We start from the raw sequence: 115,343 nt of genomic DNA, 5'->3' as shown, positions 1-115,343 counted from the left end.
GCTGCCGGTCTGCCCGCGCCCTTCATCTACAGCGGGCTGTCCACCCAGGCCGCCGGCGCCGCCGCTCGTCTCGCCATCCGCGCACGTCGTTACGCCGGGCTGGCCGCTGTAGACCGCCACGAGGCACGCGCTCGAGACGTCCTCCAGCGCGTCCGCGCCATCCTGCACGACCTCCGGCGTCTCGCCGCTCGCGCCGTTCACCCCGTTCCCTGCGATCACGTCGACCTGCTCGAGCTGCGCGTCGATGTCCGCGACCGCCACGCCGATCGACGATCCGCCCGGAGCCGTCGCGTTGGCCGCGCTGATCGTGAAGCTCCGCACCCGCGTCCCGCCCGCGTCCTCCGTCAGCGTGAGCGTCACCTTGTTCCCGGGCCCGCCGATGGCGCTCCGCGCCGCCGGGCTCCACGTCCAGCCTGCGCCGCAGTCGAAGCCGCCGATCACCTCGACGGCCGCCCTGACCGTGACGCTCTCCTCGAATACTCCGCTCGAGCACGCCAGCACCCGCTTGCCGTTCGCGTTCGCGAGCGCCTCCGAGAGCGACGCGTACGGCCTGGCCTTCGTCCCATCTCCTCCGGACGCCGCGACCGCGCTCGCGAACACCGCGCACCGGTCCACCACCGTGCTCGCATCCTGGGTCGGGTCCGGCTCGCACGTGGGGCCAGGGCCTTCGCCGCCGCCCGTCGTTTCGGGGGGGCAGTACCTCGAGTCTTCCTTGCAATCCTCGGCGTAGGACAGCGGCCAGCACCCGGCGAGGTGCAGCGCCGCGACGGCCGACGCGGCGGGAAACAGCCACAGCGAGAACGGGACGCCGATCCGCCGCCGCGCGGCGCGCTGCGCGGGCGCGCCGGCCTGGTCCTGCGCTCCACCGGACGGCGCAGGGGATGCGTTGCTCACCGCGTTGCTGCTCGTTCGTTCCGTCGCTCTCATCGTCCCAAGCCTTTCCTGTGACGCTTCGCTCTGCCTGCAGATCCTCGCAGAAGACGCACCCGCGCCCTGGCCGCGCCGACCCGGGAGCATACCCAGTCGGCGGATCGCCTGCTCAACGGCGATCCGTCGGCCGAGCGCTCCAGGGGGACGCCGCACGCGGTGATCCTGTCGTCTCGCGGCCCAGGCGCTCGCGCTCCGGCGCGCGCTTCAGGGGGTGACGAGCGCCACGTCTCCCTTCGTGGTCTGTCCGCCGACGCGCCACCAGTTCGCGATGAGCAGCCGCCCGTCCACCTCCACGATGCGCGAGAAGGCGCCCGCGAGCCCCTCCTGCTCGATCTCCTGGATGAGCCAGCTGTGGCCGTCGCCGCTCTTCGTCCCGATCGCGAGCCGCAGGGTCCCGCTCGTCGCGTCCTGGTAGCTGATGCGCACCTCCCCGGCCGCCGTCACGAACACGTTCGCGTCGTCGCCGATGAGGTGCTGCCCGTCCTCGAAGGGGACGCCCTCGATCCCGAGCCCGTCGTCCGCCACCTCGGAGGGCTCGACCTCCGTGCCTCCCTTCACCCGAGCGTACCGCAGCCCCTCCGAGCGGCCGTCCGCGTAGGCGAGGTGCCAGTCGCCGGCGCGATCGATGAACAGCGACGTCCCCATGCCCACGTCGCCCGTGTCCGTCCCGTCCGGCGCCGCGCCGTCCACGATGCGGGTCTCCCACGCGCCCATCGACCTCGACGCGATCACCACGTCGCCGTGGATGCGATCGTAGAACGCCAGGCCGAACCCGGCGGCATTGTCGGGCGCCATCGCGATGTAGTCGCCGATCGCCTCGGGGTACGTCTCGATCCGGTTGCCGTCGGAGGTCGCTGCGCACGCCGGCGAGCCGCCGTCGTCGATGCACGCCTGCCCGGAGGCGCACCCCGGCTCGCAGTCGCCGGCCGCGAGCGGCGTCGCGCAGCGCCCCGTGCTCCGGATGCACTTCGCCCCGGCGCCGCAGAGGAAGGCGCGGCACGGCGTCGCCTCGTCCTTCGCCACGTCCTCGAACCGCCACGCGCCCTCCCCGGGCGTGGCGCTCTCGCCGGTCGCGATCCGGACGCTCGACGTGACCGCACCGCCCTCGCCCGGCTCCATCGCGAGGTAGGCGATGACGGGCGACCCCTTCACGAAGAGCAGCTTCGCGTAACGGCCGATGTCGCTGCTCGGCGCCTGCTGCACGAAGCTCACCGCCCACGTGTCGCCCCGCCGCTGCGCGAACTTGAGCGCGCGGTTCGTGCGGTCGTAGTAGGCCACCGCCGGCTCGCCGTCCGGCCCCACCGCGATCGACGTCCAGAGGCCGACGTCGTCGCCGGGGTCGGTCTGGCCCCCGCGGAACCCGCTCACGTCGAACCGGGCCGGGTCGACCGGGGGCTCCGCGGGCACGCCGTCGATCGCCTCCCACGCGACCGCCTCGCCGTCCCACGTGCCGACCACGAGGTCGCCCCACGCGAACGCGTTCCGCCAGTCGGCCTCCGCGTAGCCGGCGACCCAGACCGTGCGCTTGTCGGCGGCGACCGCGACCGAGGTGTACGCGCCGATGAGCCCGTGCTCCAGCGTCATGCAGTCGGGCGCGACGCACCCCGGCTCCACCTCCTCCGGCTCTTCGCTGCACGAACATCCGGCGTGCGAGCCGAGGAGCGCCATGACGGCGACCCCGGCCAGCGCGCCCTTCACGCCCCGCGCACCGCGCTGCGCGGGGCGCCGAGGCGACGGGCCCCGGTCGCCGCGCCGCGCGAGCCGCAAGGCCGCCGCCGCGACGGCGAGGCCGAGCCAGCGGACGCCCGACGGCGTCTCGCCGGCGCCGCCAGCCATGACGCAGCCGCAGCCCGCCGACGGGTCGACGGGGACCCGGCCGCGGAGGATCGCCTGCCGCGCCGTGCCGAGGTTCCCCTCCTCGTCCACGGCCTCGACCTCGATGTCGACGGCGTCACCGACGTCCACCGACGTCGTCTCCGCCGCCGTCGACCACGGGGACCACGCGCCGTCGTCGAGCCGCACGCGCACCTTCGCGCGCGCGGCGTCCGAGACCCGATCGCGCACCTCGAGCGGCGCCCGGCCGTCCACCGCGGCGCCGATGGCGATGACCGGCGGATCGACGTCGACCACCATCTCGACGGTCGCCGGCGTGGGATCCAGCGACAGGGGAGCGCCCGCGATCCGCGATCGCACCGAGATCACGTGACGCCCCGGGAGCCGCAGCCACTCGTCGCGCAGCTCGACGATGCGCTCGCGCGTGAACGGGCGCCACACGCCGCTGTCGATGCGGTACGAGTACTCGACGGCCCGCGTGCCGTCGTCGAGCGGCGAGTTCATGACGAGCCGCGCCGTCGGCCCGTTGTCGCGGGTCATCGTGGGCAGGCGGAGCCCCTCGGCGCGCACCTCCTTGCGGCTCAGCTCGGCCTGGGTGTCGCTGCTCGGCGAGCGCTGCTGCGCCGTCGTTCCGAACGCCGCGAAGATGCCGAGGTAGTTGTCCTGCCCCTTCGTGAGCTTCCGCAGGCCGGGGGAGCCCGCGCCCTCGGCCGACTCCGGGATCACCAGCGAGAGCCCGAGCGCGGAGAGCGGCCCGTCGAGATCGATCGCCGGGATGCCGCCGCCGATCAGCTGCCCGAGCTGACCGCTGAGGAGGCCGCCCAGCGCCTCCGCGATGTTGTCGGGGTTCTCCCGGAGCAGTCCGTTGTTCGTCACCTCGCCGTTCTCGACCCTGAGCGCCTCGATCACCGGCGTGAGCCCCTCGGGGGTGACCGAGAGGTTCATGGGCACATCCACGTCGAACGTCGCCGTCATGAACCGGATGAACCTGTCGAGCGACCAGACGTAGAAATCGAAGCTCGCCCGGTCCAGCTGGACGCGGATGAGCGGGTCGTCGCTTCCGTTCGTGCCATTGCCAAACGTGAGCCGAGGCGGCGCCTGCGGGCGGATGACGACCGCGACTTGCTGCGACTCTCGCTGCAGCGCGAGATCTTTTGCGGAGGGGGCCAGCAGCCCCAGCGTGCCAGAGTTGAGAAGAGGCACGGTCTCCGTGGAGATCCCGAGACAGAGCAGGCCGCTGTTGTAGAGACCGTTCATGGCATAATTCGCGAAGCGCTCGGAGATCGCGAGACCGACGTGGGGGCCGGGAAGGTCTGCTGGCCAGTCGGAGACGGTGTTGGCGACGAGCTCATCGGGAATCGGGATGCCCGCCGGGAGCGCCATGTTCGACAGCGGCACACATTTCGATGTCGGCACCGGCTCGGCGCCGCCGTAGAGGCCAAGGGTGAGCCCGTTGCCGACCGGGTTGAGGTCGCCCCACGCGAGATCGGAGCCGTCGTCCCGCTCGCTCGTGCCGCCGCCGGCGAGCAGGAGGTCGAACCCGCCCTGCGTGCCCGGGGAGATGCTCGCGAGCAGCCGGCCGAGATCGATGTGGCCCTCGACGCCGAGCAGGATCGAGGCGCACTCGTCGTTCGCGTGCGTGCCGTAGCGGCAGACGCCGCCGATGTCGTTCGTGCCGTCGGGGCAGGCCGGGTCCTGCGTCGGATCCGCCTTCAGACAGAGCTGCTGGTCGAGCTGGGCCTTCAGCGTGTCAGCGAGCGAGCCGGTCAGGAGGGGGAGGACGATTGGGCTCAAGAAATCGAGGATGTCGCCGGCGACGGAGTCGCCGCAGTCGAGCTGCAGCCTCGACTCGAGCTGATCCTCGTCGATGCCGAGCCGGACGATCTTGACGCGGGAGTAGCCCTGCCGCGAGTGCTGCGGATTCACGTCGATCTCGACCGAGAGCTCGACGTCGAGGTTGATGTTCGTGAAGGTCTGGTCGTCGGGCGGGCACGCGTCGTTGCCGTTGAGGGTGGCGATGACCGTGCTGTCCGTGACGAGGAAGTCGATCAGGATCGGGAGGTTCTGCAGGCGCACCGGCAGAGACCCCCGGATTCGCAGGTTGTGCGGGGTCCGCGGTTCGAGATGAAGCGCCGCGCTCCCCACGTCGATCTCCGCGGTGCACCTCGGCGGGCTCGCGTTCGGGTCGGCTCCACCAGGACAGACCGTGTAGTCGACCAGCGCGGACCCGGAGGACCGGGGGATCGGGAAGGTGATGATTCCACCGTCCCCACCCCCGAGGAGCGCGCGCCCGAGGACACCCAGGTTCTGCTCGAGGAACTCGACGCCCGACTGCGTGAGCCGCGCCGCGCCGGCGTTCTCGATGCGGTCCGCGGGCTTGAAGCCGGCGGGGAGGGGGGTCATTCCACAGCCGGCGCACCCGCCTCCCGAAGCGGCACATCCGGCGATGACGAGGAGAACAAGGATGGCGGAGAAATGCTTGATGACGCGGGGCATAAGGAACCCTCCGGGGGAGCACGACCCGCAGCGCCGCGCCCGCTGGGCGCGGGCTTCAGGACGCCACGACAGATCGTACGCTCCCCGGAGAGCCGCCCGCAAGCGCTACTGGGGACAGAGACCGGTAATCTTGACGGCGCTCGCGGCATACTCGCCGCCGAGCGCATAGGCGTCGGCGCACTCGTCCGTCGCGGCCGAGTTCGTCGCGCTGCACCAGTCGCCCTTCAGCACGATCTCCCCGTTCTCGTCGCGCTTGCACGTATTGGGCGTCTCACCGGTGCCGTACTCTCCAATATCGCCCGAGAGCACGACACAGAGGCTCTGCTCGATCCCGGGGATGATCACCCGGTCGACCTCCTCCAGCGTGATGAACGCGGTGAGCTTGCCGCCGTTGATGAACGCAGGGGGATCGCCGTCCGGGCCGGGGAGGCAGGCCTCGATCGGGCTGAGCCCCTCGCGGTTGTACCGTCCGATGCAGTTGTTGTCCGCCGACACCTTCGCGTCGGTGAGCTGCACCTGGTGCATGGGCAGGACGATCGGCTCGGTGGCCGCGTCTCCCGCGCCCGTGTCCAGGAAGATCGGGACGTTCAGGATGTCGGACGCGCCGCTCCACGCGCCGTCGGTCAGGGGAGCGTCGAGCTCCTTCGGCGCGATCTCGAACTCGCCTGCAGACATGTTGGCGAAGCAGTAGCCCGCGAGCGGGTCGCTGGTGGGCATCGCGCCGCCGGTGCGCAGCTTGCCGGTCGCCGTGTCGAACTCGAGCAACCAGGAAAAGGTCCCGGTGCCATTCAAGTTGCACACGGGCAGATTCATCGTCAGGCCCTCGGCGACGAGGCGGGCGATATAGCCGACCGCGAGTACGTCGGGCTTCGTGATCGTCAGCTGCGCCATCCGCAGACCGAACTTCGTCGCGCCCTGATTGTCGTGGACGGCAATGCACTCGGAAGCGACAGCCGTGCAGACCGGGTTCGTCGGCGAGCAGTCGCCTGGAGCCCCGCCGCCGGTCCCTCCCGCTGAGCTCGAGCTCGAGCTCGTCTCGCCGGCGTCGTCGCCCCCGCACCCCGCTCCCGCCGCCGCGCCCATCAGCGCGGACACACCTAATACGCAAAAACCCTTCAGAAACCGCATCTCTTGCCTCCTCTGGTGTCGCAAGGTGCGGAGTATAAGCGGCGGCAATGCGATGACCACGCGGTCGAGGTGACGCCGCGCCGCGTCGCTAACGCCACATTCACGTCACACGCCGATGAGCCCGGCGCGCTTCGTTCGCGTCGCCGCGCGGCGTGACGCCTAGCGGCGCTCGTAGCGGTCGCCGAGCCGGGCGCCGACGGGGAGCGCGCGCAGCAGGCGAATCATGGTCCACACCGTGCCGGCCAGCTTGCGCAGCTTCGAGGTGCCGACGCGCTCGTTGTACTCGATGGGCAGCTCCACCACGCGATAGCCGCACTTCGCAGGGAACAGCAGCGTGTCGATGGGCAACGCGTCGCCCTCACCGTCGAAATCGAACGCGCGAATCACCGAGCAGCGGTAGGCGCGCATTCCGCTGTGGACGTCAGATGTCGGGATGCCATGCATCGCGTGTGTCATGGCGGCAAAGGCGCGGTTGGCGATGTAGTTCGGGACCGGCATGGCCGCCGGCCTCGTGCGGGTGCGCGCGCAGTTCACCACGTCGGCGCCCTCCTCCTCGATGAGGCGCCTGAGCACGGGGATGTTCTCGGCCGGATAGGTGAAGTCGCAATCGAGGTAGATGAGCAGATCGCTCCGGGCGGCGGCGCTGTACATGAGGAGCTCCATGGCCGGCCCGTGGCCGCGGGGCGGCACCTGCCGGAGCACGCGCGCCCCGAGGCCGGCCGCGATCTCGGGGGTCCTGTCCCGCGTGGAGCTGTCGACGCAGAGGATCTCCGCGTCGGGCGCCGCCTTCCTGATCTCGCCGATCATGGCGCCGACGCTCTCCTCTTCATCCATGGTCAGCATGCCGACGGTGAGCCGCATCCGGCGCGGGCGCGGCGGCTTCCTGGCGACGATCACGTGCTGGAACGCGAGGAGGCCGGGCGCGCGGTCGGCGACCACGTCCTCCAGCGGGCGGACGAGCGCGTGATACGCCTTGTAGGGGAGCGAGCTGGCGAGATCGCCGGGGTCGTCGCCTGCGCCGAGGCCGCGGAGGATGAGCCCCTTGGCGGCCCGGACGAGCATCGGGTTCTGCTCCACGCGGAGCACCTCGAGCCCGGCGCGCTCGATGAGCCGGACCGCCGACGCGCGGGTGAAGAAGCGGAGGTGCGTGTCGTCCAGGATGCCGCTCGGCTCGTAGTCGAACCGGCCGGCGAGCAGGCCGAGGCGCACCGGCCAGGCCGCGACGTTGGGGAGCGAGATGATGACGTGGCCGTCCTCCTCGAGGTGGGGCAGGAAGCGGCAGAGCACGGCGAGCGGGTCGGTCGTGTGCTCGAGGACGTCGGCGAACAGGAGCAGGTCGAAGCGCCGGTCGCCGAGCGCCTCGCGCACGGCGGCGTCGCTCGTGATGTCGGCGGCGAGGACCTCGTCGAGCGCCGCGCCGGCGCGCGCGAGCGAGCCGGGCGCGATATCGATCCCTGTCACGCGCGCGCCCGTGCGCTTGACGGCGGCGCCGTTGAGCCCGATCCCGCAGCCGACGTCGAGCACCGTCCGCGGCCGGCCGGCGACGGCGACGAGGGCCCGGTTCACCTCTTCGACCGCGTACTTGCGCCCGGCGAAGGCCTCCGGCGCGGCGCGGGGCGGCGAGCGTCGACCCGGGGCGTCCCCGTTACCGAGAGGGCGCGGCCCGCGGTCTTCGCGGCCCTCCCCGTCTTCCCCGTCTCCTCGCGCGTGGCCGGGCTCGGCGTTCACGCGCGGCTACTTAGCACGCTTCTCCCAGGCGGCGTTGAATTCGCGGATCGTCTCCTCGGTCTTCGGGTTGTGGAGCATCTTCCGCAAGATGGCGGGAGGCACGGTCACGATGTGCGCGCCGGCGTCGAGCGCCTCGTTCACGTCCATGAGGTGGCGGATCGAGCCGACGATGATCTCGGCGCCCAGCCGCTCGCGCTCGAGCCTCGCGCGCGTGCGCTCGATGACCGGGGTCGCGGCGTAGCCCATGTCGCGGATGCGCCCGCTGAAGATCGAGACGTACGCGCCGCCGGCGAGCGCCGCGAGGTACGCCTGGTTGAAGCTCATCACGCACGTGACGTTGGTGCGCACGCCGCGCTTCGCGAGGGCGTGCGTCACCTTGAGGCCGACGTCGCTGAACGGCACCTTGACGCAGATCCGCTCGGGCGCCCACGCGTGATAGCCGCGGGCCTCGTCGAGCATCGCCGCCTCGTCCTCGCTCGTCAGCTCGACCGACACGGGCCCCGCCGACGCCGCGAGCACCTCGCGGATGCGCCGCTCGAGATCGACGCAGCCCGCGTCGCGCGCGAGGATGAGCGGGTTCGTGGTCACGCCGGCGAGCACGCCCCAGGAGAAAAGCTCCTTGATCTCGGCCGGGTTCGAGCTGTCGAGGAAGAACATGGAGCGCTCCAGCGGGCTCGCTCGAGCCCCGGCGCGGTCTAGGCCAGTTCGATGCAATAGAGAAGGGGGATAGCGAAGGGGGATAGCGAAGGGGGATAGCGAAGGGGAGAAGGGGAGAAGGGGAGAAGAGAGAAGTGGAGAACGAGACACCGTCCACGCTGCGCGGCTCGCCGCGCCGCCCTGCAGTGACGTTCGCGGTGCGGCCGGTGTGAACGACGTTGCAAAGACGGAGAGTCCGCGCTTCAGTTCTGGTTGTCGGAGATGTCCCTCCGACGGAACGTTTCTCCACGGCCATGCGTCGATGAGCAGCGGACGATCGTCGAGGGATCCGGTGGCGCACAGCCCGCTGTTCGCGGCTTGCTCGCCGGCGGGGCTCTACGTCGCCGCGCCCGACGGCCGCCTCGTCGACTGCAACGAGGTGCTCGCCCGGCTGCTCGGCTATGGCTCGCGGGAGGAGGCGCTCGCGGCGGGCGATCTCCACCTCGGCGGGGGCGCGGCCGGCGCGACGCCGCCGCCGGCCGGCGCGGTCGAGGGCTTCCTCACCCGCCGCGATGGATCGGCGGTCCGGGTGATGAGGACCGAGACCATCGCGGAAGCGAGCGGCGAGCGGCTCGTGGTCGGGGCCATCGTCGATCTCTCCTCCGCGCGCTGCACCGACGATCGCCGGCGCGAGCTCTCGGAAGGGCTCGGCCAGGCGCAGAAGATGGAAGCGGTGGGGCGGCTCGCGGGCGGGATCGCCCACGACTACAACAACCTGCTCGCGATCATCCTGAACTACACGAGCCTGGTGATAGAGGAGCTCGACGAGCAGAGCCCGGTACAGAAGGATCTCGCCGAGATCAAGCGCGCCGCGCAGCGGGCCGCGTCGCTGACGCGGCAGCTGCTCACGGTGAGCCGGCGGGGGCTCGCGCAGCCGGTCGTGCTGGATCTGCGGGACGTCGTGCGCGGCATGGACGGCGCGCTCCGCGCCGCCGTCGGCGACAGCATCGATCTCGCGATCGCGCTCGGTCCGTCGGCCTGCCGGGTGCTGGCGGACGCGGGGCAGCTCGAGCAGGTGGTGATGAACCTCGCGCTGAACGCGCGCGACGCGATGCAAGGCGGCGGCCGGCTGTCGATCGAGGCGCGCGCGGTCCGCGTCGGCGCTGCGGGGAGCCTGCGCGACGCGCACCCGGCGGTCCCGCCCGGCCGGTACGCGCGCCTCGTCGTGAGCGACACCGGCAGCGGGATGTGCGACGACGTGCGGACGCGCGCCTTCGAGCCGTTCTTCACGACGAAGCCGAGGGGGAAGGGGACCGGCCTCGGGCTCGCCACCGTGTACGGGATCGTCAAGCAGTGGCACGGCCACATCGAGCTCGCCTCCCGGCCCGGGCAGGGCACGCGCGTCGAGATCTACCTGCCGCTCTCCGCGCGCGGGGCGTCCTCGCGGCGCGCGCGCGCGGTACACGCGCGCCGCGCCGCGCCGCGCCCGGGCGAGGGCGGGACGGTGCTCGTCACCGACGACGAGGACGCGGTGGTCACGCTCGCGAGCCGGATCCTGGGGCAGAACGGCTACACGACGCTGACGGCGCGCGGGCCGCGCGAGGCGCTGCGCGTCTGCGAGGCGCAGCGCGGGCGCGTCGACCTCCTGCTCACCGACGTGCTGATGCCCGAGATGTCCGGCGGCGAGCTCGCCGCTCGCCTCGTGAAGCTCAGGCCGGACATGAAGGTGCTCTTCATGTCCGGCTACACGGGCGACGCCCTCGACGGCCCGTTTGCCGTCCGGCCAGGCGCCGCGGTGCTGGGGAAGCCCTTCACGGCCGAGTCGCTCCTCCGCGCCGTCCGCAGGGCGATCGAGGGGGCCGCGTAGGCGGGACGTGTCGGCCTCGCCTACGGCGCCTCACCTCGCTTGATGCCGTACGTGCGGATCTTCTTGTGGAGGTTCGTGCGCTCGACGCCGAGCAGAACGGCCGCGCGCGAGATGTTCCAGTCGAGGCTGGCCAGCACCTCGACGATGTAGCGGCGCTCGGCCCGATCGCGGAACTCGCGGAGCGTGAGGCGAGGGCGCTCCGGCTCGTGGCGGGCCGCGCCCGCGGGCGGCTCGGCCGCGACGGGGGCGGGGGGCGCCGTCGCGCCGTCACCGGCGGCCCCCTGCGCGTCGTCCTCGAACGGGTTCTCGTGCGGATCCTCCGGGAGATCGGCGATCGTGACGACATCGCCCGAGAGGATCGCGGCGCGCTCGATCACGTTCTTGAGCTCGCGGACGTTGCCCGGCCAGCTCCGGCGCTCGAGCGCGGCGTAGACCACCGGATCGATGGCCTTCTGCTTGAGGCCGTTCTCGTTGCAGAACGCCGCCATGAACGCGTCGGCGAGCGCGCGCAGGTCCTCCATGCGGTCGCGCAGCGCCGGGCTCTTGATGGGGAACACGGCGAGGCGGAAGAAGAGGTCCTCGCGGAAGCGCAGCGCGGCGACCTCGCGAGAGAGGTCCTTGTTCGTCGCGGCGAGCACGCGGACGTCGACGTACCGGCTGTGCTCGCTGCCGACGCGGCAGATCTCGCCCGACTGCAGCGCGCGCAGCACCTTGGCCTGGGCGGCGAGGTCCATGTCGCCGATCTCGTCGAGGAACAGCGTGCCGCCGTGGGCCTGCTCGAAGAAGCCCCGCTTCGGTCCGCTCGCCCCGGTGAACGCGCCGCGCTCGTGGCCGAAGAGCTCGCTCTCGATGAGCTCGCGCGGGATCGCGGCGCAGTTGACCCGGACGAAGGGGCCCCGCGCCCGCGGCGACAGCCGGTGGATGGCGCGGCTGACGAGCTCCTTGCCCGTGCCGCTCTCGCCCGTGATGAGCACGCTCGCCTTCGTGGGCGCGACGCGGTCGATCTCCTTGAACAGCCGCTGCATCGCCGCGCTCTGGCCGATCATCTCGTAGCGCGCCTGCACCTGCGCCTTGAGATCCTCGACCTCTCGAGCGAGCCGTGAGTTCTGCAGCGCGTTCTTCACGCCCACGAGGACGCGCTCGCGGTTCAGCGGCTTCTCGAAGAAGTCGCTGGCGCCGAGCTTGATCGCCTTCACCGCGTCGTTGACGGTCGCGTGGCCGCTGATCACGATCACCGGGAGCTCGCGGGTGGCGTCGTCCTGGCGCACGCGCTGGAGGAGGTCGAGGCCGTTCATGCCGGGCAGGAGCAGGTCGACAAGGGCGAGGTCGACGGGGCTGTCGCCGTGCGCGAGCAGCTCCAGCGCCGCCTCGGCGCTCGGGGCCTCCGCGACCTGGTAGCCCTCGCCCTGCAGCACCAGCGCGAGGGTGCGGCGGATGTTGCGCTCGTCGTCCACCACGAGCACGGTGGGCGCGGCGGCGCCTCCGGGCGGGGCGGTGGCCGCTGGGGCGGGCGGCGGAGAGGAAGCGGGCATGGGTCGACCATACCCCAGCTCAGCCGTGCGCCACGATGCGGGGAGCGAAGGAGCACAGGCCCGGCCCCACGGCGGAAGCCCTGGCGCGCCGGCGCCGGATTGGGTACGAGGCCTGCTCGATGAGACCCTCCGCCGCTGTCCTCGCCCTCGCCGGGTGCCTCGCTGCCCTCGGCGCGCTCGTGGGCTGCGATTTCGAGCTCAACGACGGCCGCACCGCGACCCTCACGTACACCGAGGACGCGCGCGCCGCGTACAACGAGGCGATGGCCGCCTTCCAGGCCAAGGACTGGGAGGACGCTCGCGCCCTCTTCGGCGAGGTGAAGCGGCTCTTCCCTTACAGCCGCTACGCCCGGCTCGCCGATCTCAGGATCGCGGACCTCGATTTCGAGCAGGGAAAGTACCCGGAGGCGATCTCGGAGTACCGCGCGTTCATCCAGGAGCACCGGACGGACCGGAATGTCGAGTACGCGAAGTACCGGATGGCGAAGGCGCTCTACCTGGACATCGACGACACGGTGTTCCTGCCGCCGGCCGAGGAGCGCGATCAGGCGACCACGCTCGAGGCCTACAAGGAGATCCGGACGTTCCTCCGGCAGTACCCGCGCAGCCGGTACCGCGAGGACGCGGCTTACATGCTCGAGGTCGTGACGGGGCGGCTCGTGCGCCACGAGCTCTACGTCGCGCGCTACTACCTCAAGGAAGACGCGTTCGACGCGGCCCTCGCCCGGATCGACTACGCGCTGCGGACCTTCCCGGGCTCCGGGCTCGATCCGGAGGCGCTCGTCCTCAAGGGCGAGACGCTCCTCAAGATGAAGAAGCCCGACGAGGCGCGCGCCGTGTTCGAGTCGGTCATCCGGGACTGGGGCGGCCCGTTCGCCGTGACCGCGCGCCGGTTCCTCGACGAGATGGGCGGGCCGCGCGGCACGCCTGCCAAGAAGGCGGCGTCGGGCCGCGCCCCCGCGGGGCCGCAGCTGTGACGCAGGCCGTCGGACGGCCGTCCTCCGGCGCTCGCTACGTGCTGGAGCAGGCCGACGCCGGAGATGCGCCAGGGGAGTTCGTGTACCGGGGCCTCGTGCGGCTCCCGGACGCGGACGTCCCGGTCGAGGTGCGGGTCGCCGAGGCGACCGGCGCGGCCACGGCGAAGGTGGACGCCGCGGCCGTCCCGCACGGCGGACCGCATCCCGAGGAGCTCTCCAGGACGGCGGCGGCCCTCGTCCGGAGCGCGACCAAGTCAGCGGACGCCCATGCGCGGCGGCCGCCGCGGAAGATCGTTCGCTGGCGCGGCTAGGCGAAGGCGGCGGGGCACGCGCTGCGGTCCGGGCGCCTGGCGCCTCGGGCGATTGGCGCGCCTAGGGCCGTCGTCTCCCGGCCGGGAGCCATGCTAAAAGCGTCCCACCATGTCCGAGAAAGTACCGATGACGCCCGAGGGACAAGCGCGGCTCCGCGAAGAGATGCGACGGCTGAAAGAGATCGACCTGCCGCAGGTCGTCAAGGACATCGGGACGGCCCGGGAGCACGGCGATCTCTCCGAGAACGCCGAGTACCACGCCGCCAAGGAGCGCCAGGGCATGATCGTCGCCCGCATCAGCTACCTCGAGCAGACGCTCTCGCGCGCCGAGGTGATCGATCCGTCGAAGCTGAGCGGCAGCAAGGTTCAGTTCGGCGCCAAGGTCAAGCTCGCGAACGTGGACACGGACGAGGAGCAGAGCTTCCAGATCGTCGGGCCCGAGGAGGCCGATCTCAAGGTCGGGCGCATCTCCATCGCCTCGCCGCTCGCGCGCGCGCTGCTCGGCCATGAGGTCGGCGAGGAGGTCCGCGTGAACATGCCCGCCGGGCCGCGCACGTACGAGATCCTCGAAGTCTCCTACGCATGACCGAGCGCAACGGGGCCGCTCCGATGCGCCCGCGGGGCCATGGGGGCGCCAGCCGGCCTCCTGGGGGGCCCGCGCCCTCCGGGCGGCCCCTCCTGGGAAGCCGGCCTGACACGACGGCCGCCGGGGAGGGGATCGCCGGCGTCATGCCGGGGCCGGCCGGCCACCGGGCCCCGGCGGCGCCGCGCCCGCAGGCCGGGCCGGCGCGCCCGTCCACGCCGGCGCCCGCGCCGAGCCGCGCCACGTTCCCGAGCGGGAACTCCGACGCGCCTCCGAGGAAGCTGGAGACGGAGATCGGGTGGCGCATGGCGGACGCCTACCTCGCGATCGCGGCGCTCGCGCTCGCCGAGCTCCTGGTCGTCGGCGTGTGGCGGTGGCGAGAGCTCCTCGGGCCCTACGAGCTCGGCCGCGCCCTGCGCGACCTCCTGCCGCTCGCGCTCTCGGCCGCGGCGCCGTGCGCCGCCGTCCTCGGCGCGGTGCTCGAGATCGTCATGCGCGCCGAGCGCAAGGCGTTCCGCGCCGCGGCAGCGCTGATCGCGGGCGCGTTCGGCGGCGCGGTGGCCTTCGGGGTCTCGACGGGGCGCATGCTCGAGGGTGGCCGGCGCGCGCCCTTCATCGCGGCGCTCGCGCTCGTCGCGGCCGCCGCGACGTTCGCTGCGGCGCCGCGCGCCGCGCGCGCCCTGAAGCGAGCGCGCGCCGCGGCCTCCGGCAGGTGGCTCCTCCTCGCGGCGATCTGCGCGATCGTCCTGCTCGAGGTCGCGAACGTGCGCGTCTTGCCGCGCCTCTACGCCGCCTTCCACCTGGGGCTCGCGGCGCTCACCCTCGCGGCGGCGACCTTCGCGACGCCGGCGCTGCCTGCGCGCGCGGCTCGCCTGGAGGACCTGCACGGGCGGCGCTCGCCCAGGCTGGTGCGCGCGGCGCTCGCGCTCGTCCTCTTCGCGTTCGGCGCGGCGCTCGCGCCCGGCGCCGCGGACAGGCTCGCGCTGGCGGACAACATCCGGCTGATCTACGCGACGCACAGCCCGCTGCTCGGCCACGTGGTCGAGCTCGCCGCCGTGCTGTCGCCGCCCGAGCCGCTCGACGCCGCGCCGCTCGACGAGCGCGCGAGCGGGCACGCCATCGATCTGCGGGGGCGCGACATCGTGCTGATCAGCGTCGACGCCCTGCGCGCCGACCACGTGGGGGCGTACGGCTACGACAGGAAGATCACCCCGAACCTCGATCGCCTCGCGGCCGAGGGCGTGCGCTTCGACGCGGCGTACACGCCGACGCCGCACACGTCGTACGCGGTGTCGTCGCTCATGACGGGCAAGTACATCCGCCCGCTCGTGCTGCAAGGGCTCGGGGACGACTCCGAGACCTTCGCGCAACACCTCCGCCGCTACGGCTACAAGACGGCGGGCTTCTATCCGCCGGCGGTGTTCTTCATCGACGGCGAGCGCTTCGGCGCGCTGCGCGATCGGGCGCTCGACTTCGAGTACCGGAAGGTCGAGTTCGCGAGCGCAGAGCTCCGGCTGGAGCAGGTGCGGAGCTACCTCGCCGGGCTCGGGCCGGAGCAGCGCGCGTTCATGTGGGTGCACCTCTTCGAGCCGCACGAGCCGTACGAGGCGCACCCGGAGCACCCGCTCGGCGACCGCGACATCGACCGCTACGACGCGGAGATCGCCGTGGCGGACGCGGGGGTGGGCGCGATCGTGGACGAGGTCCGCAAGGGGCGCCCGGACGCCGTCGTGATCGTCACGGCCGATCACGGCGAGGAGTTCGGCGAGCACGGCGGTCGCTACCACGGCACGACCGTGTACGAGGAGCAGGCGCGCGTGCCGCTCCTCGTGAGCGCGCCCGGCCTGCTCTCGCCGCGCGTGGTCCGGGCGCCGGTGCAGCTCGTCGATCTCCTGCCGACGGTGCTCGCGGGGCTCGGCATCCCGAGGCCGGCGCGCGTGCGCGGCGCCGACCTCGGGCCGCTGCTCGCCTCCGGCGACGAGGCGGCGGAGCAGGGCAAGGCGGCGCCGGGCGGGCCGCCCTCGCTCCCGGGCTTCGCGTTCGCCGAGACGGACACGCAGACGCTGCTCGCCAAGGGCACGCTGCGGCTCGTCTGCGCGCGCAAGATCGGCGCGTGCGCGCTCTACGACGTGGCGACCGATCCGCGCCAGCAGGAAGACATCTCCGCGCTGCGCCCGGCGGAGCTCGCCGCGATGCGGTCGGAGCTGCGCGCGATCGAGGCGTCGCACGGGCGTTACGAGGTCCGCGGCCTCCGGCAGGAGGGCAAGGGCTGGCCCGACGCGCTCCGCCGCGGCATCGCGGGCGACGCCGACGCGGTCGTCGAGGTCGCGGCGCTGCTCGACGACGCGGACGTGGCCATCCGGCGCAAGGCGGGCGAGGTGCTGTTCGATCTGCGCCGCTCCGAGGCGGCGCCCTCGCTGCGCCTCGCGCTCGTGCGCGACGAGGACGACGAGGTGCGGCGCTGGGCGGCGCTCTCGCTCACGCGGCTCGGCGAGGGCGCGCCGCTCACCCGCGATCTCGTCGTCGATCGCGATCGCAAGTGGCGGCGCCTCGCGGCGCTCGCGCTGGCGGAGTCGGGCGATCGCCGCGGCGACGACGTGCTCGTGGCGTGGCTGCGGCAGGTGGTCCGCGGCCCCGAGCAGGACGGCGGCGCCGACGCGGGCGAGGTGACCTCGTTCGAGCGGGCGCGCGAGATCGTGGACGCGCTCGCCAAGATCCGGGTGAAGGCGGCGCTGCCGCCGCTCATCGCGGCGCTCGGCGACGTGCGGCTCCGCCCGTACGCCGCGGCCGCGCTCGCGGCGATCGGCGAGGACGCCGCGCGGCCGGCGCTCGCGGAGCGGCTGAGCCAGGAGCCGTACCAGACCGCGCGGGTCGCGATCGCGGAGGCCCTCGTGAAGCTCGGCGCCGGCCCCGAGCTCCGGGCGCCGCTCCTGCGCATGCTCGGCACGCCCGATCCGCTGCCGGGGGGGCTCGGGCTCGCGCTCCGGGCCGACATCCTCGACCTCCTCGGCGGGCCGCGCGAGCGCGATCTCGGCCGCCTGCGCCGCTTCGCGAAGAGCGGGGTGGGCCTCGGCGTCGTGATCCCGAAGGCCGGCAACGGCAAGGGCGTGCGCGTCCTCTGCCGCGCGCGGACCGACGACGGCCGCCCCGGCGAGGTGCGGTTCGGCAGGCCCACGCGTGGCTGGCGCCCGCCGAAGCGGGACGGCGCGTCGCTCGTCCCGGCCAGCGCGCCGGAGCTCGATCCGGAGCGCGCGGTCACGCTCGCGATCCCGCCGGGGAGCGAGCCGACCGAGGCGTTCGCGACGCTGCCGCCCGCGGCGGGCGCGCAGGCCGGCAATTACGGCGATTTCGTGGTGTACGCGACCCAGAACGTCGAGGTGTCCGCGTGCGCGGTCGTCCCGCTGAGCGACGAGATCCCGCCCCCGCAGCCTGCGCCCTGGTCGCCCGGGGAGGCCGGGGCGCCGCCGCGCTCGGACGACGAAGCGCCCGCCGCTCACCGGCCAGATTGACGCCGCAGGCCGCGAGACTAGAGTCCGCCGCGTGTCGGACAAGGACCGAGAGCAGGCCGAAGAGAAATCCGCGCGGAGCGACGGCGATGTCGCCACGCGGAGCGATGGCGACGAGGACGGGGCCGCGGAGGCGGCCCCGGCGAGGCCGCCGCGCGGCGCTCCGGTGAAGGACGCCGGCGGCGGCGACGGCGACGACGAGGCCGCGCAGCGCGTGGCCGACGCGCTCGGCGTCGGCGAGGCGGAGGAGGCTCCCGCGCCGGAGGCGGCGGGCGAAGAGGCGGCCGAGGCGGCGCCGAACCGCGCGGCCCGCCGCCGCGACGAGGCCACGGCGCGCCGTCGCAAGAAGAAGGCGATCGGCGAGGAGCTGCCCAAGGACAAGAACGCCCGCGCGAAGGAGCTGCTCGCTCGCCGCAGGGAGCAGGCCGAGGGGCGCCGCCCGGTCCAGCTGCTGCCGGGCGAGATGGTCGAGGACGCGCTCAGCCGGATGAGCAGCGGCGCTGGCCGGTGGATCAAGGCGAACTTCCACATCCTCCAGTGGGGCGTGCTGGCGGCGCTCGTCGCGACCGGCGGCGTGCTGTTCTACCTGTCGCGGGTCGAGAAGAAGGACGCCGTCTCTTCGTCGGCGCTCGTCTCGGCCGTCGCCGCGGATCGGGGCAGGGTGCTCGCCGAGGACACGCGCACCGAGGAGGAGAAGGAGCTCGACGTCACGAGGACCTTCAAGACCGCGGACGAGCGGTCGGCCACCGCGCTCGCCGAGTACAACAAGGTCATCGACGAGCACGCCGGCACCGGGGCGGCGACGCTGGCGAAGCTCGGGCAGGCCGGGGTGCTGCTCGACAAGAAGGACTACGCGCACGCGCTGGACGCGTACAGCGTCGTGGTCTCGTCGCCGCTGGCCGGGGCCGATCCCGACGTGAAGGGGCGCGCCATCGAGGGCATCGCCTTCGCCCGCGAGGGCAAGGGGGATCTCGACGGCGCGCTCGCGTCGTTCAAGGAGCTCGAGGCGATCGACATGAAGGGCTACAAGGAGCTCGCGCTGTACCACCAGGCGCGGCTCCACCTGGCCAAGGGCGACACCGACAAGGCGAAGGAGCTGCTCAAGAGCGCGCACGAGAAGCTCCAGGCGCCGTCGACGGAGGGCCGCCCGTTCCAGTTCCTCGAGGCGGTCGTCGAGGAGATGCTGCGCAAGATCGATCCGGCCGCCGTGCCGCCGCGCGCCGCGTTCGGAGGTCCGAAGGGCCAGTCGATGACGCCGGAGGAGATCGAGCAGCTGCTCCGCCGGGCGCGTGAGAACGCGGAGAAGAAGGCGGGCGATGCGCCGCACTAGCCGCGCAGCGGGCGTCGCGCTCGTCTGGCTGGGGCTCGCGCCGCTGAGCGGCTGCGGCAACCTGGGCGTCGCTGCGGCGCCCGATGCGCCGCTCTGGCTGCACCACCCGGGCGGCGCACTCGGCATCACCATGCGTCGCGAGCTCACCGCCGAGACGCGCAAGGTCGGCGAGGCCTACGAGCGCGGCCGCCCCGAGATCGACGTGGCGCACCGGCGCGTCTTCGTCGGATCGAGCGATCACGGGCTGTATGCGCTGCGCGCGGACACGAGCGACGTCCTCTGGCGCTTCGAGACGCTCGGCCCGGTGCAGTGCGAGCCGCTCTACGACGCCGCGTCGGACACGGTCTATTTCGGCTCGGACGATGGCGCCCTCTACAAGGTGCGCGCGTCCGACGGCGCGCTGCTCTACCGCTTCATGACCAACGCGAGGGTCGCGCGGCGGCCGGTGTTGCGCGACGGCGTGCTCTACGTGACGAACTCGAACGACACGCTGATCGCGCTCGACGCGGCGACGGGGGCGATGCGCTGGCACCAGCACAGGACGCCGGCGGGCGGGATGGAGATCTCCGGGCACGCGGGGCCGGCGCTCGGCCGGGACAAGGTCTACACCGCGTTCTCGGACGGGGTCGTGATGGCCTACGACCTCAAGGACGGGTCCGAGCAGTGGGCGCTCGTCGACCTGGCTGCCGAGGCCGAGCAGAGCGCTGGCGGCCAGACGCCGAAGTACCTCGACACGGACACCACGCCGGTCCTCGGGAAGATCGCCTCGGGCGATGTGGTCTTCGTGGCAGGTTACGCGGGCGGGGTCTTCGCGCTCGACGCAGAGAACGGGACCCGGGCCTGGATGAACGAGACGGCGGTCGGCGTGACCGAGCTTCTCCTGTGGGAGCAGTCTGCGCACCAGCCCCGGAGCGGAGGCGGTCCGATCGTGCCCGCGCGGAAGGTGCTGCTTGCGTCCTCCGGCATGACCGGCCTGTGGGCGCTCGATCCGGAGGATGGCCGCACGATCTGGCGCCGGGACCTGCCTGACGGCGGCATCTCGGCCCCCGTGCCGTTCTCGGGGGCGCTGCTGGTGACGACCACGCGCTACGGGATCTTCCTGTTCTCTCCGCTGGACGGGGCCGTGATCGACGGCATCGAGACCGGCGGTGGCATCGCGATGACGCCGGCGGCGTACGGCCGGCGTGCGTTCGTCCTGACGAACGGCGGCTCGCTGCTGAGCCTCGACGTCGAGACGCCCCCGGTTCCGAAGGGCTGAACACACGTACAGACTGAGGCGCGGCGGCTCGATGCTGGCGGGCCGAAGGGCGCGCGGGGCGTTGCGGACGACGCCTTGAGGCGTGTTGCGGGGCTCCGGAGTGGTGCCTCCGGCCAGGTCTCGTGGCGGGCAGAGCCAGGGGTGGCGGCGACCGCGGGCGAGGCCGACCGACCCAGGTTACGTCAACGGCAGCGACCGGTGGGGCGAACCCAGGTTGCCGCGGGCGAGGCCGACCGACCCAGGTTGCGTCAACGGCAGCGACCCGGTGGGGCGAACCCAGGTTGCCGCGAGAGAGGCCGGCCGACCCAGGTTGCGGCGACGGCGGCGACCGCCGCGGGCCCGATCGGCCCTCAGGTGCATGAATTTGCTCGTGAAATCGAGCCGATCTCCCCTGCCCGCAGCACCGGCCTTGGATCGCATAAGAAACATTATGTCAACTCGCGCCCCCGGTCGGTTTTCCGGGCCCCACGGCTGGCGCGAGCGCAGCCAGGCGAACCCCGGCCGAGCCGTCGCGCGCTTCTGCAACCGCGCCCCTTCGCCCGGGCGCCCGCCGGCCCACGACGGCCCCGAGCGAACCGTCCGCCCGGCCGGGTTCAGCTCTCGCTGCGCTCGTCGCCCTCGTCCGGCGCTTCAGGGCGTTGCGGCGGAATGGCCGCCCACAGGATGACCTCGCCGGCTCGGGCCGGCGGGCTCCCGGAGGCCTCCTGCTCGCTCCACCACGCGCGGACCTTCGCGGGCGCGCCCTCGCCGAGCGGCTCGAAGCCCTTCTTCTCGTAGAAAGCCTGGGCCCAGCTCGCCTTCTCCCTGGAGCGTACGACGATCTGATCCATGCCGAGCTCGCGCGCTCGATCCTGGAGGTCCGCGAGCAGCCGCGTCCCGATGCCGCATCGCTGGTGGTCCGGGTGCACCGAGAGCTCCTCCAGGACTGCGACCCCAGGCGCCTCGTCACGCCACGCCAGGTAGCCGGCTACCTCGTCGTCCGCTTCTGCCACGCGCACGTCGTGCCGCCGCGTCAGCGCGGCGAGATCGGCGAGCGTCCGCGCCTCGATCTCCGAGACCCCGACCCCAGCGCCAGCCTCGCGGTGCGTCGCCGTACAGGCCTGCTCCAGCGCTACGAGCGCCGGCAGCTGGGCCTCCTGCAGTCCTGTCACGCGGATCCGCTTCGGGGCTGTCCGTTCGTCATGCATCCCCCGAGGCTACCGTCGATGCGCGGGATGCCCCACTTCTTGCCGAACGTGTCCCCGCGGCGCCGCGGCAGCTCAGCTACGCAGCTGGAGCAGCCGCGCGATCGTCTCGCCGTCCCCGGGGCTCAGCGGGACGAGGATCCCGAGCGCCGCGCCCCGTGGCGGAGCGTTCCTTCCGTCCATCGGGACGAGCCGGAGCTCCCCGGCGCTCGAGATGCCGATCACCGCGATCCGCAGCGCCGGCAGCGGCTCGATCTGCGACGCGGGAAGCCGCGGCGGAGGCGCCTGCCATTCCCCTTCGTACGGCGGATCGTTCCACGACGAGTCCTCCGACGAGCCCCCACGATCGTCCGTGAGGGCTCCCTGCGACCAGGACGCCGCCTCCTCCGCGCCCTGGCCCTGCATCGCGTCCGAGGGCTCCCCCGCCAAGATCGGATCTCCCTGGTGATCCGCAGAGGCGATGCCAGCGTCGGCTTCATCCGGCTCGGCCTCGGTCCAGTCGGCGCGGTCGTCGGACGCGTCGCCCGCCTCCGGTGCGGCAGCGGGCGGCTTGCCGTCGCCCGCCAGCTGCTCCAGGGCGAGCATCGGCGTCTCCTCGTCCAGATCCTCGATCCGGAGCTCCATCAGCACCCGCTGCTCCTGCGGGGTCAGGGGGCGGCGCGCGGTGCCCTCATCGTCCGTGCTCGGCCAGAGCCCCGGGCGCCGCTCTGTCGCCTCCTGCGAAGAGCCCGCGCCGAGCGGGACCGCCGGCCGCCGCGCCAACGCCGCGGCCATGGCCGTCGGCGTCGGCACCGTCGCGCGCTGATCGGCCGGAGGATCTGCGTCGGCCAGCTGCTGCTCCCCGCTGGCACTCTCGCGCGCGGCGTCCGACGCGCCCTGCCCCGGCTCCTGGCCAGCGAGCGCACCCGCCGCCGGGAGCTTGACCGCTGGGACCTCCTCGGTCACCGCGGTGGTCGACGACACCCTCCCGTGGGGCGACGCCGCGAAGCCGGTGATCGCACGCGCGTTCGCCGGGACAGCGCGGCCAGGCGATCCGGCCGTCGAGGCGGCCGCGCCCGGCGGGGCGCCGGTCTTCGTCGCCGCGGCAGGGCGCGCCGGGAGCCCTGGCGCGTGGCTTGGCGTGCGCGCCGCCGGCGACAGCTGGGTCGGGGTCACCTCGCGCAGCGCCGCTGCGCTCACCGGCCCAGGGGCGCGCCCCGGCACCACCGACGCCGGCCGGCCCAGCCCCGTCGCGGGCCTGGGCACGGCGCCGTCGCGGAACGTCGCCGCCGCGGACGTGATCGGCCCTGTCGGCGCATCGCCGGCAGGCGCGCGGACCGAAGGCGCCCGCATCGCGGCGGGCGGCGCGCTCGTGCCCGCGCCGCCGCGCTCGGCTCGTCCTGCCTCCACGCCCGGCGGATGCGACGGTCGCGCCAATGCCCCCGGCGCGCTAGGCCTGGGCGGCGCCGCGCTCGCTGTCGCGGGAGGCGCGCCGGACGCCTGGGGAGGCGCGCTCGCGGCCGCATTCGGCGGCGCGCTCGCGGTCGTGGGCTGCGAGGCCGTGGCCGTATCCGCCTCGAGCGCCGCGATCTTCTGCGCCACCTCCGCGGCGGCCTTGAAGAGCTCGAGGGCGCGCAGGTCGGCGTTGGCATCCGAGGCCTGCTCCGCGGCGCGGCGCAGCCATTTCAGGGCCTCGTCGCGCTCCCCGCGCCCCCACAGCGCGGTCGCGGTCGACAGCGCCCAGTGCACGTCTTCGTTGTCTTCGTCGTGAGGCGGCGGGATCGGGCGCAAATTGGCTTCCATGAGGCCTCGTCGAGCAGGTCGCTCACCGTGTATCACGACTCCAGCGCCCGCGTCTTCAACGCGAGCTGGCGCACTTTTCGCACCTTTACGCGCACTTTTACACGCGTCTTTACACGCAACGAATCATTCCCTTTCGCCGCACGCGGTTCCCGTCGGTTCCCATCGGTTCGCATCCGTTCCGATCTCCTCGCGCGCCGCATCGATCGCCCCGGCCGCGCTCGCCGCGCCCTCTCTTCGGGCTGCGCTCGCCTACCCTCCGCAGCGATGCGTCCCTCCGAAGCGCCTTCGCCCCCGAGCTTGAGGTCCGTATACGCTTCGTGGCACCCTGGCTTTGCGGGACCTCCTTCGTGACGTGCAGGCGCGATGGCGCTGCGTCGCTCCGGCAGACGTCGAGGCTACGGGCCTCCACGAACGTAACGGTGGCACTCGAGCCCTACCCCTCCAAACTCCGCCTCCCCATCTAGTAGGACCACCGCGTGCAGATCCTGTCGGACCTCAAGCCTGGAGACACGCTGGGCCGCTACGAGCTCCTCATGCCGGTCGCCCGTGGAGGGATGGCGGCCGTCTGGGCGGCGCGCCTCGTGGGATCCCGCGGCTTCCAGAAGATCGTCGCCATCAAGACGATGCTGCCGGAGTTCGGCGACGACCCGGCCTTCGAGGCGATGTTCCTCGACGAGGCGCGCCTCGCGTCCCGCATCCGGCACCCCCACGCGGTCGAGATCGTCGAGCTCGGCGACGAGAACGGCGTGCTCTACATCGTCATGGAGTGGGTCGACGGCGACACGATCGCCTCGCTGAACAAGCAGGTGAAATCGACCGGCGGCGTCCCCCTGCCGATCCTCCTGCGCATCGCCTCGAGCATCTGCGCCGGCCTGCACGCCGCGCACGAGCTGCGCGACGACGAGGGCAGGCTCGTCGACCTCGTGCACCGCGACATCTCCCCGCAGAACGTGATGGTGTCGTTCGACGGCATCGTGAAGATCGTCGACTTCGGCGTCGCCAAGGCCACGGGCCGCCTGCACGAGACGCACGTCGCCGGCCAGCTCAAGGGCAAGATCCCGTACCTCTCGCCGGAGCAGCTCACGTCGGGCAAGGTCGATCGGCGCGCCGACATCTTCTCGCTCGGGGTCCTCCTCTACACGACCCTCAGCGGCTACCACCCGTTCCGCGGCAAGACGGACGCGAAGACGATGGAGAACATCATTCGCTTCGCCCCCGTCCCCATCCGCGAGCTCGTGCCGGACGTCCCCTTCGATCTCGCGCTGGCGATCGAGCGCGCGCTGGCCAAGGATCCGGCGGACCGCTGGAGCGATTGCGCGTCGTTCCAGCGAACGCTCGACCAGATCGCGATCTCTCTCGGCGCCTCGGTCACGGACGGCGACGTCGGTCGCTTCGTCCGCGAGACGCTCGGGGACGCCGTGACCGAGCGCCGGAAGAAGCTCGCGACGGCGATCCAGCTCGCGGACAGCCGCTTGTCGTCGCGGGGGGAGCTCCGCTCCACGTCCGGGCGGCGAGGCGAGCCGCGCAGCAGCAAGCGGCCGCCCGCCGGGAACACGCCGCTGCCGGCCACGTTCGCCGGCATCCTCCCCGTCTCTCTCGACGAGCCGCCGCCCAAGTCCTCCTTCCCGCCGCCCTCCAGCCGCAAGCTGCCGGTCAAGTCCGCGCCTCCGGCCCTGATGACGCCGGCGCCCCGCCGACGGCGGCGGTGGCCCCGCCGCATCTTCCTCGCCTTGGTCGTGGTCCTGCTGCTCGTCTCGGGGGCGGCGCTCGCCGCCCGCGCGGGCCTCCTGCCCGTGCCCGGCGAGGTCCATGACGCCCTTCGCGACGTGCGCGCGCTCCTTCGCGGCGCGCGCGAGCTGCTCCGCGGCGTCCTCGAGCGGCTGAGCGCGCTTCTTGCGGACTAGCGCGGACTAGGTCCGCGCGGCCGTCACTTGATGCCGGCGGACGGCTCCGGCAGGCAGACGCCGAGCGCGCAGAGCAGCAGGTTGACGTCGCCTGCGGCGCAGTACACCTGCCGCGCGCAGTAGTCGTCGTAACCGCAGAGCTGATGGCAGGACGCCTCGTTCCCGAGCGCCCCGGTGAACGTCATGCAGGACCAGCCGCTCGACAGCCAGAGCCCCTCGGGCCGCTTCGTGTCGAAGAGGCACGCGTCGGCGCGGGTCTCCGGGTCGAACACCTCCGCGGTGCAGGCGTCGCCTCCGGACAGCTTGCCCCGCGCGGCGGACATCGTGTTGAGCAGGTAGGTCACGTCGCACGCCTGATCCGAGGCCGAGTCCCGCGCGATCCGGGCGCGCAGCTCGTCCTTCCTCGCCGCGTAGGAGCGGACCGCGCGGATCGCGCCCGTGACCTGGTTGTTCCCGCCATCGGGCTTCGTCCCTTCGGCGAGCGCCGCCAGCACCTTCTCGACCAGCTGCTCCGTCTCCGGATCGGCGCCCGCGGAGCCGTCCTTCGCGTAGCCGAGCCGGATGGTCGAGGGCGGCGTGCGCGACGTGCACGGCTTCGCGTGCGCCCAGAGCTCCTCGCTCACGATGGGCGGCCGCTTCGTGAGCGGCTGCTTGCAGACGCCCACCGATCCGGGAGGCAGCGAGCCGGAGGCCCGCGGCGTCGGCTGCCCGGGACCTTCGTTGACGTACTCGGTCGACGCGCAACCCGCGGCGCCCGCGGTGACGGACAGCGCGAGCAGCCAGCCCACCGAGAGAGCTGCGACGCAGCGATGCGGAGCGTTTCCCACGGCCGCACGGTAGCAGAGCCGGAGCGCGAGCAGAAATTCTCGCACGGAGGCGCGCCTCGGCCGGCGGCCGCCTCTCGATGCACCCCGCCGCCCCGCCGCCCCTGCCCCGCCGAGCGCCTCCGCGGGAGCCGCCCGCGCGCCGGGAGGAGGGCTCCTCCCGGCGCGCGGCCTCCCCACGGCGGCCTCCACCGCCGGGCAGCTCGGGGCCTCACAGGCCGAGGCTCGACTGCTCGATCAGGTCGTCGACCACGGCGTGGAAGCTCTTCGTCCGGGCGTAGACCGCGAGCTGGCGATCCGCGCTCGTCCCTTCGTGGAGGATCCTCCGGACCCGCTCGAGCTCGCCCTGCGATCCGAAGATCTCCGCCGACTCCTGCACGAACTCGAGGAGCTCGTCGACGAGGTGGCGGACGGGGACCTGCTCCTGCTTCCCGAAGTCGATGAGCTGGCCGTCGAGGCCGTAGCGCACGGCGCGCCACTTGTTCTCCTCGATGAGCTCCTGCCGGTACTCGCGGAACCCGAGGTTGCGCCGGTAGAGGAGGTAGAGCTTGCCCATGACGGCCTGGACGAGCGCGGCCAGCGCCACGGTGTCGTCGAGGCGCGTGGTCATGTCGCAGATCCTCACCTCGACCGTGTCGAAGAACGGGTGCGGGCGGACGTCCCACCAGATCTTCTTCGCGTTGTCGATGCAGCCCGTCTTCACGAGCAGATCGACGAAGCGCTGGAAGTGGCCGTACGACTCGAAGAGCCCCGGGATCCCGGTGCGCGGGAAGCGCTTGAAGATCTCGCTGCGCGTGCTCTTCAGCCCCGAGGGGCGGCCGAGCCAGAACGGCGAGCTCGTGGAGAGCGCGAGGATGTGCGGCAGGAAGTAGCGGACCTGGTTCGCGAGGGCCATCGCCACCTCGCGGTCCTTGACGCCGACGTGGACGTGCAGCCCGAAGATGAGGTTGGCGCGGGCGACGTCCTGCAGGTCCTCCACGATGCACCGGTAGCGCTCGCCGTCGGTGATGTCCTGCTTCTTCCAGTCGCTGAACGGGTGCGTCCCGGCCGCGACGATCCGCATCCCCCCTCGCCGCGCGAGCGCGTTCAGGCTGCCGCGCAGCTCGGCGAGCTCTCCCCTCGCCTGCCGGATGTCCCGGCAGACGCCGGTGCCCGTCTCCACGACCGACTGGTGCATCTCCGGGCGGGCCCGGCCGCGCAGCAGCTCGTGGCCCTGCCCCCCCTCGAGCAGCTGGCTCACGTACGACCGCAGCTCGCGCGTCTCCGCGTCGACGATCTGGAACTCCTCCTCGATGCCCAGCGTGAACTGGCCGTCGAGGAGCCCCTCGACGGCGGTCACGACGAGGCCCCGAGCCGAACCTTGCCCACGGAGGGCCGGACGAGCCTCGACCACGCGTAGCCGTCCCTCGTCCGCCGGTCGCCTCTCGAGCACTCCACGGCGAACGCGACCATCCAGTCGACGGCGATGTTGAAGTACCGCTCCCGCAGGTGCTCGATGTGCATGTCCGGCGCCGGGTTCGTGAAATCGATCGCGTACGGGACGCCGTCGCGGATCGCGAACTCGATCGAGTTCATGTCGTAGCCGAGCGCCTTGTTGATCTTGATCGCGTCCTCGATGACGCGGTCGTGCAGCGCCTTCGGGAGCCACCGCTCGTTCTCGTGCTGCACGTAGCAGCCGCGGAGCCCCGTGGGGCCGATCGCCCTGGGGTCGTACTGGATCGGGAGGATGCGATCCTTCCCGACGCAGATGCAGCGGACGTAGTCGTCGAAGTCGATGAACTCCTGCAGGGTCATGACGTTCTGCCCCGAGGCGTTGTAGGCGGCGAGCAGCTCCTCCTGGCTCCGCACCACCGACACGTCCTTCCACCCGCCGCCGTCCGCGGGCTTGAGGATGGCCGGGAAGCGCACGTAGTCGACGATCGCCTCCCAGTTGAGCGGATACTCGAGGTTGCGGAGGCTGCGCTCCTTGACGATCGCCGGGATGTAGTCGCGCTGGGGCAGCATGACGGTGCGCGGCGTCGCGATGCCGATCTGCGACGCCAGCGAGTAGCCGAAGAACTTGTCGTCCGCGCTCCACCAGAACGGGTCGTTGATCACGAACGCCCCGCCGAGCGCGGCGGCCTTCAAGTAGAAGCGGTAGTGCTTCACCTCCTGGCTGATCCGGTCGATGAGCACCCGGTACGGGCTCTCGAACCGCTCGGGCGTCCCGCCGAGCTTCGCGATCTCCGCCCGGACGCCCGGCACCTTGTTGCACCTCTCGAGGAAGGCCTGAGGGAACGACTGTTCCCAGCCGACGAGGATGCCGATCTTCTCCGCCATACGTTGCTTGCTCCTCCACTACGCGTACACGCGGCTGGCGCCGCTGACGCACAGCGTAGCGCGGACACATGGGAAATTTACGCTGTAAGTGTGTCGATGAGTCAGGTTGTCACACGGTCCAACAGCTCTGTTCGCACGGCCGCCCGGCGCGTTCGTGACAGCGCTTGCAATCGCAGCAAACGAGCGACGCGAGGCGCGGACGCGGATCGCGAGGGTGGCGGCGGGACCGGTGCGGGCGCGTGTGGCGGCACGCGGCGAAAGCCACGGAGATCGAAGGGCAGGCGCGGGCTCGATCAGCCAGGGACGGAGGCCGCGAGAAATAAATCTTGACGGACTCCGTTCGGCGAGTACAGTCGCGCACCTCTCCGACGGGGCGGGTAGCTCAGCGGCAGAGCGTCGGCCTTACAAGCCGATGGTCGCAGGTTCGACCCCTGTCCCGCCCACTTCCTGGGTCTAGGGGCCTGGGTGATCTGTAGTGATGTCAGTCTGGGGTGGTAGTTAAGTTGGTTATAACGCCGGCCTGTCACGCCGGAGGCCGCGGGTTCGAGTCCCGTCCACCCCGCCAGCTTTCTTCCCTGTCATCTGAGTCGATGCTCGCCTGAGCCTCCCTCGGTTGGCTTGCATCGCTCGGTGCAGGCCAGGCGAGGAGGTCTGGCTCATGGCGAGCTTGCTCATGGGAAGGAAAGCCGAGCTGGCTCGGCGCTCGCCGAGCGGTCGTATCCCTGACGTCTGGGGTGGTAGTTAAGTTGGTTATAACGCCGGCCTGTCACGCCGGAGGCCGCGGGTTCGAGTCCCGTCCACCCCGCCAACGCTTCTTGAATCTCCGCCGCGCCGCCGTTCGCCGTCGCACTTCTGACAGGCCGGGCGCTTCGGGCGTGGCGCGCGCGGCGCGCACGGCATTGCGCCTCAGTCGTCGCGCTGCGAGAGCGTGAGCAGCGCCTTGACCTTCGCGTACGAGATGTAGGGGTTGTCCTCGGCGCCCCCGAGATCGTCGGCGTCCTCGCCCGCGCCCTGGGCCCGCACCGGGATCCAGAGATAATCCGGGTGGAGCTCCTTGCCGTTGACCCCGTTCACGATCGAGGGGTTCTTGATCCACTCGCCGCCCAGGATGGTGAGGTTCTCGTCGAGCTCGAGCACGTAGTGCAGCTCCGACACGGAGAGCGGCACGGTGCGCTGCTCGGGCGGCGTGAGCAGCGTCTCGCCGGTGACCGAATCGGAGATCATCCAGAAGCGCGCGGCGACGCGGACGAAGCGCGTCGCGCCCGGGTTGAACCTGTAATTGTAGCAGTCGGCGCCCGCATACGCGCCGCCGCACAGGAGCCGCGCGGCCTGCCGGACGTCCACCTGCTCGATGACATCGATCGAGAACTGCTTGACGGGGAAGCTCCACACCTCGACGTCCCAGGTGTGGTCGACGACGAACATGAGCTTCTGTCGCTGGGTCGAGTCGCCGTGGAGCGGCTTTGCTCCGACCCCGAGCAGCCCGGTCATGGCCACGTGCATCGTGGCCGGGTTCAGGTCGCGGCAGGCGGGGTCGATGGGCCTGCCGTAGACGTCGCGCATCGTCCGATCCGCCCGCGTCTCGCAGCGACGTCCCGAGAAGGTCACCGAGTCGCTGAAGTAGAGCTCGCTCATCAGCGCCTCGATGTCCGCCATGCGGAACAGGACGCAGCCGGTCTCCGCCGCGGCGCACTCGGTCACCTTCGCGCCGGAGAGCTTCACCCGGACGTCGCGGCGCGGCCCGGCCCCCTCGGCGGCGACGTAGGCCGACCACCCGTTGCAGTGCCCCCACCAGTACTCCGGGTAGACACCCTGGTAGAGCCCGTGATGCTGTAGCTCCCAGCGCGTGGCCGGGCCGGCCACGACCACCGTCGGCTGGATATACGGAGGATTGCGCAGGTAGGGAGGCCTCCTGAGGTCGTCCATGCTCCACGAGGCGATGGCCCCGAGCGTCTCCATCTGCCCCGAGTGGAACAGGACGTCGTATTTCTCGACGGGAGAGATGTTGTCCGGGTCGGAGATCCGGTCGGAGTAGTTCTTGTTGGTCGAGTTCCAGCGATCGGCGATGCCGTTCTGCCGCTGCGGCCACCAGTTCGAGGCGAACGCGGTCGACTGCGCCTCGCCTTCCCGGAGCGTCGAGTTGAGCTGGAGCAGGGAGCCCCGGAGCTCGGGGTGCAGGTGCGAGGGCAGGTTGGCGCCGTCGAGCGCCTCGCGGCCGCCGGCTCGCGGGATGAGGAGCTGGTGCGCGCCGCCGAGGATCTGGCCGGTCTCGGGTGAGAAGCCGAGCACATACGGCAGCTCTCCGCCTTCCATGAAGCGGAAGGCCGAGACATTCAGGCTGCTCGCCGCGACGGCGACGCTCTCTCCCGGCGCCGGGTCGAGCTCCGCGCAGCCCTGGACCAGAAGCACCGAGCTCACGACGCTCGCCCTCATCCACGTCTTCATCGCCGGACCCCCCGGAGACCGACGACCGCCGATCTCTCGCGCGTGCTCTGCAGAGGGCGCGCCACCGAGCCCGGCGGTAAAGAGCGCAGCCATTGCACGGAGCGGCGGCCGGACGATTCACCGTGCGCCGATGCGCCAGAGCACGACCTTCACGGTGTCGATGAGGATGGAGATATCGAACCAGAGCGAGAAGCTCTTCATATAATAGAGATCATACTGGAGCTTCTCCAGCGCGTCCTCGGCGGACGCGCCGTAACGGCAGCGCACCTGTGCGTGCCCCGTCACTCCCGGCTTCACGAAGAGCCGCTGCCGGAAGAAGGGGATTTGCTTCTCCAGGGCGTCGATGAACTCGGGGCGCTCGGGCCGCGGCCCCACCATGCTCATCTCGCCGACGAGCACATTCCAGAGCTGCGGCAGCTCGTCGAGCCGCGTCTTCCGGATGAAGCGCCCGACGCGGGTCACGCGCGGATCGTTCTCCGTCGCCCACGCCGCCCCGTCCTTCTCGGCGTCGGTCCTCATCGAGCGGAACTTGTGGATCCTGAACGGCTTCCCGAGAGCGCCTGTCCGGATCTGCGAATAGAGCGCCGGCCCCCTGGAGTCGAGCTTCACCAGGGCGGCCGTGAGCGCCATCAGCGGCAGCGCGAGGACGAGCCCGACGGTCGCGCACGCGACGTCGAAGATCCGCTTCGCGATCAGCGTCCGCCGCCGCACGCTGAACCCGTGAGAGAAGATGATCTGGCTCGGCCTCAGCTCGCGCACGCAGATCTTGCCGGTCACCCGCTCGTAGAAATCCATGCCCTCCTCGATCTCGACGCCGCGGAGCTTCAGATCGAGCAACTCTTCCAGCGGGAAGGCGGCGCGGCGATCGGAAGTCGCCACGATCACCGCCGCGACGCCGCGCTGCTCGACGAGGCGGCGGAGGTCACGGTACCTCCCCGCGATCTCGGCCTCGTCGATCGGCTCCTCGTCTCTGACGAGCCGGCCGGCGAGGCGCAGCCCGAGGACCTGTCCATCCTTCCGGATGAGGGCCGCGCACGAGCGGGCGAGCTCGCCTGAGCCCAGCACGACCGCGCGCTTGGAGAAGCTCTCGCTCCTCATCACCCGATCACACGCCGCGCGCCACGCGGGGAGCACGAGCGCCGCCGCCCCGAGCGACGTCAGGAGCACCCGGTCGCTGATCTGCGCGTCCGGCACGAGCCAGAACGCGAGCCACAGCACAGCCGCCGCCAGGCCGAGCGCCCGGAACGTCGTCAGGACCAGCGCCCGTGCCCTGGGAGGCTCGGGCCCGTACAGGCCGTGATAGTAGAGCGACGTCAGCGCCACCAACGAGATGCTCGCTGTCCGTCCGAAGCGCTCCCCATCGAGCGTATGCTCCCAGCCCACGATCACGCCCGGCGCGCAGCACACCAGGAGCGAGAGCAGGCTGGCCTCGACAAACCACACCATGGCCCGGCGCGGCGACCGGAACAGCTCCAGCATCTTCCCTCCACTCGTCGGCCCCGGGCGGTCGCACATCACGGCGCGTCGCCTCTGACGGGGCACCTACGGTTGTAGTTGAACCTACACTAGAGCAGACCGGGGCAGACTGCCAGATGCCTCCGACGAATCTCATTTCATGACGGCGGACTGAGCCGCCGTGCGCGAGGTCGGGCGCGGCGAAATTGGCGCTTTCGCGGCCGGGTCGCGCCGATGACGTGCGGGCTGTCGTGGGGAGTCGCGGCGCGAGAACGCCGTCGACGGATTGCCTACGTCGAGTCCTTAGCGTCCCGTGGACCGAGGCTGAGCCGCCGCGCGCCACGCGCCGCGCGCCACGCGCCGCGCGCCACGCGCCACGCGCCACGCCAGGCGTGCGCCGCCCGGTGCACGGTCGTCTCGCGGCTCTCCGGCGGCTGAGCCGTCGCGCGGGTGGGCGCGCCGCTCCCTGCGGGGGGAGCGATTGGCGTGTCGAGGGGGCTTATCGCGCGTCGCGCGTCGCGCGCGGGCCGGCTTGCGCGGCGCGCGCGGGTGGGGCCTCGCCGGAGGTGTCGCCGCCGTCGTCGGGCTCGCGGCCTGGCTCGGGCGCCTGCCAGCGGCCGGAGGGCATCCCCTGGATCATCGCGCCGCGGCGCTCGTCGTCCCATGCGCCGTCGGGATCGCGGCGGAGCGTCCGGTGTCGATCCGTCGATAGCGTCCCCGAGATGCCGGCGCTGACGATGCTCCTCAGCGAGCCGCCGGCCTCGCCTGCGTTCGGGGCTGGATCGAGCGCGGCGCGCGTGTACTCCAGATCGACGCCGCCGCTCAGCGCGAGCCCGCGCCAGAGGGGATAGGAGATCTCCGCGCCCGCGAGCGCGGTGGTGGTGGACAGCGACCCTTCCCTGGAGGGCGCCGCCGCGCCGGGGGTGAGGTGGAGCGGGGGATTGGCGGCGACGGGGGCGCTGCCGGTCGAGAAGCGGGCGACCCCGGTCACGATGAGGTCGCGGGTCGCGCCGCCCCGGGCGGGCCGAAAGCTCGCTTCGAGGGACGCCTCGTGCTCGTGTCCGAATCCGATCCTCGGCCCGAGCGACGTGTAGGCATAGGCATAACCCGCCGTCAGCCGATAGCGCTCCTCCACGTAGGTGAGCCCGATCCGCGCCGCCGGCGAGAGCACCGCGTCGCGCGACGACAGCACGGGCGGCGGGCTCGCGACGGTCACGCCGCCGGCGACGCGCGTCGAGAGGTTCCGCGTGAGCTCGTGAGACTCGGAGAGGAGCGCGGCGCCGGCGTGGACGCGGGCCGCGCCGCGCGTGAGATCGGTGTCGAGCAGCGCGTGATGGTACTGGGTGACCTCGTACCGGAGCTCGGGTGTCAGCGTGTCCAGCGCGCCGAGGTCGAACGAGGTGCTCACCTCGGCGCGCCCCGTGTGCGCGTCGATCCCGACCGCGGCAGGGTCGTCGGCCGAGAGCGCGCCCGCCTGCTCGTAGCCGACGCCGACGCGCACCGAGGAGCGCCGCGACGCCGTGATGGAGAGGGCCGGCGCGGCGGAGAGGGTGTATTGCAGGCGATCGCCGGACAGGAACGGATCGCGCGCGGCGAGCGCGTCGTCGGCGCGCACGCCGAGGCGGGTCGCGAGGTAGCCGGCCGCGGCCATGGAGAGATCCGCGAGCGGCGAGAGCGCCCAGCCCGCTCCCCCGCCGAGCCGCGCCGAGGCGCTGTCGGAGGGCGTGAGTCGAGCCGGGTCGAGCGAGACCTGAAATACCCGCTCGTAGCTTCCATCGACGCTCAGTCCATAACGAGACACCTCGCCCCGGAGAGACCCCTCGAGCGAGCCCACGACGCCAGCCATCAGCGCTCCCGAGCCCACGTCCCCGACGTTCGACGCCACGCTCTGCTCCAGCGCCGCCCGCGCCGTCACGTCGGAGTCCCACATCGGCAAGACGAACGAGAACACGCGCCCCCTCGCTGTCGAGCGGCAAGCCCCGCGGCACGGAGCGACCCGAATCGGCCGCCCTCCCCTCCCCGGCAGCACGCCCGGCGCCCGGAGCGTCCCACGTTCGATGATGTTTGCAACATTACAAATCTGGCCTCGGCGTGCGCGTGCTACGGCGTGCCGCGCGAGGGGCTGCGCAGCGCCGCCGGGGACGCTCCGGAGAGCGGGCCAGGCCGTGCAAGGCGTGCGCTCGCGGTGTGGACGTGCGCCGACAGGGCAGGACGTACCCCGGAGTCCATCGCTGCCCCGCTGAGGGCGGACCCATAGAATGTAACAAATATTACATCATGAAGTCGGGTGTGAACGTGGGCATGAAGGAGGCGGGCTGGCCGAGGCCGCTGCGCGTCCTCTGGGTGACGCGCATCTTTCCGAACCGGGTTGAGCCGCTGTCGTGCGCGTTCCAGCGGCAGCAGCTCGCGGCGCTGTCGCGCCTGTGCGCGGTGGAGGTGCTCGCGGCGATCCCGTACCACCCGGGCGTATCGCTCCTGGGCGATCGCACACGCCCGGGCCGGCTGGTGGCGGTGCCCGCGCGCGACGAGATCGACGGCGTCCCCGTGGTCCACGCGCGCGCGCCGTACCTCCCCGGGGCGGGCCGGGTGCTGGCGCCCGTGAACGCGCCGCTCTACCTGGCGGGGCTCCTGCCGTACGTCCCGCGACTGCGGGGGCGGTTCGACGTCGTGCTGGGGGCGTGGCTCTACCCCGACGCCTGCGCCGCGGCGCTGCTCGCCCGGATGCTCGGCCTCCCTTATGCGGTGAAGGCCCACGGCACGGACGTGAACGTCGTGGCGCGCTGGCGATCGGTGCGGCCGCTCGTCGGCAGCGCGCTCCGGTCCGCCGCATGCGCCATCGGCGTGAGCCGGCCGATGGTCGAGGCGCTCGTGGCCCTCGGCGCGCCGAAGGAGCGCGCGGTCCTGGTCCGCAACGGGGTCGACCGCGCGCTCTTCCGCCCTGCCGACCGGCGCGCTGCCCGGCGCGAGCTCGGGCTCCCGGCGCGCGGGCGCATCGTCACCTTCGTCGGGCACGTCAGCCGGGAGAAAGGGATCCACGAGCTGCTGCGCGCGTTCGAGGCGCTCGGCAGGGACGGCCACGACGGAAGCGAGCCTGTCCATCTCGTGATCGTCGGCGACGGTCCGGAGCGGGCTGCGGTCGAGCAGGCCGCCGCGCGGCGCGATCGCGAGCCCGCAGATCTGGGCGAGGGGCGCGGGCGGATCATCGCGGTCGGGGCAAGGCCGCTCTCCGCGGTTGCCCGCCACCTCGCCGCGACGGATCTTCTGGCGCTTCCGAGCTGGGCGGAAGGAACGCCGAACGTGGTGCTCGAGGCGCTCGCGGCTGCGCGGCCTGTGGTGGCCACGCGCGTCGGGGGCATCCCGGATGTGGTGACGCCGGGGCGCACCGGGCTTCTCGTCCCGTCGCGCGATGCCGGGGCGCTCGGCCGGGCGCTCCGCGAGGCGCTCGCGCGAACCTGGGACGAGGACGCGTTCGCCGAGGCGGCGCCCCCGTCGTGGGAGGAGAGCGCCGAGGCGCTGCAGCGGCTGCTCGCGCGGGCGGCGTTCGGGGACGACGGGCGGGCCGCCGCCTAGTTTCATGTCAGAAATCCCGCCGGGGATTGCTGACATGGAACTGGCGCGGCCGCGAAGCGGACGCAGGGGTTCGGGGCGAAGCCCCGAGGAACCAGCGGCGGCTCACCAGTAGATCGACCAGGTGCACCGCGGCGCCCCGCGGTGCCTGCAGGCCGTATGCTCGACCGAGCTGCGCTTGCTGCCCAGGAGCGCGAGGCCCGCCTCGACCCAGCCCAAGATGGCATGGCCGCACATGTAGAGCGGCAGGCCGCCGCCCGAGAGCGTGGCCCTCCCCGCGGCGTCGCTGGTGGCCGTCACGCTGAAGTCGCCGTACTTGAAGTAGGTCTTGTACATGAGGCCGAAGCGCTTGAAGAGCACCGACGGCGAGCCCACCACCGCCATCGTCTTGTAGGTCGTCGTCAGGTCCTTCCGGGCGATCTCCGCGCCGAAGAAGCGCATCTTCTCCATCCTGCCGCCGAAGAGCCCGTGCAGGAGCGCGCAGTCGATCTCGAGGAGCGGCGCCATGTCGTGCCAGGCCAGAGGCATCGGCGGATCGTCGAGGTAGCGGGCCGCCTGCGGCGAGAGCTGACGGCTCAGATCCGCCACGGCCCGCTCGCCATAGCTCTGCCGCAGGGCCTCGGCGCGGGAGCCGATCAGGGTGCCCTTCACGAGATTCCCCTCGCGCAGGACCCGAGGATCGCCAAGGAACTGGGAGGAGTCTGGCGTCGGCATGCTGCAGAGCGCTCCTATCTTCGCCGAGTATAGCGACAGATCCGCGCGGAGGTGCGGCGGATTCGCGTCATGTGCCCTCGAGCCTCGAGGCGCGTGTCCTCCGACGTTCCGACGTTCCGAGGTGTCCGAGTCTTCCGGGGCCGCGGAGGGGCGCGGAGGCGAGGGCTCACTCCGCTCGGCATTTCGATTGCGCTCGCTATTTCTACGTCGCCGCCGTCCTGCCCCGCGAAGCGCGAGCGCCAGCTCCGCCGCGATGGCGTCGCCTTACCAGGTGAATGGTACGCAGTATTACCACCTGCGCGACGTGCATGGCGCCGTCCTCCGACGGTCGAGCACAGGGATGATGCGCGCGTCTCCGCCCGAGGGTTGATGAGGTCGCCACGCGCGAGCCGCTCGGCGGCGCCGTCGATGTTGGCCATGTGACACGGACGCACACTGCTCATTCCTCGTGACGCGCGACGCGCACGAAAATACTCGGCACGACGCGTGCTGTTCAGCGTGGGTCAACGCTGGCCGGCGCGGCTGTTCGCGCCCAGCGATACCGAGAACCAGCATGCGACCGATTCACCACATCCTCACCGCCGCGGTGCTCTCCCTGGGCCTTGTCGGGGCGCCGGGGCGCGCCGCCGCGCAGCCTGTCACCGGTCACCCGCGACTCTGGCTCACGAACGAACACCTCCCAAGGCTGCGCGGGTGGGCCGCGGACAGCCGAAACCGCATGTACAGGGAGGCCATGTTGCCCGCGCTCCGGGGTGCGATCGCAGCTTACGAAGGCCGGTTCTACCCGAATGGGCGGCCGAACCCGACGTGGCCGGACGGCGGCACCAACGCCTACGAGCAGTATCCGACCGAGGCGTATGCCGAGTTTTTCGCATTCATGTCGCTCATCGATGCCGACGTCGCGGCCCGCCCCACCCACGCCGTCAGGGCGCGCAATCTCTTGATGGTCGCCATCGAGGAGGCGAGCAAGGGGAGAGCCGACGGCCAGCCGTTCCGCCGCCCGGGGTTCGCGACCGGCGATCGCTCGCGCTGGTGGGGTGAAGGGTTCCCGCTGACGGTCGATTGGATCTACAACGCGACCGACAGCGGCGGCCGCCCGGTGCTCTCCGCCGGCGACAAGGCCAAGATACGGCAGGTCTTTCTCAGGTGGATTGACGACAACCTCCACGCCTCGACGGCGGGCAACGAGCACCCCCACCCCGTCGGCGTCATGAACGATCCGGCGCTGCTCCGCGATCCGCTCCAGCTCAGGTGGGCTGCGAACAACTACTATCTCGGCCATCTGCGCCAGGTCACGCTGATGTCGCTCTCGATGGACGACGCGGACGACCCTCCGCTCGATCCGAGCGCGCCGGCGGGGACGCTCGGCAACACGCTGCGCAGCTATCGCGCGGACGCGACGGGCGCGTGGCTCTACCAGGCCTTTGCCATCTTCGAGGCCTCCGAGACCGCGGCCAAGCAGCTCGGGGTCCCGTCCGACGGGCTCGGCGTGGCCAGCGGCGGCCTGCCCGTGGAGGGCTTTCTCTACGGCGGCGGCGTCGCGACCCTCCACCACGCGCTGCTCGGGCTCTACACGGCCGGCTACGGCACCCAGGCCCAGTCAGGACCTCAGATCGGGCTGCTGCGCAGCGGATACTGGGACCGCTTCACGGACGGGTTCCTGCACTCGATCGCGCCGGGCCCGGTCACGTACCCGTCGAGGCGCGACCTCGGGCCGGTCTACGAGATGGCGAACTATGGCGACACGCTGCAGGTCTGGGTCGAGCCGCGCTTCGCGGAGCTGTTCGGCTCGCTGGGCGTCTACGACCAGCTCACGGGCAACACCGCGCGCTTGCAGAGGTCGCGCTGGATCGTGGCCAACACGATCGCGGGCGGCGCGCCCGAGCTCTACGCGCGCACGTCCAAGATCTGGGGCTCACCCGCCCCGAGCCGGGCGATCCTGAGCTTCATGCTCTTCGACCCGGCCGCGCCGCTCCCGGCGGATCCTCGCCCGGCGATGCCCACAGCCTTCTTCGAGCGGGCGCAGGGACGCGGCTCCCTCCGCGCGCGCTCGGACTGGACGGCGGGCGCGACGTGGTTCACCTGGCGGTGCGGCTGGGTCACCATCAACCACCAGATCGGCGATTGCAATCAGATCGAGCTCTACCGGAAGGGAGAGTGGCTGACGAAGGAGCACACGAGTTACTCGAACAACCTGATCGGGGCCACGACCGACTACCACAACACCCTCTCCCTGCAGAACGACAAGCCGTCGAATATCCGCTGGTACGAGAAGGAGATCGTCGCGCGAGGCGGCCAGTGGCGCGAGGGGCGCGCCGCCGGCGATCCGATCACGCGCATGACCCGCGGCGCCGGCTACGTGTTCGCCGAGGGGATAGCGACGGATCTGTACAACACCCGCGAGAACGTCTGGGTGCCCACGGACGCCGCCCGCGACATGGTCCATGCGAGCCGGTCGGTCGTCTGGCTGCAGCCGGATCACGTGGTCGTCTACGACCGCGCGACGTCCCGCACCGCCGGCCGGTTCAAGCGGTTCAACCTGATGACCACCTCGGCGCCGCGGATCGCCGGCCGGACGGCCAGCGCCGTGACCCCGCGGGGGCAGACGCTGTTCATCCAGAGCCTCTTGCCGCGGAGCGCCCGCATGGCGGCCGTGCCGATCGAGAACGTCGACAAGCCGGCGGCGATGGAGCCGACGACCCACCGCCTCGTCGTGGAGGATCCGACCGCCCCGACGGACGTCCGCTTCCTGCACGTGCTGCAAGGCGCGGACGCGGGCGCGGCGATGGATGCGGCGACGCGGATCGACAGCGCGCAGGGCTCCGGCTTCGACGGCGCGCTCGTGGCGGGCACGGTCGTCCTCTTCCGCTCGGATCTGCGCTCGGAACCGCGACCGAGCTCGGGGCCGCTGTCCTATCAGGTGCCTCGCGCGACGCGCAGGCACGTGATCACCGGTCTCCTGCCGAAGGGCGGCTACGACGTGGCCGTCGTCTCCCGGGAGCCGGAGCTCGCGATGCGCATCACGCCGGGCGGGCGCTACACGACGGACGACTCGGGCGTGCTCTCGTTCGACACGCCGTAGCGCGCGGCGCGGTCGGCGGCGCGGACGGCGCCGGTGCGATGAACGGCGCGGCGCTCCCGTCAGGGCTTCGGGGCGAACACCCTGTCGAGCTCCTCCTTTCCGAACACCGGCGCCCAGGGCAGGAGCTCGTACTGCGCCAGCCCCTTCGCCGTGAAGGGATCGCCGTCCCGGATCCGATCCAGCGTCGCCGCGGCCGCCTCGTCGGGCACCCGGAGCAGGAGCGCCCCGCCGTAGCGGGGATCGAGCGGCCCTGACACGAGCAGCAGTCCCTGCTCGATGAGCCCCTTCAGGTAGGCGCGGTGGGCGTCGACGGCCGGGAGCACCTCGTCGAGCGGTCGCCTGTAACGAATGATCGCAATCGCGTACATGATGTCGTGAGTCCTCGCGCCGCAATCTACCAGAGCACAGCGCGCCCGGCCGGAGAGTCTGTTCGCGCCAGGGCGCCCTCCGGCCGAGCCTCCGGCGGCAATCGCGCGGTCCCCCTTTCCCTTCGCGCTTCTGTCTGGCAGTGTGCGCGCCCTCCGCTGGAGACACCTGTATGGCGAGACCCCCGAAAGCAGCACCTGCTCCCGTTCTCCCGTCCTCGCCGGCCGCCGCGCTCGCTGCGTACGGCCGCGTTGAGCCGAAGCTCCTCGAGCTCGGCCCCGACGATCTCGTGACCGTCTACGTCGAGGTCCCCAGGGCCGTGAGCTCCGTGCTCTCCGCCCTGCCCCACCTGCGCGAGCTCCGCGACGAGATCGTCCGGGATCTCCCGAACCATCCGATCGCGATGCTGGACGAGCTCGAGGACTTCGCCCTCGCGGCCTGGTACGCCGATCTTCTCTACAGCACGCCCGCGAGCGAGCTCGACGCGAAGAAGCTCACCGAAGAGGCCGGCACGCTGCGCGAGGCGCTCCTCGTCGCCGCCGAGGCGCTCGGTCACAGGAACCTCCTCGACAAGCAGCGCGTCGCCGACATCCGCAAGGGCAAGGGGCACGCGGATCTCGCGAGCGATCTCATCGCCCTGGCCGAGCTCTTCCGCGGCTCCTGGGACAAGGTCCGCGCGAAGACGGCGGTCGAGGACGAGGAGCTCGAGCGCGCCGCGGATCTCGGCGTGCGCCTCCTCGCCGCGCTCGCCGCGAAGCCCGGCAAGGGCTCGTCCGCGGCGCCGAAGATCACCGACGCCGGCGATCGCCGCGCCCGCGCGATCTCGCTGGTCGCGAAGGCGTACGAGGAGTGCCGCCGCGCCGTCGCGTACCTGCGCTGGCACGAGGGCGGCGACGGCGACCTCGCCCCGTCGCTGCTGCAGAAGCCGCGCGGCCGGCGCCCGAACGCCGAGAAGGCCGCGGCGGCCGCGAGCAGCGCCTCGTCCGAGGCGCCGGCCAAGGCGCCCGACGAGGAGGCGTCCGCGGCAGAGGGCGGCGAGCTCTCGTCCCCCGAGCCGGCGAACGACGCCGCGCCGGTCGTGGGCGCCTGATCAGCCGCGCCTCGCGGGCTTGAGGCGAGCGCGGAGGCGAGCGAGTAGGCGAGCGCGTAGCAGAGACGAGGCGCGGGCAGCGCGGAGGCTCCTCTGGGCCTCCGGCCGCTCCGCGCCCTCACCTGCCTCGACGCGCCTCGCCGGCCTCGAGTCCCGGCTCCGGCTACCGGCTCCGGCTCGACTCCTCGATGAGCTCGACCTTGTAGCCGTCCGGATCCTCGACGAACGCGATCACGGTCTTGCCGTGCTTCATCGGGCCCGGCTCGCGCGTGATCTTCCCGCCCGCCGCCCGGATGCGGTCGCAGGCCCCGCGGATGTCGTCGACCCCGAGCGCGATGTGCCCGTACGCCGTGCCGAGCTCGTATTTGTCCACGCCCCAGTTGTGCGTGAGCTCGAGCTCGGCGTGCTCGGGGTTCTTCCCGTAGCCGAGGAAGCAGAGCGTGAACTTGCCCTCCGGGTAGTCCTGCCGCGACAGGAGCTGCATCCCGAGCACGTCCCTGTAGAAGCCGATCGAGCGCTCGAGATCGCCGACCCGGAGCATCGTGTGCAAGATCCTCATGCCGATTCCCGTCTCCTTCTCTGGCCCTGGCGCCTGCGCGGCGCTCAGCCGTAACGCACCGAGATGAGCTCCATCTCCGCCTCGCCCGCCGGGCGGCGCACCGTGATCACGTCCCCCGCCCGCTTGCCGAGGAGCGACCGGCCGACCGGAGAGCGCCAGCTGATGCGTCCTGCCGCGCTGTCGATCTCGTCCTCGCCCACGATCTGGTACGTGTGGCGCGCGCCGTCCTCGCCCTCGATCTCGACCGTCGCGCCGAAGAAGACCTTGTCGCCGCGCTGCTCGGACGGATCGACCACGACGGCCTTCTCCAGCCGCTTGGTCAGGTAGTGCATCCGCCGGTCGATCTCGCGCAGCTTCTTCTTGCCGTAGATGTACTCGGCGTTCTCGGAGCGGTCGCCCTGCGCCGCCGCGTCGGCGACCTCCTGGACGACGCGAGGCCGCTCCACGGAGCGGAGCCGCGCGAGCTCTTCGGACAGCCTCCTGGCCCCGCTGGGCGTGATGTAAGCCGGGTCGGACATGGTCGATCGCGAGCGAGCCTACGCCGCGCCGCTCGCCAGTTCAACGCCGTGGATCCCGGCGCGGGAGCCCCGCCGACGACCCGCCTCGGATGCCCCGATCTCCACGGATCTCCACGAGATTCTTCACGTGTTGCGGACGGATGTTGACGCGCCGCGGCGACATGCTAGGCGAATGCAGAACTGTGCCGCAGCTGCGCGGAAGACCGGGAAGGGAACCGGCTGCCAGCGCCTCCCTGCCGCGGCAACGAGGAGGTCTCCCATGTCGAACGCTCAAACCCACCAGAACCGCTACAAGGCCGACCTCCGCGAGATCCGCTTCCTCCTCTTCGAGCAATTCCGCCTGGACGAGCTGCTCGGCAGCGCGCCCTACGACGCGTGGGGGCGCGACGAGGTCGGGATGGTCGTCGACGAGGCATACAAGTTCGCGTGCGATGTCTTCGGCCCGCTCAACGCGGTCGGCGATCGGGTCGGCTGTCGCATCGAGGAGGGGCAGGTCAAGACCCCGCCGGGGTTCAAGGACGCGTGGGACAAGCTGTATGAGGCCGGGTGGAAGTCGGTCTCGGTCTCGCCCACCTACGACGGTCAGGGCGGTCCCTTCACGCTCTACACGGTGGTGGAGGAGTTCCTCTGCGGCGCGAACGCGGCGCTCAACATGTACCCCGGGCTGACGTACGGCGCGGCCGAGGTGATCGAGCACTTCGGGACGCCGAGGCAGCGCGACCTCTTCTTGAAGCGGATGTACGGCGGGCAGTGGAGCGGGACGATGTGCCTGACCGAGCCCCAGGCCGGGTCGGACGTCGGCTCGTCGCGGACGAGCGCGGTGAAGCAGAAGGACGGCAAGTACCTCATCCGCGGCACGAAGATCTTCATCTCCGGCGGCGATCAGGACCTCACCGAGAACGTGGTGCACCTCGTGCTCGCCCGCGTCGAGGGTGCGCCCCCCGGCACGAAGGGGCTCAGCCTCTTCGTCGTGCCCAAGGTCCGGGTGAACGACGACGGCTCGCTCGGCGCGCCGAACGACGTCGTCGTCGGCAACATCGAGCACAAGATGGGCATCAACGGGTCGTCGACGTGCGTGCTCAACTTCGGCGAGAGCGACGCCTGCCTCGGGGAGCTCGTCGGCACCGTCGAGCACCAGGGCATGCCGCAGATGTTCCGGATGATGAACGGCGCGCGCATCTCCGTGGGCCTGCAGGGCGTGTCGGTCGCGTCCTCGGCGTACCTGAACGCGCTCGAGTACGCGAAGGATCGCAAGCAGGGCTCGTCGATCCTCCAGTGGAAGGACGCGACGGCGCCGCGCGTGCCGGTCATCGATCACCCGGACGTGCGGCGGATGCTGCTCGACATGAAGAGCCGCGTGGAGGGCATCCGCGCGCTCATCATCAAGCTCGCGCGCCACCAGGACGCGGTCGCCGTCTACCAGGGCAAGGACGACCGCGCGGCCGCCTACAACCAGGGCCAGGTCGACCTGCTCGTGCCGCTCGTGAAGGCCTACTCGTCCGACCAGGCGTTCCGCGTCTGCGAGACGGCGATCCAGACCTTCGGCGGGGCCGGGTACACGAAGGATTACCCGGTCGAGCAGTACTGCCGCGACGCGAAGGTCTTCTCGATCTACGAGGGCACGAACCACATCCAGGCGATGGACCTCGTCGGGCGGAAGCTCGGCCAAGGCGGCGGGGTCAACCTGCAGGCCTTCCTGAACGACGTGGCCGAGTTCGTGAAGGCCAACGAGAAGCACCCCGTCCTCGCCGCGAGCATCAAGGAGCTCCGCGAGGCGCACGAGGCCGTCGCCGGCACCGCGATGCGGCTGCTCTCGTGGTTCCAGATGGGCAAGATGCCGATGGTGCCGCTCGCGGCGAACCGCTTCCTCGAGATGATGAGCGAGCTCGCGATCGGCTGGCTCCTGCTCGACGGCGCGGTCATCGCGCTCAAGGCGATGGAGGGCCTCCCGGCCGGCGACGCCGGCGCGAAGGACCGCGCCTTCTACGAGGGCAAGAAGCACGCTGCCCTCTACTTCGCGGCCAACGTGCTGCCGCACGCGAAGTTCTCGGCCGAGATCCTCGGGCGCGAGGACTCGTCCGCGCTCGACATCCCGGCCGACGCGTTCGCGACCGTCTGACCTCCCTCCCCGCGCCGGCCCCGCCTCCGGGCGGGGCGCGGCGCGGGCTCACGCGGGGACCGTGAGCCGCTCGGCCAGGTCCCGGACGGGCACGGGCATCGTCGGGTCGCGCGAGACGGCCATGATCTCGGCGCGGAGCGCGCGGACCTCCGTCAACCGGAGCCACGAGAGCGCGAGCCGCGTCATGCTCGGCAAGCCTCTCGCGAGCACCGCGCGGACGACGTCGGCCGCGGGGAACGAGAAGGCCACCTCCTCGGGGGGCAGGCCCGCGGCCTTCGCCGCCGCCTCGATGCTCCCGTCGAAGTCGTCCCGCTTCGTTTCCAGCACCTCGAAGAAGGCCCGCTCGCGCTCCGGCGCGATGGCCTGAGCCGCCCCGCCGCCTTCGGGCGCGAAGACCCAGGCGCCCGAGCCGTCCAGTCCCACCCGGGCGCCGGACTCCAGCGTGACGAGCGGCAGGAAGCGACCGCCTTCGATCGGCTCGCCGCCGCCGGCCTCGATCAGCTCGCGCACGAGATCCCCCAGGTTCGCGCTCATGGGCCGATGTTCGCACGGAATACCCGGCGATGGGCAACTGGGGGCAACGGGAGGCAACTGAGCCGACACGCCGCGCGCCGGCAGGCGCGGGGCGGCCACGCGCTCACGCGCGCCGCGGCCCTCGTCTCCTCCCCGCCCGGGTGACCCCTCCCCCGCCCGGGCGACGCCCGCGCCCGCCAACGAGCGCGCGCGTGACGGGGCAGGCGTGGCGATCGCGCCGGGCGGCACGCGCAGGTCGCTTTGCTTGGAAAACGCGCAGGGCTGACCGGAATAGGAATAGTATGAGGATTCGATTCAAGGTTGATGCACGGGTAGTGGGGTTCATTCCGGTCGCGATGGCGTTGAGCGGCTGCTTCGAGCAGCCGGATGATATCATCGGGATAGGGAACCTCGAAGACGAGCTGTCCGACGAGGCCTGCACTCCGAGCAAGCACGAGACGGTCCCCTCGAAGTGCGGGGTGTGGGTCTCGAGCACCCTGGGGGACGACAGCAACGCGGGGATCCAGAGGGCGCCCCTGAGGACGATCTCGGAGGCGCTCCAGCTCTCCCCGGACAACGGAAGGCGCATCTATCTCTGCGCCCAGACGTTCGATGAGGCGGTGATCGTGCCGGGGGGACACAGGCTCTTCGGCGGGCTCGACTGCGACGACCGCTGGCGCTGGATAGGCGACAAGAAGAAGACCACGCTCACCGCTCCCGAAGGCGAGACGCCGCTCTCGTTCGACAACGGCGAAGGCGCGGCGGTGATCGAGGATCTCCACGTGATCGCGCGCTCGATCCCGGTGACCCACACCGAGCTGGCAGGCCGATCGGCGATCGCCGCGAACAGCTCCGGGGTCCCTGTCCATTTCACGCGGTGCATCCTCGAGGCGGGCGACGGGGCGCCGGGGGCCAGCGGCGGGGCGTTCGTGGACGGCGCTGCCGAGAAAGGGATGATCGGCAACTTCGGCAACGCCGCGTGCTCGGCCACGACGGTCACCGGCGGGCTCCCCGTGAACAACACCTGCGGTACGCCCGACGATCGGTCGGACGACTCGCGCGGCGGCACGGGGGGGACGGGTGGCCTGGAGTCCGGGGGGGATGGAAGCAGCGGGGTTCCGAGCGATGTGATGAACGGCGGCAAGGGCGAGACCAGCACCCAGCGCTGCACCGCGGGGCAGGAGGGCGCGGACGGGGTGGACGGGAGCCCGGGCGCCGGCGCGACGGGCTTCGGCGATCTGTTCCTGGATGGGTATACTGGCCCGCTCGCTGGCGACGGGACGCCGGGCAGGCGGGGCCAGGGCGGCGGAGGAGGCGGCGGCGCGAAGGGCGGCACCGGCGCGCAGATGTGCCCTTTCGAGGTCTCTGCGGCCGGCGCTGGCGGAGGCGCCGGGGGCGCGGGCGGGTGCGGGGGGCTCGGCGGCCGCGGCGGAGGCGCCGGCGGGGTGAGCATCGCCCTCTTCGTGGGGAGCGCGTCCATCGACTTGAACGACGTGGTTCTGAAGACCGGCCGCGGCGGCAATGGCGGCGCTGGGGGCGAGGGCCAGCCGGGCGGCGAGGGCGGCGACCACGGGGCAGCCGGGACCCGAGGCGAGGCCACGGGGCTGAACGCCGCCTGCCCTGGCGGTCGCGGTGGCCGGGGCGGCCAGGGCGGCCCGGGCGGCGGCGGGCTCGGCGGCCACTCGATCGCCATCGCGTACGCGGGCATCGAGCCTTCGCTCATGAACACGACCATCGAGCTGGGTGAGGCCGGGATCGGAGGGCGCGGGGCCAGCCGAACCTATGACGGAGCCGACGGCGTGGCGGCAGAGATCTACGATATCGAGCAGCGTTTCCGGCAGTAGCGCGGCGTGAGGTCCGCGCCGCGACAGCGCCCGGCTCTACGCCGGCGCCGCCGGCGCGGGCCAACTCCGATCCTCCTGCATGCAGCGGAGCTGCGTCACGCGCCGTCCCTCGGCGGTGGTCACCACGATCTCCCGAACGGGCGCGTCGCGCCGCGCGCGTCGGCTCAGCTTCTCGACCACCAGGAAGCCCTCCCGCGCACCCGCGAGGTGGAGGAACTCGTCGAACAGCGCGATGTGCGCGTGCGCGCCCTCGTCGGCCGTCGCGATGCGCCGCTGGGTGGTGACGCCGATCGCCAGCGCGCCGCCCCGGGCCCGCACGACCATCGCAGGATCGAGCCCACGCTGGCTCTCGTCAGGCACCGTCCAGATGTCCGCGACCCCCGCCTCGGTGAGGCGTCGCTTCATGTAGTAGAAGGAAGACTCGAGCGTGTTGTTCCGGTACGGGATCGCCTTCGACTCGATCGGATCGACGTGATTCCGCCAGAACGCGATCAGCGCGCGCGCCCAGCGCCCGCCGTCGAGCCGGCGATCCTGGAACGGCCAGTCCTCCGCCATCGCCCGCGCGCACACGCCGCGCAGCGCCTGCTCGTCGATCCCGCGCGTCGCCAGGCAGGGCGCGCAGTGCATGTAGGCCGTTCCCCTGTCGAGGAGCGCGCCGCACATCGAGCAGATGTCGTTGCCGTAGCCGGGGCCCATGTACCGGAGCCAGCCGGCGCTGAGCTCCTCGTGAGCCGCGCGGCGCTCCTCGTTCCGCTCGATCTCCCGCAGTCCGTCCCGGAGGGCCTTCGAGGCCGCGCGCCGCTCGTCATCTCGCTGCTTCATCCGCTGTCCTCCAGCGTGAGCCCGTCCGCGCCGGCTCGGGCAGTGTAACGCCCGAGCCTCCGCCGCGCTTCGCAAGGCGGTGGGATCCGCCCATGCGCGATCCCGCACACCAGCCCGGCGAGCGCGCCGCCGTGGGTTATTGACGCTGACTTTCATTTACGGCTACGGTTCCGGTCGACGACATGTCACGATTTGCCCTGTTTCTTGCCCTCCCGCTGGTCTTCAGTGTGGGTTGCGGCTCGGAGTCCGCTCCCGACGATCCTCTGGCTGGCATCACGCTGATCGGCGATGACCTCACCGACATCCCGCTGCACGACGCTTCTGCGGAGCAGGTAGCTCGGTTCAAGGACGGCGACGCGCTCTTCGATTTCGTCTTTCGCGAGCGCGATGGCCTCGGGCCGCTCTACATCCGCGCGGCGTGCGCCGGCTGTCACGACGGCGCCGCGCGCGGCCCGGGCGCGGTCCAGAAGATGGCGCTCGTCGAGGACGACGGCGTGACGCCGGCGGCGGATCAGGGGGGGCTCCCCTACGGACACACGTTGCGGCCCTACGCCGTCGGGGGGGCGACGACGCTCTCGCAGCCCGAGACCGAGGCGACGATCAAGGTCTCGAAGCGCCTCGGCCCGCCGGTGTTCGGGCGCGGCTACATGGAGGCGGTCGACGACGCCGAGATCGAGCGGGTCGCGGCCGAGCAGGCCGCGCGCGGCGACGCCATCCGCGGGCGCATCAACCGCGTGGTGTTCCACTCGAAGAAGAGCGGGGACGAGTCGTTCAACGCCTTCGTCGAGGGCGACGAGAACCTCATCGGCCGCTTCGGGTTCAAGGCGCGGGTCGCCACGCTCGACGACTTCACGGCCGATGCCTACCAGGGCGACATGGGCATCACCTCGCCGCTCCGGCCGGACGAGCTGCCGAACCCCGACGGGCTCACGGACGACGCCAAGCCGGGCGAGGACGTGGTCCTCGACACGGTGAACGCCGTCGCCGACTACATGCGCTTGCTCGAGATCCCGAGGCGCGCGCCCGCCGACGCGCGCGGCCAGGCGCTGTTCGCCGAGGCCGACTGCGCCGCCTGCCATGTCCCCTCGCTGAGGACGCGCGCCGACTACCCGATCGCGCAGCTCGCGGACATCGACGCTCCCGTCTACACGGATTTCCTCCTGCACGACCTCGGCCCTGATCTCGCCGACGGGCTGGCCGACGAGTCGGCCAGCTCCGTCGCCTGGCGGACGGCGCCGCTCATCGGCGTGCGCCACAGCACCTCGTACCTCCACGACGGCCGCGCCAGGACCATCGAGCAGGCCATCTTGCTCCACGACGGCCCCGGCTCGGAGGCCGCCGCTTCGGTCGCCGCGTTCCGCGCGCTCTCCTACGAGGATCGCGGGGCCCTGATCGACTTCGTGCGCTCGCTCTGATCGACGTCCACCGAGACGCACACGCACCAATCCACATCGCGCGCTCGTCGAACGCGAGCGGTGACAAGGAGCTCAACATCATGCACATCCCCGCCCGCTTGCGGTCCGGTCTGGCCATCGCCGCCGCCGCCCTCTCGCTTCCTGCGTGTGGAAGCGACAACGAGACGCTGCTCACCGACGCGGAGTACGAGCAGCAGGCCGTGTCCGACGTGAAGACCTTCATCCAGGGCAACATCGACCAGTTCGCCGCCGCCACGGCCGCGCTCCAGGCGGCCGCGCCCGCGCCGGACGCCGACGGGTGGAGCGCGGCGAGCGACAAGGAGGCCGTCGATGCCATGAAGGCCGAGTGGAAGAAGGCACGGCAAGCCTACGAGAGCATCGAAGGAGCCATCGCGGTCGTCTTTCCGGATCTCGACTACTCGACGGATGCCCGCTACGACGCGTTCATCGAGGTCGAGGCCGACGACGACCTCTTCGACGGTGAGGGGGTGACCGGCGTGCACGCCATCGAGCGCATCCTCTGGGCCGACGCGATCCCGGAGCCCGTCCTCGCCTTCGAGTCTGAGCTCGATAACTACAGCGAGGCGGCCTTCCCTGCCACCGAGGCCGAGGCCGCTTCGTTCAAGGACGCGCTCTGCGCGCGCCTCGCGGCCGACGCGGCGAAGATGCAATCGGATTTCGGCTCGCTCGCGCTCGACGCGCCGTCCGCCTACCGCGGGGTCATCGCCTCCATCGCGGAGCAGGTGGAGAAGACCAGCAAGGCGGCGACCGGAGAGGAGGAGTCGCGCTACGCCCAGTACACGCTCGCCGACATGCGCGCGAACGTCGCGGCCGGCGTGGCGACCTACGAGGCCTTCCAGCCGTGGATCCTGACCAAGGGCGCCGAAGGCGCGGAGGTCGACAAGGCGGTGCGCGACGGCTTCGAGCGGCTGTCGAGCGCGTACGACGCGATCGAAGGCGACGCGCTGCCGCCGCTTCCGGAGGGGTGGAGCGAGGCGGAGCCGACCGACGAGCAGCTCGCAACGCCGTTCGGGAAGCTGTTCTCGCTCGTGGAGCACGAGAGCGACGACGCGACCCCGGGCACGCTCGCCAGCGACATGACAAGGTCCGCCGATCTGCTCCGGATCAAGACGCTCCCGTAGAGCGGGGCGCATCTTCGTGCGCTACTGGCTCATCCGCGTCGTTCGGCAGCCCGTATCCCACGAAGCAGCACCCCGCTCCGGCGCGGCGCGCTCGGCCGCGTCAGTCGCCGGCGTTCCACCGCACGAGCACGCACGTGACGTTGTCGGGGCCGCCGTGCTGGTTGGCGCGGTCGATGAGGGACCGCGCCGTCGTGGCGAGGTCGCTCTCCTGCGAGAGCAGCTCGGCGATCTCCAGCTCGGAGACCGGACCCGAGAGCCCGTCCGAGCAGATCAGCAGGAGATCTCCGGCCTCGGGCCGCTCGACGCGCGTGGCCACGTCGACGGTCTTCCCCATCCCGAGCGCGCGCGTCACGACGTTGCGGGCGAGCAGCGGATCCACATCGTCAGGCAGCTGCTCGCCGCTGTTCAGGTGCTCGTTCCAGAGCGAGTGATCCTCGGTGAGCCGCTCGAGCCGGCGCCTTCGGTAACGGTAGACGCGGCTGTCGCCGACGTGCGCGATGCACGCCGAGCTCCCGTCGACGTAGACGCCCGCGAACGTCGTCCCCATGCCGTAGCAGAGCGGGTCGCGCTGCCCGACCTCGAAGATGCGCTCGTTGGCGCGCCAGATGGACGACACCAGGCGCAGCTCGAGGGGCGTCACCTCCTCGTCGTACCCCGTCGGCTGGGTGATCTCGCCCTCGCCGTCCTTGCAGAACGAACGCACGATGTCGACCGCCATCCGCGACGCGACCTCCCCACCGGCGGCGCCGCCGATGCCGTCCGCGACGACGAAGAGGCCGAGATCCAGATCGACCGCGAAGCTGTCCTCGTTGTGCTCGCGCTGGTGGCCAACGTGGCTGTCACCGGCGGCTTCGATGTGGAGCGGGGGGTTCACAGAGCTTCCTCGTCAGCGGGACGCGTGTCGTGCCGGGAGCATCCAGCGGCGGGACGCCTCGCGCAAGTCAGGAAGGAGCTCAATTCGAGTGAAGAGCGCCGGCCTGCTCGGGCACGTGCGTGACGTGCGTGACGCGCGTCACGTGCGCAGCGCGGCGGTCGCTGGCGACTGGAGAGGCGGATGGGCGCCGTGCGGCTCGCTGCGCTGCCCGGCAGGGGGCGGGACGCTGGCCGTGAGGGCCTCGAAGCGGCCGTTCTTCCAGGTCACGAGGCCTCCCGAGAGGCGCGCGGCGCTGCCCGCCCCCGGCTCGGACCTCAGCCAGACCAGGGGGCGCGCGGCGAAGACCGGCTTGGTGCAGGCCACGTCCTCGAAGGCGGCGGACCACGAGCCGGTGTTGCCGAAGAACAGCCCGCCCTCCCAGGTGCCCTCGGGCGTGTGCGTGTGGCCGAAGACGACCGCTCTGGCGCGATGGGCGCGGGCGACGTGGCGCGCGGCGCGACTGACGCGCTGCCACGTCGCGTCGAGCGGGAGCTTCGGCACGAGGCGCTCGTAGACGATGAGCGCCGCCGGCGCGACGAGCGCCCCCGGCGCGAGCCAGAGCGGAGCGAGCACCAGCCACACGAGCGCCACCGCGACCGCGAGCAGCGCCAGCGCGGCCCGGTCGAGCCACAGCTCGCGCGCGACGAGCCCCAGCCGATCCTCCGCCGGGGGTGCGAACAGGCGGGCGTGACGGGCCACGGCGCGGAGCGGGGCGCCCGTCTCCTGCGCCGCGGCGGCGAGGCACTCGCGCAGGCGAGCGCGCCGCTCCGGCTCGCGCCGGCGCACGAGCTCGACGAGCGTGCGGAGCGCGCCGAGCGCCCACGCGCCCGCGAGCGAGCGGCTGGAGAACATGTAGTAACGCGCCCAGTGCGCGAGGTACCCGAACGCGGACAGCATGAACGAGGCGTCCACGTGCGGGTTGAAGTAGCCCATCCGCGACACGAGCAGCCGGCACACGAGCGAGCCCATGGTGGGCTGGATCTCGCCGGGTTTACGCCCGAACGGGACCATCGGGTAGCGGTAGCTGCAATACGCGTCGTACTGGTTGCCGTGCTCCACGATGATGCCGTCGGGCGTCTTGTGGAACCACGCGCGAAACACGACGCGCGCGCCCAGCGCCGCGCGCGCGGCGCTGGAGAGCGGCGCGTCGGCCAGCGCGGCGAGCGCCGCATCGACGACGCGGGCCCGGATCAGGTCGCGCACCTCGGGCAACGTGAGCTGGACGTCGTGGTTGCCGGAGATGAACACGACGGTGTGCCCGTCCGCGACGACGCGACCGAGCGCCTCGATGAACACCGGGTGGTCCGCGAGGATCGCCTTCATCGCAGGGACCGCGTGCTCGGCGCTGCGGGGGAGGTCGTGAAAGACGCTCTGCTGGTCGATCACGCGCGGCGCATCGAAGTCGAACACATCGCCGTTGAGCACGAGCGTGAGCTCATCGCGCTCGGCGCCGCGCGCCGCGCCCTGCCTCATCTCGTCCCGGAGCGCGTCCAGCATCGCCGCGACCTCGCTGTCGGGGGAGTAAGGAGCCTGACGGTAACGCATCCACAGGCCGTCACCCGGCTCGAGCTCGCAAAGATGGATATCTGAGATCGCCACCGTATGGAGCATTCGATAAGGTGACACACTCGCCCGTCCACGGCCGTCAGGGAACGGTCACGGCCAGGGGTCGGGCGGTGGCGGAGGCGCATGCGGGCGCGGCGCAGCATGACGTGCCGCGGCGCTGCGATCGCCCTGGACTGCGAGGTATCGGCGTCTGCGCGTCCGGGCGGCTGTCGGGATTTGTGGTGTCTTGGGCGTTATGTCGCTCGTGGTCGAGCGTGTTGCGCCACGACGCCGGCGCTTGCTCGCTAGGGCTTTCCCTTGCGCTTGACGATCACGAACTGCACGCGGCGGTTCTTCTGGCGCCCTGTCTTGACGCGGTTGTCCCCGACCGGCTGCTCGAAGCCGTAGCCCTTGGCGACGAGCTTCTCCCTCGGAACCCCGGCGGCCACGAGCCACGAGAGGACCGCGTCCGCGCGCTGCTGCGACAGGCGGAGGTTGTATTCCTCGGTCCCGTTGTCGTCGGTGTGGCCTTGCACCTCGACGAGCTCGATGTCCGGGTTCTGCTGGATGGCGTCGCGCACCTCGTACAGGATCTCGTCGGAGATGGGATCGACCGTCTCGGCGCGCGACTTGCCGTAGACGACGAACTGCACCGGCTTGGACGTCTTGATCTCGTCGGCGTTGACACGAACGAACCTGGGGCAGCCGTTCTGTCGTGGATCAGGATCGGAGGGCCCCCGCTCGTTCGGGCAGGCGTCCGCGGTGCCACGCACGCCGTCTCCATCCGGATCGTCCGGGCAGCCGTTCTGCTTCGGGTCACGGTTCGCCGGCCCCTTGACCTTGGGGCAGGCGTCCGAAGCGTCGGCGATGCCGTCGCCGTCCGCGTCGCCAGGGCAGCCGACCTTCTTCGGGTCGTCGCTCGCCCCGCCGCGCACGCTGGGGCAGGCGTCGATGCCGTCGTGGAAGCCGTCGTCGTCCGAGTCCTCGGGGCAGCCGTTCTCCGTGGCGTCGGCGCTGCGGGCGCCCGGGGTGTTCGGGCACGCGTCGTCGATGTCGAGCACGGTGTCGCCGTCGCGATCCGCCGGAGGACATCCGTCCTTCGCGCGATCGGGTGAAGGATCGCCCTTCACGTCGGGGCAGGCGTCGATGTCGTCGTTGATGCCGTCGTCGTCCTTGTCGCCCGCGACGGCGGCGGCCTGGGCGCGATCCGGGGCCGGCTTCGGGAGCGGCGTCCAGCCGACCATGCCGACCGCGCGGACCGGCGGTGTGCCGATGGCGCTCGTGAGGCCCGGGCCGACCGCGGCGCCGAACGTGAGGCCGTCGAGGACGCGCAGCTTGGCGCCGAAGAGCAGCTCGGCGTTGACGCTCGCCTCGTCGCGCTGCACAGGCGTGCTCGAGAGCAGGAGCTCGTCGCCGAGCGGCGCGCCGCCGTACGCCTCGGCGCCGAGCTGGAGGAGATCGCCGGCGATCAGGAGCCCGGCGGCGCCGCCGAACGTGAACAGCTGCGGCCGGTTGGGGCCGCCCCCGAGCTCGACGCCGCCGCTCGCGCTCCACAGGAACCCGAGCGACGAGCCCGCCGAGCCGACGCGCCCGCCGAGGCTCGCGTGGACGGCGCCGCGAGCCTCGGCGTCGCCGGTGTACTGCGCCGGCGAGCCGGTGGGCGCGAACAGGTAGCCGCCGATCCCGAGCTGGAGCGGGCCTGCGTCTTCCCCGAGCAGGCGGACGCGCGCGCCGAAGCGCAGGTCGCCGAGCTCGGGCGCCGTCAGCTCGGTGAACTCGACGCCGGGGATGCCCGGGTCGTCGCCCCCTTGCGCGACGGCGAGGGGTGCGTCGATCGAGAGCAGGAGGCGATCCCAGAGCGCGAGCGAGGCGTCGAGGCGGAGGAACGTCTGCGAGGAGACGAGGTCGACGGGGGTCTCACCGCTGGTGTGGATGGGGCGGTGGGCGTAATCGAGCATCACGTAGGCGCGCGGCGCGAGGTGGCCGGGAGCGGCCGGAGAAGGCACGCCGAAGAAGGCGTCTCCAGCGGGCGCCGGCTCGAACCGATCCAGGGAGAAGCCGCCGGTGGATTGACCTCGCGAGGCGCCGGCGAGCGTCATGAGGACGGCCGTGGACGCGACCGCTGCGACGGAGGAATGCCTCATCGGCCGGGCACGATAGCGGGGGCGCGTGGCGGGGGGCAACATCCGCATTTTTTCCCTGGCCGCGGCGATCCTGGGCGAGGTCCAGGAGACGGTCTGTGACCCGCTCGCGCCGCGTTCGACGTGGCCACGATTCTGGCCACAGGACGACGGCGCGCGGAGGGCGCGCCGCGCCAGGGACGATCAACGGCTATGGAATGGCCGAGCGCGGCGCGTCACGGACAGTCGCCGAAGGCGCTGTTGGGAACGACGCTGCGCGTGATATCCGCCGTGACGGTGGGGATGTCCTGTGTCCAGACGTGATCCGTGGGAGCCGCGTCGCAAGTCCCATTCTGTGAAAGGTCCACGTACCAGTGCATCTTGTACGCTTTGTCGCCGGGTATCTGCCCCGTCACGCTGAACGTGCCGTCGGCCTCGATCGCGTCCGACGCGCTCAGGGCCGGCGCGGCGTCGCCGGCAGCGACGACGGCCACGTAGACCATGTCACCAGCGGTGTAGGCGGGAACGTAACCGGTGCCGCGGAGGGTGAAATTGAAGCTCTCGCCCGACGTGCCGCCTGCTCCCGCGCCGCCGGAGCCGCCCGCTCCCGCGCCGCCCGTTCCCGTCCCGCCGGCGCCGCCCGTTCCCGCACCGCCGGCGCCGCCCGTTCCCGCACCGCCGGCGCCGCCTGTTCCCGCGCCGCCGGAGCCGCCCGCGCCCTCGCCGCCAGCGCCGCCCGTCCCAACGCTGCTCGTGCTGCCCTCACCCGTGGTGGTGGTCGTCGTCGAGCTCGAGGTCGTCGCGTCCCCCGTGGCGTCGTCACCTCCGCATCCCGCGCCCGTACCGGCGATGACGAGCGCGCCCATCGCCATCCACACCGCGATCCACCGAGATGCCTGCATGAGGGTCCTCCTTGAAGCTCCGTTATGGCGGGGCGCATCTCCGTGCGCCGCGGGCTCATCCGCGTCGTTCGGCTCGCTGAGGCGTACTTTCGTACGCCTCACTCGCCTGCCTGGCGGCTGAGGCCCGTATCACACGAATCTGCGCCTCGCTATCCAAGATTGACGATATCGGACGGCTGCGTCGACGAGGAGCCACCGCGCTCGCCGGGCGTAGTTCTCAGGTGATCGCCAGAGCCCAGTTTCCGCGGCGTGGAATCATGCTGCCCGTCGCGGTTGCAGCCGGCCTCGCCGCCGGAGCACGGCGGCGAGGATCAGCAGCATCCCCCACGCCTCCCGGGGCATCGGCGCACGTCCCATGCGGCAGTCGCAGCCGCCTTGGAAATCTGGCGACGTCGCGCCGCCGCTGGTCGCAGTCGCCGTGGCGGCCTCACCGCCGGCGCCGCCCATGCCGCCAGCGCCTCCCGCTCCGCCGGCCCCTCCGCCGCCGCCGCTGCTGGTCGGATCCGGCGGCTCGCAGGCGTCACCCTGGCCGTCCTCGTCGGTGTCGGTCTGTTCGGGGTTCGCCACGCTCGGGCAATTGTCGGTGTCGGTCACCACCCCGTCGCCGTCGGGATCGCAGGCATCGCCGAGATCATCGCCGTTCGCGTCTTCCTGCCCGGCGTTCGCGTGAAGCGGGCAGTTGTCGCAGACGTCGCCGTGGCGGTCGTCGTCGGCGTCTGCCTGATCGGCATTCACGATCTGCGGGCAATTGTCGTCCGCGTCAGGGATCGAGTCGCCGTCGGCGTCATCATCGCAGGGATCGCCGAGGCCGTCGCCGTCGATGTCGGCCTGCGGCTCGCCCGGCGCAGGCGGCGGGTTCGCCGCGAAATCGCAGTTGTCGTCCTCGTTGATCACCCCGTCGGCGTCCGGATCGCCGTCAGGATCGCACGCGTCGCCGGCGCCGTCGCCGTCGGCGTCTTGCTGGCCGGCGTTCGCCAGGCTCGGGCAGTTGTCGTCGACGTCGAGCGTGCCGTCGTTGTCCGAGTCGCCGTCGCACACGTCACCCTTGCCGTCGCCATCGGTGTCGACCTGTGGCTCGCCCGGCGCGGGCGGCGGGTTCGCCATGAGGCGGCAGTTGTCGTCGCCGTCGAGCACGCCATCTTCGTCCGCGTCGGTGTCCCGGTAATCCGGGGTCCCATCGCCGTCTGTGTCGGTCGCCGGCGTGTTCAGCAGAGCATCCCCGGCCTCTTCGGAATCGAGCACCTCGTCGCCGTCGCTGTCGGGGTCCACGGCGTCGATGAACGCGTCATCGTCGGTGTTGTTGGTCGGATCGGCAGGATTGTCGCGGTTCAACACCTCCTCGAAGTCGCCGATGGTGTCGCCGTCGGAGTCGACGCTCGTCGGGTCGGTCCGGAGCGCCGCCTCCTCTGCATCCGTGAGGAGGTCGTTGTCGTCGTCGTCGTCGCAGACGTCCCCGTCGCTATCGCCGTCGGTATCGAGCTGGTTGGTGTTGATGTCGTATCCGCAGTTGTCATCTGCGTCGAGGACGCGGTCGTTGTCGTCGTCATCGTCGCACTCGTCACCGAGCGCGTCTTCGGGCCCGTTCTTCGGGTTGTTCTCCTGCCCCGCGTTCGGGGTGGTGCGGCAGTTGTCGGTGCCGTCCGGCACCCCGTCCGCGTCGTCGTCGTTGTCGCACGCGTCGCCCTGCGCGTCGCCGCCGGCGAGGCTCTGGTCGGTGTTGATCTGCGTGCTGTTCGGCGCGAACTGGCAGTTGTCGGCCGCGTCGAGCACGCCGTCGGCGTCGTCGTCGTCGTCGCAGTCGTCGCCGAGGGTGTCGCCGCCTGAGAGGCTGAGATCGGTGTTGGCCTGGGCGGGGTTCGGCGTCGTGACGCAGCTGTCGTTCACGTCGGGCACGCCGTCGGCGTCGTCGTCATCATCGCAGGCGTCGCCGAACCCGTCGCCGTCGGTCAGGTCCTCGTCCGTGTTCGTCTGATCCGCGTTGCGCTGGAGCGGGCAGTTGTCGGTGGCGTCGGGCACGCCGTCGGCGTCGTCGTCGTTGTCGCACGCGTCGCCCTGCGTATCACCGCCGGGCAGGACCCGGTCCGTGTTGCGCTGGCTCGTATTCGGCTCGGTCGGGCAGTTGTCGGTGGCGTCGGGCACGCCGTCGGCGTCGTCGTCGGCGTCGCACGCGTCGCCCTCCGTGTCGCCGGTGGCGACGTCGGTGTTCGTCTGGTTCGCGTTCGACACGTCCGGGCAGTTGTCGCACGCGTCGCCTATCCGGTCCCCATCGCCGTCGTCCTGCTCGTTCGTCCCGCTCGGCCTGTTCGGTGTCGCGGGGCAATTGTCGCAGACGTTGCCGACCCCATCGTGGTCATCGTCGATCTGGCCGGCGTTGGCGATGCTGGCGCAGTTGTCGCAGGCGTTGCCGAGGCCGTCGCCGTCGCTGTCGATCTGGTCCGTGTTGGCGACCTCGGGGCAGTTGTCGCACGCATTGCCGACGCGGTCCCCGTCGCCATCGGCCTGGTTCGCGGTGATGAGGCGCGGACAGTTGTCGCAATCGTCGCCGAAGCCGTCGCCGTCGGTGTCGACCTGGGTCAGGGTCGCGACGTACGGGCAGAGGTCGCACGCGTTGCCGAAGGCATCGCCGTCCTCGTTCTGCTGATCGTTCGCGCGGTCCACGCAGTTGTCGCACGCGTCACCGGTCCCATCGAGGTCGCTGTCCGACTGGCCGGGGTTCGACGTGGCAGGGCAGTTGTCGCAGACGTTGCCGAACGCGTCGCTGTCCCCGTTCTCCTGGTTCTCGTTCGCGCGGCTCGCGCAGTTGTCGCACGCGTCGCCGACCCCATCGCCATCCACGTCTTCCTGGAGGCTGTTGGGCGTGCCAGGGCAGTTGTCGCACGTGTCGCCGACCCCGTCGTCATCGCCGTCCGCCTGGTTCTCGTTCGCGCGGCTCTGGCAGTTGTCGCAGACGTTGCCGATCGTGTCACCGTCGCTGTCCGCCTGGTTGGTGTTGGCCGTGCCAGGACAGTTGTCGCAGACGTCGCCGAAGAGGTCGCCGTCGGGGTTGCGCTGATCGGTGTTCGGGGCGTTTGCGCAGTTGTCGCAGTCGTCTCCGACGCCATCGTTGTCCCTGTCCCGCTGATCGTTGTTGAATGCAGTGGGGCAGTTGTCGCAGGCGTCGCCGTAGTTGTCGCCGTCGGCGTTGGCCTGGCTGGCGTTCGAGATGTTGAGACAATTGTCGTTGAAGTCGCTGTCGCCATCCGCGTCGTTGTCGGTCTCGCAGATGTTCCCCCGCCCGTCGCTATCGCTGTCGAGCTGATCCTCGTTGCTGGACGTGTCGCAGTTGTCGCAGACATCCGGGACGCCATCGTCGTCGTCGTCGAAGTCTGGATCCGCTGCCATGGGCGTGGGAATCGTCGGACACTCGTCGGCGGTGTCCGCTATCCCATCGTCATCGTCGTCGAGATCGGCGTCGTCCGGGGTGCCGTCGTTGTCATCGTCATTGTCGCAAGCGTCGCCCTGAGCGTCGCCATCGCCATTGTACTGGCTCGGGTTGCTGACCCCGGGGCAGTTGTCGACGCCGTTCGCGACCTCGTCGTTGTCCGTGTCCCACGGCGCCGCGCTCGCCGGCCGCGGCGCGAGCGCCACGAGCGCGAGCAGGCCCGCGAGCAGCGGCACGATCCCGCGTCGCGCGGCGCCGGCGTGCGCGAGGTGGCGGGACATCCAGGGCAAGGCGGGGAAAGTCATCGCGGCTCCTCCAGACAGATCGCGCCGTACGCGACAGCGCCCCCGTAAGCCTACCCAGTTTCGCCCTCCTCCTGGGGAGGTTTTCCTCGGCCGCGCGCTCGATCGAGCGGCGATCGCCCGCCGCCGCGTCCCCGTGCCGGAGGCCACGTCGGAGGAGCCCCCCGCCGCTTCCGACGCGCCGCCTCACTGTTCGGCGGCGGGCCGCGTTCTGTTAGGATGGGCCAGATCCGCCCTCTCACGTCGCGCGCGCCGCGCCGACCACGGAACGACCCTTGCGAAACCACCGCGTGCTGCGACTCGGCTTCAGGCTGCGAACGGCTGCGCTGCTCTCTGCGTGCGCCATTCTCCCCCAGGTCCTTGGCTGCTCCGACGAGGGCGCCTCGCGCCGCTCGCCTCCGTCCGGCCCCGGGTCGCCTCAGGCGGCGCCGCCCGGAGCGCGCGCCCGCATCGCCGCGATCCGCGCGCGCTTCGCCGACGCCATCGCCTTTGGCCCCGTCAAGATCGTCGCGGCGACTCCGGCCGGCGCCCTGCGCGCGGCAGCCCCGGAGGCCGCCGCGGCGTCCGTCGAGCTCCCGGCGCGCGCCGCCGGTCCGGTGCGCCTCGCCGACGGCGCGTCTCGCGTCTCGATCGCCTTCTCCCTCGTCGACGCCGCCGACGTGCCTGCGGCGGTCGACAGCGGCCTCGTCCTCTACGCAGGCGCGCTGCGCGCCGAAGGCGGCGGCGCCCGCGACGTCCTGCACCGCGTCCTCCCGAACGGCACCGAGGACTTCGTCGTCTTCGAGCAGGAGCCGGCGCGCAAGGAGCTCCGCTACCGGGTCGACGTCACCGCCGTCTCGGGCCTCCGCCTCGTGGAGCGCACGCTCGAGTTCCTCGACGCCGGTGGCTCACCCCGCCTGCGCGTCGCGCCCCCCTACCTCGTCGACGCGACCGGCGCGCGCGTTCCGGCCTCGCTCTCCGTCGAGGGCTGCTCCGTCGACACGAGCCCTCGCGCCCCGTGGGGCCGGCCGATCACCCCGCCGGGCGCGCCGGCGTGCACGGTGATCGTCGGATGGCAGCCCGCCGGCGTTCGGTACCCGGCGCTCGTCGACCCGCAGTGGATCGCCACGACAAACCAGATGATCACGCCGCGCGCCCGTCACACGGCCACCGTGATCGACCCGGCGAACCCTGCGAGCCCCGTGCTCTTCGCGGGAGGGTTCGACGCGTCCGGGGGCGCTCTCGCGACGGCGGAGCTGTACTTCCCGCTCGACCGCACGTTCGCGAGCACCGACGCGATGGACGTCGCGCGCGGCGCCCACACCGCCACGGCGGTCACGAAGCTCGCCCCGGCGGCGCCGTCGGATCCTGCGCCTCCGCCGCCGGCGGTCGTCGTCGTGGGCGGCAGCAGCCAGCGCACCAGCGGCACGCCGGTCGCTGCCGTCGAGGTCTACAACCCGGCCACCGGCCAGTTCGTCAGGGACGCGGGGGCCTCTCTGGGCCGGTTCAATCACTCGGCCACCCTCCTCGATCCAGGCGAGGTCCTGGTCGCAGGCGGCCTCGCGGATCCGCTCAACCAGCCCACGAGCACCGCTTCCCTCTACACCTTCAGCGCCTTCGGACCGAACGGCGGCGCGCCCGTCACGAGCGCGCTCGCCTCCGTGGGCAGCATGGCGACCTCGCGCCACGCCCACACGGCGGTCCGCCTGAAGACGGGGAATGTGCTCGTCGCAGGCGGCTTCGTCCTCTCGGGCGCGGCGCTCACCTCGGCCGAGATCTTCCACGAGGACGAGGGCGTCTTCCGGCCGATCGCCGTCCTCTCGCCCTCCGCGACCCCGATGACGGCGCAGATGAGCGCCCTCCGCGGCTTCCACACGGCGACGCTCATCGACCGTGCGGAGGCGCTGGGCGGTCAGGCGGCGACGACGCTCGATTCAGGCGAGGTGATCCTCGTCGGAGGCACCACCCGGGTCTCCAGTGGCGCCTACGTCCGCACCATCGACATCTACCACGACGGCGTGGCCGATCCGACGAAGCGGGGCTTCGAGCTCCAGCCGACGCCGATCTCCATGGCGAACGCGCGCGCCAACCACACGGCGAGCCTGCTGCCCACCGGCGACGTCCTCATCGCCGGCGGGTTCGACGGCACGACCTCGCTCTCGAGCGCCGCCATCTACGATCCGCTGACCAGGAAGTTCAGCGCCCTCAGCCTGCCGGCCGGCTCGCTCGCACAGGAGGCTCGTCGGGAGCACGCTGCCGTCGTCGTCAACGCCGGCACCGACCGCGTCGCAGGCCGGGCGGTGCTCGTCGCGGGCGGCATCGGGGCCACGAGCGCGCAGCCGCTCGCCAGCGCGCAGCTGCTCATCAAGGCGAACGGCGAGGCGTGCGCGCACGATCAGGAGTGTGCATCAGGGCATTGCTCCGATACGGAGAACGTCTGCTGCAACGAGGCGTGCGACCAGGAGTGCTTCTCGTGCACGGCGTCGGGCAAGGGGACGGGCAGCGATGGCGCCTGTGGTCCTGCGAAGCTCGACACGGAGCTCCCCGTCGTTTGCGTCAACCAGATCGAAGTGCACAACCGCTGCGATGGCCAGGGGCGCGCGCTGGCTCATGAATCCACGAAGGACTGCAAGCCCGGCCGCTGCGGCAGCAACAACAGGTGCATCCTCTATTGCCTGGACGACTGCGGTTGCGACGAGAGCGGCTGGTGCGACGTCGGCGTCGGCGATCCGCACGCCTGCGGTGAGGCCGGCGGCGCCGGCGGTGCATCGTCCGGAACGGGTGGTGGTGCTGCGGGCGGCGCGTCCACCGGCGCGGGTGCAGGCGGCGCAGGCGGCGCGTCCGCTGGGGCAGGTGGCGCGGGCGCCGGCGGCGCAGCCGCTGGATCGGGTGGCGCGGGCGGTGCGTCCGCCGGATCGGGTGGCGCGGGCGCAGGCGGCGCAGCCGCTGGATCGGGTGGCGCTGGTGCCGGCGGTGTAGGCGGCGCGTCCGCTGGATCGGGTGGCGCGGGCGCAGGCGGCGCAGCCGCTGGATCGGGTGGCGCGGGTGCCGGCGGCGCGTCTGCTGGAGGCAGCGGAGGTGCAGGTGGCGCAGGCGGAGCGTCTGCTGGATCGGGTGGTGCGCCGCCCGGGTCGGGTCTGTGTCTCGATCGACTCGCCAACGGCGCCGAGTGCACGCGTGATCGCCAGTGCGTCTCGGGCCACTGCGTCGACGGTTTCTGCTGCGATTTCCGGTGCGATGGCCAGTGTCAGGCATGCGACGTGGTGAACAACGTCGGCAGGTGCACGAACGTCGGGACGCCTGTCGACCACGAGTCGCCGCACCCCAACGAGGGCGGCACCTTCCTGCGTGAGGCCTGCCCCGGTGAGGGCGCGTGTGCCGGTTATTGCGGCGGCGCCACCGACGCCAAGTGCATGTTCCCTGTGGAAGGGGCGGTCGCGAAGACCTTCACGTGCTCCTGCCCGGACGAGGGCTGCATCGTGGGTCCCGCGACGCTCACGCGCTTCTTCTGCGCAGGAGACGGCCGCGAGAACGAGCCGGTGGTCGAGCGCTGCGGCGGGTTCAAGTGCGCGGACGAGACCGCCTGCAAGACCTCCTGCGCCTCCGACGACGACTGCATCCAGGACTTCGTCTGCCTCGACGGCGTCTGCGCCGACCTCGAGGAGATCGGACCGCGTTGCGACGGCGAGCACACGCTCCGATCCCCGGGCGTCGACACGGACTGCACCCCGTACAGCTGCCCGCCGGGCGGCAGCGCCTGCGCCTCACCGTGCAGCTCGGTGGCCGACTGCGTCGATGGCATGGTGTGCAACCTCGCGAACCAGTGCGTCCCGCAGATCGATCCGTCGGAGGTCCCGTCCTGCTCCTGCGGCGTCGTCGGCGCCCCCGCCGAGCGCAATACCGCAGGCCTCTCCGTCCTCGTCGGCGTCGCCGCGGCGCTGGCCGGGCTTCGCCGCCGGCGGCGCTAGAGCGGCGGTCACCCGCTTCGGATACGGGCCCACCTCGGCGTTTTCGGTGCTCAGCGCACCGGAGTGCGCTTGCGCGCCGAAAACGCCGATCTGGGCCCGTCTCCTGTGCGGGAGACCGCCGCTCTGCTGCGGCTCTGGATGGCGCAGAGGGGGGCGGAAACCGCTGTAGACGATCAAGACGCATGCAACGGCGCGCGTCGCGTCGCGGCCGCGCACCGTGGACCGACGCGTCAGCGCGGGTCTCGTCAGAACTGGTAACGCAGGCTCGCCCCAGGCGAGAACATCAAGACGAAATCCCCCATGAGCGACTCCGGCTCGTAGGTGCCGATCCCGTCCGTCGACGCCGACAGCTCGATCGTCCTGTCCCACTTCGGCTTGCTGAGGCCGATCAGCAGCAGCAGCTTCAGGCTGCCGGACACCTCCCACCGCTCTCCGAGCCGCAGGCCGAGCCGCACCTCAGGATCCGCGTAGAAGTAGGTCGCCGAGGCGAAATCGACCACCGGGAACGTGTTGAACCACTCCCCGCCCGTCGTCCTGAACCTGCCGGTCCGCTCATCGCGGACCTCGCCGACGAGCACCCCCGCGCCCAGCCGGAGCAGCGCCGGGAAGCGCTCGCCGAAGTGGTATCCGAACGTCGCGCCGGCAAGGAAGCCGCCCAGGCGGAGCGTGTCGCTCGCCGTGCCGTCGAGCGGATCCCGGTAGCCGACCGGCCTGAGCGTCGCCGAGCGCTCGTCGAGCTGCTGCGCCGCGAACAGGCCGCCGAGCTCGATCCCGACGCCGATCCCCGAGCCGAGCTCGTAACCCCCGTGGACCATGCCGAGCCCGCCGAGGCCGAGCGAGCTGGAGCAACCCGAGTCGCAGCCGTCCGCGATCTCGCCGCCCAGCGTCGGCGCCAGCAGGAACGACGCGCTCACGTCGAGCGTGATCTTCGGCGGCTTGCGCCAGATATCGGCGTCCTCGTCGCGCTCGAGCCCCATGTCGAGGCTCTGGCGCTGGCCCTTCTGCAGCGTCACCGTGCGCGTCCCGGTGACGAACCCGTCGGCCTTCACCTCGACCCGGTGCGTGCCGGCCTTGAGCCGGCCGAGCCAGACGCCGTTGCCCACGTTGACCGAGTTGATCCACACGCTCGCGCCGGGCGGCGTGGGGTCGACCCGCAGCGACGCGTCGAGATCCTCGGCGAGCAGCGACAGCGTCGTGAGCTCCTGCGGCTTCACGGGCGCCGCCGTCGGCTGCGTCCCGAGCTTCCCCGCGCCGCGCAGCGCCACCATGTGATCGCCGACCGACAGCGCGCCGATCCACGGGGTCTGCCCCACGACGACGTTGTCGACGAGCACGTCGACCGTCTTGCCGGCGCGCTCCACCACGCGCAGCCGGCCGGAGCGGGTCAGCCTGCGGAGCTTCGCGTTCACCGTGGCGGTCTGCCCCCCGGCGACGTCGACGCGCGTCTCCACCGGCTCGTAGCCTTCCTTGAAGACGCGGATGACGTGCGCGCCCGCCGCCACGCGGATCGGCTTGACGGGCGGGTACTGCCCGCGCTCCTCGCCGCTCACCACGATGGACGCCCCGGGCTCCGCGTTCGTGATGTCGAGCGTCCCCACGAGCGCCCGCAGCTCGGCGATCTCCCGCTGCGCGGCCGCGCGCTCGGCGGCCGACATCGTGAAATCGCGGAGGAAGGTCTCGAACATCTCGAGCGCCTCGTCGTAGCGCTGGAGCTTGCGCAGCGCGATCGCGGCGTTGTTCGTGGCCACGCGCGTCGGGAAGAGCTTGCGCGAGAGGAGGAACTCCGCGAGCGCAGGGCCCCACGCCTCCTCGCGCAGCAGCGTGAGCCCCTTCTCGAAGTGGAGCCGCGCCACCTGCCGGTCCGTCTCGGAGACGGGCGCCTCCTCGGCCGGCACCGCAGCCCCGGTGGCCGGCGCTGCGCCTTCCCTGGCCGGCGCGCCGGCTTCCGCGGCGGGCGCGGCGCCCTCCTTGACCGGCGCGGCGGCGTCCGTGGCCGGCGGCGCCGGCTGCGCGAGCGCCGGTCCGGCGGCGACCGCGACCGCGACCGCGGCCGAGAGCGCGCGCAGCCGCGGCGCTGCGCGGGGACGCCGAGAGAGAGAGAGAGGACGAGAGCCGCCGCGCCGCGTACGCAGATCCATTCGATCGAGCACCGTACTCAGCCTGTCGTTCCGCTGCTACTTTCCGAACTCGTCGGTGTTGTCGATGATCCCCTTGGGGGTCGTGGGCGCGGGCGGCGGCGCCGGCGGCGCGGTCGAGGCGCTCTTCGCCGACGTCGCAGGACCGCCCTTCCCCGACGTCGGCGTGAGCTCGACCTTCGGCGGCAACGCGCCGGTGTCGGTCACCACGACGTCGGCCATCGCCTCGCCTCCCCCCTTCTTGAAGACGCGCACCCTGTGCACGCTCCCGGGCGGCCCGGTGATATCGAGGATCCCGTTGCGTGTCGTCACGCGCTTGCCCTCGACCTCGACCGAGGCGTCGGCGGGCAGGATGACGACCTGGACGCGCTTCGGCTGCGGCTCGACCGCCGCGACCACCTCCGGCGTCGCGGCCGGCGGCGGCGTCGGGGCCGGGCCGGTCGACGTCGGCGTGGCCGCCGCAGGCGGGAGCGTCTCGACGGTCGTCTTCGCCTCCGGCTGCACGACCGGCTCCGGCGACGGCCGGCTGATGAAGTACACGCCGGCCGCGATGACCGCGGCGGCGAGCGCGGCGCCGGCCACCACCGGCACCCGCGGCACGCCGGGCTGCGTGCCGCGGTGCGACTGCGTGAGCGCCCCCGTCGTCGCAGCGCCAGCGTGGTTGGTGGCCGGAATGATCGCCGCCGCCGGCCCGCTCTGGAGCGGGGGCGGCGCGAACGACGAGTAGCCTCCGCGGTGCTCCTGCGGGACCGCGGGATACCCGCCGCTCTGGTTCGCCTGCGCGGTCGCGGCGTACGCGCCGCTCTGGTTCGCCGGCGAGATCGCGGGGTACCCGCCGCTCTGGTTCGCCGGCGAGGCCGCGGCGTACGCGCCGCCCTGGTTCGCGGGCGGCGCGTTCATCGCGAGCCGCGGCGCGGACTGCCGGTGCACGGCCTCCGGCAGCGGCACGAGCATGCCCTCGTGGATGCCCCAGCCGTACGGAAGGAGCGGCCGGATGGCGCCGAACATCTCCTGCGCGCTCTGGTAGCGCTGCCCGGGGGCTTGCAGGAGGCATCGGTGCACGATCGCCGCGATCTCGGGCGCCACCCACGGGGCGAAATCCTGCACCTGCGGCGGAGGATCCGAGCAGATCGCGATGATCAGCTCACCGAGCGCGGTGATGTGATGGTACGGCGTCCGCCCGGTCAGCAGCTGGTAGAGCACGGCGCCGAGCGACCAGATGTCGGTGCGGTGGTCGATCTCCTTCTGGCCGCGCGCCTGCTCGGGCGACATGTAGAGCGGCGAGCCGATCAGGTTCCCGGTGCGCGTCAGATCGGCGCTCTCGGTCTCGTTCGCCCGGTCCATCTTCACCTTGGCGATCCCGAAATCGAGCAGCTTGACGAGGATCTCGCCGGCGTCGCGGCGCGCGAGGAACAGGTTGTGCGGCTTGATGTCGCGGTGGACGACGCTCGCCTCGTGCGCCTTCTGGAGCCCGATGCACGACTGCGCGACGATGCGCAGCGCGAGGTCGGGCGCGAGCGGTCCGACGCGCTTGATGAGCTCGTGGACGTCCTCGCCCGCGAGGAACTCCATCGCGAGGAACGGCAGGTTCGAGCCGCGATCGACGCCGGCGTCGAGCACCTGGGTGATGTGCTGTGTGTCGATCGCGCCTGCCGCGCGCGCCTCGCGCTGGAAGCGGCTCACGACCTTCGGGTCGCGGGTGAGATCCGCCGAGCTGATCACCTTCACGGCGCAGCGCCGGCCGGTCCCCGTGTGCTCGGCCTCGTAGACCGAGCCCATGGCGCCCTCGCCGAGGAGCTTGCGAATCTGATATTTGCCGTCGATGATCGTGCCGATCACAGCGTTAGCGCCACTCTAAGGGATTGCTCGCGGCGTAGCAACGCCCGTGAAGGCGGCGCATGCCGCCGGCGCGGACTCGCTGGACTCGGGTGTAATCTCGAGCAATTTCGCGGGCCGCGTCGCGCTCCCGCGGCGCAACGCGTCTCACCTCACCATCATCGCCGGCCATCCACCATCCCGCCATCCCGCGCGAGCCGCGGGGGCACGGTCGCGTGGCGCCGTCCCCCCTGCGTCCGCGACCCGCGCTGGCGGCGACGACCTCACCTCACATGGGTCGCCCCCGCCGGCGCGGGCCCAGCCTCTGCCATTGCAGCCGTTCGAGCGCTGCCGTCACGTCCCCGCCGTCCGCTGGCCGTCGGGGTGGTGAGCCCGAGGCGGCGCTGGCGGAGCTCGCGCGGGAGAGCGGCGACGATGGGCCGACCCGAGATCGGCCATCGAGCGCGAGCGACTCACGCTCTCCCGTGGCGGCCTGCGCGCGGCGCCGGGCTTGTTTCCTCCGAGCCCCGCGCCCTCTCAGCGGCCGGCGCTAGCGGCCGAGGCCCGAGGCCCCGTAGTTACCAGCCGAGCCCGCTGTTGTTGCCGCCGCAGCTCCCCCCGCCACCGCAGCAGCCCCCCGAGAACCCGCCACCGCCACCGCAGGGGCTGCCCGCAAACCCGCTACCGCCACCGCAGGGGCTGCCCGCAAACCCGCCACCGAAGGAGCCCGGCGCGAACCCGCCACCGCAGGGGCCGGCCGAGAACCCGCCGTTGAACGGGCCGCCGATGCCCGGATTGCAGGGGTTGTGCGGCGGCCGGTTGCAGCAGCAGGGGGGAGCGAAGTTGTTGCACGGGTTGCACGGGAAGCAGTCGGGAACGAACGTGGTGCAACTCGACGAGATGATCGCGGCGGGCACGCCGAAGCCGCCGAAGCCGCCGAAGCCGCCGAAGCCGCCGAACGGCATCCCGCCCACACCCGGCACGCCACCGACGCCCGGCACGCCCGCGGGTCCCTGGCCGACAGGCCCCTGGCCGACAGGCCCCTGCCCCATCTGGCCGATCGGCGCCTGCAGGCCGGGGCTCGCCGGTCCCTGCACGCCGACCGGCGCCTGGCCGAGGTCCATGGGGCCCTGCGCGCCGATGGGCCCGCCCTTGCCACCGTACGGCTCCTGATACCCGCCCCTCGCAGACGCGCCGGCCTCGAGCGCCTCGGCGGTCGAATCGACCAGCTCGACCTCGTCGACGCCGGCCTCGTCGAGATCCGCGTCGTCCGCTGCATCGATGGCGCACCCCGTGCCCAGCGCCGCCATCACCATCGCGAGCCCCAGCACCTTGCCATGAATCGAGAGCATGTGTTGTCCTCCTCAATATCCCGTGATGGCCGGAAGGTCCGAGCCACCTTGGGCTCATCGAAGAGCAGGGTGTGTGCCTCAGCCCTCGTGTGCAGACACTGCCGCTGCGAGCTCGTGTCACCGGCCTTGGCGCGTCCGCAAAAAGGCATTCTCTGGATCGACGCCGGCCTTGGTTTTCCGGGTTCTCAACGCGGAGACCGGCGGGACGGCCCCCGATCGGAGGGCGTATCGCGCGCGGGCCGCGCGCCCCATGCTGGAGATGACGAACTCAACGCCTCGGCGCCGGGTGCCGCGCGCAGCGCGCAGCGCCTCTCTCGCGGGCTTTCGAGCAGGTCACCTGCGCTCCCGCCCGCACCGCGGCCGTCGTGAACGAGAGCCGTCGAGCCCCGCTCGAGGCCCGCTGGCGACGGCGCGCGGCGCCTCCCCGCCGCTCGTCTGACCGGGCCGCAACCCGCTCGCGACGTCGGACCCTCTGCGCCTGACGTGCTCAGGCTGCGCCGTTTGTGCCCCAACGGAGGCACGACACGAATCAATCGCCTCGGGCCGTAATCGTCTGCCTCCGCCACCGCAACTTCGCGGCGGGCGCTCGAAACGAGCCGCGTCGGCGAGATCCTGCGCCAATGGACCACCCGATGCGCGCACGTGGGCTCATGTGGTCAAATCTATGTGGATGGATTCACCTGGCGCCCTGGTGGTCGACGCCCTCGTCTCGCTCGGCGCCGTCCGGCGGCGTGATGTCCGTGCAGCAGCGGAATCCAAGGTGGTAGTTCGCGTGGCTGCCCCTGCTCATGAGGCGCGTCGCGTGCCAGTCGGGGGCGCGAAAGCGGCAGTCGTCGGCGTGGACCTCCATCGACGAGAACGCGAACCAGCTGCCCTTCATCTCGGTGAAGCCACGATCGCCGTGCCGCGCGAGCTCCTCGGGCAGGATGGGCAGGCTCATGTGCTCGGCCACGTTGCCGTGCAGATCGAAGACACCGAGGCTGCTCCGGCATGCGGGGAACGCGCCGGCCGGATACGTGTTGGAGCCGCAGCGGTCCCACCCGCCGCCTGGACAGCCCGGCGTGCGGGAGCTCCCCGTCCCGCAGAGCGCGTGGTTCTTCGCGGGGCCGTAGCTCCACACCTTCTCGCGCAGGAGGTTGTGGTGCCAGCTCGCCTCGTTCCGGGGGCGCGCCCATTCGTACTCGACGTCCGGATCCCGGAGGGCGCCGGCGCACGCCCCCTCCCACTCGTGCGCGTCGCAGATCCGTTTCCCTACCGCCCTGCACAGGAGCGCCGCCTCGCGGGCCCGGACGTGCACCACGGGGTACTCGCAGGGCACGTTCGGGAACTCGAGCTGATCGATGCACGCGGGGGCGTCCGCCGCGGTCTGACCGCGCGTGGGATCGAAGAGCGGCACCATCCCCGGCGCGCCGCAGGCCGGCTCGCGCGCCGGCTCGATGCCCGAGAGCGCTCGAGTGCGACGGCACTCGGATCGTGACATCGGGTGCCGCGTCAGCGAGGGGTTGCCCTGGCCGAGCACCGTCGACGCCGCGAAGATCGCCTCGACCTGCCGCATCGCCTCATCGGGGAGCGCGAGCTCGCGCCGCATCCGCGCGAACAGCCGGAGGCGCTGCTCTTCCAGCGTGCCGGGCTCGGCGTCCTCGTCATCCGCCGTGAGCGTCACGCGCTCTGGTGGCGCCGTCGGCGCGCGCTCCGGCAGCGCGCTCGCCACGAGCGGCGCCGCGCTGCGCGCCGCCGTCGCGGGCGCCCCGGTCCACACGGCCACGGCCGCGCTGGTCCACACGGCCGCCCCCGCGCCGGCAGCGCCCGCGGCGACGAGGGCCGCGGCCCTGCCACGCCGGCGCGCAGGCGCCGCGCGCGCGCCGGTCGAGAGCGCCGGCGGCGGGCCGCTCGACGCGGGTGATCGCAGGGCGCAGGCCGGCTCTATCGGCGTCTCGGTGCAGGACATCAGCGCGCGAGCTCGCGCTTACTGCTACGAGCATCCATCGATTCCGGCAACTTTCGGGGCGCGCGCGGCCCGAGCGGCTCCTTGACGGTACTGCCCGGGGCACGTCAAATGAGGCATGGCGCGAAGGGCGGCCCTCCGAGTCCTCTACCTGGCGCTCTTGCCGGTGCTCGTCCTGCTCGCGCTGGTCATCACCCCGGCCCTCGTCGTCTCCAGCGTTGCGAGCCAAGGCCGCGTGTGGCGGCCGGAGACATGGAAGAAGATCTCCTACGGGAGCCGCTACTTCCGCTCGTCGTTCCGGGGGAGGCTCGGCGAGGTCGTCGACGTCATCGACGTCGTCCGCGATCGCCTGATCCTGCTGCTCGTCCTCCTCGCCGCGGCCTGCGGCGCCGGCGGGCTCGCCGTGCACGCCCTCGAGATCGGCGTCCCCGCCTGGCTCTCCGCGTGGCTGGACGGGTCGTTCCTCTCCTTCCTCGCGTCCTGGTTCCCCGCGGGCGGCAGGCTCTCCGTCGGCGGCGGGGCCGCGCTCGTCCTGGCCGTGTGCACGGCGCTCGCCGCGCTCGCGCTCGGGCTCTCGCTCTATGCCTGGCTCGCGTCCGCCCTGGGCGAGGCGACCCGCGTGATCCTGCGGTATGGCGGCGCGGCGACGCTCTTCCCCGATCCTGGCGACGCGATCCCCGGCGGGCGGCTCGTCCTCTGCCAGATCTCCGATCTCCACATCACGGCGGGCGGCCGCGAGCCCTACGAGATCGAGGAGGGCTCCGCCGCGTGGCCGGAAGGGGCCCCTCGCCCCGACACCGCCGAGCTGACAGGCCGCCTCCAGCGGCTCGTGGCGGAGATCGCCGCCCTGAAGCCGCCGCTCGTCGCGCTGACGGGCGACATGACCGATCTCGGGGAAGAGGCGCAGTGGGACGAGCTCGAGGCGGCGCTCTCCGGCATCCCGGCCTCCTCGCAGGTGCTCATGGTGCCCGGCAACCACGATGTCGCCATCAACCTCGGCACGTCGCCTGACCCGTACCTCACGAAGCGGGCGGAGCGCGAGCAGCGCTTCATCGAGGTGCTCACCCGCGTGGAGCGCGGCCCCTTCCAGCCTCCCCTTCACGTCCCGGCCCGCAAGCGCGCGCGGCGGCGGCTGCGCGCGATCGCCGGCCTGTATCCGAGGCGGCTCGATCTCGAGGGCGGAATCCGGATCTTCGGCCTCAACTCCAACCGTTACCGGTCGCGGTTCGTGGGGTCGAACGCGATCGGGCAGATCGGCGGCGCTCAGCTGCGTCGCCTCGCCCGCGCGCTCCGGCGGGGGTCCGGCCCGGTCGTCGTGCTGCTCCACCACCACGTGGCGCGCCTCGCGGGGCCGATCTCGCTCAACGACACGTTCATGATCGCCATGGATGGCCCGCGCCTCCTCGAGATGCTCGCGGCGTACCAGCAGAAGAACCCGAAGAAGAACAGCGCCCTCGTGCTCCACGGGCACAAGCACCTCGCGTTCTTCGGCCACTACCGCTCGAAGAGCGGCGGTCGCGTCAGCGTGTACGCGCACCCCTCCTCGACGCTCGGCCACGAGACCGACGGCCACCTCGACGGCGTCGCCAGGTTCGCGGCGATCCGCCTGACGGACGACGGCATCTGGCGCGTCGAGACCCACCCGCTCCGCCCCGCGCGCTCTGCCGCGCCCGCGCCGCCGGCCCCAGCCGAGGCCGAGGTGTCTTGACCGGACCGACCCGACCCAGGTCGGGTCAGCCCGCCCGCGCGCGTGGACGCGGATGCCCGCGCGCCTTGCGGAGCCCGGGGAGACCTCGACCGATGAGGATGTAGCGCAGCGCGTTCTCGGCCGCGTTCGCGATCAGGAAGGGTGCACGATCCATGGCCTCGGACAGCGTGCATGGAGCCTCGAGGATCGACGAGAACGAGTCGATGCCGCACGCGTAGTTCACGCGCGCATCCTCGTCGATGGTCCCTGCCAGAGCGATGACCGGCAGCCTGAAGTGCTTTGCGCGTCTGGCCAGCTCCGCCGGCATCTTGCCGCGCGAGGTCCGGGCGTCGAGCCCCCCCTCCGCGGTGACGACGAGATCGGCGTCGCGCAGGAGGCCGTCCAGGTCCAGGTAGCGGACGAGGACATCGTAGCGAGGCAAGAGCGTCGCCTCCAGCAGGGCATGAAGCCCCGCGCCGAGGCCTCCGGAGGCGCCTCCTCCCGCCATGGTTCTCACGTCCACGCCCACGTCGCGCGCGATGATGGCGGCATAGCGCTCCAGGGCCGCCTCCAGCCGCGCGACCATCTCCGGCGAGGCGCCCTTCTGCGGGCCGAACACGCGCGCCACGCCGCCAGGACCGCAGAGGACGTTGCGCCAGTTGCACGCCACCTCGATCTGCACGCGGGGAATGCGGGAGTCCCTGCCCGAGAGATCGATGCGGTCGAGCTCCAGCAGCGCTCCTCCTCCCGCTCCGATCTCGATCCCCGCCGCGTTCAGCAGGCGGATGCCCAGCGCCTGGGCCATGCCCGCCCCGCCGTCGTTGGTGCCGGAGTCGCCGCAGCCGATGAGCAGCCGTTCCGCGCCCGCGTCGAGCGCGGCGCGGATCAGCTCGCCGACGCCGCGTGTCGTTGTGGCCATCGGGTTGCGCGCGTGAGGCGGGACGAGGCGGAGCCCGGCGGCAGCGGCCATCTCGAGCACCGCCGTCCGTGGTCCGGCGCCGCCGAGGAAGCCGAAATGGGACGCGACAGGCTGGCCCAGCGGACCTGTCACGATCGCGGGGTGCAAGGAGCCGCCCGTCGCCTTGACCAGCGCCCGGGTGAAGCCCTCGCCGCCGTCCGTGAGCGGCGCCTTCAGGAGGCGCGCTTCCGGCAGCGCGCGCCGGATGCCCGTCGCGATGGCCTCGGCGACCTGCTCCGCATCCAGGCATTCCTTGAAGCCCGACGGAGCGATCAGGATGCGCAGGGGGCTCGTCATGGCGCGAGCCCCATCCAGCGCCAGTAGGTGAAGTAAAAGACGGCGATCGACGCCAGGTGGATCGGGAGCAGGACGGCGCTGAGGAGCAGGAGATCCGCCGGGCGGAACGTCTCTCCGTCGAGCCCATGGAACATCAGGAGCGCCTTGGAGCTCACCGGGAACGTCAGGCAGTAATCGATGCCGACCGTGCCGATGAAGATGACCGCCGCGGGGTCGAGATCGCGATCGGCGGCGAGCTGCAGCAAGACGGGGCCGAGCGCGACGATGCGAGCGACGTGGGAGGTGAGGTAGAGATGGGACGTCAGCGACATCACGCCGACCGCCACGACGAAGAACAGGCGCCCTCTGGCGCTCTCGATACCGCTGTTGCGGAGCAGCGCCTGAAAGAGCCAGCCGGATGCGCCCGTGTCGATCAGCGCTCCTCCCAGGACGAGCGCTGCTCCGACGAAGAGGAGGAGGTTCCAGTCGACCGCCTTCACGCCTTCCTTCCAGCGGAGCGCGCTGCCAGGCGCCGTGAGCACGAGCGCGCCGGCCAGCGTGACCGTGGCGCTCTCGTAGCCGTGCCACCGCTCCGAGAGCCAGAGCACGACCATCGTCGCGCCGACGGCCAGGGTGATCCGCTCCGATCGCGACAAGGAGCCTCGAGGGCGCCGGGGAACCCGGATGCATCGCCCGCGGCGCTCGCCATCGAGGAAGAGCGCCATGATGACCGCGCAGGCGGCGCCGCTGGCCACCATGCCGAACGGCATCCCGTAGAGGATCCACTCGCCGAAGGACAGCCGACGGCCGGTGACCTGGCTCAGCAGCTGGTTCGCCACGAGGTGAGACCCCGCGCCGACCAGCGAGCCGATGGTGCTGACCAGGATCACGGTGGGGAACAGCAGCGCGAGGGCACGGGTGATGCGCGGATCCGCCGTGATGGAAGAGATGCTGCGGAAGATGGGAATGGCGATCAAGGCACGGCCGGAGACCGACGGGACGAAGAGCGACGACGGGATGAGCACGGCCGTCAAGCACCAGAACAGGCCGCGCACGGTGCGAGCGCGCTCGACCACGCGCTGCGCCAGCCGCATCGCCAGGCCGGACTGCTCGACTGCGCCACCCAGGATGAACGCGCCTATCATCAACCAGATGACGTCGGACGCGAGGGAGTCGAAGAGCCGTTCCTGGGGGCTGACGCCGGTCAGGAGGAGCAGCAGCGCCGCGCCGAGCCCGACGTACGCCACGTCGAGCGACGTGGTCGACCAGAGAATGATCGCCAGCAGCACGGCGAAGAGCGCGATCCGGGCGGGCGCCGGCAACGTCGCCGGCAGGACGACGGCGATCCCCGCAGCGATCGTCAGCGAGAGGGGCAGCACGACGCGAACCCGATCGGCCGGGCGTGGCGGGGCCGGCCGCGAGGGCGGCGGGCGGACGGCCACGGCATTGCTGTCATCCGCGGCGCTTTCGAGGTCGGGCGCGTCATCATGATCTGCGTCGCTCGAAGACATGAAGATCGCCCGCTTGGAGGAAGGCATAGTCCGTGCCCCATCCTGCAACCGTGCGGACGAGACAGGCTGCTCGCAGGCCGCGATCACGGCCGCGGGTGCGCCCGACCCAAGCCCGGCGCGGCGCCGTCCACGTTCGGCGCCAAGGTCCGCCTCGTCGACAACGTTGCCCACCAGAGCCGGCGCTCTCAGCCCCTTCCATACACCGGGCGTCGCGCACCGAGCTGTGGTGAGAGAGGAGACCACACTTCGAGGAATGCTGGGCCGCGGCAACCCATTGCCGGACCGCGTTGCCGGAAAGCATCATTTCTGATCCGTGCGTCGTCCGGCTGCCATGTTGGTCAGCTATGCTTCCCGGATGACGGACACCGGGAGCGAGCTTCACGGCCGTGTCTGCTCCGGGTGTCTCACGCAGAATCGACGGCTTTGGCGCCGGCGACACGCGCCCGGCCGCGCTTCATGGAGGGTTCGACTTATGAGATTGCCCACGATGGCCATTGTGTTGCTGACAGTGGGTGCGATCGGCGTTGGATGTGGGGGCAATGGCGCCAGCGACGGCGACGGGAGCTCGCAGAGCGGCGGCCCGGGGAGCGGGGGCTCTGGCCAAGGGAGCTCCCAGAGCACGAGCGGCGATTTCGGATCGGGCGGTCCGGGCGCAAGCGGCTCCTCGGGGCAAGGCGGCTCCTCGAGCAACGGCAGCTCCTCGGGCCAAGGTGGGGCGTGCGCCACCCAGTCGGCCAGCGCCGACCTCCAGCCCGTGTACCTCGCCTTCGCGTTCGACGTGTCCGGCAGCATGGGCATGGGCGACGAGCCCTGGTACGACAAGGAGCTCAAGTGGGATCCCGTCGTGGCGGCGACGAAGCAGTTCTTCAGTGATCCCCTGTCCGAGGGCATCAACGCGTCGCTCAGGTTCTTTCCGAGCGACGACGAGGACCGCGATGAGAAGTGCTCGGCCGAGACCTACGAGAGACCGGAGGTCCCGATGACGCCGCTGCCCTCTGCGCGCTTCGAGGAGGCGATCACCGCGGTCACCCCGGCCACCAGCGCCGACTGGCGCGGCGGCACGCCGACGCTGTTCGTCATGCAGGGGACGATCTCGTACGTCGAAGACCAGCGGCAGGCCACGCCCGGCAGGTACGCCATCGTCCTCGTCACGGACGGCTATCCTGCGGGCTGCGGCACGGAGGCCAACAGGATCGAGGGCGTGTCGGACGCCGCGGCCGGCGCGCTCGAGGACGGCGTCCCGACGTACGTCATCGGCGTCGACAACCCGCCGATCGAGGGCGCGCCGCACGACCTCGACAACCTGCACCAGATCGCCGACGCGGGCGGGACGGAGCAAGCCTACCTGATCGACACGGGCAATCCCGGGGCGACCTCGGCTGCCTTCAAGGCGGCGATCGACGCGATCCGCGGCGCCTCGGTCTCCTGCACGGTCGAGATCCCGCCCGCTCCCGACGGGCGGAGCTTCGACGCGCAGCGGGTCCGCGTGACGTACCAGAGCGGCGGAGGTAACCCGACGGCGCTCTCCTACGACCAGGAGTGCGCGAGCGAGAACGCCTGGCGTTACGACAGCGCCGCGAACCCGACCCAGATCGTGCTCTGCGACAGCACGTGCGCCACGATCCAGGCGGACCCCGAAGCGGCCCTGGGGGTCGACTTCACCTGCGAAGACGTGATCGTGATACCGCAGTGAAACGCGGACGACGCCCAGCACACCTGCGCTCGGCGTCGTCTGTCTCGGCGGTTCTTGACACCCTGCGACATTCCCGCCCACGATGCCTCGGTGACACCTCACCCGCCGAAGTCGCCCGCGGCCCTCGCTGTCCCGCGCCCCGCTGCCCGCCCGCCCGCCGCCCTCACCATCGCGCTGTCGCTGCTGGCCGGCGCGTGCCAGGGCTCGTCGACGAGCACGAGCCCGCCCTCGGAGAAGACCGCCGGCCCCAGCGCCGCGGCGCCGGCGAGCGCTGCGCCCGCGGCGCCGACCGCCGCCTACAAGGTCGGCATGGTGCTTGTCGGCCCCTACAACGACAAAGGGTGGAACCAGGCCCATCACGACGGCATCCGGTCGGTGCTCGCCAAGATGCCGGACGTCGGCTTCGAGTATGTCGACAAGGTGAACCCGTCCGACCGCCCGAACGTGAAGGGTTCCCAGGTCGCGGACGATCTCATCTCCCGGGGCGCGCGGTTCGTCGTTTACAACTCCGACGATTACAAGGACGACGCCCTCGAGACCGCGCGCAAGCACCCGGAGGTCACGGTCATCCACATCTCCGGCGATTACGCCTGGAAGGAGGGCAAGAACCACAAGCCCCAGCCGAACCTGGGCAACCTCATGGGGCGTATCGAGACGGCCCAGCACATCGCCGGGTGCGCCGCGGCGCTCGGCACCGAGACGGGCAAGATCGGGTATGTCGGCCCGCTCGTGAACGACGAGACCCGCCGGCTGGTCACCGCGGCGTACCTCGGCGCGCGGTACTGCTGGGAGAAGTACCAGAAGAAGAAGCCGGAGGACCTCACGTTCAAGGTCACGTGGATCGGCTTCTGGTTCAACATCCCGGGCGTCACCCTCGACCCCACCAAGGTGTCCGACGACTTCATCGGCGGCGGCTTCGACGTGCTGATGACCGGGCTGGACACGCCCGAGGCCGCGCTGCAGGCCAAGAAGGCGAGCGGCGCGGGCAAGAAGGTCAAGTACGTCCATTACGACCACAGGGCCGGCTGCGACCTGGCGCCGGAGATCTGCCTCGGCGTCGCGTACTACAACTGGGCGCCGCTCTACCGCGACGCGATCGAGAAGGCGCGCGCGGGCAAGTACGCGAGCGATTTCGTCTGGCAAGGGCCGGACTTCCGCGACCTGAACGGCGAGTCGTCGGTCGTCGGCTTCGGGCCTGGCGCCGCGCTGGGAGAGGCGCAGGCGCCGCTCGGCGCGTTCGTCATCGAGCTGGCCAACGGGCTCGACCTCTTCAAGGGGCCGCTCAAGTTCCAGGACGGCACCGAGTTCCTGAAGGACGGCGAGGCCGCGACGCCCCAGCAGATCTGGTATCTGCCGCAGCTGGTCCGGGGGATCACCGGGCCGAGCAAGTAGCCGTCTCCGGGCGGTGACCCATGCGGATCGAGATCGAGCGCGTCGCGAAGCGGTTCGGCCCGGTCAAGGCCAACGACGGCGTGTCGCTGACGATCCAGGCTGGCGCCGTCCACGGGCTGCTCGGCGAGAACGGCGCCGGCAAGAGCACGCTCCTCCGGATCCTGGGCGGGCTCCTCCGCCCGGACGCGGGTCGATTGCTCTTCGACGGCCGCCCGGTGGCGCTCGCGAGCCCTGCGGACGCGCTCGCCGCCGGCGTCGGCGCGCTCCACCAGGAGCCGCTCGATTTCCCGCCGCTCACCGTCCTGGAGAGCTACCTCGTCGCCCGGCCCCGCGCGCGCGGCGTTGAAGGCGGTGCGCGCTCGCTGCTCGCAATCCGTGGCCGCGCCGCGGGCGTCTTCCTCCCCCGGCGCGCGGCGCGCGAGGAGCTGCTCGCGCTCGCGGCGCGCTTCGGCTTCTCCGTCGACCCGGACGAGCACGTCGCCCGGCTCACCCTCGGGGAGCGCCAGCAGATCGAGCTCTTGCGGCTCCTCTCGCTGGGCGTCCGAGCGCTGCTCCTGGACGAGCCCACGACGGGGATCTCCGGGGCGCAGCAGGAGGCCCTGTTCTCCGCGCTGCGGCGGCTCAAGGCGGACGGCAAGGCGATCGTCCTCGTGTCGCACAAGCTCTCCGACGTCGAGGCGCTCTGTGATCGCGTGACGGTGCTGCGGCACGGCAAGGTGGCGGGAAAGGCGGAGATGCCGGCCGGTGCCGATCGTCTCGTCGCGCTGATGTTCGGCGAGGCGCTCGCGCCTCAGGAGCGGTCCCCCGAGGAGGGCGGCGGCGCGGCGCTCGCGCCCCTGGAGCGCCTGCCCGAGCCGAGCGGCGGCGCGGAGCCGAGCGGCGGCGAGGCGCTCGCCCTCGAGGGCGTGGCGTTCGGCGATCACCGGCTCGACGTGCGCATCGCCCACCTGGCCGTCCGCCGCGGCGAGGTGATCGGGCTCGCGGGCCTCGAGGGGAGCGGCCAGCGCCTCCTGCTGCGCGCCTGCGCGGGGCTGCTCCGGGCGCGGCGGGGACGCGTCGTCGTGGGCGGGGCCGACCTGACCGGCCGCCCCTACCCGGCCTTCCTGCGCGCCGGCGTGGGCTACCTGCCCGCCGATCGCCGTCGCGAGGGCCTCATCGCGGGCCTCTCCATCGAGGAGCACGTCGCGCTGCGCGCGCCGCGGCCCGGGCTCTTCCTGCGCCCGCGGGAGATCCGGCGCGCCGCCGAGCGGGCGATCGAGGCGCTCCGGATCCGGGGCCGGCCCGACACGCCCGTCGAGCGGCTCTCCGGCGGCAACCAGCAGCGCACCCAGCTCGCGCTCCTCCCCGCGGGCCTCGCGCTGCTCCTCCTGGAGCAGCCGACCCGGGGGCTCGACATCGCGTCGGCGCGCTGGGTCTGGGAGCAGCTCCTCGCGCGGTGCCGTGCCGGCGCGGCGCTCCTGTTCGCGTCGTCCGACCTCGACGAGCTGATGCGCTACAGCGATCGCATCCTCGTGTTCAGCGGCGGGCGCGTCTCGCCGCCCGTCGGCGTCGCCGACCTCACGCTGGACCGGCTCGGGCGGATGATCGGAGGCGAGCTCGACGACGCCGCCCTGCCCTCGGCGCCTGGTGCACCTGCGCTGCCCCCGGCGCCTGCGGGGTCCGACCGATGAGCTCCGAACCGAGCGCCCCAGCCGAGCGCGCCGTGCGCCGCGGGGCCGTATCCCTCCTCCTTCGCCTCGCACCGCTGGCCCTGGCGTTCGCGCTCGTGGCGGGCCTCTGCGCGCTCCTCGGCGCCTCGCCGGCGGCGGTGGCCGCGGGCCTGTGGAAGGGCGCGTTCGGCTCCACGGATCGCGCCGCGCGGGTGCTCGTCACGCTGGCGCCGCTGCTCCTCTGTGGGAGCGGCCTGCTCTTCACGTTTCGCGCTGGCCTGTACCACCTCGGCGTCGAGGGGCAGCTCGTCCTGGGCGCCGTCTGCGCCACGGGCGCGGCGCGCGCCCTGTGGCCGCACCTCCCGGCGGGTGTCGTGGTCGCGCTCTGCGTCGGCGCGGGCGCGATCGGCGGGGTGCTCTGGGGCGCCCTCACGGGCGCGCTGCACACGCGGGTCCGGGTGAGCGAGATCTTCGCGGGCCTCGGCATGAACTTCGTGGCCCAGGGGCTGGTCCTGTACCTCGTCTTCGGCCCGTGGAAGCGCCCTGGCGTCGCGTCCATGGCCGGCACCGAGCCGCTCGACGGCGCGCTCTGGCTCTCCACGCTGGGCGGCACCGATCTCAGCCCCGTCGCGCTCCTGCTCGGGGTCCTCTCGCTCCTCGGGACCGCCGTCGTGCTCGGGCGGACCCACCTCGGGCTCCGGCTGCGGGCGGTGGGGCTGAGCCCGCCGGCCGCGGAGGTGCTCGGCGTGCTCGCGGCGCGGCAGGTGCTCCTCGCGTTCGCGGTCTCCGGCGCGCTCGCCGGCGTCGCCGGCGCGCTGCAGGTGCTCGGCACGTTCCACCGGCTCATCCCGAGCATCTCGAGCAACCTCGGCTTCCTCTCGCTGCTCGTGGTGATGCTCGCCGGGCGGCGCGCCGCGCTCGTCGCGCCGATCGCCCTGTTCTTCAGCGCGCTCAACGTCGGCAGCCTGGAGCTCCCGATGACCCTCGGGCTGGAGTCCTCGCTGTCGGGCGTGCTCCAGGGCGCGCTCGTCCTGTTCGCGCTCCTGTCCCCCCGGGCGGCGCGCGGCGGCGGGCGGCCGGAGGTGGCCTGATGGCACGAGGCCCGAAGGGACGAGGCCGATGGAGGCAGGCCTGATGGAAGGACGCCTCCGATGGAAGGAGCAGCCCTCATGAGCGACGGCGGCGCCGAGCTCCTCTCGCTGCTCGCGACCGCGCTCGCGGCGTCGACGCCGCTCGTCTACGCGGCGGTCGGCGAGACGCTGACCGAGCGGGCCGGGGTCATCAACCTCTCGGCCGAGGGCGCGATGATGCTCTCGGCGATGGTCGGCTTCGCGGCCGCCCTGTCGACCGGGAGCGTCCTCGCCGGCTTCGCCGCCGCGGCCGCGACCGGGGCGCTCGTCGCGCTCGTCGTGGCGATCGGCGGGATCTACCTCGGCCGCTCCCAGATCGCGGTCGGCTTCGTCCTGGCGATGCTCTGCGCGGATCTCTCGTCGGTGCTCGGCGGCCCGTACGTGCGCGTCCCCGGGCCGACGGTGCCGGCGGCGTCGATCCCGGTGCTGCGGGACGTGCCGCTCGTGGGGCCGCTGCTGTTCCAGAGCGATCCCCTGGTGTATGGCAGCTACGTCCTCGTCGCCTGCGCGTGGCTCTTCCTTTATCGCACGCGCGCGGGGCTCCTCGTCCGCGCGGTGGGCGAGCAGCCGGCGGCGGCGCACGCGCGCGGCGCGCATGTGACGTGGGTGCGCACGGCGGCGACGCTCGTGGGCGGGGCGCTCGTGGGCATCGCCGGCGCGGCGTACTCGCTCGATTTCAAGGCGGGATGGAGCCACCGCCACACGGCGGGTTACGGCTGGATCGCGCTGGCGATCGTGATCTTCGGCGGCTTCCATCCGGTGCGAGCGGCGCTCGGCGCGTACCTCTTCGGCGTGCTCTCGTCGGCGGCGAGCCTCGGCCAGAGCGCTCTGCCATCGGTTCCGACGCAGGTCTTCAGCGTGGCGCCGTTCGCGCTGATGATCGCGGTCCTCGGGCTCACCTCGAGCGGGCTCCTGGAGCGCGCCTCCGCGCTGCTGCCGAGCGCCGCGCGCCGCCCGCTCCTGCGCGCGTTCGACGCGACGCCTCCCGCGGCGCTCGGGCAGACCTACCCGGCGGACGACGGTGCGGAGCAGCGGCCGCGCGGCGTGGATCAGAGCGCCGAGGAGCGGTTGTGTGATGTGGGTGATGGGGCGGAGGGGCGGCCGCGCGGAATGGATCAGCGGGCGAGATAACAGACCTCGAGCCAGGGGCGGTCGCTCTGGAGGGGGTGATCGCTCGAGCGGTACGACGTGCGCCCGTCCGGCCCTTCCTCGACGAGGAAGCCGTAGTTCGGTGTCGTGCCGTCGACCCACGCCTGGACGAGCCCGGTCAGATCGGCGCTCATGGCATAGGGGCTGACATAGGTGAGCTCCGCCGCGGTGGCCTTGTCGTAGCTCGCGGCGAAGCTCTGCCATGTCACTTTGTCTTCGCTCCACGGCACGGTGATCCGGTGAGCACGGACGGTCTCGTCGCTCGATCCGAAGGCGACGACGCCGAACTCTGCCGACGTGACGGTGGCCCCGGCGGGGATGCCGTCGAGCCCGAACCGGTAGAGCGCCTGCTTGCGCGCGCCGTTGGAGTCGCCCGAGTAGTTGTAAGGGATGTGGCCGTCGCTGTAGCGGGGGAAGGCTTCCCAGATATCGGCGTCCTCGACCGCGCCGAAGGCGCCTCGCTGCAGGGTGACGCACACGTCTTTGCATGCGTCCCCGAGGCCGTTAGCATCGCTGTCGAGCTGGTCTGGATTCGCGGCAGCGGGGCAGTTGTCGCAGGCGTCGCCGATCCCGTCGAGGTCGCTGTCGGTCTGGTCCCAGTTGGCGACGCTGGCGCAGTTGTCGGTCGCATCGCAGAACGTATCGCCGTCGGTATCGCCGAGCGGACACGGATCGCAGGCGTCGCCGATCCCGTCTCCGTCCGCGTCGGCCTGGTCCGGGTTGCCGTGGTTGGCGCAGTTGTCGCAACCCGCGCCCAGGCCCGGCGCGATGTGGTCGCCGTCGTCGCTCGAGAGCGACGACAGCCCGATCTCGTAGCCGTCGCAGACGTCGCGATCCGCGCAGGGGATCGGGCCGGAGACCGCATCGTACAGGCAGAGGAGCGACGCGCCTTCGGTCGCCTCGACGTACACGCGGGCGAAGCCGACGGCCGTCGACCCGCCGTCGACGACATCGACCTGGAGATCATTGCACGCCGCGGGATTGTAGAGGGCGAGGACGTCGGGCTCGGTGAACGTCCTCTGGAGCGTCTCCGAATTGCAATCGCAGCCGTTGGTGCTCGCGACCGTGTCGAGATGGACCCCATTCAGGTACAGCGAGAACGCGCCGGCGCCGCAATCGGCGTGGTTGATGGTGTACGTGATCGCGGTCGGTGCCCCGAATGCCGTCCCGGGGATCCCTGCGAGCACGAGAAGAGTGAGGCAAGCGCCAGCAGCGCTCGTATGGAAGTATCGCATGATTCTTCTTATATTCTTAGTTTAGACAACATACAATAGCCCTGAGAGGTTTTTGGTTCGCTGGTGCGCGCGTGTGCATCTGTCGCGTGTCGCGTGTCGCGTGTCGCGCAGTGAACAGCGGGGTACACGGTGCGCAGTGAACAGCGGGATACTCGCCATGGGGTGAACGGCGGGATACGCGCCGTGGGGTGAACAGCGAGGTACACGACGCGCAGTGAACAGCGGGGTACACGGTGCGCAGTGAACAGCGGGATACTCGCCGTGAACAGCGGGATACGCGCCGTGGGGTGAACGGCGGGGTACGCGACGCGGGTTACGCATCCGGCGGTCAACTTGTCGGGGGCGGGCGGCCGGGCAGCGCCTCGACACCATCGCCGTCCGCATTCGTGATGACGCCGGTCGTGGTGGTGCCGGTGTCGATGGGACGTTGCGGGCGTTCAGGCGGCTTGCCGCATTGACGATTTCTTACGGCGCTCCGCCGCGAGCGGCGGGCGCGCGGGTACGGCCGGGACGCTGGCGCGCAACCGGCGGCTGGGATATAGCGTTACGACCGGGCCAACATCGGCGTTTGCCCAGATTTGGCCAGGACGAGAGGCAGGCGGGAGAAGGACCTTCTCCGCCGTTGATCGGGGTCGACCGCGGATGGTCCGGACCAGGCGGGCGCGACCTCCGGATCGGTCGAGCCCGCGTCCGCGCGCTGCAGCAGGTAGGCGGCGCGCAGCGGCTCGGTCGACAGCGGCACCTCGCGCCGCACTTCGAACCGGCGTGGGCCCCGCTGGACGAGCTGCGCCGCGAACAGCGCGTGCCAGGCCGTCCGGGTCGAGCCCATGGGGCGTCTCTAACGGACGGGACAGGCGGGGCAAGTATCCGCGCCGCAGCGCACTCCCAGGGTCTGCAAGCGACGGTTCACCTGCTGGTGTGCCCGAGGTTGGACCGTGCGGCGTCGCGAGAGCTCAGGAGGGGAAGTCCTGGTCCAGGTGGGCGACCAGATCGTTCCGATCGATGCTACGCCATGCGCTGCACGCGGCCTCGATGTGCCGCCGCCGAGCGGCCGAGTCGGGCGCGAGGACGGCGAGGCGGTGATGTGTCCAGCCGATGGAGTAAGGCGCCGGGATGCGCTCGTAGAGAGCCAGGGCCTCCTCGTAGCGAGCACGGGCAGCGCTGGTTTCGCTGTGGGCTTGCGCGATGTCTCCAAGGCTCTCGATGCAGTCGGCCTCGCCGCGCAATGACCCTACCTGCCGGTAGAGCGGCAGCGCTTCCTGGTAGCGCGCCCTCGCCTCATCGTGATGCGAGCGCTCCAGCGCAATATCTCCAAGGCTCTTGATGCAGCCGGCCTCACCGCGCAAAGACCCCACCTGCCGATAGAGCGGCAGCGCTTCCTGGTAGCGCGCTGTGGCCTCGTCGTGATGCGAGCGCTCCAGCGCGACGTGTCCAAGGCTCCGGATGCAGGTCGCCTCGCCGACCACATCCCCTACGTGCCGGTACCGCGCCAGCGCTTCCTGATAGCGCGCTGTGGCCTCATCGTGCCGCGAGCGCGGCAGCGCGATGTCGCCAAGGCTCTGGGCGCACAGCGCCTCTCGCCGCCGGTCTCCGGCGCGCTGCGCCACATCCAGCGCGCGACCAAAGGGCAATGGAGCCGCATGCCCGGAAAAACGCGCGAAGTTGGTCAAGGCCACGGCCGCGTCGATCCATCGACCCGCGTCGGCATCCGTCAGCCCGCGCCGGATCATGGCGTCCAGGTTCGCGCCCTCCGCTGCGAGCCGCGCCGCCGCCGCCGCGTCGCCCCGGCACCGGTCCGTGCGTGCACGCGAGCTCCCGATAATGCTCCATCGCCCTCGCGAGGTCCTCCACGACCGGCGGGTACTCCGCCGCCACGTACTCGCGCACCGGCGAGAGCATCTTCAGCCGGCCGCCCTCGAAATAAGCCAGCCCTACCTGCGCCAGCGCCCGCGCCGCCGCCGGCCCTGTTCCCGGCAAGAGCACCGCAAAATCCCGCTGCGCGATGCCGTCCGGCAGCACCGCCAGCACCGAGAGCAGCCGGCGCGCGCCGGCCGCCATTCGCGGCGATCCGAGCGACAACTCGAGCGAGGTCTTCCAGCTCCGGAGCCGATCGCGGGCTCCACCGTCGCGCTCCAGCACCGCCGTCCGGCGCGCCTCCCACTCCTCCTTCAGGTTGACCAGATCGTTGCCGTGGGCCGCTTGTGCCAGCAGCGTGATCGCCAGCGGGATGCCCTCCATGAGGGGAAGGAGCGCCGAGAGCGCCGGCTTGCCCCGGTGCTCCTCGCCCGCGATCGCGCAGAACACCGCCTCCGCCTCGGCCCGCCCCAGCGGCCGGAGCTCGACGGGCGAGCTCCAGGTCACGTGACCCGGCCGGCCCGCGCCGCGCACCGACGCCACAAGCGACAGGCCCGGCACGGCCGCAAGCTCCGCGAGCAACGCCTCGGTCCCGGACCGGTCGTCGCCATCCCAGGGCGTCTCCAGGTTGTCCAGCACGAGCACGGCCGGGCCCGCTGCGAGGACCGACAGCGCCCGCTGCCACCGATCCGGCCCGGAGGTGACGCGCAGCGCGCCGGCCAGCGCGACGGCTGCAGACTCGGCATCCGGCGCAGCGTCGAGCCGCGCGAAGAAGCGCCGCTCCCCGAAGCGAGCCACGACCTCCGGGCGGTGCAGGACCGCCAGGCTGACCGTGCTCTTGCCGACGCCCGCCGCACCAAGGAGCAGCACGCGTCCCGGCGGCTCGCGCACCAGCGCCGCGACGATGGCGTCCACCACCGGGCCTCGGCCGATGCACAGCTCCGCCGGCGGCAGCCCCGCGGCCAAGGCGCTCCGTCCTCCCGGAGCCGCCCGCCGGCTCATCACGCCCTCGACCACCGCGCGTAGGCCACGCACCACCTCGGTCCACGCCTCGCCCCGAACCGGCCAGCCCTCGACAGGCCGCCCGCCCTCGGGGAGCGGAGCGAGCTTGCCGAATTCGGTCCAGCCCCAGTCGCCGACTATCCCGCGACGCGTGACGCGTGACGCGCTCTCGGGGTGGGCCGACGGCTCGAAATACCGCTTCATCGAGTACAGCCATCGCGGCCAGCGCATGCTGGGCGCGAGCGCTCCGGACGCGGCCCGCGCCGAGGCGCTCGCGGGGCGCCTGCGGGAGCGCGTCAAGGGGGCGTCGCCCGCGGTCGCCTGCTTCACCCCGGCAGAGGTCCTCCGTGAGGTGAGGCTCGCGGGCGCGCCGTGACGGCTCAGCTGATCCCCATGGGCGCGCCGCCCTCGGCGACGAACCGATCGGCGATGTCCACGAGGAGCGCGTCGGTGGCAGGCTTGCTCTTCACCGTGACCTGCGTCTCGTCCGGCAGGAGCACGAACGAGCCGACCACCTTGCCGTCGAGCCGCACCTCGTGGCTCCCGCCGGGCGGAGCAGGGGCAACCTCGTAGACCTTGCCGTCGCGTGCCTTGATCTTCATGACCTAGCGGTAGCACGCAGGAGCACCGAGCGCGTTCCCCCGGGCGGCAGCCCCACGGCAGCCCGCCTCGGGCAAGAGCCCCTCCACCGCGGGCGGATTGCGCGGTAGGATGCGGCTGCGCGCTGAGCGCGAGGAGTGTTCACCGTGCCGAGATTCGATCTGGTCCCGAGCCCGATGCTCGCGTCGACGACGGCGCGGAAGCGACCCGGGGAGAGCGTCATGACAGCGGCCTGCGCGCGCGCCATCGAGCCACGGACCTACGCCGCGGGCCGCCCGCTCGACGCCGATCGCTGATGCTGACGCCAGAGCCTGGCCAGCCCCCCGAAGCCGGCGGCGGATGGATCGTCCTCGGCGTCCTGAACGAGATCCTCCTCAAGCTCGCCAACCAGCCGGACCTGCGGTCGCTGTGGGAAGAGGTCTGCGCGAGCGCGCGCTGGATCGTCCCGTCCCAGCGGCTCTGTGTCGTCCTCGCCAAAGATGGCGGCGGCGCCAGGATCGCGGCGAGGTACGAGCGCGGCACCTTCGAGTACGGGGCGCCCGAGGGCGGCGGCGTCGTCGTGGACGCCTGGATGGTCGCGGCGCTGGAGGCGCAGCGCCCCGCCTGGTTCAGGGGGCCGTGGGACGAGGCGCGCGAGGCGGATCGCGCGCGCGCATGGCTCCTCGCGGAGGACCCCGACGTCGTCTTCCATGTGCCGATCCAGGTCTACAAGAAGACCATCGGCACGATGCTCTTCGCCCTGGGAGACCAGCGCCAGATCGACCGGAAGGCGCTGGCGAGCGCGACCACGTACGCGCTGTACGTCGGGGCCACGTACACGACGCTCAAGAACTCGCTCGACCTCGCCGCCGCGAGCGCGCAGCTGCGCGAGCAGAACGACGAGCTCGAGCGGGTCCAGATCGAGCTGCGCCTGCAGCTCGACCGGGTCCGCGCGGCGCACGAGGCGATGCTCGAGATGTCGACGCCGATCATCCAGGTGTGGGACGGCGTGCTCACGCTGCCCGTGATCGGCACGCTCGACAGCGCGAGGGCGGCCCGCATGATGGAAGAGGTGCTCGACGCGGTCGTCCGGCACGGCGCCCGCTTCATGATCGTGGACCTCACCGGCGCGCAGGCGGCGGACACCTCGACCATCGATCACCTGCTGCGGATCTTCGCGGCGACGAGGCTGCTCGGCAGCCGGTGCATCGTCTCCGGCGTCCCGACGGCGATGGTCGGGCGCATCCTGGAGTCCGGCGGCAGCCTCGACGGGATCCCGGTGTTCAGCACGCTGAAGAGCGCGCTCGAGCACGCGGTGGGCGCGATCCGGCAGCAGGCACAGCCGGCGCGCCGGTAGCCGCCGCAGCCGGAGGAGCGCCCGGGCCGGAGCGGTGAAGGCGGCGCGCCGCGCGCCGCGCGCTGTGATACGCCCGCGATCCCACACAGGAGCATGACGGATGAAGCTCGCGATGATCGGACTCGGCAGGATGGGCGCCAACATGGCGCGCCGGCTCATGCGCGGCGGCCACGAGGTCGTCGCGTTCGATCTGAACCAGGACAGCGTGAAGCGGCTCGGCGAGGAGGGCGCGGCGACGGCCTCCTCCCTGGGCGGCGCGGTGGCGCAGCTCGCGTCGCCGCGCGTGGTCTGGGTCATGCTGCCCGCGGGCGCGCCGACCGAGCGCGTCGTGGAGGAGCTCGGCGAGCAGCTCGGCGCCGGCGACGTGATCATCGACGGGGGCAACACCTACTTCAAGGACGACGTCCGCCGCGCCAGGGCGCTCGCCCCGAAGGGCATCCGCTACGTCGACGTCGGCACGAGCGGCGGCGTGTGGGGGATCGACCGCGGCTACTGCCTCATGGTGGGCGGCGCCCCCGAGGCGTTCGCCCTGGTGCAGCCGATCCTGCGCACGCTCGCGCCGGGGCCGGGGGACATCCCGCGCACGCCGGGCAGGCAGGAGGCCCAGGGCGGCGCGCACAGCACGTCGGAGGAGGGCTACCTGCACTGCGGCCCGGTCGGCGCCGGGCACTTCGTGAAGATGGTCCACAACGGCATCGAGTACGGCCTCATGCAGGCCTACGCGGAGGGGTTCGACATCCTCAAGAACGCGGCGACGGAGCGCCTGCCCGAGGAGCACCGGTACGCGCTCGACCTCGGCGAGATCGCCGAGGTGTGGCGTCGAGGCAGCGTGGTGGGGTCGTGGCTGCTCGACCTCACCGCGATCGCCCTCGCCGAGAGCCCGGAGCTCGCCGGGTACAGCGGCTTCGTGCAGGACTCCGGCGAGGGCCGCTGGACCGTGATGGCGGCGATCGAGGAGGCCGTCCCCGCAGAGGTGCTGTCCTCGGCGCTCTACGCGCGCTTCCGCTCACGCCACGATCACACCTTCGCCGAGAAGGTCCTCTCCGCGATGCGGCACAAGTTCGGCGGGCACCTGGAGCGCCCGACGGGGGGCTGAGGCGAGGTTGACGGTCAGAACCGACCTCTGGCAGCGTTGCCGTCATGGCCCGCACCGCCCCTCTCCCGAACATTCCGGCGATTCCTGGCATGAACCCGGGGGTGTTTATCATGGGAGGAGGCGCCGTCGTCGGTGGGCGCGGCGGAGCCTCAGGCCGTGGAAAGGCGCGAGGACAGGGGGCCAGCGGCAAGAACGGCGGCGACAAGGCGAAGGGCGGTGGAAAAACCGCCTGCGGCGCAGGTAAAGATGGCGGCGGTTGCCCGAACCACCATGGCGGCCGCGGAAGCGGAAAGATCGCCCAGGGCGATCCGGTCGATGTGGTCACCGGCCGCGTGTTCACCGTCCCCGAGACGGATGTCGACATCCCGGGTCCCCTTCCTCTCCAGCTCGTTCGGTCGTACGGCAGCCAGGCGCGTGAGCGGGACGTCGGGCTCGGCTTCGGATGGACCCACAGCCTCGCATGGGCAATTGAGCTTCGCCGACGGACCACCATCGTCGTCACGGCCGACGGCAACGAGGAGGAATTCGGACTCGTTCCGCGGGACGCTGGCGTCCTCGGCCCGCATGGCTGGGTCCTCCACAAGGAGGGCGACGGGTTCTCCCTCGATTTTCCGGACGGGGATCGCCTGCTGTTCGAGCCGGATCCGGGCGACCGCACGCCGCATCGCTTCCGCCTCGCCGCGCAGGTAGATGCATTCAACAACAGAATCGCCCTCACCTATAGTGAAGGTCGCCTGGCCCAGGTCACCGACAGCGTGGGGCGCGTCCTACGGATTCGACCGGCGTCCGCGGGACGTATCGGCCAGATCGAGTTCGTGAGCCGCGCGTCCAGGGGGCGTTCGCTCGTCTTCGCGCGCTACCAGCACGACCAAGCAGGCGATCTCGTCGCAGTGACCGACGCGGATGGAAACACCACGAAGTACGGCTACGACGACGAGCACCGGCTCGTCTGGCAGCAGAGGCCGACCGGGCTGACGTTCCACTACCGATACGATCCCGCCGGACGATGCGTCGAGACATGGGCAGACTACCCCGGCGCGGTCGACCCGTGCCTCGCCGCCTCTGTCCCGGCGCTTCTGTCGGATGGCAAGACGCCCGCGAAGGGCATGCACCACGTTCGACTCGACTTTTATCCCGATGGCTACTCGGAGGCCACCGACTCGGTCACATTTCACCGTTACTTCGGCAATGAGCACGGTAAGGTCGACAAGGCCATCACAGCCGGAAGCGTGTATACGCGCACGTATGACGAGCGGGGCCACCTGCGCTCGTTCACCGATCCACTCGGAGCGACGACCTGCTGGACGCGCGATCTCTTCGGGAACGAGACGCGAATCGTGGACCCGCTCGGGAACGTGACGGTGATCGAGCGGCTACGGAACGGCGATATCCGCAAGATCATCGATCCGGAAGGCAGCGTGACGGAGGTGGCGTACGCCGAGCGAGCGATCTTCTGGACCGATCCGATCGGCGCGACCTTCGAGATCCGCTTCGACGCTCGCGGCCTCATGGAAGCGACCGTGGCTCCGACGGGGCATCAGACGCGTTACCGTCACGATGAACACGGCAATCTCGTCGAGGTGCTCCGCGCGTCCGGCACGCGCTGGACGGCCGCGTACGACGAGCTCGGGAGGCGGACGGCGGAGCGCGACGAGAGCGGACGCGTGACCGAGTTCTCCTACAGCAACAAGGGGCTGCTCCTCGCGGTGCGCGAACCGAACGGCGCTGTCACGCGTTACGATTACGATGGCGACGAAAACCTCCTCTGTGTGACCGATGCCGACGGCCGGGCGACCCGCCTCGTGCGCGGAGGCACCGGCTCGCTGGCGGACGCCATCCTGCCGGACGGGAGCGTCATTCAGCTCCGGTACGACCGCGAGGAACGCCTCGTCGAGATCCGCAATGCGAACAGGGAGGTGTACTCGATCGAGGTCGGCGCTCTCGGCCTCCCGATCGCGGAGAGGACGTTCGATGGCCGGGAGATTCGCTATCAACGCGACGCGCTCGGGCGCGTCCTCCTGATCCGCCGTGGAAGCGAAACGACAGAGCTCCAGCGCGACCTCGCCGGACGCGTGGTGAAGAAAATCTACGACGACGGAGCCGAGGAGCACTTCTCATACAACGGCCGTGGCGAGGTGATCCTGGCGGAGGGGAGCGGCTGTACGGTCGAGCTGCGACGCAACGCGGTCGGATGGGTGATCGGGGAGAAGCAGGTCGTGGACGGCGAGGCGTTTCAGGTCGAGGTGACCTGCGATCGGGTCGGGACTGCACTTCGGAGGGCGACGTCCCGAGGTCATGCGGTAGAGTGGGCCTTTGATGAGGCCGGGCGCTGTACGCGCACGCGGCTCGACGGCCGCGACGAGATCTTTTCGCACCAGGACGAACGGGGACTCCCGGTCGAGACCCACCTGCCGGGCGGAGGCCGCATCGGCGCGCAGTACGACGCGAGCGGCAGGCTCGTTGCACGGCGGGTGTGGCCCTCATCCAGCTCGCTCGCATTGCGTCCAGGCGAGCCGGAGTGGGTGGGGCCCCGTATGCCCAACATGACCGTGGATCAGGCGTTTCAATATACCTCGGCGGGGCATCTCGCAGCCGTGTGGGATGCGCACTTCGGACACAAGCGCTTCGAGCACGATGCGCTCGGCCAATTGCTGGCCGTGATCCCCGAGGAAGCGCGCGATGGGCTCGCGGCCAGGCGTCCCCATGCTGTCGAGCGCTTCCGCTATGATGCCGCCGGAAACCTCCATGAGCACGGCGAAGGGGCGGAGGTGCGCCGCTACGAGAGCGGGGGCCGGCTGGAGACCAAGGGCTCCACCCGCTTCCTCTATGACGAGCAGGGCCGGCTGATCGAGAAAAGGGCGCGAGGCGCCGCCGGGGACGACCACGTGACACGTTATGCTTGGTCGGCGAGCGGAATGCTCTCGAAGATCCAGGGGCCAGACGGAACGACGGTTGAGTTCATGTACGACGCGTTTGCGCGGAGGATGAAGAAGACCGTGTGGCAGAAGGGAGAGAGCGGTGAGGCGCGCCTCCTGCGCACGACGCGCTTCTGCTGGGACGCGATGACCCTCGCCCACGAGATCGCGGGGATCCCCGAAGGGGAGATCGAGGAGCGCACCTACTGCTTCGATGAGAGCGGGGCTCCGTGGGCTCACCGCGATACGAGGCACACCGGGGAGGGGTCGGTAGCGGGGCCATGGCTCTTCTATTTGAACGAAGCCATGACGGGCTTTCCGGAGCGCCTCGTCGATGGGAAAGGTGAGGTCGTGGGCGAGCTGTTCCGCACGGCATGGGGGAAGGTGACGTCCGAAGCCGGAGGCAGCGCGCCGACACAGGTGCGCTTCCTGGGGCAGTATGAGGACGTGGAGACAGGGCTCTTCTACAACAGGCACCGTTACTACGACCCCGATCTCGGGAGGTACATCTCGCCCGATCCCGCAGAGATCGACGGCGAGCTGAACGCTTACTGGTACGCGCGCAACCAGCCGTGGACCATCGTCGATCCCGATGGGCTCATCTATTCCCGCATCCTCGACAAGGACGGCAACGTCCTTACGTACGTGGACGAAGACCACAGTACGAGGCCATATGTGGGGAGGAACCCGAGCGAGGGCGGCAGGGTCACGCCGGCCGGTCACATCAGCGACAAGCCGTGCGCGGAGGCGCAGGTCTTGACGGTCATGGGGGAGAACATTCGAAGAGACGTGATGAAAGAGCAGAAGACGGTGCGCGTTCAGGATCGCATGACCCCCGAACAGGTCGACGCCGAGGTGAACCGGCGCATCAAAAAGAAGTTCCAGGACGAAGGGCTCTCGATTGAGACGTACGACAGCGCGAAGATGCGGAAGCGGGTCGACCCGTGCGAGAGATGCGGAGCGATGTTCGAAAGGCTCGGCATTCAAGAGCACGTCGTCGGGATGAAGGGCAAGAAAGGCCAATACGGAGTCTACAGGGCCTAGAACAGGAGACGAGCGTCCCCCACCGAGGTGCGAATGCATCGTGAGGAAAAGGAAAGATCGCCAGAGGCCGTCTCTTGGACCGAGGGGGAAGAGCGCGCTCGTGAAGCGATCGAGCGATGGCGCGTTGCTCCGGGCTCCGCGTGCCTGCTGCACGGCCCGCCGGGAGCCGGCAAAACGGCGCTGTGTATGCTGCTCGTCGCCGAAGCGAGCGAGCGTGTCGGGGTGCGCACCGCCGCGGTGCAGGTCGGACGAGCGGGCCGCTTCGCCTCCGAGCCCGAGATCCTCGCGTCGCTCCTGGAGCAGCTCGGTGACGACGTGCTGCGCCCTCCGCGGGACGTCCTGAAGTTGCGTTCGGAGCTCCGGAACAGGCTGGCCAACGGCCAGGAAGAGGACGAGCCCGAGGTGCTCCTCGTGCTCGATGGCCTGGATGAGTGCGTCGACTGGCCTCGCGAGGCTCGGGTATCGACGCTTCAGGCGCTCGGACAGCGCGTCCGATGTCTGGTCTCCATCTCCGGCGGCGAGGGCGACGCGCATGCTTGGAGGGAGCGGCTCGGATGGAAGGCCGGTGATGCGCTTTTCGTCGAGGTTGCGCCGCCTTCCCCCGCGGCAGCGGAGCGCCGAGGCATTCCGAGCTGGGCAGCTGCAGGGGGCAACGGCGGACCGGAGGCGCTCGCCGCGGAGGTCGAGCGTGAGCTCCGACTCCTCCAGGGAGGAGAGGTCGCGCTGGAGATGCTCTCCGTGCTGGCCCGCGCGCTCGCGCCGCTCGATGCAGAGGATGTCGCGGAGCTCCTGGAGATCGACGACCTTGCCGTGCGCGGTCGCCTGCTCGTATACGGACCGTTCCTCGATCGGATCTTGCGCCGGGATGGGCCGGTGCGTGCGGTGCGATTCCAGCACGAGGCGCTGCGGGTCGCGTGGGAGCAGAGGAGCGCCGGTCGGGATGAGGCGATCGAGGCGCGTTACCGCGGCGCGATCGCGCGATGTACGGCGGAGCCCGCCGGCCGCCGGCCAGCCTACTTCCGCCGCTATGCGAGCGCACACCTCGCGCTCGGCGGCGCTCCCATCGCTTCGATGCTCGCGTTTGCCGAGCCGGGTTGGGTAGCGGGTAACTCTGCCGAGGCGCTCGCGTATGCCCTTACAGATCTCCGCCGCCTGCGCGATCGAATAGGAGAGGAGGTGGAGCGTTGCAGATCCCTGCCTCCCCCCCTCGCCGCGGCGCTCGTCCGCTGCGCGTCAGCGCAGGGCGCGGCGGCGACGCTGGGAGACACGGAGCCGTGGGAGAGCCCCGATGCAGACGTCGCGACTTCACTGCTCGATGCGGACGCGGCGCGCGCGTTGGCATTGCTTGCCCTCGCTGCGGAGGTCTCACTGTCCGCCCAAGCCGGAGTCCGCGAGCGAGCGCTCGAGATCGCCGATTGCACGGGTGCGCGGTGGTCGAGCGCCTTGGCGCTGATCGCCATGGCCGAGGCGGCGGAGGGCGAGAGGCGCACTCGGTATGCGCGCGCCGCGCTGGAAGCTGCGCGCCAGTCGGACGGGGAAGATGCGCCCCGGGCGCTCGTCGTGGCGGCGGGCCTGCTCCCCGAAGAGGAAGCCCAGGAGGTCGCCGCAGAAGCCATCGCGCGCGCGGGAGGGGCGCCGCCCGCGATCGTGCCTGAGCCTGGAGTCAGCGAGGCTTCCGCGGTCGCGCTGGAGCGAGCTTCGCGTTCCCTGCCAGCGCCCCAGCGAATTCGCGTCCTCGCCCGGTTGCTCGCGGACCTGCCGAAAGAGGCGAAAGTTCACGCCGTCCAGGAGATCGAACGGCTCTGGACGCCTTGGTGCTTCGAGAGCAAGAAGGAGGCCGAGGCGGTGGCGCCTTATCTGTCCGACGCTCTCCTGGAGAGGGCGCTCGAGGAGGTCCCGGTCTGGCCGGTGCACGCTCTCGGGGCGAGGCTGGTCTCGCTCGGGCGAGAGGCCGACGCCCGGGCGCTCGTGCTGCGATGGGCGGCGAGCAGCGCAGGGTACCGGGCGGACGCGCTGCTTCGCCTCGGCGAGAGGCTCCCTGCGGGGCGGCGGCCGGTGGAGGAGGTCCAGGCCCTCTTCGAGGAGCTCGCCCCGGAGGAGCGATGCAATTTGATCAAAGAGCACCCTTCCGCTTCGGTCGCGCTCCTGGGGGCGGAAGCGGCTTTACGCATAGCAGGGGACTGCGTCGAGCCCTCCGGGAGCTACGTTCGGGCCGTCGCACTGGCACGGCTTGTAAAGGCGCTTCCTGAAGCGATGCGCGCCGAGGCGGCCCGACGTGCGGTGCTCGCCTTCGAGGCAGCAGGCGCAGACGCCGATGTGCTCGGCGATCTCTGCGAGGCTGCGCCGTGGATGAGCCCTGCCGAGGCGGCACGGCTGGTCTCGACGAGCCTGTTCGACGCCTCAGGGATTCCGTCGCTGGCAGGCGTCTTCCAGGGATGGGCAAGCGTGGCGCAGCTCGCGGGCGTCTTTCGCCGGGCCGGAGGGGAGGAGGCCGTGCTTGCGGCCGCCGATGAGGTGGCGTTCGCGGGGCGGTGGCTGCGCAGCGTGGAGTGACCCGTCCTCCCCCGCTCATGCTCATGCAGGACGCTTGGTCAGGAGTGCCACACGCCGCGCCGAAGAACGATGAAGCGCCGGCGAGGTCGAGGCGCGATCCTAACGGCCCGAGGCGAGGAGCGCCTCGGCGAGGAGCATCGCGTCGACCGGCCAGAGCTCGGGCGGACGCCGGTGCTTCGCCCCTGCCTCGGGGAGCGGGCGGCAGCTGAGCACGAGGCGGCGGAAGCGGTCCGGGACGGCGTCCCGGCCGTGCGCCGCGCCGAGCAGCGCGCCGGCGATCGCGGCGTTCGTGTCGGTGTCGCCGCCGGCCATCACCGTGTCGACGAGGCCCCGCTCGAGCGAGGGCGCGTGGAGGAGCTGGTAGAAGGCGTTCTGCAGGGCGATGAGGACCCAGCCGGCCTGGTGCGAGAAGCTCCGGGGCTGGGCGCTGCGCGCGGCCGTGAGCGCGGCGACGACCGCGCGCTCGCCGCTGCGCTCCGCCTCGTCGAGGGCGGCGGCGCAGGCGCCCTCGACGCCGGCGCCGCCCACCGCCGCGGCGATGGCCGCGACGAACGCGGCGGAGGCGGCGCAGCAGACCGGGTGGGGGTGCGTGAGCGCGCTGTCGTCGCGCGCCCAGGCAGCGGCCTCCCGCGGGCGCCCCGCGCCGAGGACGCCGAGCGGCGCCGCGCGCATCACCGAGCCGTTCGCCTCGCTCGTCAGGCTCGCGGCGGCGCGGGCGCGCTCGCGGCGCGCGCCGGGCAGCGGCGCGCCCGCGGCGGCCCTGAGCGCGGCCGCCGTGGTGTTGCCGATGTCGAACGGGCCGGAGCCGTACCAGTGCACGTAGGCGTCGAGCGCGGCCTCCGCGACGAAGCCGCGCTTGCGGACGATCGAGCGCGCGAGCATGAGCGCCATCTCGGAGTCGTCCGTCGGCTGCCCGGCCAGCGTGCCCCACGTCCCGCCGTCGGCGAGGTCGCGGACGCCGTCCGGGTAGAGCGGCGCGATCGCCTCCGCGGTGCGGAACTCGACGAGCGCGCCGAGCGCGTCGCCCGCGAGCTGGCCGAGCAGGCAGCCCTGCGCGCGCGCGAGCGTGCCAGCGCCCTCGACGAGCAGGCTGCGCGAGGGGCGCAGGAGCCCGTACGTGCCCTGCGGCGGCGGGATGCGGCCATGGATGACGGCGTTCCACGGGCGGCGCGCGAGCTCGCGCACGACCGCGGGGGCGCCGCCGAAGAGGCGGCAGACCTCGCCGTCGCCCTGCGCGGTGTACGCGATGGGCGCGCCGTCGTCGTCGACGAGCTCGCCGCCCGCGGCGCGCACGAGCGCGTGCCCGGCGGCGTAGTCCCAGCTGCGGGGCCGGCTGAGCGAGACCGCGGCGACGCCCTCGCCGGCCGCGGCCAGGGCGAGCCGGTAGGCGAGGCTCGGGAGGGCGAGGAACCGCGCGGGGGCCACGCAGCGGGCGTTGCGGGCGGGGAGGTAATCCGCCGACTGCGAGAGCAGCACGACGGCGTAGCGATCGAGCGCGCCGCCGGCGAGCGACGTCGAGACGGCGGCGCCGTTGCGCCGGATCGGCCCGGCGCCCTCGGCCCAGGCGATGAGATCGCCATCGTCGTCGGGGTAAGCGTACGCGAAGACGACGCCGAGCACCGGGGTGCCCTCGCGGAGGAGGCCGATGGAGACCGAGGCGCCGCGGTAGCCGTGCAGGAAGGACGCGGTGCCGTCGTGCGGATCGACGACCCAGCGGTGCGACGGGTCCACGCCGTCCAGGGCGCCGGTCTCCTCCCCGAGGAACGCGTACGGGGTGGCCCGGGTGAGCGCGTCGCGCAGCAGGAGCTCGACCTCCACGTCGACGTCGGCGCTCGTCCCGGCGCCGCGTGGGCCGCCCGGGCGGTGGAACTCCGCGCGGAGGAGCGCGCCCGCGCGGCGCGCCGCGTCGACCGCCAGCGCGAGCTCAGCGTCGTAGCCCATGCCGTTCCCCTGGTTCCACGCGAGGCACCCTACCCCAGGTCGGCGCGCTGGCGGTGGCCGGCGTCGAGATCGCCCGGGGGAGGCGCGGCGCCGTAGCCGCGCACATCGGCGACGGCCGCGTCGACCTGGGCGACGATGGTCCGGGCGTGGTCGAGGAACGCCGCGCCGGCCGGCAGGAGCCGCATGCCGCGCGCGGTGCGCTCGAACAGCTGCGCGCCGAGCTCGTCCTCCAGGCCGCGGATCTGCCGGCTGAGGGGCGGCTGCGCGATGTGGAGCCGGCGCGCGGCGCGGCCGACGTGGCCCTCCTCGGCGACGGCGATGAAGTAACGGATCTGCGAGAGGCTCACGCGGCCGATTCTAGCCCGAACCCCGCGCGCGGGGAGCCGCGCGCGAGGGCCCGATATCAAAACGGTATTGGATGGCCGCTCGCTGCGCGCGCATACGCCTCGCATGAACGTGGACATCCTCAGGCCTCACGCGTGGGAGGCGATGCGGCGCGCAGGGCGCGCGGCGGCGGCGACGCTCTCGGCCGTCGGGGCGCGGCTCCAGCCCTTCGTGACGACGGCGGACATCGATGAGTGGGTGCGCGAGGACACGGCGCGGCGCGGGGGCCGCCCGAGTCAGCTCGGCTACAAGGGCTTCCCTGCGGCGGTGTGCACGAGCCGGAACCACGTCGTGTGCCACGGGATCCCTCGGCGCGATGAGGTGCTCCTGCCGGGCGACATCGTCAACGTCGACGTGACCACGGAGCTCGACGGCTACCACGGCGACACTTCCGCGACGTTCTTCATCGGGGAGCCGAGCCCCGAGGCGCTGCACGTGGTGGACGTCGCCAGGCGCTGCCGGGACGCGGGCATCGCGGTCGTGCGCGACGGGGCGCGGCTCGGCGACATCGGCGCGGCGATCGAGGAGATCGCGCGCGCGGAGGGGTGCGGCGTGGTCCGCGAGGTCGGCGGGCACGGCATCGGACGGAGGATGCACCTGCCGCCGCACGTCGCGCACACGGGGGTGCGCGGGGCGGGCATGCGGCTCCGCGCCGGGATGGCCATCACGATCGAGCCGATGGTCAACCTGGGCTCGCACCGCATCCGCACGCTCGACGACGGGTGGACCATGGTCACGGAGGACGGCAGCCTCTCGGCGCAGTTCGAGCACACCGTGCTCGTCACGCGGGACGGCTGCGAGATCCTGACGCTCTGAGGGCCGCGCAGCGGCCTGCGCCTGCGCGCGTCGGACCTGGAGCGCCAGCTCGTCGAGGCGCTGGCCGAAATCGAGCGCCTCCGCCGCAACTGACCGCGCCCGCGCCGCGCGCGAACGCGGCGGCGTCACACCCCCTTGGTCACCCAGGCCCAGACGAACTCGCACTCCATCGGCGATGCGCCGCTCTCGTCGGTCACCGTGACGGCGACCGCCACGTCCCCTTTCGGCTGGTCCAGGAAGGACTGGCGCTGCTCGGGCGTGAGGGTCGCGACCGCGCGGAGGCCGCCTTGGGCGCGGCGTTTGTAGTCGATCTTCATGCTGCGCAGGAGCGGCAGCTTGTCGTCCGGCAGGTTGACGGCGACGACGAAGCCGGTCGCCGTCTCGGCCAGGAGCCCCGCCGCGGCGGCGTGCACTCCGCCGATGTGGTTCCGCACCCTGCGTCCGTTGGCGAGCCGCAGCGCTACCCGATCCGAGCTCACCTCGTCGAACTGGATCCCGGCGGTCCCGGTGAACGGCACCATGCGCTGGAACAGCACGGTCTGCGCGCGCGTGCGCAGGAAGGACGGGAGCGCCTGGAGCGGCGCGAGCGAGCGGGAGATGAAGTTCAGCTGGGACATGGAGCCTCCGAAGGACCGCGAGCTTAGCGCATGTCGGCCCGGCGCCTCGTCAGGCCGTGGGCGGCGCGGCTCCGACGTCAGCGCCGCCGCCGCTGGGGCTTGTTCACCGCGACCGCGGCCTCTTCTTCCGCCCGTTCCGCCCGTTCCGCCCGTTCCGCCGTGGAGCGCGCGGTGTCCGTCTCGACGCGCAGCTTGCCCTGATGGTCCCCCTCCTCCGCCGCGCCGATGCGCTGGCGCGGGGCCGCCGCAGGGCGCCAGTCCTTGCCGATCGCCCTCGCCATGGCCACCTCGTGCCTGCGGCGATGGTGCTCGTGCCACCACTGCATGCGCTCGGCCTCCTCGGCCCAGTCGTCCTCGTGCGCCGTGAACGCGACCAGCCCGTGGATGGCGACGCCGATCGCCCAGCCCAGCGGGATGATCGCCGCCCAGAGCACGACGCCGAGCGGCAAGGCGAGCGTGAGGAGCGCCGCGTTGACGATGAGGTAGACGCCGAGGTGCCGGTAGAAATCGCGGCGCTTGCGCCGGAGCCACGTGGCGCGCTCGGCGGCGGTCGCCACGCTCGACCTCCGCTCCACGTCGTCGCGCTCGCCGCGCTCGCCGCGCTCGCGCGCGCGAAGCGCGCGGCTCGCCTCGCGCAGCGCATCGGGGCCCACGCCCACCTCCTCCGCCGCGGCGAGCAGGTCGTCGAAGCCGAGGCGCGCGTCGCCCCGCAGGGCGCGCGCCGCGCCTCCGTCGGCGGAGGCCTGGCGCTCGATCGCCTGCGCCAGGACGTCGCGGACCTGCTCGGTCGAGAACCGCTGCGCCGCGGTCTCGCCGCCGCGAGGCGCCTCGCTCCGCTGCGCGCCGGGCGCCTGCGCGGGCGGCGCGGACGTCGCGGCGGCAGGCGCGGCGGGCGCCTCGCCCCTCCCGGCCGCCTCGAGCGCGCGCAGGAGATCGTCCATGGACGCGAACCGATCGTCGGGGCGCTTCGACAGCGCGCGCAGGACGACCGCGCTCACCGCGGGCGGAACGGCGGCGGCGTCGAGCAGGGCGCGGTCGGCCTCGTCGGTGAGGATCGACGCGACGACGGCGAGCATGTCGCCGGCGCCGCGCCAGGGTAGCCTGCCGGTGAGGAGCTCGAAGGCGAGCACGCCCCACGCGAACTGGTCCGCGCGCCCGTCGAGCTCGGCGCCGCGGATCTGCTCCGGGGCCATGTAGACCGGCGTCCCGAGCTTGACGCCGAGCGCGGTCAGCGTCGGCAGCGCAGGGGCCTCGGTGGACGCGTTCGGATCGGCGTCGCCGGCGGCGCGGCGCGCGATGCCGAAGTCGAGCACCTTGATCACCCCGTCGTCCCGGACCATCACGTTCTCCGGCTTGATGTCCCGGTGGACGAGCCCCCGCCGGTGCGCCGCCGCAAGCGCGCGGGCGACGTCGGAGAGCCAGGCGACCCGCGTCGAGGCCGGCGCGTCGGCGCCGCTGATGGCGCTGCGCAGGGTGCGGCCCGGGACGAGCTCCATCACGATGAACGGCGTCCCCTCGAGCTCGCCGACGTCGAAGATCGAGACGGCGTTCGGGTGATCGAGCGCTGCGGCGGCGCGCGCCTCGCGGAGCAGGCGCGCGCCGGCGTCCTCGTCCACGGCGCCGCCCGCGATCACCTTGACCGCGACGCGCCGCCCGAGCCGCGCGTCGTGCGCCCGGTAGACGCAGCCCATCCCCCCCTGCCCGATGGCGGCCTCGATCGTGTACCGCTCGAACGAATCGCCCGGCTTCAGCATTGCCGGCCGGGAGCCTAATGGATCCGCGCGGGCTTGGACAGGCGGCCCTTGGCCCGCGAACGGCGCGTGCGGAGGTCGATCTGTGGCCGCAGGACGCCCCGTCGGCCGTGGAGAGCCCGGGGGCGTGGCGTCAACTCCGCGGATCGCGGCGCCGCGGCTTGTGTAAGGTGGCGCCATGTCATCGCATCGAACGATGCTGCTCGGCGTCGCGGTCGGGGCAGCGGGCGGTCTCACGGCGAACGCTGTCGCGGCAGGGCACCCGGCGCTCACCTGGATCGTCGATCACATCACCTACCCGGTGGGCCAGATCTTCCTGCGCCTGCTGTTCATGCTCGTGCTCCCGATCCTGTTCTCGGCGCTCGTGATGGGCGTCTGCGAGCTCGATCTGAAGCACGTCGGTCGGCTCGGCCTGCGGACGCTGGGCTACACGGCCGTCGTCTCGAGCATCGCGGTGCTGATCGGCCTCGTCCTGGTGAACCTGATCCGCCCGGGCGACGGCCTGCCCGAGGCGGTCCGGAGCCTCGCGCACGGCGGGGGGATCAAGGCGGCGACCGCGCCGGCCGACACCTCGCCGGTGGGGATGATCATCGCGATGGTGCCGGACAACATCTTCAAGGCGGCGGCAGGGGGCGACGTGCTCGCGGTGATCACGTTCTCGCTGCTCTTCGGCATCGCCCTGTCGCTCACGCAGACCGATGGGGCGGCTCGGCTCCGCGAGTGCATCCAGGGGCTGCTCGACGTCTCGATGCGGCTCATCGAGGGGGTGCTCCGGTTCGCGGCGATCGGCGTGGGCGCGCTGCTCTTCACGATCACGTCCCGCATGGGCATCGGCATCATGCAGCAGCTGGCGGCGTACGTGCTCACGGTGCTGCTCGGCCTCGGCCTGCACATGTTCGTTGTCTATTCGCTCTCGGTCCGTTTCCTTGGCGGGATGTCGCCGGTCGCGTTCTTTCGCGGGAGCCGGACGGCGATCGTGACGGCGTTCTCGACCGCCTCGTCGAACGCGACGCTGCCGACCGCGCTGAAGGTCGCCGAGGAGGAGCTGAAGCTGCCGCCGTCCGTGGCGCGCTTCGTGCTGACCGCCGGCGCCGCGATGAACCAGAACGGGACGGCGCTGTTCGAGGGGGTGACCGTGCTCTTCCTGGCCCAGGTCTACGGCGTCTCGCTGAGCTTCGGGCAGCAGGCGACCGTGATGCTCATCTCGGTGCTCGGGGGGATCGGCACGGCGGGGATTCCAGCCGGCTCGCTGCCCGTCATCGCGATGATCCTTGGGATGCTCGGCATCCCGCCCGAGGGGCTCGGCCTGGTCCTCGGGGTGGATCGGTTCCTCGACATGTGCCGGACGGTGATCAACGTGGTGGGGGACCTGGCAGCGGCGGTGTTCGTATCGCGGGATCAGCACCCGAAGCCGCAGGAAGCAGCCGGCGCGTGACTGGACGGGGCGAGCGCCCACGCGCGACGCTTCGCAGCGGAGGCGTCGCGCCCCGCAGGCATGGCTCTCCCCTGGGTCAGTCGTTGCGGAAGATGGAGTAACTCCCTGACCGGATCGGAGCAATGTTGAAGACTTGGAGCGCCGTGTTTTCCTCCACGGGAGCGGACAGGGCTTCGGACGGAGCGGATGGACGGCCAAGCCAAGCAGAGGAACATCCACGATAACGGCAGCCGTCGCTGCCGCCCTGGCCGAAACAGGGCCCGTGAGGCGGGCGCGCTCAGGATGGGAGTCTCGGAGAACAGGCGCCGGAAGGCTGTTCCGTCGCGGTCGAGGTGTGCGCGGAAACAGGGAGCCGGTGGACGGTGCCGCCCTCCATCACTCGAGCGTGAACGTCGCTCCCGTCACCGGATCGCACAGCAAGATCGGCACGTCCTCACCGGCGCTCTTCAAGCGCGCTCGCGCCTCCTCGATCGCCTCGTCCACGGCTGCCTCCGCTGCCTCCTGCGCGGCCTCCCCTGCCCGCTCGCCGCTCGCGCCGAGCTGGGCCGCCCGCTGGTCCTCCTCGGCCCGCTGCGCCCGCTCGCGGTTCGCCTCGGTATCGAGGGCGTCGCTCGTCTCACCGACGGGCACCACCTTCACGAGGAAGTCACCCACCCGCAGGCTCATCGGATCCGGCTTCTTCAGGTCGCTCACGGCGTCTGTCCTCCCGCCACGCATGAGCTTGCCGCAAATCCGCGCGATCCACCACCCCGACCGCCCCGCCGATCGCGAGGCGCACGCGCACGCCCCTCAGGAGAACGACCGGTGCTCCGGCCGGTAACGAGCGCTGGCTGTCGTCGTGGCGTAGGAAGAACGGTAGTCCGTCGCGAGCCAGACCAGGCCGACGGCCACGCCCGACACGAGATAGAAGCTCCTCGCCCCGGGCTCCTCATCGAAGCCGAACAGCCACGGCGCCGCGACGAGGAGCACGGCGACCGTGGCCTCGATCGCTCCGTGGACAGGGAACGGGATGAGCTTCGCGGCGCCCAGCGGGAACGCGGTGAGCAGCGTCATCGCGAGATGTGCGGCGCCCAGGATGTAGCAGAGCGTCTCGGGGAGCCCGCCGAAGCCGAACAGCGAAGGGGCCAGCAGGAACAGGGCCGCAACCGCATAGTCCACAAAGCCATGAGCTCGAGGCGACAGCATCTTCATGACCGACTCCTTGCAAAATCGATGTCCGGATTGATTGCCTTCGTCGGTCCGGAAATTTGCAAGGGGTATGCCGCCCAGAGGCTCGCGGGAGAGAGCTTGTCCTCCCGGCGACCTCGGCGGCCATTCGATCATCCATCGGCCAGGAAAGGAAGATCAGCGGGCGTGCGCCTGGAGGCGCCGGGCGCTTCGACGGCCGAATTCGAGCCACATTTCCGCCCGGGGGAGCTCAACCACGAACGCTCTTCGTGTGGCACATTGCCCCGCCGTGCGTCACTTCGCGGCGGAGACCAGGAGCTCTGGATCGACGCGTGTCTCGAAGAGATTCATGCGCCAGTCGAGGTGCGGTCCGTTCGTGCGGCCGGTCATCCCGACGGTCGCGATGACCTGCCCCTGCTTGACCTCGTCGTTCACCTTCACGGCGAAGCCGTGCAGATGGATGAACGTGGAGGTCAGTCCCTGCCCGTGATCGATGATCACGGTGTGACCGCTCAGCGGGAGGTCCTTCTCGACGAGCACGACCTTGCCGCAGGCAGGCGCGCGCACCGGCGTACCGACGGGCACCGCGATGTCCACGCCCCAGTGGATCCCGCCGTCCGTTCCGTTGAGCAGGCGCGGCTGGCCGTACCGCGAGGTGATGGGGCCCTTGGACGGCCAGATGAAGCCGTTCTTGTAGCAGTTCCTCTTCGTGTACTTGTTCCGGAGCGCGTCGAGCTTCTTCTCGGCCTGCGTGAGCTTCACGCGCGTCGCCATGTCGAGCTTGACCATGTTCTCCGGCAGGTGGTCGACCTTGTCGACCTCGAACTTGCGAGGCTCCACGTCGAAGATCTTCTCGAGCACCTGCCCGTCGTCGAACGTGATGGTCAGCTTCTCCTGCGCTGGCGCGTTGCGCGAGAAGGCGATCAGGAACTCCCCTTCGTCGCTGACGGTCACGCGATGGCCGGGGAACGCCATGCGGCGCAGCTTGCCGTTCAGCTTGGCGCGCAGGAGCCCTCCCTGGACGGCGCGCCCTTCCACCGAGAGGCGGCTGTCGTCGGCCGCGGGCGGCCCTGCGTCGGCCGCCGCGCTCGGCGCGGGCGCCGCGGCATCGGCGGTGTCGGCCGCCGCGGGAGCGGCGCTGGCGTCGGGCGCCTCGGCCGGCGCGCTGCTCGCGGAGGCGACCGGGGCGGCGGAGGCCATCGGCGCCGGATCGGCGGAGGCTTGAGCGCCCGTGGTGGACGAGCTCGAAGAAGGAGCACCGCGATCGCAGGCAGCGATCGTGAGCAGGCTTACAACGATGACGGGAACGCGCATGGCGGCGATCGTGCCAGAGTTTCCGCACATCGACGAGATAATGTCGAAGCGCGTCATTCAGGCATGGTCCGGTCGCAAACGACCTGTGCGCCTCGCAGACGACCTGTGCGCCTCGCAGACGACCTGTGCGCCTCGCAGACGACCTGCGCGCCTCGGCGCGGCGCCCTCCCCCCTCGTTGGCGCGCGACGAGCGCCAACGAGCACCGGGCTCGCGACGCCGCGCGCATCAGGCGATGCGCGGCGTGACGGATCGGGCGTGGCGGGCAGCGCGGTGAGGATCAGTTATCGACGCGAGGGGTGTCGTGCCGCGGCTGCGGCCGCGCCGGGGGCTGCGCCTGCGCGGGGGGCTGCGCCTGCGGCCGAGCGTGCCCCTGGGGGTGTGGACGGCCCTGTCCCTGCGGGCGAGCTTGCCCCTGCGGCCGGCCCTGCGCCTGCGGGCGAGCTTGCCCCTGGGGGTGTGGACGGCCCTGTCCCTGCGGCCGGCCCTGTCCCTGCGGGCGAGCTTGCCCCTGGGGGTGTGGACGGCCCTGTCCCTGCGGCCGGCCCTGCGCCTGCGGGCGAGCTTGCCCCTGCGCCTGCGGTGCGGGCCTGGGATCGATCTGGAAGGCGGGAACCCCGGGGTCGGCGAGGAGGGGGAGGCGCTTCTGGATGAGGCGCTCGATGTCGGCGAGATAAGCGCGCTCCTCGCTGTCGCAGAACGAGAGCGCCACCCCGGACGCCCCGGCGCGCGCCGTGCGGCCGATGCGGTGCACGTAGCTCTCCGGGATGTTCGGGAGGTCATAGTTGATCACGTGCGAGATGTCGTCGATGTCGATGCCGCGCGCCGCGATGTCGGTCGCGACGAGCACGCTCGTCGTCCCCTGCTTGAAGCTCGCGAGCGCACGCTCGCGCGCGCCCTGGGACTTGTTCCCGTGGATGGCGACCGCCTCGATGCGCGCACGGCTGAGCTGCTGGACCACGCGGTTGGCGCCGTGCTTGGTGCGGGTGAACACGATCGCCCGGCGGAGCGCGGGATCCTTGAGCACGTGCTCCAGCATCGCGCGCTTGTCGGACCGCTCGACGAAGACCACCCGCTGGTCGATGTTCTCGGCCGTCGTGGCGATCCGCGCGACCTCGACGCGCACCGGGCTGCGCAGGATGCTGTTCGCGAGCTTCAGGATGTCCGGCGGCATCGTCGCCGAGAACAGGAGCGTCTGCCGGCGCTCGGGCAGCATCGCGAGCACGCGCCGGATGTCGTGGATGAACCCCATGTCCAGCATCCGATCGGCCTCGTCGAGGACGAGCGTGTCGAGCCGACCGAACGGGGCGAGGCCCTGCGAGCAGAGATCGAGCAGCCGGCCCGGCGTCGCCACGAGCACGTCGACGCCGCGGCGCAGCGCCTCCATCTGGGGGCGCTGCCCCACCCCGCCGAAGACGACCGCGGTCCGCAGGCCGAGGTTCTTGCCGTACGTGGAGAAGCTCTCGGCGACCTGCGCCGCGAGCTCGCGCGTCGGGGTGAGCACGAGCACGCGGAGCCCGCCCTGCCTGGGCCCGCCGCTCTGCGCGAGGCGCTGCAGGATCGGCAGCGCGAACGCGGCGGTCTTGCCCGTGCCGGTCTGCGCGCAACCGAGGAGGTCGTTGCCCTCTAGGATGGGCGGGATGGCCTGCTGCTGGATGGGCGTCGGGGCGCTGTACCCCTCGGCCTCGATGGCGCGGAGAAGCGGTTCGATGAGCTTGAGATCGGCAAATTGCATGGACATCGGGCTGGAATCGGGCTGGAGCACAGCCCCTCCTGAGCAAGGGCGGAAAGTACGCCGCGGCACCGCGCCCTCCTTGTGGAGAGGGTTCGATCACGGAGAGCTGCCGCCTCGCGCCCCCTTGAGCGGAGGCTTGCGAGGACCAATGACAGCGACCGAGCACCGCGACCCGTGCCAGGTCAGTCCGAGGCGGCGACTCTAGTACGGCGTGGTGAGGAAGTCGAGCCGCGACCGCGAGCCAGCAGCGAGCCGTCACGCTTTGCTCACCTTGCTTTGCTTCCGGTTCCGGTTCCGGTTCCGGGGTTGCCTTGGCCCGATCTCGCTTGTCAACGCCCGTTGCGCTGCCGCCGGAGCCGCGATCGCGTCGCTTCGCTCGCGGTGCGCGGAGCGGCCTCCGCGCGCGCGGCGCACCATGCTAGACCGTCGCCCGAGCGGAGGGCCCGCTTCATCGTGCGCTCGCGCTCGCAGGTCGCCCCGCGTCGCCCGCGACCTCCAGCGTCTTCCCGCCCCTTCGAAGCAGCGCACCACGCCATGGCCGAAACCGCCGAAGCCTCGAAAACGCCGGCTCAGGTAGGGCACTCCGCTCCGGAGCGCCCTGTCCTTCGGTTGCCCCGATCCCGGCTTCGGCGCTGGGTTCTCGGTGCCGTCGCGGTCCCGATGCTCTCCGGGGCCGGGTTATGGATCGCGGTGCACCGCATTCCATGGATGGGCCCGCTCGTCGCGAACGGGCTGCGTTCGGTGATCGGGGCCGAGAACGTGACGGCGCTCGAGGGGACCGCCTACGCCCTGGAGGATCGCGTCCACCAGCTCTGGCGCAAGGACGAGCCGCCGAAGACGTACTGGGAGGTGCCCGAGCAGCCGGGCCCTGCCGCGACGGCCTCGCCGCCTTCGGCCGCGACGCCGGGCTCGGCCGCGGGCGGCACCGGCGCGGCGGCGTTTCGGCCGACGGACGTCGGCCCCTCGCACGCGGCCTGGTCGGCTCCCGGCGACGGGCGGTGGGTGCCCATCGCGGATCACGCCCATCCGAGCGACGCGCCGCGCCTCCACAAGACGCTGCTCCACCCGGATCCGAACCGCTCCTGGGCGGAGCTGTTCATCGTGGCGGTGGATCTCGCGCGGGTCGATGTGCACCTCATGGCCGGCTCCCGCGAGCCGGCGGCGACGACCGAGGAGGGCAAGCCCTACGAGCGGCCCGCGAAGATCCCGGAGGCGGACCACGGGCGGCTGCTCGCGGCGTTCAACGGCGGCTTCATGACCGAGCACGGCCAGTGGGGGATGCGGGTCGACGGCGTGACGCTGGTGCGCCCCCGGGACCAGGGCTGCACGCTCGCGCGGCGCCGCGACGGGCGGCTGCAGATCGCGCCATGGACCAGGCTTTCGGCGGGAGAGAGCGACATGCAGTGGTGGCGGCAGACGCCGAGCTGCATGGTCGACGAGGGCGAGCTGCACCCGCTGCTCCGCGCGCCGCAGGTCCGCAACTGGGGCGCCACGCTGGACGGCAACACGGTGATCCGCCGCTCCGCGGTGGGGCTCGACCGCGACGGCAAGGTCCTCTACGTCGGGATCAGCAATCACACGACGGCGCCCGCCATCGCGCTCGGGATGCAGCACGCCGGCGCCTCGGCGGTGGCGCAGCTCGACGTGAACTGGTCGTACCCGAAATTCCTCCTCTACGAGCCGGGTGAGGGCGGCGCCCTCGCGCCGGTGGCGCTGGCGAGCGGCTTCGAGTTCTCGGAAGACGAGTACATCCGCAAGCGCTCCCTGCGCGATTTCTTCTACCTGACCCGCAAGGCCCCGGCGCCCTCGACCGCGACCCCGTGACCTCGTGATGCCTCGCAGCGGCCGGCGGCCCCCTCCGGACCGGGGCTCGCGCCCGCGCGTGTAGGCCCGGGTCGAGCCGCTGTCGAAGGCTCGCGAACGCCTGCCAGCCCGGCCGCTGCGCCCGGCGCGGCGGATGCCGGCGCCGGGGTGCGCGCCGGCCGGTCCTCGCCTCGCCGCGCCGTGCGGCCTCGTGCGGCGCGGTCGGCCCTCACGGCATGAACGTGTCGTCCAGGTGAGCCCGTCGAACCGCATTGCATCGAGCGAGCACCTTTTGCCACACGGGCGAGCCCGTCGAACCGCATTGCATCGAGCGAGCACTTTTTGCCACAGGACAAGGACTCTCACGCATCGCGACGCATTGCGGTCAGCCATCCTCAATTTCCAACCAGATTTCATCAAGGCTGCTGGTATCCGCGATTGACAGCGCGAGGGAGCTCGATAGGTAAAACGACACCTCACGGCGGAACACCATGCGTTTCTATGCAGACCTCCATGTGCACTCGAAGTACTCCCGCGCGACGAGCAGCGATTGCGATCTCGCTCATCTGAGCTACTGGGCTCAGCGCAAGGGCATCGCGGTGCTTGGCACGGGGGACTTCACCCATCCAGCGTGGATGGCCGAGCTCCGCGAGCACCTCGTGCCCGCCGAGCCCGGGCTCTTCCGCCTGCGGGACGATCTCGGCCGCGCGGTCTCGGAGCGGCTCCCCGGGGCCTGCCGCGGAGCGACGCGCTTCGTCCTCTCCGTGGAGATCTCGACGATTTACAAGAAGGGAGATCGGACGCGGAAGATCCATCACCTCCTCTACGCGCCCAGCTTCGACGCGGCGGAGCGCATCGTCCGCGCGCTCGCCAAGATCGGCAACCTGACCTCCGACGGGCGGCCCATCCTCGGGCTCGATTCGCGCCACCTGCTCGAGATCGTGCTGGAGGCCGGCGAGGGCTCCTACCTCGTGCCAGCGCACATCTGGACTCCCTGGTTCTCGGTGCTGGGCTCCAAGGCGGGCTTCGACGCGGTCGAGGAGTGTTACGGCGATCTCGCGCCGCACATCTTCGCGCTCGAGACCGGGCTCTCGTCCGATCCTGCGATGAACTGGCGGATCTCCGGGCTCGATCGGTACCGGCTCGTCTCGAGCTCGGACGCGCACTCGCCCGCGAAGCTCGGGCGCGAGGCCACGGCCTTCGACGCCCCGCTCGATTACTTCGCGATCCGGCGCGCCCTGGAGACCGGTCAGGGCTTCGGGGGCACGGTGGAGTTCTTCCCGGAAGAGGGCAAATACCACCTCGACGGCCACCGCAAGTGCAATGTCGTGCTCTCGCCGGCGGAGACACGGGCGCTCGCCCTCGCCTGCCCCGTGTGCGGGCACCCGGTCACGGTGGGCGTGCTGCACCGGGTCGAGGAGCTCGCCGATCGCGACGAGGGCGTGCGCCTCGAGGGGGCGAGCGAGTTCCGCAACCTGGTGCCGCTGCCCGAGGTGCTGGCCGAGCTCCACGGCGTGGGCGCCTCCAGCAAGGCGGTGCAGCGGAGCTACGACGGGGTGCTGTCGCGCATCGGCCCCGAGCTGTTCCTCCTCGGCGACGCGCCGCTCGACGAGATCGAGCGCGCCGGCACGCCCCTGCTCGCCGAGGCGATCGCGCGGATGCGCGAAGGGCGCGTGATCCGCGACGCAGGCTACGACGGCGAGTACGGCGCGATCCGGGTCTTCCAGCCGGAGGAGCTCGCGCAGCGCCGCGGGGGCGGGCTCCTCTTCCAGCCGGAGGCCGCGGCGCCGCAGCCGCCTCCCGCGGCGTCGCGCCCCCCTCCGCGCCGCGGCCGGGCCGACGCGGCGCCTCGCCCGGCGCCGGCCGGCGAGGTGTCCCGCGGCGCGCCGCCTGCGCCGGGCGGCGCAGCGCCGCTCGACGCGCTCGACCCGGAGCAGCGGGCCGCGGCGGAGATCACGGACGGCGCGCTGCTCCTCCTCGCGGGGCCAGGCACAGGCAAGACCCGCACGCTCACGCACCGGATCGCGCACCTCGTCCTCGATCTCGGGGTGCCGCCGGAGCAGTGCCTCGCGATCACCTTCACCCGCCGCGCCGCCGACGAGCTGCGGGAGCGGCTCGGCGCGCTGCTCGGCGAGGCCGGCGGCCGCGTGCCCGCCATGACCTTCCACGCGCTCGGCCTCTCCCTGCTCCGCGAGCACGCGCAGGGCGCGGGGGCCGCGCCGCCCGCGATCGCCGGCGAGCGCGAGCGGACGGCGCTGCTCGCCGCGGCGCTCGGCGTCCCGGACCGCCGGGCGGCCAGGTTGCTCGCCGACATCGCCGCGCTGAAGCGGCGCTGCCCGCGCCACGCCGACGCGCACGGGCCGCCGGCCGCGGGCGGCGAGATCGACCGCCACGTCGATCGCGCGTGGAAGGTGTACGAGGACGAGCTCGCCGCGCGCGGGCTCCTCGACCTCGACGACCTGATCGGGCACGCCGTCCTGCTCCTGGAGCAGCAGAGCGGAGCGCTCGCCGCGGCGCGCGAGCGGGCCCGGTATCTCTCCATCGACGAGTACCAGGACATCGATGAGCGCCAGTACCGGCTGATACGCGCGCTCGTCGCTCCGGGCGGGAACGTCTGCGCCATCGGCGATCCCGATCAGGCGATCTACGGATTCCGCGGCGCGGACGTGGGCTTCTTCTTCCGTTTCCAGCAAGATTTCCCGGCGGCGCGCGTGGTGCGCTTGAAGCGGAACTACCGCTCGTCGCGCCCCATCGTCGAGGCGGCGCTCCAGGTGATCGCGCCCTCACCGACGCTCGGCGCGCGGGAGCTCCTGCCCAGCGCGGGCGGCGTGGAGCTCGTGGCGGTCCACGAGTCGCCGACAGAAGCCGCCGAAGCCGAGCGCGTGGTCCACACGATCGAGCGGATGCTCGGAGGGTCCACGTTCTTCTCGATGGATAGCGGGCGGGTGAGCGATCCTGCCGGGAGCGGCGACTATTCCTTCTCGGATTTCGCGGTGCTCTACCGGACCGAGGCGCAGTCCGAGCGGCTCCGGGAAGCGTTCGCCCGCTCGGGGATGCCTTTCCAGCGGCGCTCGGATCGCCGCCTCGCCGAGCGCGCGGGCTCGGAGGCGCTCGCGCGGGCGCTCGCCGGCGCACCGCCGGGGCCGCTCGCGGCGCGCCTCAAGGCGGCCGCGGCGCGCCTCCGCGAGGAGGTGGCGCAGCCCGGGCTCGCCGGCGCTCCGCCCGCGGCGGGCGCGGCCGAGGAGGGCGCGGCGTGCGCGGCGGTCCTCGGCGAGGCCGACGTGGACGCGGCGCTGGAGCTGCACCTCGCGCTCGCGGAGCGCTGCGGCGGCGACGTCGATCGCTTCTTGATCGAGCTCGCGGTGTGCTCCGAGATCGACGCGTGGGATCCGCGGGCCGACCGCATCTCGCTGCTGACGCTCCACGCGGCCAAGGGCCTCGAGTTCCGGGTGGTCTTCCTCGTGGGGTGCGAGGACGGCCTGCTCCCGCTCCGGTTCCCCGGCAGGGACGAGACGGACGTCGCCGAGGAGCGCCGGCTCTTTTATGTGGGCATGACGCGGGCGCGAGAGCGGTTGTTCCTGACCCGGTCCATGCAGCGCGCGCGGCACGGCAAGGTGGTTGAGACCGAGGTGTCGCCGTTCATACGCGAGGTGGAGGAGCGGCTGCTCCTTCGGACCGGCCCGTCGCCCGAGGCGCAGAGGGGCTCACGCGCCGGGGCCGATCGTCAGATGAAGCTATTTTAGCGCGGCGCGCCGCCGAGCCGCTTCTGGGCCGCGCACGCCGCCTTGTCCTGCGTCCGCACGCACTGGTCTGCGTAGAAGGTCCGAGCCCGCTCCTTGTCCTTGCGCTCCAGGAGCGGCCCGAACGCGTCACACGCCTTCTTCTCGCCCCACTGCGTGCAGGCCCTCTCGTAGAGCGAGTAGGCCCGCTCCGGATCGGCGGTCACGCCGTCGCCGCGCTGCCAGATCTCGGCGGCCCGCACGCAGCCGCCGGTGCCGCACACCTTCTCGTAGAGCGCCGCGGCGCGCGGCATGTCCTTCGGAATGCCGTTCCCCTTCTCGTACATCCCGGCGAGGCTCAAGCACGCCTCGGCCCCGAACCCCTTCTCCGGACAGCCCTTCTCGAAGAACGAATACGCCTTCGCGACGTCCTTCGGAACGCCGTCGCCCTGCGCGTAGACCGAGCCGGCGGCGTTGCAGGCGCGCATGTCCCCCAGGCTGCAACCGTGGCTGTACGCCGCGATCGCCTTCACCCCGTCCTTCGGCGCGCCCTGCCCCTTGCGCAGGATGTCGCCGAGATCGACGCAGTCCTCGGACTGGCCGCCCTGGCACGCGCGCTGGAGCACGCCCACGGCGACCCCCACGTCCTTCGCCGCGAGCTTCCCCTCGACCAGCATCTTGCCCAGCGCGCTGCAGCTCGGCCCGTGCCCGAGATCGCAGCCGCGCCGGAGGAACGCGACCGCGCGCGTCGGGTCCTTCGGGAGGACCGCCTGCGGGCCTTCGCTGAGGTACCACTCGGCCACGCTGAAGCACGCCCAGCCGTCGCCCATCTCGCACGCCTTGTCGGCGAACTCTCGCACCTTGGCCCGCCCCGCGGCGTCCGGGGGGACCTTGGCGCTCTTCATGTCGCGCAGGAGCTGCTTCGCCCTCGCGTAGCAGGCCTGCGTGACGCCGGCGCCGCACGCCTTCTCGAACAGCTCCGCCGCCCTCGTGTCATCGCGCGGGAAATCCTTGCCGCCCAGGTACTGAATCCCGAGGTGATAGCAGCTGCCGACATCGCCCTTCCCGCACTCCGCCGCGCAGGATCGGGCGTCGGTGGGCTCGCACAGGTGCGCGGGCGCGAGCGCAGGCGGGGAGCACTTCGCCCCGCTCGGCACCGTGCCGAGCGGGCACAGGCTCGACAGCTTCGGGAACTCGTCTTCCCCCTGCTTCACCGGAGCCTCGGCCGCCGCCGCCCTCTTCGCGAGCAGCGGGACGAGCTCCAGGCGCAGCGGCGCATGGCAGCGCTCCGTCGGCGCCTGCGCGTCGGGCTTCGCGGCCCGGCAGGCGTCGATCTCCCCTTCCTTGCTCGTGGTGCCGCCCTGGCCCGCCGTCGCGGCCGCCCCGACCGCCGCGAAGACCTGATCCACCGTCCGCGCCGTGCCCCGGCTGCCTGGCGCCATCGCGAAGGCCCCGAGGAGCGCGGCGCGCACGAAGTGCGTCGCGCCCTCGCAGCTGCCCGAGAGATCCTGCGCGGAGGAGGAGGCCACCGTGGTCGCCATCTTCCCCGTAGGCACGAGCGCCACGTCGATCGCGGCCGAGCCGCCGCCCTCGATCGCGGTGCTCAGCGCCGGGGCCCCGAACGGGACGTTCGCCTGCATCTCCGCAGGGTTTGTTAATTGTATTACTTTTTCTGCCCGGGTCACGCCAGCGAAGGAGTAGCTCCCTGGGAGCTTGCACTGCGTGAGGAGCTTCAGCGTCGTGCAGTCGTAGGAGACGACGGCGATGCCGTCTTTCATCGCGAGCCCGAGATCGGAGCGGCGTGTCGTGAGCCAGTCGACGATGAGCGGCTCCGCGTGGCCGATGGCCGGACACCCGCCGCCGGTCGTGCTGGCGGTGCTCTCCGGCGAGACAGTGGGCCGGGGAGGATGCACGACCACCTCGGGTTCCAGGCCCGGTCCACAGGCCATCGCTCCGAGCGAGAGCCCAACCACGCACAAATCGAACGCGCGCTTCATCGGGCCGACAGAACCATGAGCCATGGGGTCCGGTCAATACGGCGAGCGCGACCGCACGCGGCCTACGACCGGCCGCGCGGACCCGGGCTATGCTCGGCGCGCCCCCGCGCCCGGAGCCGCCATGAGCACGCCCAGGTCCCAGGAGAAACTGCAAGAGAGCCTGAGCCTGGTGACTACCCTGCTCCAAAAGCAACGCGTCATCGAGACGCTGACCCACAAGCAGGAGAGCAGGAACAAAGAGCTCGTCGAGGCGCTGGTCCACCGGCAAAATCTCGCCCTGCTGCAGAGGAAGCTCAGGGATCTGCACCCGGCGGACCTCGCCCACATCATCGAGGTGCTCCCGCAGGCGGATCGCCTTGTGGTGTGGGCTGAGCTCGAGCCCTACCGCGCCGCACAGGTGCTGCTCGAGTCCTCGCGGTCGGTCCGCGACTGGCTCGTCGCGGAGACGGAGCGCCCTCGCCTCGTCGCGCTGCTCGGCCAGCTCGATCCGGACGATCTGGCGTACATCAGCGAGTCGGTCGATCCGGAGATCGTGGCGGAGGTGTACCTGTCGCTCGACGCGCGCGAGCAGTCGCTCTTCCAGTCGACGATCGCGTACCCGGACGGCTCTGTGGGCCACCTGATGAGCCCGGAGCTCGTCTCGGTGCGCGACGGCCGGGACCTCGGCGGCGCGCTGGAGGACGTGCGCCGGCGGGGCGAGCTGCCGCCGCACACCGAGGCGCTGTTCGTTGTCGACGCGCGCAACGTGCTCCGCGGCGCGCTGTCGCTCAAGGACCTGCTGCTCCGCGAGCCGCGCGCGCAGGTGAGCGCGGTCATGTCCACGGACGTGGTGAGCTTCACGCCCCAGGAGCGCGCGAGCGACGCGGCCAGGGCCTTCGAGCGTTACGACCTCATCGCCGCGCCGGTGGTGGACGAGCGCGGCAAGCTCGTCGGCCGGCTGACGGTGGATGTGATGATGGACTTCCTGCGGCGGCAAGCCCAGAGCGAGGCGCTCTTGCGCGCGGGCCTCGCGGGAGAGGAGGACTATTTCGCGCCCGCGTGGACGAGCGCGAAGAACCGCTGGCTCTGGCTCTTCGTCAACCTGCTCACGGCATTCCTGGCCTCGCGGGTCATCGGCATCTTCGAGAGCACCATTCAGGATCTCGTGGCGCTGGCAGCGCTGATGCCCATCGTGGCGAGCGTCGGCGGCAACACGGGCAATCAGACGGTGGCGCTCGTGATCCGCGGCCTCGCGCTCGACCGGCTGACGCGGGCGAACACGGGGCACCTCCTGAAGAAAGAGCTCTTCGTCGGCCTGATGAACGGCGCCGTCTGGGGCACGCTCGTGGGGCTCGCGGCCGCCGCCCTCTACGGCAGCGTCCCGCTCGGTCTGGTGATGGCCGCGGCCATCCTGCTGAACCTCGTGGTGGC

At 71.8% G+C, this 115,343-nt stretch carries 78 protein-coding genes, 3 tRNA genes and 1 pseudogene (2 of these 82 only partly in view); 37 read left to right on the top strand and 45 right to left on the bottom strand.

Translation table 11 applies throughout. The features are described from left to right. The 5 genes from WMF39_RS20105 to WMF39_RS20085 form a co-directional block, all read right to left on the bottom strand. Positions 1-927: the 5' portion of a hypothetical protein gene (locus tag WMF39_RS20105; RefSeq protein WP_437747102.1), read on the bottom strand. It extends 789 nt beyond the left edge of the window; only the first 927 of its 1,716 coding nucleotides appear in the window; it begins with the start codon at positions 925-927; its stop codon lies off the left edge, out of view. Between the two features lie 207 nt (positions 928-1,134). Then, positions 1,135-5,259 carry a hypothetical protein gene (locus WMF39_RS20100; RefSeq protein WP_437747101.1) on the bottom strand — a complete coding sequence of 1,375 codons (4,125 nt, stop codon included), beginning with the start codon at positions 5,257-5,259 and terminating at the stop codon, positions 1,135-1,137. Positions 5,260-5,364: 105 nt separating this feature from the next. Further along, positions 5,365-6,354 carry a hypothetical protein gene (locus tag WMF39_RS20095; protein ID WP_437747100.1) on the bottom strand — a complete coding sequence of 330 codons (990 nt, stop codon included), beginning with the start codon at positions 6,352-6,354 and terminating at the stop codon, positions 5,365-5,367. Positions 6,355-6,546: 192 nt separating this feature from the next. Next, positions 6,547-8,115, bottom strand: a complete 1,569-nt coding sequence (locus tag WMF39_RS20090) for a methyltransferase domain-containing protein (RefSeq protein ID WP_437747099.1) — start codon at positions 8,113-8,115, stop codon at positions 6,547-6,549. Between the two features lie 6 nt (positions 8,116-8,121). Next, positions 8,122-8,772 carry a transaldolase family protein gene (locus WMF39_RS20085; RefSeq protein WP_437747098.1) on the bottom strand — a complete coding sequence of 217 codons (651 nt, stop codon included), beginning with the start codon at positions 8,770-8,772 and terminating at the stop codon, positions 8,122-8,124. A gap of 301 nt (positions 8,773-9,073) precedes the next feature. Here WMF39_RS20085 and WMF39_RS20080 point away from each other — a divergent pair, with 301 nt between their 5' ends. After that, entirely contained in the window at positions 9,074-10,618 is a 1,545-nt protein-coding gene (locus tag WMF39_RS20080; RefSeq protein ID WP_437747097.1) for an ATP-binding protein, read from the top strand. Between the two features lie 20 nt (positions 10,619-10,638). Here WMF39_RS20080 and WMF39_RS20075 read toward each other — a convergent pair whose 3' ends face one another. Continuing rightward, the gene (locus tag WMF39_RS20075; RefSeq protein ID WP_437747096.1) at positions 10,639-12,150 is read right to left on the bottom strand and encodes a sigma-54-dependent transcriptional regulator; all 1,512 of its coding nucleotides are present in this window, start codon (positions 12,148-12,150) and stop codon (positions 10,639-10,641) included. A 119-nt stretch (positions 12,151-12,269) separates the two neighbouring features. Between WMF39_RS20075 and WMF39_RS20070 the strand changes: the two genes are divergently transcribed. From WMF39_RS20070 to WMF39_RS20045, 6 genes are all read left to right on the top strand, one after another. After that, the gene (locus WMF39_RS20070) at positions 12,270-13,127 is read left to right on the top strand and encodes an outer membrane protein assembly factor BamD (RefSeq protein ID WP_437747095.1); all 858 of its coding nucleotides are present in this window, start codon (positions 12,270-12,272) and stop codon (positions 13,125-13,127) included. Next, the gene (locus tag WMF39_RS20065) at positions 13,124-13,438 is read left to right on the top strand and encodes a hypothetical protein (protein ID WP_437747094.1); all 315 of its coding nucleotides are present in this window, start codon (positions 13,124-13,126) and stop codon (positions 13,436-13,438) included. Before WMF39_RS20070 ends, WMF39_RS20065 begins: the two co-directional genes overlap by 4 nt. A gap of 109 nt (positions 13,439-13,547) precedes the next feature. Continuing rightward, positions 13,548-14,024, top strand: a complete 477-nt coding sequence (gene greA / locus WMF39_RS20060) for a transcription elongation factor GreA (protein WP_012236225.1) — start codon at positions 13,548-13,550, stop codon at positions 14,022-14,024. Between the two features lie 143 nt (positions 14,025-14,167). Then, positions 14,168-17,530 carry a sulfatase-like hydrolase/transferase gene (locus tag WMF39_RS20055; RefSeq protein ID WP_437747093.1) on the top strand — a complete coding sequence of 1,121 codons (3,363 nt, stop codon included), beginning with the start codon at positions 14,168-14,170 and terminating at the stop codon, positions 17,528-17,530. Between the two features lie 31 nt (positions 17,531-17,561). After that, positions 17,562-18,857 (top strand): tetratricopeptide repeat protein, encoded by a 1,296-nt coding sequence (locus tag WMF39_RS20050; protein WP_437747092.1) that lies wholly within the window; start codon positions 17,562-17,564, stop codon positions 18,855-18,857. After that, positions 18,844-20,115 (top strand): outer membrane protein assembly factor BamB family protein, encoded by a 1,272-nt coding sequence (locus WMF39_RS20045; protein ID WP_437747091.1) that lies wholly within the window; start codon positions 18,844-18,846, stop codon positions 20,113-20,115. Before WMF39_RS20050 ends, WMF39_RS20045 begins: the two co-directional genes overlap by 14 nt. A gap of 593 nt (positions 20,116-20,708) precedes the next feature. Here the strand turns inward: WMF39_RS20045 and WMF39_RS20040 are convergent. After that, complete coding sequence (locus WMF39_RS20040) at positions 20,709-21,302, bottom strand: GNAT family N-acetyltransferase (protein WP_437747090.1); 594 nt, start codon at positions 21,300-21,302, stop codon at positions 20,709-20,711. A gap of 72 nt (positions 21,303-21,374) precedes the next feature. Continuing rightward, on the bottom strand, positions 21,375-23,081 hold the full coding sequence (locus tag WMF39_RS20035; protein ID WP_437747089.1) for a hypothetical protein: 1,707 nt from the start codon (positions 23,079-23,081) through the stop codon (positions 21,375-21,377). Between the two features lie 476 nt (positions 23,082-23,557). Between WMF39_RS20035 and WMF39_RS20030 the strand changes: the two genes are divergently transcribed. Further along, entirely contained in the window at positions 23,558-24,985 is a 1,428-nt protein-coding gene (locus WMF39_RS20030; protein WP_437747088.1) for a serine/threonine protein kinase, read from the top strand. A 23-nt stretch (positions 24,986-25,008) separates the two neighbouring features. Here WMF39_RS20030 and WMF39_RS20025 read toward each other — a convergent pair whose 3' ends face one another. The 3 genes from WMF39_RS20025 to WMF39_RS20015 form a co-directional block, all read right to left on the bottom strand. Beyond that, positions 25,009-25,812 (bottom strand): hypothetical protein, encoded by an 804-nt coding sequence (locus WMF39_RS20025; RefSeq protein WP_231864919.1) that lies wholly within the window; start codon positions 25,810-25,812, stop codon positions 25,009-25,011. Between the two features lie 208 nt (positions 25,813-26,020). Further along, positions 26,021-27,148 (bottom strand): carboxylate-amine ligase, encoded by a 1,128-nt coding sequence (locus tag WMF39_RS20020; protein WP_437747087.1) that lies wholly within the window; start codon positions 27,146-27,148, stop codon positions 26,021-26,023. After that, positions 27,145-28,128, bottom strand: coding sequence for an ATP-grasp domain-containing protein (locus WMF39_RS20015; RefSeq protein ID WP_437747086.1), 984 nt, complete (start codon positions 28,126-28,128; stop codon positions 27,145-27,147). Before WMF39_RS20015 ends, WMF39_RS20020 begins: the two co-directional genes overlap by 4 nt. Positions 28,129-28,499: 371 nt before the next feature. Here WMF39_RS20015 and WMF39_RS20010 point away from each other — a divergent pair. The 3 genes from WMF39_RS20010 to WMF39_RS20000 all read left to right on the top strand — a co-directional run bounded on the left by WMF39_RS20010 (position 28,500) and on the right by WMF39_RS20000 (position 28,936). Continuing rightward, a tRNA-Val gene (locus WMF39_RS20010) sits at positions 28,500-28,571 on the top strand. A gap of 45 nt (positions 28,572-28,616) precedes the next feature. Further along, positions 28,617-28,693, top strand: a tRNA-Asp gene (locus tag WMF39_RS20005). Positions 28,694-28,859: 166 nt separating this feature from the next. After that, a tRNA-Asp gene (locus tag WMF39_RS20000) sits at positions 28,860-28,936 on the top strand. A gap of 98 nt (positions 28,937-29,034) precedes the next feature. On the opposite strand, the gene WMF39_RS19995 is transcribed toward WMF39_RS20000, so the two are convergent. From WMF39_RS19995 to WMF39_RS19985, 3 genes are all read right to left on the bottom strand, one after another. Further along, entirely contained in the window at positions 29,035-30,546 is a 1,512-nt protein-coding gene (locus WMF39_RS19995; protein ID WP_437747085.1) for a hypothetical protein, read from the bottom strand. A gap of 144 nt (positions 30,547-30,690) precedes the next feature. Beyond that, complete coding sequence (locus WMF39_RS19990) at positions 30,691-32,052, bottom strand: sugar transferase (RefSeq protein ID WP_437747084.1); 1,362 nt, start codon at positions 32,050-32,052, stop codon at positions 30,691-30,693. A 475-nt stretch (positions 32,053-32,527) separates the two neighbouring features. Then, positions 32,528-33,979 carry a hypothetical protein gene (locus WMF39_RS19985; protein WP_437747083.1) on the bottom strand — a complete coding sequence of 484 codons (1,452 nt, stop codon included), beginning with the start codon at positions 33,977-33,979 and terminating at the stop codon, positions 32,528-32,530. A 326-nt stretch (positions 33,980-34,305) separates the two neighbouring features. Between WMF39_RS19985 and WMF39_RS19980 the strand changes: the two genes are divergently transcribed. Then, complete coding sequence (locus WMF39_RS19980; RefSeq protein WP_437747082.1) at positions 34,306-35,598, top strand: glycosyltransferase family 4 protein; 1,293 nt, start codon at positions 34,306-34,308, stop codon at positions 35,596-35,598. 102 nt (positions 35,599-35,700) lie between these two features. On the opposite strand, the gene WMF39_RS19975 is transcribed toward WMF39_RS19980, so the two are convergent. Beyond that, complete coding sequence (locus tag WMF39_RS19975; RefSeq protein WP_437747081.1) at positions 35,701-36,309, bottom strand: hypothetical protein; 609 nt, start codon at positions 36,307-36,309, stop codon at positions 35,701-35,703. A 553-nt stretch (positions 36,310-36,862) separates the two neighbouring features. Between WMF39_RS19975 and WMF39_RS19970 the strand changes: the two genes are divergently transcribed. Beyond that, complete coding sequence (locus WMF39_RS19970) at positions 36,863-39,391, top strand: hypothetical protein (protein WP_437747080.1); 2,529 nt, start codon at positions 36,863-36,865, stop codon at positions 39,389-39,391. A gap of 59 nt (positions 39,392-39,450) precedes the next feature. On the opposite strand, the gene WMF39_RS19965 is transcribed toward WMF39_RS19970, so the two are convergent. Continuing rightward, a complete protein-coding gene (locus WMF39_RS19965; protein ID WP_437747079.1) occupies positions 39,451-39,759 on the bottom strand; it encodes a YciI family protein in 309 nt (102 codons plus the stop codon). 170 nt (positions 39,760-39,929) lie between these two features. Here WMF39_RS19965 and WMF39_RS19960 point away from each other — a divergent pair, with 170 nt between their 5' ends. Next, positions 39,930-40,847 (top strand): hypothetical protein, encoded by a 918-nt coding sequence (locus tag WMF39_RS19960; RefSeq protein ID WP_437747078.1) that lies wholly within the window; start codon positions 39,930-39,932, stop codon positions 40,845-40,847. Positions 40,848-41,010: 163 nt separating this feature from the next. Here WMF39_RS19960 and gloA read toward each other — a convergent pair whose 3' ends face one another. Together gloA and greB are read right to left on the bottom strand one after the other, a co-directional pair. Next, positions 41,011-41,406 (bottom strand): lactoylglutathione lyase, encoded by a 396-nt coding sequence (gene gloA / locus WMF39_RS19955; protein WP_437718537.1) that lies wholly within the window; start codon positions 41,404-41,406, stop codon positions 41,011-41,013. A gap of 44 nt (positions 41,407-41,450) precedes the next feature. Next, positions 41,451-41,924, bottom strand: coding sequence for a transcription elongation factor GreB (greB, locus tag WMF39_RS19950; protein ID WP_437747077.1), 474 nt, complete (start codon positions 41,922-41,924; stop codon positions 41,451-41,453). A 259-nt stretch (positions 41,925-42,183) separates the two neighbouring features. Between greB and WMF39_RS19945 the strand changes: the two genes are divergently transcribed. Next, positions 42,184-44,043, top strand: a complete 1,860-nt coding sequence (locus WMF39_RS19945; RefSeq protein WP_437747076.1) for an acyl-CoA dehydrogenase — start codon at positions 42,184-42,186, stop codon at positions 44,041-44,043. A 48-nt stretch (positions 44,044-44,091) separates the two neighbouring features. Here the strand turns inward: WMF39_RS19945 and WMF39_RS19940 are convergent, their stop codons facing one another. Beyond that, the gene (locus WMF39_RS19940) at positions 44,092-44,577 is read right to left on the bottom strand and encodes a hypothetical protein (protein ID WP_437747075.1); all 486 of its coding nucleotides are present in this window, start codon (positions 44,575-44,577) and stop codon (positions 44,092-44,094) included. A 281-nt stretch (positions 44,578-44,858) separates the two neighbouring features. On the opposite strand from WMF39_RS19940, the gene WMF39_RS19935 reads away from it, so the two are divergent. Then, on the top strand, positions 44,859-46,400 hold the full coding sequence (locus WMF39_RS19935) for a PGRS family protein (protein ID WP_437747074.1): 1,542 nt from the start codon (positions 44,859-44,861) through the stop codon (positions 46,398-46,400). Positions 46,401-46,436: 36 nt separating this feature from the next. On the opposite strand, the gene WMF39_RS19930 is transcribed toward WMF39_RS19935, so the two are convergent. Beyond that, complete coding sequence (locus WMF39_RS19930) at positions 46,437-47,222, bottom strand: hypothetical protein (protein ID WP_437747073.1); 786 nt, start codon at positions 47,220-47,222, stop codon at positions 46,437-46,439. A gap of 182 nt (positions 47,223-47,404) precedes the next feature. On the opposite strand from WMF39_RS19930, the gene WMF39_RS19925 reads away from it, so the two are divergent. Next, complete coding sequence (locus WMF39_RS19925; RefSeq protein WP_437747072.1) at positions 47,405-48,637, top strand: di-heme oxidoredictase family protein; 1,233 nt, start codon at positions 47,405-47,407, stop codon at positions 48,635-48,637. Positions 48,638-48,717: 80 nt separating this feature from the next. After that, a complete protein-coding gene (locus WMF39_RS19920) occupies positions 48,718-49,779 on the top strand; it encodes an EfeM/EfeO family lipoprotein (protein WP_437747071.1) in 1,062 nt (353 codons plus the stop codon). Between the two features lie 100 nt (positions 49,780-49,879). Here the strand turns inward: WMF39_RS19920 and WMF39_RS19915 are convergent, their stop codons facing one another. The 5 genes from WMF39_RS19915 to WMF39_RS19895 form a co-directional block, all read right to left on the bottom strand. Beyond that, a complete protein-coding gene (locus WMF39_RS19915; protein WP_437747070.1) occupies positions 49,880-50,653 on the bottom strand; it encodes a PP2C family protein-serine/threonine phosphatase in 774 nt (257 codons plus the stop codon). A 138-nt stretch (positions 50,654-50,791) separates the two neighbouring features. Then, the gene (locus tag WMF39_RS19910; protein WP_437747069.1) at positions 50,792-52,291 is read right to left on the bottom strand and encodes a hypothetical protein; all 1,500 of its coding nucleotides are present in this window, start codon (positions 52,289-52,291) and stop codon (positions 50,792-50,794) included. A gap of 251 nt (positions 52,292-52,542) precedes the next feature. Then, positions 52,543-54,381 (bottom strand): OmpA family protein, encoded by a 1,839-nt coding sequence (locus WMF39_RS19905; RefSeq protein WP_437747068.1) that lies wholly within the window; start codon positions 54,379-54,381, stop codon positions 52,543-52,545. A gap of 212 nt (positions 54,382-54,593) precedes the next feature. Next, positions 54,594-55,259 carry a hypothetical protein gene (locus tag WMF39_RS19900; RefSeq protein ID WP_437747067.1) on the bottom strand — a complete coding sequence of 222 codons (666 nt, stop codon included), beginning with the start codon at positions 55,257-55,259 and terminating at the stop codon, positions 54,594-54,596. A 255-nt stretch (positions 55,260-55,514) separates the two neighbouring features. Beyond that, positions 55,515-58,985 carry a thrombospondin type 3 repeat-containing protein gene (locus WMF39_RS19895; protein WP_437747066.1) on the bottom strand — a complete coding sequence of 1,157 codons (3,471 nt, stop codon included), beginning with the start codon at positions 58,983-58,985 and terminating at the stop codon, positions 55,515-55,517. A 272-nt stretch (positions 58,986-59,257) separates the two neighbouring features. Between WMF39_RS19895 and WMF39_RS19890 the strand changes: the two genes are divergently transcribed. Then, positions 59,258-62,929 (top strand): Kelch repeat-containing protein, encoded by a 3,672-nt coding sequence (locus tag WMF39_RS19890; protein WP_437747065.1) that lies wholly within the window; start codon positions 59,258-59,260, stop codon positions 62,927-62,929. A gap of 245 nt (positions 62,930-63,174) precedes the next feature. Here WMF39_RS19890 and WMF39_RS19885 read toward each other — a convergent pair whose 3' ends face one another. The 4 genes from WMF39_RS19885 to WMF39_RS19870 all read right to left on the bottom strand — a co-directional run bounded on the left by WMF39_RS19885 (position 63,175) and on the right by WMF39_RS19870 (position 70,179). Then, on the bottom strand, positions 63,175-65,067 hold the full coding sequence (locus WMF39_RS19885; RefSeq protein ID WP_437747064.1) for a PEGA domain-containing protein: 1,893 nt from the start codon (positions 65,065-65,067) through the stop codon (positions 63,175-63,177). Between the two features lie 36 nt (positions 65,068-65,103). Further along, positions 65,104-66,903, bottom strand: a complete 1,800-nt coding sequence (locus WMF39_RS19880) for a serine/threonine protein kinase (RefSeq protein WP_437747063.1) — start codon at positions 66,901-66,903, stop codon at positions 65,104-65,106. A 554-nt stretch (positions 66,904-67,457) separates the two neighbouring features. Then, on the bottom strand, positions 67,458-68,231 hold the full coding sequence (locus WMF39_RS19875; protein WP_437747062.1) for a hypothetical protein: 774 nt from the start codon (positions 68,229-68,231) through the stop codon (positions 67,458-67,460). Between the two features lie 676 nt (positions 68,232-68,907). Then, positions 68,908-70,179: an SUMF1/EgtB/PvdO family nonheme iron enzyme gene (locus WMF39_RS19870; RefSeq protein ID WP_437747061.1), complete on the bottom strand. Its 1,272-nt coding sequence runs from the start codon at positions 70,177-70,179 to the stop codon at positions 68,908-68,910. Between the two features lie 115 nt (positions 70,180-70,294). Here WMF39_RS19870 and WMF39_RS19865 point away from each other — a divergent pair, with 115 nt between their 5' ends. Further along, complete coding sequence (locus WMF39_RS19865; RefSeq protein ID WP_437747060.1) at positions 70,295-71,884, top strand: metallophosphoesterase family protein; 1,590 nt, start codon at positions 70,295-70,297, stop codon at positions 71,882-71,884. 25 nt (positions 71,885-71,909) lie between these two features. On the opposite strand, the gene WMF39_RS19860 is transcribed toward WMF39_RS19865, so the two are convergent. Further along, positions 71,910-73,118, bottom strand: a complete 1,209-nt coding sequence (locus WMF39_RS19860; RefSeq protein ID WP_437747059.1) for a glycerate kinase family protein — start codon at positions 73,116-73,118, stop codon at positions 71,910-71,912. Then, positions 73,115-74,476 carry an SLC13 family permease gene (locus WMF39_RS19855; RefSeq protein ID WP_437747058.1) on the bottom strand — a complete coding sequence of 454 codons (1,362 nt, stop codon included), beginning with the start codon at positions 74,474-74,476 and terminating at the stop codon, positions 73,115-73,117. The genes WMF39_RS19860 and WMF39_RS19855 overlap by 4 nt, the downstream gene beginning before the upstream one ends. A 604-nt stretch (positions 74,477-75,080) precedes the next feature. Here WMF39_RS19855 and WMF39_RS19850 point away from each other — a divergent pair. The 6 genes and pseudogenes from WMF39_RS19850 (at position 75,081) to WMF39_RS19825 (ending at position 81,603) form a co-directional block, all read left to right on the top strand. Further along, positions 75,081-76,301, top strand: a complete 1,221-nt coding sequence (locus WMF39_RS19850; RefSeq protein WP_437747057.1) for a vWA domain-containing protein — start codon at positions 75,081-75,083, stop codon at positions 76,299-76,301. 90 nt (positions 76,302-76,391) lie between these two features. After that, complete coding sequence (locus WMF39_RS19845) at positions 76,392-77,693, top strand: BMP family lipoprotein (RefSeq protein ID WP_437747056.1); 1,302 nt, start codon at positions 76,392-76,394, stop codon at positions 77,691-77,693. An 83-nt stretch (positions 77,694-77,776) separates the two neighbouring features. Further along, positions 77,777-78,253, top strand: a pseudogene (locus WMF39_RS19840) (ATP-binding cassette domain-containing protein); the annotation flags it as partial. A 174-nt stretch (positions 78,254-78,427) separates the two neighbouring features. Next, positions 78,428-79,363, top strand: coding sequence for an ATP-binding cassette domain-containing protein (locus WMF39_RS19835; RefSeq protein ID WP_437748002.1), 936 nt, complete (start codon positions 78,428-78,430; stop codon positions 79,361-79,363). After that, a complete protein-coding gene (locus tag WMF39_RS19830) occupies positions 79,360-80,433 on the top strand; it encodes an ABC transporter permease (RefSeq protein ID WP_437747055.1) in 1,074 nt (357 codons plus the stop codon). The genes WMF39_RS19835 and WMF39_RS19830 overlap by 4 nt, the downstream gene beginning before the upstream one ends. A gap of 60 nt (positions 80,434-80,493) precedes the next feature. Continuing rightward, positions 80,494-81,603 (top strand): ABC transporter permease, encoded by a 1,110-nt coding sequence (locus tag WMF39_RS19825; protein ID WP_437747054.1) that lies wholly within the window; start codon positions 80,494-80,496, stop codon positions 81,601-81,603. On the opposite strand, the gene WMF39_RS19820 is transcribed toward WMF39_RS19825, so the two are convergent. The 4 genes from WMF39_RS19820 to WMF39_RS19805 form a co-directional block, all read right to left on the bottom strand. Beyond that, positions 81,588-82,856 (bottom strand): DNRLRE domain-containing protein, encoded by a 1,269-nt coding sequence (locus tag WMF39_RS19820; RefSeq protein WP_437747053.1) that lies wholly within the window; start codon positions 82,854-82,856, stop codon positions 81,588-81,590. The genes WMF39_RS19825 and WMF39_RS19820 overlap by 16 nt on opposite strands. A gap of 544 nt (positions 82,857-83,400) precedes the next feature. Then, on the bottom strand, positions 83,401-83,685 hold the full coding sequence (locus WMF39_RS19815) for a hypothetical protein (RefSeq protein ID WP_437747052.1): 285 nt from the start codon (positions 83,683-83,685) through the stop codon (positions 83,401-83,403). 124 nt (positions 83,686-83,809) lie between these two features. Beyond that, a complete protein-coding gene (locus tag WMF39_RS19810; protein WP_437747051.1) occupies positions 83,810-84,463 on the bottom strand; it encodes a tetratricopeptide repeat protein in 654 nt (217 codons plus the stop codon). After that, on the bottom strand, positions 84,375-85,745 hold the full coding sequence (locus WMF39_RS19805; RefSeq protein WP_437747050.1) for a hypothetical protein: 1,371 nt from the start codon (positions 85,743-85,745) through the stop codon (positions 84,375-84,377). Before WMF39_RS19805 ends, WMF39_RS19810 begins: the two co-directional genes overlap by 89 nt. Before the next feature lie 118 nt (positions 85,746-85,863). On the opposite strand from WMF39_RS19805, the gene WMF39_RS19800 reads away from it, so the two are divergent. Continuing rightward, on the top strand, positions 85,864-86,088 hold the full coding sequence (locus WMF39_RS19800) for a hypothetical protein (protein WP_437747049.1): 225 nt from the start codon (positions 85,864-85,866) through the stop codon (positions 86,086-86,088). Between the two features lie 4 nt (positions 86,089-86,092). Here the strand turns inward: WMF39_RS19800 and WMF39_RS19795 are convergent, their stop codons facing one another. Continuing rightward, complete coding sequence (locus WMF39_RS19795; RefSeq protein WP_012236178.1) at positions 86,093-86,314, bottom strand: hypothetical protein; 222 nt, start codon at positions 86,312-86,314, stop codon at positions 86,093-86,095. A gap of 144 nt (positions 86,315-86,458) precedes the next feature. Here WMF39_RS19795 and WMF39_RS19790 point away from each other — a divergent pair, with 144 nt between their 5' ends. The 5 genes from WMF39_RS19790 to WMF39_RS19770 all read left to right on the top strand — a co-directional run bounded on the left by WMF39_RS19790 (position 86,459) and on the right by WMF39_RS19770 (position 95,256). Continuing rightward, positions 86,459-86,608, top strand: a complete 150-nt coding sequence (locus WMF39_RS19790) for a hypothetical protein (RefSeq protein WP_437747048.1) — start codon at positions 86,459-86,461, stop codon at positions 86,606-86,608. Beyond that, positions 86,608-87,648, top strand: coding sequence for an STAS domain-containing protein (locus tag WMF39_RS19785; RefSeq protein WP_437747047.1), 1,041 nt, complete (start codon positions 86,608-86,610; stop codon positions 87,646-87,648). The genes WMF39_RS19790 and WMF39_RS19785 overlap by 1 nt, the downstream gene beginning before the upstream one ends. A 100-nt stretch (positions 87,649-87,748) precedes the next feature. Continuing rightward, a complete protein-coding gene (gene gnd, locus WMF39_RS19780) occupies positions 87,749-88,744 on the top strand; it encodes a phosphogluconate dehydrogenase (NAD(+)-dependent, decarboxylating) (RefSeq protein WP_437747046.1) in 996 nt (331 codons plus the stop codon). Between the two features lie 110 nt (positions 88,745-88,854). Beyond that, the gene (locus tag WMF39_RS19775; protein ID WP_437747045.1) at positions 88,855-92,703 is read left to right on the top strand and encodes an RHS repeat-associated core domain-containing protein; all 3,849 of its coding nucleotides are present in this window, start codon (positions 88,855-88,857) and stop codon (positions 92,701-92,703) included. A gap of 33 nt (positions 92,704-92,736) precedes the next feature. Beyond that, entirely contained in the window at positions 92,737-95,256 is a 2,520-nt protein-coding gene (locus WMF39_RS19770; protein WP_437747044.1) for an AAA family ATPase, read from the top strand. Between the two features lie 99 nt (positions 95,257-95,355). Here the strand turns inward: WMF39_RS19770 and WMF39_RS19765 are convergent, their stop codons facing one another. Both WMF39_RS19765 and WMF39_RS19760 read right to left on the bottom strand, forming a co-directional pair. After that, positions 95,356-97,197, bottom strand: coding sequence for an inositol monophosphatase family protein (locus WMF39_RS19765; RefSeq protein ID WP_437747043.1), 1,842 nt, complete (start codon positions 97,195-97,197; stop codon positions 95,356-95,358). 29 nt (positions 97,198-97,226) lie between these two features. Further along, positions 97,227-97,544, bottom strand: a complete 318-nt coding sequence (locus WMF39_RS19760; protein WP_012236172.1) for a LysR family transcriptional regulator — start codon at positions 97,542-97,544, stop codon at positions 97,227-97,229. A gap of 103 nt (positions 97,545-97,647) precedes the next feature. Here WMF39_RS19760 and map point away from each other — a divergent pair, with 103 nt between their 5' ends. Then, complete coding sequence (map, locus tag WMF39_RS19755) at positions 97,648-98,397, top strand: type I methionyl aminopeptidase (RefSeq protein ID WP_437747042.1); 750 nt, start codon at positions 97,648-97,650, stop codon at positions 98,395-98,397. A gap of 125 nt (positions 98,398-98,522) precedes the next feature. Here map and WMF39_RS19750 read toward each other — a convergent pair whose 3' ends face one another. Continuing rightward, positions 98,523-99,014 (bottom strand): hotdog fold domain-containing protein, encoded by a 492-nt coding sequence (locus WMF39_RS19750; RefSeq protein ID WP_437747041.1) that lies wholly within the window; start codon positions 99,012-99,014, stop codon positions 98,523-98,525. 77 nt (positions 99,015-99,091) lie between these two features. Next, the gene (locus WMF39_RS19745; protein WP_437747040.1) at positions 99,092-100,768 is read right to left on the bottom strand and encodes a protein kinase domain-containing protein; all 1,677 of its coding nucleotides are present in this window, start codon (positions 100,766-100,768) and stop codon (positions 99,092-99,094) included. A 175-nt stretch (positions 100,769-100,943) separates the two neighbouring features. Between WMF39_RS19745 and WMF39_RS19740 the strand changes: the two genes are divergently transcribed. Continuing rightward, positions 100,944-102,200 carry a dicarboxylate/amino acid:cation symporter gene (locus WMF39_RS19740; RefSeq protein WP_437747039.1) on the top strand — a complete coding sequence of 419 codons (1,257 nt, stop codon included), beginning with the start codon at positions 100,944-100,946 and terminating at the stop codon, positions 102,198-102,200. A 375-nt stretch (positions 102,201-102,575) separates the two neighbouring features. Here the strand turns inward: WMF39_RS19740 and WMF39_RS19735 are convergent, their stop codons facing one another. From WMF39_RS19735 to WMF39_RS19720, 4 genes are all read right to left on the bottom strand, one after another. Continuing rightward, entirely contained in the window at positions 102,576-102,893 is a 318-nt protein-coding gene (locus WMF39_RS19735) for a hypothetical protein (protein WP_437747038.1), read from the bottom strand. Between the two features lie 96 nt (positions 102,894-102,989). Next, a complete protein-coding gene (locus WMF39_RS19730) occupies positions 102,990-103,391 on the bottom strand; it encodes an SPW repeat domain-containing protein (RefSeq protein WP_437747037.1) in 402 nt (133 codons plus the stop codon). A 270-nt stretch (positions 103,392-103,661) separates the two neighbouring features. Further along, positions 103,662-104,681, bottom strand: coding sequence for a M23 family metallopeptidase (locus WMF39_RS19725; protein ID WP_437747036.1), 1,020 nt, complete (start codon positions 104,679-104,681; stop codon positions 103,662-103,664). Positions 104,682-104,959: 278 nt separating this feature from the next. After that, the gene (locus WMF39_RS19720) at positions 104,960-106,414 is read right to left on the bottom strand and encodes a DEAD/DEAH box helicase (RefSeq protein ID WP_437747035.1); all 1,455 of its coding nucleotides are present in this window, start codon (positions 106,412-106,414) and stop codon (positions 104,960-104,962) included. A 690-nt stretch (positions 106,415-107,104) separates the two neighbouring features. Between WMF39_RS19720 and WMF39_RS19715 the strand changes: the two genes are divergently transcribed. Then, the gene (locus WMF39_RS19715) at positions 107,105-108,238 is read left to right on the top strand and encodes a hypothetical protein (RefSeq protein ID WP_437747034.1); all 1,134 of its coding nucleotides are present in this window, start codon (positions 107,105-107,107) and stop codon (positions 108,236-108,238) included. Positions 108,239-108,708: 470 nt separating this feature from the next. After that, positions 108,709-111,960 (top strand): UvrD-helicase domain-containing protein, encoded by a 3,252-nt coding sequence (locus WMF39_RS19710; protein ID WP_437747033.1) that lies wholly within the window; start codon positions 108,709-108,711, stop codon positions 111,958-111,960. On the opposite strand, the gene WMF39_RS19705 is transcribed toward WMF39_RS19710, so the two are convergent. Then, positions 111,957-113,576 carry an SEL1-like repeat protein gene (locus tag WMF39_RS19705; protein ID WP_437747032.1) on the bottom strand — a complete coding sequence of 540 codons (1,620 nt, stop codon included), beginning with the start codon at positions 113,574-113,576 and terminating at the stop codon, positions 111,957-111,959. The two genes, WMF39_RS19710 and WMF39_RS19705, sit on opposite strands and share 4 nt — an antisense overlap. Positions 113,577-114,054: 478 nt before the next feature. On the opposite strand from WMF39_RS19705, the gene mgtE reads away from it, so the two are divergent. Further along, positions 114,055-115,343 carry the 5' portion of a magnesium transporter gene (mgtE, locus tag WMF39_RS19700; RefSeq protein WP_437747031.1) on the top strand. The gene runs 145 nt beyond the window's last position, so the window shows 1,289 of its 1,434 coding nt (coding positions 1-1,289); it begins with the start codon at positions 114,055-114,057; its stop codon lies beyond the right edge, outside the window.

Source organism: Sorangium sp. So ce1504 (assembly GCF_051521635.1).
In the GTDB taxonomy this organism is placed as follows: domain Bacteria; phylum Myxococcota_A; class Polyangia; order Polyangiales; family Polyangiaceae; genus Sorangium; species Sorangium cellulosum_B.
This window is presented reverse-complemented; position numbering and strand designations above follow the sequence as displayed.

What these genes read in the sequence shown, in the direction of transcription:
- WMF39_RS20100 (WP_437747101.1), bottom strand. Translation starts at nt 5,259, where the DNA reads ATGCCCCGCGTCATCAAGCATTTCTCCGCCATCCTTGTTCTCCTCGTC.
- WMF39_RS20085 (WP_437747098.1), bottom strand. Translation starts at nt 8,772, where the DNA reads ATGTTCTTCCTCGACAGCTCGAACCCGGCCGAGATCAAGGAGCTTTTC.
- WMF39_RS20080 (WP_437747097.1), top strand. Translation starts at nt 9,074, where the DNA reads ATGAGCAGCGGACGATCGTCGAGGGATCCGGTGGCGCACAGCCCGCTG.
- WMF39_RS20075 (WP_437747096.1), bottom strand. Translation starts at nt 12,150, where the DNA reads ATGCCCGCTTCCTCTCCGCCGCCCGCCCCAGCGGCCACCGCCCCGCCC.
- WMF39_RS20070 (WP_437747095.1), top strand. Translation starts at nt 12,270, where the DNA reads ATGAGACCCTCCGCCGCTGTCCTCGCCCTCGCCGGGTGCCTCGCTGCC.
- greA (WP_012236225.1), top strand. Translation starts at nt 13,548, where the DNA reads ATGTCCGAGAAAGTACCGATGACGCCCGAGGGACAAGCGCGGCTCCGC.
- WMF39_RS20055 (WP_437747093.1), top strand. Translation starts at nt 14,168, where the DNA reads ATGCCGGGGCCGGCCGGCCACCGGGCCCCGGCGGCGCCGCGCCCGCAG.
- WMF39_RS20045 (WP_437747091.1), top strand. Translation starts at nt 18,844, where the DNA reads ATGCGCCGCACTAGCCGCGCAGCGGGCGTCGCGCTCGTCTGGCTGGGG.
- WMF39_RS20040 (WP_437747090.1), bottom strand. Translation starts at nt 21,302, where the DNA reads ATGCATGACGAACGGACAGCCCCGAAGCGGATCCGCGTGACAGGACTG.
- WMF39_RS20035 (WP_437747089.1), bottom strand. Translation starts at nt 23,081, where the DNA reads ATGGAAGCCAATTTGCGCCCGATCCCGCCGCCTCACGACGAAGACAAC.
- WMF39_RS20015 (WP_437747086.1), bottom strand. Translation starts at nt 28,128, where the DNA reads ATGGCGGAGAAGATCGGCATCCTCGTCGGCTGGGAACAGTCGTTCCCT.
- WMF39_RS19990 (WP_437747084.1), bottom strand. Translation starts at nt 32,052, where the DNA reads ATGCTGGAGCTGTTCCGGTCGCCGCGCCGGGCCATGGTGTGGTTTGTC.
- WMF39_RS19980 (WP_437747082.1), top strand. Translation starts at nt 34,306, where the DNA reads ATGAAGTCGGGTGTGAACGTGGGCATGAAGGAGGCGGGCTGGCCGAGG.
- WMF39_RS19975 (WP_437747081.1), bottom strand. Translation starts at nt 36,309, where the DNA reads ATGCCGACGCCAGACTCCTCCCAGTTCCTTGGCGATCCTCGGGTCCTG.
- WMF39_RS19970 (WP_437747080.1), top strand. Translation starts at nt 36,863, where the DNA reads ATGCGACCGATTCACCACATCCTCACCGCCGCGGTGCTCTCCCTGGGC.
- WMF39_RS19965 (WP_437747079.1), bottom strand. Translation starts at nt 39,759, where the DNA reads ATGTACGCGATTGCGATCATTCGTTACAGGCGACCGCTCGACGAGGTG.
- WMF39_RS19960 (WP_437747078.1), top strand. Translation starts at nt 39,930, where the DNA reads ATGGCGAGACCCCCGAAAGCAGCACCTGCTCCCGTTCTCCCGTCCTCG.
- gloA (WP_437718537.1), bottom strand. Translation starts at nt 41,406, where the DNA reads ATGAGGATCTTGCACACGATGCTCCGGGTCGGCGATCTCGAGCGCTCG.
- greB (WP_437747077.1), bottom strand. Translation starts at nt 41,924, where the DNA reads ATGTCCGACCCGGCTTACATCACGCCCAGCGGGGCCAGGAGGCTGTCC.
- WMF39_RS19945 (WP_437747076.1), top strand. Translation starts at nt 42,184, where the DNA reads ATGTCGAACGCTCAAACCCACCAGAACCGCTACAAGGCCGACCTCCGC.
- WMF39_RS19940 (WP_437747075.1), bottom strand. Translation starts at nt 44,577, where the DNA reads ATGAGCGCGAACCTGGGGGATCTCGTGCGCGAGCTGATCGAGGCCGGC.
- WMF39_RS19935 (WP_437747074.1), top strand. Translation starts at nt 44,859, where the DNA reads ATGAGGATTCGATTCAAGGTTGATGCACGGGTAGTGGGGTTCATTCCG.
- WMF39_RS19930 (WP_437747073.1), bottom strand. Translation starts at nt 47,222, where the DNA reads ATGAAGCAGCGAGATGACGAGCGGCGCGCGGCCTCGAAGGCCCTCCGG.
- WMF39_RS19925 (WP_437747072.1), top strand. Translation starts at nt 47,405, where the DNA reads ATGTCACGATTTGCCCTGTTTCTTGCCCTCCCGCTGGTCTTCAGTGTG.
- WMF39_RS19920 (WP_437747071.1), top strand. Translation starts at nt 48,718, where the DNA reads ATGCACATCCCCGCCCGCTTGCGGTCCGGTCTGGCCATCGCCGCCGCC.
- WMF39_RS19905 (WP_437747068.1), bottom strand. Translation starts at nt 54,381, where the DNA reads ATGAGGCATTCCTCCGTCGCAGCGGTCGCGTCCACGGCCGTCCTCATG.
- WMF39_RS19900 (WP_437747067.1), bottom strand. Translation starts at nt 55,259, where the DNA reads ATGCAGGCATCTCGGTGGATCGCGGTGTGGATGGCGATGGGCGCGCTC.
- WMF39_RS19895 (WP_437747066.1), bottom strand. Translation starts at nt 58,985, where the DNA reads ATGACTTTCCCCGCCTTGCCCTGGATGTCCCGCCACCTCGCGCACGCC.
- WMF39_RS19885 (WP_437747064.1), bottom strand. Translation starts at nt 65,067, where the DNA reads ATGGATCTGCGTACGCGGCGCGGCGGCTCTCGTCCTCTCTCTCTCTCT.
- WMF39_RS19875 (WP_437747062.1), bottom strand. Translation starts at nt 68,231, where the DNA reads ATGCTCTCGATTCATGGCAAGGTGCTGGGGCTCGCGATGGTGATGGCG.
- WMF39_RS19870 (WP_437747061.1), bottom strand. Translation starts at nt 70,179, where the DNA reads ATGTCCTGCACCGAGACGCCGATAGAGCCGGCCTGCGCCCTGCGATCA.
- WMF39_RS19865 (WP_437747060.1), top strand. Translation starts at nt 70,295, where the DNA reads ATGGCGCGAAGGGCGGCCCTCCGAGTCCTCTACCTGGCGCTCTTGCCG.
- WMF39_RS19860 (WP_437747059.1), bottom strand. Translation starts at nt 73,118, where the DNA reads ATGACGAGCCCCCTGCGCATCCTGATCGCTCCGTCGGGCTTCAAGGAA.
- WMF39_RS19850 (WP_437747057.1), top strand. Translation starts at nt 75,081, where the DNA reads ATGAGATTGCCCACGATGGCCATTGTGTTGCTGACAGTGGGTGCGATC.
- WMF39_RS19835 (WP_437748002.1), top strand. Translation starts at nt 78,428, where the DNA reads ATGCCGGCCGGTGCCGATCGTCTCGTCGCGCTGATGTTCGGCGAGGCG.
- WMF39_RS19830 (WP_437747055.1), top strand. Translation starts at nt 79,360, where the DNA reads ATGAGCTCCGAACCGAGCGCCCCAGCCGAGCGCGCCGTGCGCCGCGGG.
- WMF39_RS19825 (WP_437747054.1), top strand. Translation starts at nt 80,494, where the DNA reads ATGGAAGGAGCAGCCCTCATGAGCGACGGCGGCGCCGAGCTCCTCTCG.
- WMF39_RS19820 (WP_437747053.1), bottom strand. Translation starts at nt 82,856, where the DNA reads ATGCGATACTTCCATACGAGCGCTGCTGGCGCTTGCCTCACTCTTCTC.
- WMF39_RS19815 (WP_437747052.1), bottom strand. Translation starts at nt 83,685, where the DNA reads ATGGGCTCGACCCGGACGGCCTGGCACGCGCTGTTCGCGGCGCAGCTC.
- WMF39_RS19795 (WP_012236178.1), bottom strand. Translation starts at nt 86,314, where the DNA reads ATGAAGATCAAGGCACGCGACGGCAAGGTCTACGAGGTTGCCCCTGCT.
- WMF39_RS19785 (WP_437747047.1), top strand. Translation starts at nt 86,608, where the DNA reads ATGCTGACGCCAGAGCCTGGCCAGCCCCCCGAAGCCGGCGGCGGATGG.
- gnd (WP_437747046.1), top strand. Translation starts at nt 87,749, where the DNA reads ATGAAGCTCGCGATGATCGGACTCGGCAGGATGGGCGCCAACATGGCG.
- WMF39_RS19775 (WP_437747045.1), top strand. Translation starts at nt 88,855, where the DNA reads ATGGGAGGAGGCGCCGTCGTCGGTGGGCGCGGCGGAGCCTCAGGCCGT.
- WMF39_RS19770 (WP_437747044.1), top strand. Translation starts at nt 92,737, where the DNA reads ATGCATCGTGAGGAAAAGGAAAGATCGCCAGAGGCCGTCTCTTGGACC.
- WMF39_RS19765 (WP_437747043.1), bottom strand. Translation starts at nt 97,197, where the DNA reads ATGGGCTACGACGCTGAGCTCGCGCTGGCGGTCGACGCGGCGCGCCGC.
- map (WP_437747042.1), top strand. Translation starts at nt 97,648, where the DNA reads ATGAACGTGGACATCCTCAGGCCTCACGCGTGGGAGGCGATGCGGCGC.
- WMF39_RS19750 (WP_437747041.1), bottom strand. Translation starts at nt 99,014, where the DNA reads ATGTCCCAGCTGAACTTCATCTCCCGCTCGCTCGCGCCGCTCCAGGCG.
- WMF39_RS19745 (WP_437747040.1), bottom strand. Translation starts at nt 100,768, where the DNA reads ATGCTGAAGCCGGGCGATTCGTTCGAGCGGTACACGATCGAGGCCGCC.
- WMF39_RS19740 (WP_437747039.1), top strand. Translation starts at nt 100,944, where the DNA reads ATGTCATCGCATCGAACGATGCTGCTCGGCGTCGCGGTCGGGGCAGCG.
- WMF39_RS19730 (WP_437747037.1), bottom strand. Translation starts at nt 103,391, where the DNA reads ATGAAGATGCTGTCGCCTCGAGCTCATGGCTTTGTGGACTATGCGGTT.
- WMF39_RS19725 (WP_437747036.1), bottom strand. Translation starts at nt 104,681, where the DNA reads ATGCGCGTTCCCGTCATCGTTGTAAGCCTGCTCACGATCGCTGCCTGC.
- WMF39_RS19720 (WP_437747035.1), bottom strand. Translation starts at nt 106,414, where the DNA reads ATGCAATTTGCCGATCTCAAGCTCATCGAACCGCTTCTCCGCGCCATC.
- WMF39_RS19710 (WP_437747033.1), top strand. Translation starts at nt 108,709, where the DNA reads ATGCGTTTCTATGCAGACCTCCATGTGCACTCGAAGTACTCCCGCGCG.
- WMF39_RS19705 (WP_437747032.1), bottom strand. Translation starts at nt 113,576, where the DNA reads ATGCAGGCGAACGTCCCGTTCGGGGCCCCGGCGCTGAGCACCGCGATC.